Source organism: Pseudomonas sp. P129, assembly GCF_020312195.1.
Lineage (GTDB): Bacteria > Pseudomonadota > Gammaproteobacteria > Pseudomonadales > Pseudomonadaceae > Aquipseudomonas > Aquipseudomonas fragariae.
This window is the reverse complement of sequence record NZ_JAGPYS010000004.1, coordinates 1-115343: the sequence shown is the minus strand read 5'-3', so window position 1 is coordinate 115343 and position 115343 is coordinate 1. Positions and strand designations below refer to the sequence as shown.

The 115343-nt window shown below is 57.8% G+C and carries 114 protein-coding genes and 1 tRNA gene; 55 read left to right on the top strand and 60 right to left on the bottom strand.

Annotated elements, in window-relative coordinates; all coding sequences use genetic code 11:
• Positions 1-215: 215 nt before the first annotated feature.
• A complete protein-coding gene (locus tag KBY02_RS12530) occupies positions 216-1799 on the top strand; it encodes an aldehyde dehydrogenase (NADP(+)) (RefSeq protein WP_225650526.1) in 1584 nt (527 codons plus the stop codon).
• A gap of 428 nt (positions 1800-2227) precedes the next feature.
• Positions 2228-3403: an N-methyl-L-tryptophan oxidase gene (gene solA / locus KBY02_RS12525; protein WP_225650524.1), complete on the top strand. Its 1176-nt coding sequence runs from the start codon at positions 2228-2230 to the stop codon at positions 3401-3403.
• Here the strand turns inward: solA and KBY02_RS12520 are convergent, their stop codons facing one another.
• The 6 genes from KBY02_RS12520 to KBY02_RS12495 form a co-directional block, all read right to left on the bottom strand.
• Positions 3404-4753, bottom strand: a complete 1350-nt coding sequence (locus tag KBY02_RS12520) for a TolC family outer membrane protein (RefSeq protein WP_003405041.1) — start codon at positions 4751-4753, stop codon at positions 3404-3406.
• A gap of 1 nt (position 4754) precedes the next feature.
• A complete protein-coding gene (locus KBY02_RS12515) occupies positions 4755-6092 on the bottom strand; it encodes an HlyD family type I secretion periplasmic adaptor subunit (protein WP_060406443.1) in 1338 nt (445 codons plus the stop codon).
• Positions 6089-7885: a type I secretion system permease/ATPase gene (locus KBY02_RS12510; protein ID WP_003405043.1), complete on the bottom strand. Its 1797-nt coding sequence runs from the start codon at positions 7883-7885 to the stop codon at positions 6089-6091. The genes KBY02_RS12515 and KBY02_RS12510 overlap by 4 nt, the downstream gene beginning before the upstream one ends.
• An 81-nt stretch (positions 7886-7966) precedes the next feature.
• Positions 7967-8350 carry a protease inhibitor Inh/omp19 family protein gene (locus KBY02_RS12505; protein WP_003405045.1) on the bottom strand — a complete coding sequence of 128 codons (384 nt, stop codon included), beginning with the start codon at positions 8348-8350 and terminating at the stop codon, positions 7967-7969.
• Between the two features lie 56 nt (positions 8351-8406).
• The gene (locus KBY02_RS12500) at positions 8407-9837 is read right to left on the bottom strand and encodes a serralysin family metalloprotease (RefSeq protein ID WP_003405046.1); all 1431 of its coding nucleotides are present in this window, start codon (positions 9835-9837) and stop codon (positions 8407-8409) included.
• Positions 9838-10344: 507 nt separating this feature from the next.
• Positions 10345-11016 (bottom strand): Bax inhibitor-1/YccA family protein, encoded by a 672-nt coding sequence (locus KBY02_RS12495; RefSeq protein WP_002553978.1) that lies wholly within the window; start codon positions 11014-11016, stop codon positions 10345-10347.
• A 121-nt stretch (positions 11017-11137) separates the two neighbouring features.
• Between KBY02_RS12495 and KBY02_RS12490 the strand changes: the two genes are divergently transcribed.
• The 5 genes from KBY02_RS12490 to KBY02_RS12470 all read left to right on the top strand — a co-directional run bounded on the left by KBY02_RS12490 (position 11138) and on the right by KBY02_RS12470 (position 18422).
• Positions 11138-11225, top strand: a tRNA-Ser gene (locus KBY02_RS12490).
• 151 nt (positions 11226-11376) lie between these two features.
• Positions 11377-13920, top strand: a complete 2544-nt coding sequence (locus tag KBY02_RS12485) for a TerB N-terminal domain-containing protein (protein ID WP_116830448.1) — start codon at positions 11377-11379, stop codon at positions 13918-13920.
• Positions 13917-15212 carry an ATP-binding protein gene (locus KBY02_RS12480; protein WP_024639662.1) on the top strand — a complete coding sequence of 432 codons (1296 nt, stop codon included), beginning with the start codon at positions 13917-13919 and terminating at the stop codon, positions 15210-15212. The genes KBY02_RS12485 and KBY02_RS12480 overlap by 4 nt, the downstream gene beginning before the upstream one ends.
• Positions 15213-15255: 43 nt before the next feature.
• The gene (locus tag KBY02_RS12475) at positions 15256-17439 is read left to right on the top strand and encodes a DEAD/DEAH box helicase (protein ID WP_024652454.1); all 2184 of its coding nucleotides are present in this window, start codon (positions 15256-15258) and stop codon (positions 17437-17439) included.
• A gap of 74 nt (positions 17440-17513) precedes the next feature.
• Positions 17514-18422, top strand: a complete 909-nt coding sequence (locus tag KBY02_RS12470; RefSeq protein WP_011268260.1) for a LysR family transcriptional regulator — start codon at positions 17514-17516, stop codon at positions 18420-18422.
• Here KBY02_RS12470 and KBY02_RS12465 read toward each other — a convergent pair.
• Positions 18408-19187 carry a substrate-binding domain-containing protein gene (locus KBY02_RS12465; protein WP_011268261.1) on the bottom strand — a complete coding sequence of 260 codons (780 nt, stop codon included), beginning with the start codon at positions 19185-19187 and terminating at the stop codon, positions 18408-18410. The genes KBY02_RS12470 and KBY02_RS12465 overlap by 15 nt on opposite strands.
• A 16-nt stretch (positions 19188-19203) precedes the next feature.
• Positions 19204-20505, bottom strand: a complete 1302-nt coding sequence (locus KBY02_RS12460) for an MFS transporter (RefSeq protein WP_011268262.1) — start codon at positions 20503-20505, stop codon at positions 19204-19206.
• Positions 20506-20739: 234 nt separating this feature from the next.
• On the opposite strand from KBY02_RS12460, the gene tusD reads away from it, so the two are divergent.
• The 6 genes from tusD to KBY02_RS12430 all read left to right on the top strand — a co-directional run bounded on the left by tusD (position 20740) and on the right by KBY02_RS12430 (position 24220).
• Complete coding sequence (tusD, locus tag KBY02_RS12455) at positions 20740-21132, top strand: sulfurtransferase complex subunit TusD (protein WP_011268263.1); 393 nt, start codon at positions 20740-20742, stop codon at positions 21130-21132.
• Between the two features lies 1 nt (position 21133).
• Positions 21134-21496, top strand: coding sequence for a sulfurtransferase complex subunit TusC (gene tusC / locus KBY02_RS12450; RefSeq protein WP_096135301.1), 363 nt, complete (start codon positions 21134-21136; stop codon positions 21494-21496).
• Positions 21496-21795 (top strand): sulfurtransferase complex subunit TusB, encoded by a 300-nt coding sequence (gene tusB / locus KBY02_RS12445; protein WP_011268264.1) that lies wholly within the window; start codon positions 21496-21498, stop codon positions 21793-21795. The genes tusC and tusB overlap by 1 nt, the downstream gene beginning before the upstream one ends.
• A complete protein-coding gene (locus KBY02_RS12440; RefSeq protein WP_011268265.1) occupies positions 21792-22127 on the top strand; it encodes a TusE/DsrC/DsvC family sulfur relay protein in 336 nt (111 codons plus the stop codon). The genes tusB and KBY02_RS12440 overlap by 4 nt, the downstream gene beginning before the upstream one ends.
• Positions 22124-23125 (top strand): glycosyl transferase family protein, encoded by a 1002-nt coding sequence (locus KBY02_RS12435; protein WP_096135300.1) that lies wholly within the window; start codon positions 22124-22126, stop codon positions 23123-23125. The genes KBY02_RS12440 and KBY02_RS12435 overlap by 4 nt, the downstream gene beginning before the upstream one ends.
• Positions 23126-23221: 96 nt before the next feature.
• Positions 23222-24220, top strand: coding sequence for a glutathione S-transferase family protein (locus KBY02_RS12430; protein ID WP_011268267.1), 999 nt, complete (start codon positions 23222-23224; stop codon positions 24218-24220).
• Between the two features lie 50 nt (positions 24221-24270).
• Here the strand turns inward: KBY02_RS12430 and cysG are convergent, their stop codons facing one another.
• From cysG to ftsK, 6 genes are all read right to left on the bottom strand, one after another.
• Positions 24271-25665 (bottom strand): siroheme synthase CysG, encoded by a 1395-nt coding sequence (gene cysG / locus KBY02_RS12425; protein ID WP_024652457.1) that lies wholly within the window; start codon positions 25663-25665, stop codon positions 24271-24273.
• Positions 25666-26946: a serine--tRNA ligase gene (gene serS / locus KBY02_RS12420; RefSeq protein ID WP_003317946.1), complete on the bottom strand. Its 1281-nt coding sequence runs from the start codon at positions 26944-26946 to the stop codon at positions 25666-25668.
• Between the two features lie 16 nt (positions 26947-26962).
• Complete coding sequence (crcB, locus tag KBY02_RS12415) at positions 26963-27337, bottom strand: fluoride efflux transporter CrcB (protein WP_003317947.1); 375 nt, start codon at positions 27335-27337, stop codon at positions 26963-26965.
• Positions 27337-28659 carry a replication-associated recombination protein A gene (locus KBY02_RS12410; RefSeq protein ID WP_003405078.1) on the bottom strand — a complete coding sequence of 441 codons (1323 nt, stop codon included), beginning with the start codon at positions 28657-28659 and terminating at the stop codon, positions 27337-27339. Before KBY02_RS12410 ends, crcB begins: the two co-directional genes overlap by 1 nt.
• An 18-nt stretch (positions 28660-28677) precedes the next feature.
• Positions 28678-29301, bottom strand: a complete 624-nt coding sequence (gene lolA / locus KBY02_RS12405) for an outer membrane lipoprotein chaperone LolA (RefSeq protein WP_024639671.1) — start codon at positions 29299-29301, stop codon at positions 28678-28680.
• Between the two features lie 77 nt (positions 29302-29378).
• Positions 29379-31784: a DNA translocase FtsK gene (gene ftsK, locus KBY02_RS12400; RefSeq protein ID WP_003405080.1), complete on the bottom strand. Its 2406-nt coding sequence runs from the start codon at positions 31782-31784 to the stop codon at positions 29379-29381.
• A 468-nt stretch (positions 31785-32252) separates the two neighbouring features.
• Here ftsK and aat point away from each other — a divergent pair, with 468 nt between their 5' ends.
• The 3 genes from aat to infA all read left to right on the top strand — a co-directional run bounded on the left by aat (position 32253) and on the right by infA (position 34018).
• Entirely contained in the window at positions 32253-32942 is a 690-nt protein-coding gene (aat, locus tag KBY02_RS12395; protein WP_024639672.1) for a leucyl/phenylalanyl-tRNA--protein transferase, read from the top strand.
• 48 nt (positions 32943-32990) lie between these two features.
• A complete protein-coding gene (locus KBY02_RS12390; RefSeq protein WP_003405082.1) occupies positions 32991-33698 on the top strand; it encodes an arginyltransferase in 708 nt (235 codons plus the stop codon).
• 101 nt (positions 33699-33799) lie between these two features.
• The gene (gene infA / locus KBY02_RS12385) at positions 33800-34018 is read left to right on the top strand and encodes a translation initiation factor IF-1 (RefSeq protein WP_002553999.1); all 219 of its coding nucleotides are present in this window, start codon (positions 33800-33802) and stop codon (positions 34016-34018) included.
• A 117-nt stretch (positions 34019-34135) separates the two neighbouring features.
• On the opposite strand, the gene clpA is transcribed toward infA, so the two are convergent.
• Together clpA and clpS are read right to left on the bottom strand one after the other, a co-directional pair.
• Complete coding sequence (gene clpA / locus KBY02_RS12380) at positions 34136-36409, bottom strand: ATP-dependent Clp protease ATP-binding subunit ClpA (RefSeq protein WP_003317954.1); 2274 nt, start codon at positions 36407-36409, stop codon at positions 34136-34138.
• A gap of 30 nt (positions 36410-36439) precedes the next feature.
• Complete coding sequence (gene clpS / locus KBY02_RS12375) at positions 36440-36802, bottom strand: ATP-dependent Clp protease adapter ClpS (protein ID WP_003317955.1); 363 nt, start codon at positions 36800-36802, stop codon at positions 36440-36442.
• A gap of 219 nt (positions 36803-37021) precedes the next feature.
• Between clpS and cspD the strand changes: the two genes are divergently transcribed.
• A complete protein-coding gene (gene cspD, locus KBY02_RS12370) occupies positions 37022-37306 on the top strand; it encodes a cold shock domain-containing protein CspD (RefSeq protein ID WP_024639673.1) in 285 nt (94 codons plus the stop codon).
• 618 nt (positions 37307-37924) lie between these two features.
• Positions 37925-40147 (top strand): NADP-dependent isocitrate dehydrogenase, encoded by a 2223-nt coding sequence (locus KBY02_RS12365; protein ID WP_011268270.1) that lies wholly within the window; start codon positions 37925-37927, stop codon positions 40145-40147.
• A gap of 152 nt (positions 40148-40299) precedes the next feature.
• On the opposite strand, the gene KBY02_RS12360 is transcribed toward KBY02_RS12365, so the two are convergent.
• Entirely contained in the window at positions 40300-41181 is an 882-nt protein-coding gene (locus KBY02_RS12360; RefSeq protein ID WP_003405090.1) for an alpha/beta fold hydrolase, read from the bottom strand.
• A gap of 300 nt (positions 41182-41481) precedes the next feature.
• Here KBY02_RS12360 and KBY02_RS12355 point away from each other — a divergent pair, with 300 nt between their 5' ends.
• From KBY02_RS12355 to nuoN, 22 genes are all read left to right on the top strand, one after another.
• Positions 41482-42387 (top strand): LysR family transcriptional regulator, encoded by a 906-nt coding sequence (locus tag KBY02_RS12355; RefSeq protein ID WP_011268271.1) that lies wholly within the window; start codon positions 41482-41484, stop codon positions 42385-42387.
• A gap of 43 nt (positions 42388-42430) precedes the next feature.
• The gene (locus tag KBY02_RS12350; RefSeq protein ID WP_024642112.1) at positions 42431-42877 is read left to right on the top strand and encodes an NUDIX hydrolase; all 447 of its coding nucleotides are present in this window, start codon (positions 42431-42433) and stop codon (positions 42875-42877) included.
• A 60-nt stretch (positions 42878-42937) separates the two neighbouring features.
• On the top strand, positions 42938-44068 hold the full coding sequence (mnmA, locus tag KBY02_RS12345; RefSeq protein ID WP_024642113.1) for a tRNA 2-thiouridine(34) synthase MnmA: 1131 nt from the start codon (positions 42938-42940) through the stop codon (positions 44066-44068).
• On the top strand, positions 44068-44688 hold the full coding sequence (hflD, locus tag KBY02_RS12340) for a high frequency lysogenization protein HflD (RefSeq protein ID WP_003405097.1): 621 nt from the start codon (positions 44068-44070) through the stop codon (positions 44686-44688). Before mnmA ends, hflD begins: the two co-directional genes overlap by 1 nt.
• A gap of 131 nt (positions 44689-44819) precedes the next feature.
• Positions 44820-46190, top strand: a complete 1371-nt coding sequence (gene purB, locus KBY02_RS12335) for an adenylosuccinate lyase (RefSeq protein WP_096135298.1) — start codon at positions 44820-44822, stop codon at positions 46188-46190.
• Positions 46191-46250: 60 nt separating this feature from the next.
• Entirely contained in the window at positions 46251-47417 is a 1167-nt protein-coding gene (locus KBY02_RS12330; protein ID WP_003405098.1) for a cupin domain-containing protein, read from the top strand.
• Positions 47410-47832: a GNAT family N-acetyltransferase gene (locus KBY02_RS12325; RefSeq protein ID WP_003405100.1), complete on the top strand. Its 423-nt coding sequence runs from the start codon at positions 47410-47412 to the stop codon at positions 47830-47832. Before KBY02_RS12330 ends, KBY02_RS12325 begins: the two co-directional genes overlap by 8 nt.
• Before the next feature lie 186 nt (positions 47833-48018).
• Positions 48019-48762: a secretin N-terminal domain-containing protein gene (locus KBY02_RS12320; protein ID WP_003405102.1), complete on the top strand. Its 744-nt coding sequence runs from the start codon at positions 48019-48021 to the stop codon at positions 48760-48762.
• Between the two features lie 528 nt (positions 48763-49290).
• A complete protein-coding gene (gene aceA / locus KBY02_RS12315; RefSeq protein WP_024660445.1) occupies positions 49291-50616 on the top strand; it encodes an isocitrate lyase in 1326 nt (441 codons plus the stop codon).
• Positions 50617-51079: 463 nt separating this feature from the next.
• Entirely contained in the window at positions 51080-51493 is a 414-nt protein-coding gene (locus tag KBY02_RS12310) for an NADH-quinone oxidoreductase subunit A (protein ID WP_002554011.1), read from the top strand.
• A 10-nt stretch (positions 51494-51503) separates the two neighbouring features.
• Entirely contained in the window at positions 51504-52178 is a 675-nt protein-coding gene (locus KBY02_RS12305; RefSeq protein ID WP_003405105.1) for a NuoB/complex I 20 kDa subunit family protein, read from the top strand.
• 74 nt (positions 52179-52252) lie between these two features.
• Entirely contained in the window at positions 52253-54034 is a 1782-nt protein-coding gene (nuoC, locus tag KBY02_RS12300) for an NADH-quinone oxidoreductase subunit C/D (RefSeq protein ID WP_024660446.1), read from the top strand.
• Between the two features lie 2 nt (positions 54035-54036).
• A complete protein-coding gene (gene nuoE, locus KBY02_RS12295; protein WP_003371730.1) occupies positions 54037-54534 on the top strand; it encodes an NADH-quinone oxidoreductase subunit NuoE in 498 nt (165 codons plus the stop codon).
• Positions 54531-55889: an NADH-quinone oxidoreductase subunit NuoF gene (gene nuoF / locus KBY02_RS12290; RefSeq protein WP_003405108.1), complete on the top strand. Its 1359-nt coding sequence runs from the start codon at positions 54531-54533 to the stop codon at positions 55887-55889. The genes nuoE and nuoF overlap by 4 nt, the downstream gene beginning before the upstream one ends.
• Positions 55890-56025: 136 nt before the next feature.
• The gene (gene nuoG, locus KBY02_RS12285; RefSeq protein WP_024660447.1) at positions 56026-58743 is read left to right on the top strand and encodes an NADH-quinone oxidoreductase subunit NuoG; all 2718 of its coding nucleotides are present in this window, start codon (positions 56026-56028) and stop codon (positions 58741-58743) included.
• Entirely contained in the window at positions 58740-59747 is a 1008-nt protein-coding gene (gene nuoH / locus KBY02_RS12280) for an NADH-quinone oxidoreductase subunit NuoH (protein WP_003405110.1), read from the top strand. Before nuoG ends, nuoH begins: the two co-directional genes overlap by 4 nt.
• 11 nt (positions 59748-59758) lie before the next feature.
• Entirely contained in the window at positions 59759-60307 is a 549-nt protein-coding gene (nuoI, locus tag KBY02_RS12275; RefSeq protein ID WP_003405112.1) for an NADH-quinone oxidoreductase subunit NuoI, read from the top strand.
• 10 nt (positions 60308-60317) lie between these two features.
• Positions 60318-60827 (top strand): NADH-quinone oxidoreductase subunit J, encoded by a 510-nt coding sequence (gene nuoJ, locus KBY02_RS12270; protein WP_003317979.1) that lies wholly within the window; start codon positions 60318-60320, stop codon positions 60825-60827.
• Positions 60824-61132, top strand: a complete 309-nt coding sequence (gene nuoK / locus KBY02_RS12265) for an NADH-quinone oxidoreductase subunit NuoK (RefSeq protein WP_003317980.1) — start codon at positions 60824-60826, stop codon at positions 61130-61132. The genes nuoJ and nuoK overlap by 4 nt, the downstream gene beginning before the upstream one ends.
• Positions 61129-62982, top strand: a complete 1854-nt coding sequence (gene nuoL, locus KBY02_RS12260; protein ID WP_010427021.1) for an NADH-quinone oxidoreductase subunit L — start codon at positions 61129-61131, stop codon at positions 62980-62982. Before nuoK ends, nuoL begins: the two co-directional genes overlap by 4 nt.
• A 39-nt stretch (positions 62983-63021) precedes the next feature.
• A complete protein-coding gene (gene nuoM, locus KBY02_RS12255; RefSeq protein ID WP_002554022.1) occupies positions 63022-64554 on the top strand; it encodes an NADH-quinone oxidoreductase subunit M in 1533 nt (510 codons plus the stop codon).
• Between the two features lie 7 nt (positions 64555-64561).
• A complete protein-coding gene (gene nuoN / locus KBY02_RS12250) occupies positions 64562-66031 on the top strand; it encodes an NADH-quinone oxidoreductase subunit NuoN (protein WP_024639675.1) in 1470 nt (489 codons plus the stop codon).
• A 106-nt stretch (positions 66032-66137) separates the two neighbouring features.
• Here the strand turns inward: nuoN and KBY02_RS12245 are convergent, their stop codons facing one another.
• The 5 genes from KBY02_RS12245 to KBY02_RS12220 all read right to left on the bottom strand — a co-directional run bounded on the left by KBY02_RS12245 (position 66138) and on the right by KBY02_RS12220 (position 70116).
• The gene (locus KBY02_RS12245; RefSeq protein WP_003405122.1) at positions 66138-67202 is read right to left on the bottom strand and encodes an AI-2E family transporter; all 1065 of its coding nucleotides are present in this window, start codon (positions 67200-67202) and stop codon (positions 66138-66140) included.
• A gap of 313 nt (positions 67203-67515) precedes the next feature.
• The gene (locus tag KBY02_RS12235) at positions 67516-68835 is read right to left on the bottom strand and encodes a sensor histidine kinase (protein ID WP_011268280.1); all 1320 of its coding nucleotides are present in this window, start codon (positions 68833-68835) and stop codon (positions 67516-67518) included.
• On the bottom strand, positions 68832-69500 hold the full coding sequence (locus KBY02_RS12230; RefSeq protein ID WP_003405126.1) for a response regulator transcription factor: 669 nt from the start codon (positions 69498-69500) through the stop codon (positions 68832-68834). Before KBY02_RS12230 ends, KBY02_RS12235 begins: the two co-directional genes overlap by 4 nt.
• Positions 69500-69808 (bottom strand): PepSY domain-containing protein, encoded by a 309-nt coding sequence (locus KBY02_RS12225; protein ID WP_003317989.1) that lies wholly within the window; start codon positions 69806-69808, stop codon positions 69500-69502. Before KBY02_RS12225 ends, KBY02_RS12230 begins: the two co-directional genes overlap by 1 nt.
• Positions 69808-70116 carry a PepSY domain-containing protein gene (locus tag KBY02_RS12220; protein WP_024660450.1) on the bottom strand — a complete coding sequence of 103 codons (309 nt, stop codon included), beginning with the start codon at positions 70114-70116 and terminating at the stop codon, positions 69808-69810. Before KBY02_RS12220 ends, KBY02_RS12225 begins: the two co-directional genes overlap by 1 nt.
• 368 nt (positions 70117-70484) lie before the next feature.
• Here KBY02_RS12220 and KBY02_RS12215 point away from each other — a divergent pair, with 368 nt between their 5' ends.
• Together KBY02_RS12215 and KBY02_RS12210 are read left to right on the top strand one after the other, a co-directional pair.
• On the top strand, positions 70485-71654 hold the full coding sequence (locus KBY02_RS12215; RefSeq protein WP_225650523.1) for a tyrosine-type recombinase/integrase: 1170 nt from the start codon (positions 70485-70487) through the stop codon (positions 71652-71654).
• Between the two features lie 108 nt (positions 71655-71762).
• On the top strand, positions 71763-72146 hold the full coding sequence (locus tag KBY02_RS12210; RefSeq protein ID WP_225650516.1) for a hypothetical protein: 384 nt from the start codon (positions 71763-71765) through the stop codon (positions 72144-72146).
• 800 nt (positions 72147-72946) lie between these two features.
• Here the strand turns inward: KBY02_RS12210 and KBY02_RS12205 are convergent.
• Complete coding sequence (locus tag KBY02_RS12205) at positions 72947-73444, bottom strand: hypothetical protein (protein WP_225650514.1); 498 nt, start codon at positions 73442-73444, stop codon at positions 72947-72949.
• Positions 73445-74391: 947 nt separating this feature from the next.
• Here KBY02_RS12205 and KBY02_RS12200 point away from each other — a divergent pair.
• Complete coding sequence (locus KBY02_RS12200) at positions 74392-76830, top strand: SIR2 family protein (protein WP_225650512.1); 2439 nt, start codon at positions 74392-74394, stop codon at positions 76828-76830.
• Between the two features lie 116 nt (positions 76831-76946).
• Here the strand turns inward: KBY02_RS12200 and KBY02_RS12195 are convergent, their stop codons facing one another.
• From KBY02_RS12195 to KBY02_RS12050, 30 genes are all read right to left on the bottom strand, one after another.
• A complete protein-coding gene (locus tag KBY02_RS12195) occupies positions 76947-77741 on the bottom strand; it encodes a DNA adenine methylase (RefSeq protein WP_225650505.1) in 795 nt (264 codons plus the stop codon).
• A gap of 203 nt (positions 77742-77944) precedes the next feature.
• On the bottom strand, positions 77945-78490 hold the full coding sequence (locus tag KBY02_RS12190; RefSeq protein WP_225650503.1) for a glycoside hydrolase family 19 protein: 546 nt from the start codon (positions 78488-78490) through the stop codon (positions 77945-77947).
• Positions 78491-78528: 38 nt separating this feature from the next.
• Entirely contained in the window at positions 78529-79572 is a 1044-nt protein-coding gene (locus KBY02_RS12185; RefSeq protein WP_225650502.1) for a phage late control D family protein, read from the bottom strand.
• An 82-nt stretch (positions 79573-79654) separates the two neighbouring features.
• Positions 79655-80014, bottom strand: coding sequence for a hypothetical protein (locus KBY02_RS12180; protein ID WP_225650500.1), 360 nt, complete (start codon positions 80012-80014; stop codon positions 79655-79657).
• Between the two features lie 57 nt (positions 80015-80071).
• A complete protein-coding gene (locus tag KBY02_RS12175) occupies positions 80072-80278 on the bottom strand; it encodes a tail protein X (protein ID WP_225650498.1) in 207 nt (68 codons plus the stop codon).
• Positions 80253-81098, bottom strand: coding sequence for a phage tail protein (locus tag KBY02_RS12170; protein WP_225650496.1), 846 nt, complete (start codon positions 81096-81098; stop codon positions 80253-80255). Before KBY02_RS12170 ends, KBY02_RS12175 begins: the two co-directional genes overlap by 26 nt.
• Positions 81099-81107: 9 nt before the next feature.
• A complete protein-coding gene (locus tag KBY02_RS12165; RefSeq protein WP_225650495.1) occupies positions 81108-83849 on the bottom strand; it encodes a phage tail tape measure protein in 2742 nt (913 codons plus the stop codon).
• Between the two features lie 138 nt (positions 83850-83987).
• Positions 83988-84260, bottom strand: coding sequence for a phage tail assembly protein (locus KBY02_RS12160; protein ID WP_003377418.1), 273 nt, complete (start codon positions 84258-84260; stop codon positions 83988-83990).
• Positions 84261-84306: 46 nt separating this feature from the next.
• Entirely contained in the window at positions 84307-84816 is a 510-nt protein-coding gene (locus KBY02_RS12155; protein WP_225650493.1) for a phage major tail tube protein, read from the bottom strand.
• A gap of 12 nt (positions 84817-84828) precedes the next feature.
• On the bottom strand, positions 84829-85992 hold the full coding sequence (locus tag KBY02_RS12150; RefSeq protein ID WP_225650492.1) for a phage tail sheath family protein: 1164 nt from the start codon (positions 85990-85992) through the stop codon (positions 84829-84831).
• Between the two features lie 75 nt (positions 85993-86067).
• Positions 86068-86499, bottom strand: coding sequence for a phage tail assembly chaperone (locus KBY02_RS12145; RefSeq protein WP_225650490.1), 432 nt, complete (start codon positions 86497-86499; stop codon positions 86068-86070).
• Positions 86500-88122: a phage tail protein gene (locus KBY02_RS12140; protein ID WP_225650488.1), complete on the bottom strand. Its 1623-nt coding sequence runs from the start codon at positions 88120-88122 to the stop codon at positions 86500-86502.
• Positions 88119-88724: a phage tail protein I gene (locus tag KBY02_RS12135; RefSeq protein ID WP_225650487.1), complete on the bottom strand. Its 606-nt coding sequence runs from the start codon at positions 88722-88724 to the stop codon at positions 88119-88121. The genes KBY02_RS12140 and KBY02_RS12135 overlap by 4 nt, the downstream gene beginning before the upstream one ends.
• 1 nt (position 88725) lies before the next feature.
• Entirely contained in the window at positions 88726-89607 is an 882-nt protein-coding gene (locus KBY02_RS12130) for a baseplate J/gp47 family protein (RefSeq protein WP_225650485.1), read from the bottom strand.
• Positions 89604-89930: a GPW/gp25 family protein gene (locus tag KBY02_RS12125; RefSeq protein WP_225650483.1), complete on the bottom strand. Its 327-nt coding sequence runs from the start codon at positions 89928-89930 to the stop codon at positions 89604-89606. The genes KBY02_RS12130 and KBY02_RS12125 overlap by 4 nt, the downstream gene beginning before the upstream one ends.
• Positions 89931-89933: 3 nt before the next feature.
• Positions 89934-90212, bottom strand: a complete 279-nt coding sequence (locus KBY02_RS12120; RefSeq protein ID WP_225650482.1) for a hypothetical protein — start codon at positions 90210-90212, stop codon at positions 89934-89936.
• A 43-nt stretch (positions 90213-90255) separates the two neighbouring features.
• The gene (locus KBY02_RS12115) at positions 90256-90840 is read right to left on the bottom strand and encodes a phage baseplate assembly protein V (protein ID WP_020313278.1); all 585 of its coding nucleotides are present in this window, start codon (positions 90838-90840) and stop codon (positions 90256-90258) included.
• Positions 90840-91367, bottom strand: coding sequence for a hypothetical protein (locus KBY02_RS12110; RefSeq protein ID WP_225650480.1), 528 nt, complete (start codon positions 91365-91367; stop codon positions 90840-90842). The genes KBY02_RS12115 and KBY02_RS12110 overlap by 1 nt, the downstream gene beginning before the upstream one ends.
• A complete protein-coding gene (locus KBY02_RS12105) occupies positions 91360-92016 on the bottom strand; it encodes a phage tail protein (RefSeq protein WP_225650478.1) in 657 nt (218 codons plus the stop codon). Before KBY02_RS12105 ends, KBY02_RS12110 begins: the two co-directional genes overlap by 8 nt.
• Positions 92013-92327 (bottom strand): hypothetical protein, encoded by a 315-nt coding sequence (locus KBY02_RS12100; protein ID WP_096115282.1) that lies wholly within the window; start codon positions 92325-92327, stop codon positions 92013-92015. The genes KBY02_RS12105 and KBY02_RS12100 overlap by 4 nt, the downstream gene beginning before the upstream one ends.
• A gap of 2 nt (positions 92328-92329) precedes the next feature.
• The gene (locus KBY02_RS12095; protein WP_074910542.1) at positions 92330-93325 is read right to left on the bottom strand and encodes a major capsid protein; all 996 of its coding nucleotides are present in this window, start codon (positions 93323-93325) and stop codon (positions 92330-92332) included.
• An 86-nt stretch (positions 93326-93411) separates the two neighbouring features.
• Complete coding sequence (locus KBY02_RS12090; protein WP_225650477.1) at positions 93412-93756, bottom strand: head decoration protein; 345 nt, start codon at positions 93754-93756, stop codon at positions 93412-93414.
• On the bottom strand, positions 93753-94904 hold the full coding sequence (locus tag KBY02_RS12085) for a head maturation protease, ClpP-related (protein WP_225650475.1): 1152 nt from the start codon (positions 94902-94904) through the stop codon (positions 93753-93755). Before KBY02_RS12085 ends, KBY02_RS12090 begins: the two co-directional genes overlap by 4 nt.
• Positions 94901-96382 (bottom strand): phage portal protein, encoded by a 1482-nt coding sequence (locus KBY02_RS12080; protein WP_225650473.1) that lies wholly within the window; start codon positions 96380-96382, stop codon positions 94901-94903. Before KBY02_RS12080 ends, KBY02_RS12085 begins: the two co-directional genes overlap by 4 nt.
• Positions 96379-96585, bottom strand: a complete 207-nt coding sequence (locus tag KBY02_RS12075; protein WP_003377401.1) for a phage head-tail joining protein — start codon at positions 96583-96585, stop codon at positions 96379-96381. The genes KBY02_RS12080 and KBY02_RS12075 overlap by 4 nt, the downstream gene beginning before the upstream one ends.
• 1 nt (position 96586) lies before the next feature.
• Positions 96587-98626: a phage terminase large subunit family protein gene (locus tag KBY02_RS12070; protein ID WP_225650471.1), complete on the bottom strand. Its 2040-nt coding sequence runs from the start codon at positions 98624-98626 to the stop codon at positions 96587-96589.
• A gap of 9 nt (positions 98627-98635) precedes the next feature.
• Positions 98636-99181: a hypothetical protein gene (locus KBY02_RS12065; protein WP_225650469.1), complete on the bottom strand. Its 546-nt coding sequence runs from the start codon at positions 99179-99181 to the stop codon at positions 98636-98638.
• Positions 99182-99396: 215 nt separating this feature from the next.
• Positions 99397-99585, bottom strand: coding sequence for a hypothetical protein (locus tag KBY02_RS12060; protein WP_004663048.1), 189 nt, complete (start codon positions 99583-99585; stop codon positions 99397-99399).
• A complete protein-coding gene (locus KBY02_RS12055) occupies positions 99545-99931 on the bottom strand; it encodes a hypothetical protein (RefSeq protein ID WP_225650467.1) in 387 nt (128 codons plus the stop codon). The genes KBY02_RS12060 and KBY02_RS12055 overlap by 41 nt, the downstream gene beginning before the upstream one ends.
• Positions 99928-100251, bottom strand: coding sequence for a phage holin, lambda family (locus KBY02_RS12050; RefSeq protein ID WP_003377395.1), 324 nt, complete (start codon positions 100249-100251; stop codon positions 99928-99930). The genes KBY02_RS12055 and KBY02_RS12050 overlap by 4 nt, the downstream gene beginning before the upstream one ends.
• A gap of 917 nt (positions 100252-101168) precedes the next feature.
• On the opposite strand from KBY02_RS12050, the gene KBY02_RS12045 reads away from it, so the two are divergent.
• Positions 101169-101426 (top strand): DUF1652 domain-containing protein, encoded by a 258-nt coding sequence (locus KBY02_RS12045; RefSeq protein ID WP_074910563.1) that lies wholly within the window; start codon positions 101169-101171, stop codon positions 101424-101426.
• 137 nt (positions 101427-101563) lie between these two features.
• Here the strand turns inward: KBY02_RS12045 and KBY02_RS12040 are convergent, their stop codons facing one another.
• From KBY02_RS12040 to KBY02_RS26545, 5 genes are all read right to left on the bottom strand, one after another.
• The gene (locus KBY02_RS12040; RefSeq protein ID WP_225650465.1) at positions 101564-102046 is read right to left on the bottom strand and encodes a hypothetical protein; all 483 of its coding nucleotides are present in this window, start codon (positions 102044-102046) and stop codon (positions 101564-101566) included.
• A gap of 328 nt (positions 102047-102374) precedes the next feature.
• Positions 102375-105068, bottom strand: coding sequence for a bifunctional DNA primase/polymerase (locus tag KBY02_RS12035; RefSeq protein WP_225650463.1), 2694 nt, complete (start codon positions 105066-105068; stop codon positions 102375-102377).
• Positions 105065-105271 (bottom strand): TraR/DksA C4-type zinc finger protein, encoded by a 207-nt coding sequence (locus KBY02_RS12030; RefSeq protein WP_225650462.1) that lies wholly within the window; start codon positions 105269-105271, stop codon positions 105065-105067. The genes KBY02_RS12035 and KBY02_RS12030 overlap by 4 nt, the downstream gene beginning before the upstream one ends.
• Positions 105264-105752, bottom strand: coding sequence for a phage regulatory CII family protein (locus KBY02_RS12025; protein WP_225650460.1), 489 nt, complete (start codon positions 105750-105752; stop codon positions 105264-105266). Before KBY02_RS12025 ends, KBY02_RS12030 begins: the two co-directional genes overlap by 8 nt.
• Before the next feature lie 227 nt (positions 105753-105979).
• Positions 105980-106219, bottom strand: coding sequence for a YdaS family helix-turn-helix protein (locus KBY02_RS26545; protein ID WP_225650576.1), 240 nt, complete (start codon positions 106217-106219; stop codon positions 105980-105982).
• Positions 106220-106343: 124 nt separating this feature from the next.
• Here KBY02_RS26545 and KBY02_RS12015 point away from each other — a divergent pair, with 124 nt between their 5' ends.
• Positions 106344-107093 carry a S24 family peptidase gene (locus tag KBY02_RS12015; protein WP_225650457.1) on the top strand — a complete coding sequence of 250 codons (750 nt, stop codon included), beginning with the start codon at positions 106344-106346 and terminating at the stop codon, positions 107091-107093.
• 142 nt (positions 107094-107235) lie between these two features.
• On the opposite strand, the gene KBY02_RS12010 is transcribed toward KBY02_RS12015, so the two are convergent.
• Positions 107236-108090, bottom strand: a complete 855-nt coding sequence (locus KBY02_RS12010; protein ID WP_225650575.1) for a DUF4435 domain-containing protein — start codon at positions 108088-108090, stop codon at positions 107236-107238.
• Positions 108080-109402 (bottom strand): AAA family ATPase, encoded by a 1323-nt coding sequence (locus tag KBY02_RS12005; RefSeq protein ID WP_225650455.1) that lies wholly within the window; start codon positions 109400-109402, stop codon positions 108080-108082. Before KBY02_RS12005 ends, KBY02_RS12010 begins: the two co-directional genes overlap by 11 nt.
• A gap of 311 nt (positions 109403-109713) precedes the next feature.
• On the opposite strand from KBY02_RS12005, the gene KBY02_RS12000 reads away from it, so the two are divergent.
• The 10 genes from KBY02_RS12000 (at position 109714) to queD (ending at position 115142) form a co-directional block, all read left to right on the top strand.
• Positions 109714-109908: a hypothetical protein gene (locus KBY02_RS12000; protein ID WP_225650448.1), complete on the top strand. Its 195-nt coding sequence runs from the start codon at positions 109714-109716 to the stop codon at positions 109906-109908.
• Complete coding sequence (locus tag KBY02_RS11995) at positions 109905-110477, top strand: deoxynucleotide monophosphate kinase (RefSeq protein WP_225650446.1); 573 nt, start codon at positions 109905-109907, stop codon at positions 110475-110477. The genes KBY02_RS12000 and KBY02_RS11995 overlap by 4 nt, the downstream gene beginning before the upstream one ends.
• Before the next feature lie 49 nt (positions 110478-110526).
• Positions 110527-110763, top strand: coding sequence for a hypothetical protein (locus KBY02_RS11990; RefSeq protein WP_225650574.1), 237 nt, complete (start codon positions 110527-110529; stop codon positions 110761-110763).
• On the top strand, positions 110760-111134 hold the full coding sequence (locus tag KBY02_RS11985; RefSeq protein WP_225650444.1) for a hypothetical protein: 375 nt from the start codon (positions 110760-110762) through the stop codon (positions 111132-111134). The genes KBY02_RS11990 and KBY02_RS11985 overlap by 4 nt, the downstream gene beginning before the upstream one ends.
• Positions 111131-111373, top strand: coding sequence for a pyocin activator PrtN family protein (locus KBY02_RS11980; RefSeq protein ID WP_024659826.1), 243 nt, complete (start codon positions 111131-111133; stop codon positions 111371-111373). The genes KBY02_RS11985 and KBY02_RS11980 overlap by 4 nt, the downstream gene beginning before the upstream one ends.
• Positions 111374-111473: 100 nt before the next feature.
• On the top strand, positions 111474-111965 hold the full coding sequence (locus KBY02_RS11975; RefSeq protein WP_024659825.1) for a hypothetical protein: 492 nt from the start codon (positions 111474-111476) through the stop codon (positions 111963-111965).
• The gene (locus KBY02_RS11970) at positions 111962-114016 is read left to right on the top strand and encodes a DNA cytosine methyltransferase (RefSeq protein WP_225650442.1); all 2055 of its coding nucleotides are present in this window, start codon (positions 111962-111964) and stop codon (positions 114014-114016) included. The genes KBY02_RS11975 and KBY02_RS11970 overlap by 4 nt, the downstream gene beginning before the upstream one ends.
• Complete coding sequence (locus KBY02_RS11965; RefSeq protein ID WP_225650440.1) at positions 114013-114471, top strand: hypothetical protein; 459 nt, start codon at positions 114013-114015, stop codon at positions 114469-114471. The genes KBY02_RS11970 and KBY02_RS11965 overlap by 4 nt, the downstream gene beginning before the upstream one ends.
• A gap of 38 nt (positions 114472-114509) precedes the next feature.
• Positions 114510-114710, top strand: coding sequence for a helix-turn-helix transcriptional regulator (locus KBY02_RS11960; protein WP_005760693.1), 201 nt, complete (start codon positions 114510-114512; stop codon positions 114708-114710).
• A gap of 75 nt (positions 114711-114785) precedes the next feature.
• Positions 114786-115142 carry a 6-carboxytetrahydropterin synthase QueD gene (gene queD / locus KBY02_RS11955; RefSeq protein WP_024639679.1) on the top strand — a complete coding sequence of 119 codons (357 nt, stop codon included), beginning with the start codon at positions 114786-114788 and terminating at the stop codon, positions 115140-115142.
• Positions 115143-115343: the final 201 nt, after the last annotated feature.

Here is a 115343-nt window from a genome sequence, read left to right as displayed (position 1 = left end):
AACGGCACTCGGCCTGGCAAATAAGGTCGACAGTTGCACAGGCAGCGAATCAGGTTGTACGATGACTGCCCACTGGTAACTGAAAAAATGATGGCTGGCCTGCTTTTAAACGCCCCATCACTGACAATCTGTAAAGCAACTCGGCAACCCATAAGGAGCGCCGGTCCGGATACCTTCCCTGCCGACCTCCAACCTCAAAACAACAGGAGATACCGATGCCTAACATTCTCGGCCAGAACTTCATCGCTGGCGGCCGCAGCGCTTTGGGCCAGAGCCTGCAAAAAAGCCTGGATGCCACCACCGGTGAAGAGCTGCCTTACAGTTTTCATCAGGCCACCGACGGCGAAATCGACGCCGCGGCACTGGCTGCCAAGGCTGCGTTTGCGGAATTTCGTCAGCTGAGCCCGGCCCGTCGCGCCGACTTCCTCGACGCCATTGCCGATGAACTTGACCAGCTGGGTGATGACTTCGTCGCCATCGTCTGCCAGGAAACCGCCCTGCCCCAGGCGCGAATTCAAGGTGAGCGCGGTCGCACCAGTGGCCAGATGCGCCTGTTTTCCAAAGTTCTGCGTCGCGGTGATTTTGTTGGTGCACGTATCGACCTGGCACTGCCGGATCGAAAGCCGCTGCCACGCGTCGACCTGCGCCAATACCGTATCGGTGTCGGCCCGGTTGCGGTGTTCGGAGCGAGCAACTTCCCGCTGGCGTTTTCCACTGCCGGTGGTGATACCGCGGCGGCCTTGGCCGCCGGTTGCCCAGTGGTGTTCAAGGCGCACAGCGGTCACATGGCGACCGCCGATCTGGTGGCGAGCGCCATCATTCGCGCTGCCGAACGTACGCAGATGCCCAAAGGCGTGTTCAACATGATCTTCGGCAACGGCGTTGGCGAAGGTCTGGTCAAGCACCCGGCCATCCAGACCGTCGGCTTTACCGGTTCGCTGAACGGCGGCAACGCACTGTGCAAAATGGCTGCCGAACGTCCGCAACCGATTCCGGTATTTGCCGAGATGTCGAGCATCAACCCGGTCGTGCTGCTGCCAGAAGCCTTGCAGGCTCGCGGTGAAACCGTGGCCAAGGAGCTGGCGGGCTCGGTGGTGATGGGTGCCGGTCAGTTTTGCACCAACCCGGGCGTGGTCATCGGCCTGCGCTCACCGGCGTTCTCAAAATTCGTTGAGCATCTGACCGAACAGATGGGCAGTCAGGCTCCGCAGACCATGCTTAACGCGGGCGGCCTGCGCAGTTACAGCAAAGGTGTGGAACACCTGATGGCGCACCCTGGCGTGACGCATCTGGCCGGCAAACCCCAGGAAGGCAAGCAGGCTCAGGCGCAGCTGTTCAAGGCTGACGTCAGCCTGCTGCTGAACGGTGATCAGTTGCTGCAAGAGGAAGTCTTCGGCCCAACCACGCTGCTGATCGAAGTCGCCGACGATGCGCAGTTGAAGGACGCGCTGCAAGCCTTGCGTGGTCAGCTGACTGCGACCGTGATCGGTGAGCCCGCGGACTTGAGCACGTACAGCTGGCTGCAACCGGTTCTCGAAGAGAGAGTCGGGCGCATTCTGTTCAACGGCTACCCGACCGGTGTCGAGGTCTGCGAGGCCATGGTTCACGGCGGCCCATACCCGGCCACCTCGGACGCACGCGGTACCTCGGTGGGCACCCTGGCCATCGACCGCTTCCTGCGCCCGGTCTGCTATCAGAACCTGGCGGACAGCCAGTTGCCACCTGCGTTGCAGAACGCCAACCCGTTGGGCCTGCGTCGTCTGGTCAATGGTGAATGGAGTGATCAGCCTGTCGCGTAACGGCCACCGGCTGGATCCGCAACACAGCAGCGCGACCTGATGAGGGTCGCGCTTTTTTTTGGAAAATATTTCTTTTTTGTGCCCGAAGTCGCTTATAGCGGACCTGTTTTGTACCCGGATGACAGCACCATAGAAGTGCAAAACAGGGGCTGTTCATAAATTAACCACACAGCTGTAAGCCACGTGTAACAAGGGTTTCAAAAAGTTACCCACAGACATACCCACGATTTCCGTGGACAACTTTTCATCGATTTCGGACCTTAAAAACCCTGTGCAGTGCAAGCGTAAATTTTTGACGGGGGTCTGCAATCCCGGTGTGATGGCATCTGTAATGGCCAACGAGGCCGCCTGACATAACCTTATGCACGTTTGGCGGTTGATTCGACAGACTGTCCATAGTGAGATAGACGATTTATCGAGGCTCCCCTATGCAACAGCGTTGTAACGTGGCCGTACTCGGCCTGGGTGCCATGGGTGCTGCCACTGCCTATCAGCTGGCAAAGGCCGGAGTCGATGTGATTGGTATCGACCGCTACGATCCCCCGCACACACAGGGCTCCAGTCACGGCGATACACGCATCACGCGACTCTCGGCCGGTGAAGGTCCGCAATACCTGCCACTGGTACGCAGCTCACAGCACATCTGGCGCGAACTTGAAGCATTGAGCGGCGAGTCGCTGTTCGAACAATGCGGTGTGCTGGTGATGACCTCCAGCCCGGCCTACGATCCCGAGGACGTCAACGACTTCACCCATCAGACCATCGCCCTGGCCCGCACTCATGGGGTGAAGCACGAGGTATTGGCGGCTGCAGCGATTCGCGAGCGTTTCCCTCAGTTCTCTCCTGTGCTGGACAGCGCCATCGGCTATTTCGAACCCGAAGGCGGATTCGTTCGGCCCGAGCGCTGCATCGCCGTACAACTCAAGCTGGCAAGGCAACACGGCGCGCGTCTGCTGACCCACGAAACGGTCACGCACTTACAGGCGCATGGCGATCAGGTACGAATCATCACCGACAAGGGCTCGATCATCGCCAACAAGGTCGTAGTCAGCGCGGGCATGTGGTCGTCCGGGTTGCTCGGCGCACCGTTCAGCGACCTGCTGCGGGTGTGCCGGCAAAAGCTGTTCTGGTTCGAGTTGCAGCACCAAGCTGTCTTTGCTGCGCCGTCGCCAAGCTTCATCCTGAGTCACGGGCCGGGCGAAGCCGATGTCAATTACGGCTTCCCGCCGCTGTCCGGTGAAAACAGCATGAAGGTCGCCACCGAGCAATACCTCGAGACGTCAGCGGCTGACCGGTTGGACCGCATCATTAGCGCGTGGGAAGAACAGGAGATGTTCCGCACCCAGGTGCAGGGCAGGATTGCGGGACTGACACCAAAGGTGGTCAAGTCCTCGGTATGCGCCTACACCGTCACGCCGGACTGCCACTTCATCATCGATGAACACCCGCACCTGAAAAACGTGACGGTGGTCTCGGCCTGTTCCGGCCACGGTTTCAAGCATTCGGCCGGGCTCGGACTGGCGCTGGCGCAACGTTGTATTGATGGCAAGAGCGATGTGGATCTCTCGGCTTTTTCATTGCAACGCTTCGCCAGGCAGGCTTGATCAGCGCGCCACCACGAACGCCTCGTCGATGCGCGCCAGATCGGTGTCGCGCAAGGTGCCGGCGTAGTAATGCAGTTTGATCCAGGCCATCAAATAGTCGTAACGGGCTTTTGCCAGATCGCGACGGGTACTGTAGAGCTGCTGCTCGGCGTTAAGGGCATCCAGGCTGATGCGCTCGCCACCCAGAATGCTCTGGCGCGTCGACTCGACCAGTGCCTGCGCCGAGATCAGCGCTTTCTGGTAGGCGCGCAACTTGTTCACCCCTGACGCACAGGCGTTGAACTGGCGACGCAGCTCGATCAGGGTTTCCCGGGTCTTGCCCTCCAGCTCATATTCAGCCTGCTCGCGCTTGCTGTTGGCCTGGCGCACCGAGGCACTGGTGCCACCTCCGGCATACAACGGAAGACTGAGCTCGATGCCTATCGTGTTGGTGTCGTAACGCTGATTGTAGGTGTTGCCGCTGTCCGATTCGTTCTGGCGGATACTTGCGTAGGCGTTCACCGTCGGCAGATGCCCTGCGCGGTTGCGTTCCACCTCGTATCGCGCCACTTCCAGGGACTGACGTTGCGAGGCCAGGATAGGGCTGTTGGCCATGGCCAGCGCATGCCACTCGGTAAAACTCGACGGTGCCAGTACCAACGCTTGAAAGCTGTCCCTCAATGGCTCCAGCTGCGCAACATCGATACTCGGTTCGCCCAACAACGCCGCCAGCTCGCGCAAGGCCGCATCCTGCTCATCGCTGGCTTCGATCTGCTCGGCAATCGCCAGTTCGTTGCGCGATTCGGCTTCGAGAATATCGGTGCGCGTGCCTTCTCCCCGCTCGAACATCTGCCGGTTCTGCGCGAACTGGCGCTCGAACGCCTGCTGCTTGGCACGGGCGATATTGATCTGGTCCTGGGCGAAAAGTGCCTGGGTGTACAGGGTCAACACCCGCACCAGCAATTCCTGGCTCTTGCTGCGAAAGGTCTCGTCGGCAAACAGCGCCTGAGCCAGCCCCTTGCGGTAATTGGCGTACGCCTCGTAATCGATCAAGGGCTGCTGAACCGTCAGGCTCGAGCCAAAGCTGTTGTAGTGGCGATGGTCGGTGGTGTCTTGAGCGCTGCCTTTGAGGGTCGCCTTGGAATCGTTGCGCCCCTTGTTGTAGCTGTATGACACGCGAGGCAACAAGCCGGCACGACCAATCACCCGGTTCTCCAGGCCCGCGTCGCGCTCCTTGAGTGCGCCCAGATAAACCGGATCATTGCGAAGCGCCAATTCATAGACCTGAAACGGGCCCATGGCCTGGCTCAAAGGTGCAGTACCCAGCAGGATGGCCGTCAGCAGAGCGGCTTTAAAGGGATGACGAGACATCCTATTCCTCCGTCAACGCGGAGCCGGCACGGTCCAGCAAAGGTTTGAACAGATAATTGAGCAGCGAGCGCTCACCCGTGCGCACGAACATTTCAGCGGGCATGCCGGGTTTGATCACCAGCCCGTTGAGTTTTTCCAGCGCCGCGTCGCCCACCGAAGTTCGCAGCACGTAATACGGCTGGCCGGTTTTTTCATCCTGCATCTGGTCGGCGGAAATCAGGCTCACCTCACCGGAAACCCGCGGCGTGCGGCTTTGATTGAACGCGGTAAACAGAATGTCGACCGGCAAATGGCTGGCGACCTTGTCGATCAGTTGCACTGGCAGCCGCCCTTCAACTTCAAGCCGTGTGCCTTGTGGGACGATTTCCAGCAGGGTTTCGCCGGCACGCACCACCGCACCTTCGGTGTGCACGCCCAGATTGACGGCGATGCCATCAGCCGGCGCAAGGATGGCGCTGTGTTGCAGACTGAAACCGGCCGAGGCCAGTTGCTGCTCAAGGGTAAGCGCCTTGACCTGGGCATCGGCCCATTGGCTGCGCACCTCTTTCTGGTACTCCTCGCGCTGCTGCTGAAGGCGTAACCGCGATTCGACGATACCTTGCTCTATACGTCCGGTTTCGCCTGCGTTTTGCGCCAGGCTCTGTTGCACCTGAGAAAGCTGACGCTGGAACTCCAGCAAGCGATTGCCGGGAATGAACCCGTTCTGCGCCAAGGGCTCCAGGTTACTGAGTTGCTTGCGTAGCGAGTCAGCCTGGGCCAGCAGATCCGAGCGGGCACGGCGCATACCGGCAAGTTGCAGTCCGGCACCCTCAATGCTCGCCTGCAAGCCGGATTGCTCGCGCGCCAGCGCCTGGCGCCGGCTGCTGAACAACTGGCGCTGCCCTTCAAGCACCAGCGCCAGCCGAGGGTCGGGGTCTTGCCCCTGCCCGGCGGCAATCAGTTCTGCGGGGAAGCGAACCTCGTCAAGGTTGTCGCGCTCGCTTTGCCAGCGCGCCAGGCTGGCCCAGGCCATTCGATACTGGGCTCGCAGCGATTGCACGTCCGCTTCGACCTGAGTCTGATCAAGGCGAAACAGTGGTTCGCCCTCTTTCACCAATTGGCCTTCACTGACCAGAATTTTGCTGACCACGCCGCCATCCAGCGACTGCACAGCCTTGCGCTTGCCAGAAACAACCACCGTCCCCTGCACGGCAATGCCCTGATCCAGAGGGGCAAGACTGGCCCACAGAAAGAAACTGCCCGCTCCCGCCAACATGAGAATCCAGCCGGCGCGAACAAAGAACTGCACGCCGCGCTCCTTGCCCGGCATGGCGTAATGAGTGTCGATAGGGCTGTTCATACGTCGGACTGCCTGTTCTGCGTGCCGTACTGACGGCTCATGGAAAGCCCGGCAGGTGCCGGACGGGATTGCGATTGAGGCTGCGCTTGCGGTGCTTGTGTGGACGATGGCTGTCCCGACAAGGCCTGCAGCACCTGAGCCGTGGCGCCGAATGCCTGCATGCGACCTTCGCTCAGCACCAGCAGACGATCGGTCTGGTTCAACGACTGCGTACGGTGGGTGACGAGCACAACAGTGCAGCCGCGGGTCTTGAGTTCAGCAATCGCCTGAGTCAGCGCCGCTTCACCCGCGGCATCCAGATTGGAATTGGGCTCATCGAGCACCACCAGTCGCGGATCGCCATACAGCGCACGGGCCAGCGCGACGCGCTGTTTCTGACCACCGGACAAGCCTGCGCCATCATCGCCCAGCCGCGTGTCGTAGCCTTGCGGCAGGCGCAGAATCAGTTCGTGTACGCCCGCCAGTTGCGCGGCAGCGACCACGGCACTCGCGTCACCCTCGCGAAAGCGCGCGATGTTTTCCGCCACGCTGCCACCGAACAGCTCGATATCCTGCGGCAGATAACCAATATAGGGACCCAGCGCCTCTCGGTCCCAGCGATGCATGTCGGCCCCGTCCAGACGTACCGTTCCGCCCAGCGCCGGCCAGACACCGACCAGCACGCGTGCCAGGGTCGATTTGCCGGAGCCGGATGCGCCCAGCACGCCGAGCACTTCACCGGCCTGCAACTGAAAGCTCACTTGCTGAATCGTCGGTGACGTTTTGCCGGGAGGCGCAGCGCTGACCTGTTCCGCACTGATCTGACCACGCGGCGCCGGCAGCGGCATGCGCGGCGCGGGCTCGGCGTAGGTCTTGAGTAACTGGTCGAGGCGCCCATAAGCCAGGCGTGCAGAACTCCATTGCTTCCAGACGGCGATCAGTTGGTCGATAGGGCTCAGAACCCGACCCATGAGGATCGAACCGGCGATCATCATGCCAGCGGTCATGTCTCCATTTATCACCAGCAGTGCGCCCAAGCCCAGCACCAGCGACTGCAGGCACAGACGCAGGGCCTTGCTGATCGAACTGATCACCGCTCCCGTATCACTGGCTCGGTTTTGCAGGGCCAGAAAGCGCCCATGCACATGGAACCAGCGGCGCCGCAAGACCTCGAGCATGCCCATCGCCTGGATCGCCTCGGCCTGCTGCAGGTGCCGGGTCGCCAATTGCGCAGACTGCTGCGAGTAGCCGCTGGCTTCGGCCAGCGGTTTGCGGGTCAGCCATTCGTTGAGGCAGGCCAGTCCGACCAGCAACACCGTCCCCACACTGGCCAGCACGCCTAGCCAGGGGTCGAAAAGGAAGATTACCGCCAGGTAGATGGGGAACCACGGAGCGTCGAAGAACGCGAACAACGCCGGCCCGGTGAGAAACTGGCGGATGAAAGTAAGGTCACCCAGCGCCTGTCCAGCCTGACGCTGTCCGGCGTGCAGGTTGCTCTCGAACGCAGCCTGATAGACGCGCAGATTGAAACGCTTTTCCAGCTCGCTGCCGATGCGGATCACCACAAAGCTGCGGACCATCTCCAGCAGGCCGATAAACGCAAAGAACCCGACCACCATCAACGTCAGCATGGCCAGTGTGGTCTGGTTCTGTGAGGTCAGTACGCGGTCATAGACTTGCAGCATGTAAATCGATGGGGCGAGCATCAGCACGTTGATCAGCGCGGTAAAACAACCGACACCGATCAACGCGCTCTTGTAGTCAGCCAGCGCTTTATAAAGCGGCGGCCGGGCGCTTTGGGGCAACGCACTCATGGTTGTTCCTTGATGGTCTTGCTTGTGACGGAGTGACATCCCTGGGTTTTGACAAACAATTCGCGTAGGTCCGTGAAACGCTTAATCGGCGAGCCGTCCAAGGACCAGCACTTCACCGCCAGGCAGGGGCGCCTGATAGATCTGATTCCCCATGTTATTGAGGTGAATCAGGCGATTGCCTTCCTTGTCGGTGAACGCCAGGCCATCCGGAGTCGGAAACCAGCCAGTGGGTGCTTCATGCAACCACTTCACTGCGCAGGCGAGATCGCCCGTCAGTTGCGGTACTTCGGTATTGAGATGCAGTTCACAGACTTCGTTCGTCTTTCCCTGAAGAGAAAGTCGCCACTTGCCGCTGAGTTCATCAGGATTGGGCAGTTTCAAACTCATGGCCAGGCTTGCTCCAGAAATACCCACCAGCAGCGCAAAGGCTGCTGGCACGATTCGAAAAACGTGAGTGATCTTCATGGCGGGGTACTTTTCAGATCATGGACAACCGCAGGGTCGTCCATGATTGTTACAGATTAAACCACGATATCAGTAGCCAATGCTTGACCTACAGTACCGACCAGAAAATCGCCAATGCCCTGACCGGTGAAGTCGATCGCCAGACTGCCCAGATTGCTGCTCTGGTTATAGTTGAGGATCGCCTCGCCAGCGTGGCCGCTGAACGCGTTGACGAACTGCAGCGCGCTCAGCGTGGAAATGGCCGATACGTCGATCTTGTCCTGACCGCTGACGAAATCACGAATCGTATCCTGGCCTGCACGGTTGGAATCAGAGCTGGCGCCAAACACGAAGATGTCGGCACCTGCACCACCGGTCAGGCTGTCGGCGCCGCCACCACCGTAGATGATGTCGTTGCCGGCACCACCCTTGAGGTCGTTGGCGGCAGCATTGCCGATCAACAGGTCATTGCCCGAACCGCCCAGCGCGTTTTCAACCACCACACCCTTGGCGATCGAAACGTTGCCCACCATGCCACCGACATCCGAGAACGACGCGGCATTGAGGTTGATCTTCTGGTTCTGGGTGAAGCCTGAGAAGTCGAGGGTATCCTTGCCCCCGCCATCCCACACCGAGAACACCACCTTGGACGAGGCGGAGGTGGCGCTGTAGAAATCGCGCCCGGCAGTGGAGTTGAACCCATAGACCGTATCACCGGCACGGGTGCTCATGTTCGCGCCATAGAGCTGCTGAACGGCAGTGATGTCATCCAGCAACGGCGCCGAAGAGTACGACGGAGCGCCGCCCTTGACGAAGTTCTGGTCAGTGTTGGACTCACTCCAGTAGCTCATGACGCTGTAGCCACGGGTATCTTCTGCGTAAGTGGCGTCCTTGTAGCTCGGATTGCCCTCGCCCGCGTTGTAGTCACCTGGGTGAGACAGGCCAAGGGTGTGGCCGATTTCATGGGTCAGGGTCTGACGACCGTAATTGCCATTGTCCGGGGTGGTGTTGACCTTGTAGCTATTATCGACAAGGTACCAGGACTGGCCGTCAGTACGGCTGTTGCCGCTGGGCAGGTAGGCAAAAGCTGCCCCGCCTGCACTGCCGTTGCTGTAGTTGCCGAAGGTCATATGCCCGTCGCCGCCGGAAGCTGCCTGGGTGAAGCTGACCTTGGCAACGTCTGCCCAGGATTGCATCGACAATACTGCCTGTGCTTTCTGCTGCGCGTTGAACGCACTGAAAGTCCCCAGCGAATTGTCGAACCCGGCAGGTTTGGCCGTCAGGAACGTGTAAGTGAGGTTGATGGTGCCGTTGCCATCGCGATCCGTCCAGGAGGCGTCGTCGCGAAGAATATAATCAGCGGCCTGATCGACTGAATACGAGGGCTTGCCATTGATCGTGAGGTTGCCGCCACGGTCATACTGGTGCGCGAACGCATTGATCTGGTCGAAAGAGGTGCTGGTAGCAGCGGAAAGTTGGATTGCAGCATTTTCTTTGACTTTCGTCATGACACTTCCTTGTTTGCTGATTGATTGACAGGTCAGGTAAGACAAGACTCTCCCCTGTAGCGAGAGAGTCCGGTCACTCGCCTGGTGAAGCGTGAAATCGTGTTGCGTATGAAGCGTGAAATCGTGTTGCGTAACAAAACTGACACATCTTGAAATCTTGTGTCCAGCGCTGTTCGATGATGTCAAGTGGCCTCAAACGGGCAAGCGCCTACAGGCATTGGAGAATCGCCTGATATTATTTTTTGTGATGATGAGATCGTCGATAAGCGCTTGAACAGACTGTAACAAGCTTGATAAATATGACTGATAGGTCAGGAATTTTATGGCTTCGACTGACCACGAATGCCTTGGGTAATGACGCGCCCCACTCAGCCGCTATGAACAGCATTTCGCCAGCCTTGCCATTGGCCAAAGCTGACACTTTTCCCCGACACAGAAACGCAAAAAGCCCCGACGAGTCGGGGCTTTTGTTGAAGCGCAGTGGCCTGAATGTTCAGGCCAGGTAAATCAGTCGTCGCGGCTCATGATGCCGAAGATCTGCAGCAGGCTGATGAACAGGTTATAGATCGATACATACAGGCTGACCGTCGCCATGATGTAGTTACGCTCGCCACCCTGAATGATCGCGCTGGTCTGGAACAGAATGCACACCGACGAGAACAGCACGAAGCCCGCGCTGATAGCCAGTTGCAGACCGCTGATCTGGAAGAACATGCTGGCCACTACCGCACCCAGCAGGACAAAGAAACCTGCGGTAATGAAACCACCCAGGAAGCTCATGTCCTTGCGAGTGATCAGTACATAGGCCGAGAGACCGCCGAATACCAGAGCCGTCATCGCGAAGGCGGAGCTGACCACTTCAGCCCCCCCGGCCATGCCCAGGTAACGGTTGAGGATCGGGCCCAGCAGGAACCCCATGAAACCTGTCAGGGCGAAGGTCGACACCAGACCCCAGACCGAATCACGCAGCTTGTTGGTCAGGAAGAACAGACCGTAGAAGCCGATCAGCACCACGAAAATGTTCGGGTAGCCGACGCGCATCTGCTGAGCGACGAAGGCCATGACACCACTGAAAGCCAGTGTCAGGGCGAGAAGACCGTAAGTATTGCGCAGGACACGACTAACCTCGAGCTGGTCGGCCTGCATGCCGGTTTTAAGGCTGTAATCCTGTTCGCGCATGGCGAAACTCCTTGCTGTTGAAATGTTGAGTTGCAAAGATCATAACAGAGGCGCTGCAACTGGCTAGTCACAGAGTTTGACAGCTTGTTTCATTCCGGTATTATGGCGCCCGCAACGAAGTGGAGGTATGGCCGAGTGGTTTAAGGCAGCAGTCTTGAAAACTGCCGACTGTAACAGGTCCTAGAGTTCGAATCTCTATGCCTCCGCCATATTTGGCAGCGCAAAGCCCTGATTATTCAGGGCTTTGTCGTTTCCGGGGTTTGGCTGATGCATCCGCAAGCTCATCCGCCGATGCTTGGCCCGCGCTGACAAAATGTGGATACTGCCAGTTTGCCAGCCGATGAACCATGGAAGACCCCAATGGCCCCCAGCCGAACGCTTGTCCATCCTGTTGGAGGCACGCAACGCCATGCGGACGAGATTCGGCAAGCTGCCGAGGCTGACGGCCACGACTCAGCGCCAGCCACCTTGGGAAGACGCCTTACCGATGAAGAGTTCGAACGCCTCGCGATCGGTCGATATGCCCGCTTCAGTCGGGCGTCAGAGAATCTCGCCGGCGGCACTCAGCCTTGTTCAGGCCGTATCCATACCAAGGCGTCCGATGAGAACTACGCTGACCTGGCCATAGGCCGTTATGCGCGCTTCAGCAGGCCGTCTCCCAACCTGGTTGGCGGTACGCAACCGCAGGCGGACACGCCGCCGGAACAGGCACCCTCACCTTCCTCCTCGCAGATGCGCCATCCAGAGCGTGAATCCGAGTTCTTTACCATCCGGCAGGACTCACCCGGCACCCACTCTTTCAGCATCCCCAAGGCACCTGATCGCCCGGCGAAAGCCAGATGGCTGCGTCCAGGTGAGCCGCTCACCGTGGCCGATATCATCTTGCCCGGCGGCATGATCTACACAGGCACGCAAAACCCCGAATTCAGACTATCCGAACCTTCTTTCATAGACGCAGCCTTGCCGGTGGCCGGTTCCGACACGCCTCCCGTTGCGGGGGCGGCCTACTATTGGTCGACCTACAAAGATCTTGAACCAGCCGCGCGCAGGGGCTATCTGCAGTGGCTGGCAGGGGGACGTTGTGATCCTGAAGCAAGCAGTGGTTACCTGTTCATGTTTTTCCACGGCCTTGAACGGCGTTTACTGATCGACAGCCTTTCTGATCCCGATGCACGAAAAGAGATTCCCGCGATAAAACAGGAAATCGAGCGTTTGCGGACTGTTTATCATCGGGACCTTTCGTTTTACAACCAGGCTTCGCGGCTTCTCGAATACCTGAACATGCCTGTCATTTCAGGGCAGATGTATTTGCGCGAGCCACCAATGGAGTCGGCCGATCGCTATGAAATGCCCATCGTGCTGCGAGTGGCGCTGGGCCAGATGGCCATCGACAGATACCCGTTGAACGCATCCTGGGCCTTGTCCTGGGCGCTGACGGATCCGAATATCTCGCGCGGCAAACCTGTTGGCAGATGCGCAGATCTGTTTCAGCGCCTGTTCAGAGCCGAATATGAAGAGCAGTTTCCCGACGGCCTGAAGCTGCTGAGGAACAAGACCCGACTATGGGTCACCTATCGCCCATCGTCCGCCTACCTCGATGTACCGGAAATACCGGTGGGGGATCTGCCAGACGTCAGCATTACGTCCGCCACCCGCAAGAAAATCCAGGTCCTCGTGCAGGGCTGTGCTTCAGTGCTTGCTCCATTCAGTCGGTACATGGGCCGCAATGCCGATGATCTCGCTAAGCATGAGTCATTGGAGGCGCTGCTGTTGCTGCCGGTATCGCTATGGCCCGAATACGCCAGACATGAACTGCGACAGCTTCAATCGGAGGTCGGCCCTGCCACGAAGTTGATGACGCTTGATCAGCTGGCGATACGTTTCAAGTCTGACGGTGCCCAGGCACGCAACCAGATCATCGCGCTGATAAAAGTACTTGAAGACATGCACATAGGAATGGAACCGGATGTGCTGGCGGGCAATCGTGCGCCCAAACCTGAGGACAGCATCGTTCTGTTCGCGACCGGGCCCGATCCTGGCATGTCGCGGGTGACAGCGGACTACAACGCGGCTGTCGTCACTCTGGATCTCGCCAGCAGCGTGGCAGCGGTTGATGGCGGCACGAGTCAGCATGCAGTTGCACTGCTCGAACGGCATATCGACTCATGGGAGCATCTGCGTGTCGCGCATCGAACACGTCTCAAGGCGTATCTGTCGATGCAACTGCAGCAGCCGCCCAACCTGGCAAGCCTGAAAAAGAAGCTGGGTTCGCTGAATCAGGAAGAAAAGCAGACCATCGTCGGTTGCCTGACTCACCTTGCCCACGCTGACGGAGCGGTTACGCCTGAGAAAGTCAGATTGCTTGAGCGGATCTACAGGGCACTTCAACTCAATCCACACGCTCTTTACAGCAACCTCCATGATGCTGCGGCCGGTTCGCATACAGGACAGGTCTCGACAGCGCTGTCAGCCGCTACAGCAACAGGCCCCGACAAGAAGCAAGGCTCCGGGATCGTGCTGGACATGGACAGGGTTGCCCGGTTGCGACGCGAAACGGCAGAGGCTTCGGCGCTGCTGGCTGATGTTTTTCGTGACGATCAAGAGGACGAGCAGCAGGACGACACGCAGATAGCCGAAGACGATGCTTCACAAGACACCCCAGGCACTGGCACCCATCTCCATGGACTCGATGCGGGGCACTCTGCGTTTCTGCGCCTGCTGGTCTCGCGCAACCAATGGAGTCGACGAGAGCTGGAAGTCGCGACGGCAGGTATGGCGTTGATGCTCGACGGTGCGCTGGAGCAAATCAACGATATGGCATTCGAGTTGTTCGACATGCCGGTTTCCGAGGGCGATGACCCTATCGAAATCAACCCGGATATTTTAAGCGAGCTTGCCCTATGAACAAGATACGAGCCAAGGATCGCGATGCGGTCATTCAATCACTGCGCGCAGGTGTCGTTCCTCGTGTCGGGCAGCACTTGATTCAGGTCGGACGAGCGGGTGAGCTGGCAGCTCTTATCAAGGATGTAGACAGGCTGGCCGAAGGTGGTTCTGCCTTTCGTATCGTGGTCGGCGAGTATGGCGCGGGCAAGACGTTCTTCCTCAATCTGGTCAGAGGCATTGCGATGGAACGCAAGCTGGTGACGATGCACGCTGATCTGAACCCCGATCGACGCCTGCACGCTTCAGGTGGTCAGGCGCGCTCCCTGTACGCCGAGCTTGCCAAGAACATGTCTACACGTACCAAGCCGGACGGTGGCGCGCTTCAGGGTATCGTCGAAAAGTTTATTTCCCAGGCCAGAACCCACGCGAGCAGTAAAGGCGTAGACAGCGAGACCGTCATACGCCAGAACCTCGCCGAGCTTACCGAAATGGTCAACGGCTATGACTTTGCCGAAGTCATAGCGGCTTACTGCCGTGGCTTTAACGAAGGCAACGAACAGCTCAAAGCCGATGCAATACGCTGGCTTCGGGGGGAATTCACCACCAGGACGGACGCACGAGCGGCCCTCGGGGTCAGAAGCATCGTTGACGACGCGTCCGTGTACGATCAGCTCAAACTGCTTTCCCGATTTGTGCGCCTGGCAGGCTTCGGCGGGCTTATGGTGTGCCTGGACGAACTGGTCAACCTCTACAAGCTTGCCAACACGCAGGCTCGCAATGCGAACTACGAACAGATCCTGCGCATCCTCAATGACTCACTGCAAGGGTCGACTGACGGGCTGGGCTTCGTTCTGGGCGGCACGCCGGAATTCCTGATGGACACTCGCCGCGGCCTCTACAGCTACCCGGCTTTACAGTCACGCCTGGCAGAAAACACCTTTGCCAAGGCTGGCTACGTCGACCTTTCCGGCCCTGTCATTCGGCTGACCAGCCTGACCCCGGAGGACTTCTACGTCCTCCTGCTGAACCTGCGTAACGTTTATGCCTACGGCGACGCGGAACACTACCTGCTTCCGGAAGAGGCCATCCCGGCCTTCATCGAGCACTGCGGTCAGCGTATGGGCGAAGCTTACTTTCGAACGCCACGCACCACCATCACCGCGTTCATCAACCTGCTGGCGGTTCTTGAGCAAAACCCTGAGGCCGACTGGAGAAACCTTTTGGGCGCCATTGACATTGCCAGGGATGACGGCGGCAAAAGTGATTTCACTGTAGAGGCCGATGATGAACTCACAAGCTTCAAGCTCTGACTCATCCGCATTCGAACGGCTTCACCCCGATGTACAACAATGGGTGTGGTCGCAAGGCTGGACATCGCTCAGGGATGCTCAGGAATGTGCCATACCTGCGCTGATCGACGCTGATCGCGACGTCATCATTGCGGCCTCCACTGCAGCGGGCAAGACCGAGGCGGCGTTTCTGCCCATTCTGACCCATTTGCTCAACAACACCGATGCGCCAGGCGCTGTGCTCTATATCAGCCCGCTCAAGGCCTTGATCAATGATCAGTGGGACAGGCTGACACGTCTTTGCGAGCGCCTGGAAATCCCGGTGGTCGGCTGGCACGGGGACGTTTCGGCAAGCAGGAAGCACCGCTTTCTGAAATCGCCCAGAGGGATCCTGCTCATAACCCCAGAATCGCTGGAAGCCCTGTTCGTGAACCGGGGCTCGGCGCTTGCGGGGCTCTTTCAGCCCCTTCGCTATATCGTCATCGACGAATTACACGCGTTCATCGGCAGCGAGCGCGGTAAACAATTGCAGTCCCTGATGCACCGCGTAGAAACGGTTGTCGGCAAAAAGCTGCCACGCGTAGGCCTGTCTGCGACCCTGGGCGAGATGGCACTCGCCCGCGAGTTCCTGCGTCCGGGGCAAGGCCGACGCATGGACGAAATCATTTCTCGAGCCTCGGGCCAGGACCTTCAGGTTCAGGTACGCGGTTACACCATGCTGCCGATGAACAAACTGGCGGCAAACCTGCAGATGGTCGTGACAAAAGACGACGACAACGCCGATCAGGATGAAGAGCAGGAAGAGGATGTCTCCGGGACCAGACACGCCATAGCCGCGCATATGTACAAGGTGCTGCGTGGCAGTAACAACCTGATCTTTCCCAACAGCCGCGACAAGGTTGAATGGTACGCCGACAGGCTGCGGCACTTGTGCGAAAACGACGGTTTGCCGAATGAGTTCCTGCCTCACCACGGAAGCTTGTCCCGAGACTTGCGTGAAGATACGGAGCGAGCACTGAAAGCGGGTAGCCCGCCCGCCTCGGCCGTCTGCACCACGACCCTCGAGCTTGGGATCGATATCGGCAACATCAAAGCAGTTGCGCAGATCGGACCTCCGCCATCAGTGGCCAGCCTGCGCCAGCGACTGGGTCGCTCCGGACGTCGCGCAGGTGAGCCTGCCACACTTCGTGCCTATTGCCAGGAAGACACCCTGACACCTGATTCGGACCTCTCGGATCAGCTCCGGCAAAACCTGGTGCAGACGATCGCCATGATTCGATTGTTGATAGAGAAGTGGTTCGAACCTCCGAGAGCCAACGGCCTGCACGCCTCGACGCTGGTTCAGCAATGCCTGTCGACGATTGCGCAGCAAGGTGGTGCACATGCTTCGCAGCTGTGGAATGAGCTGATCGCGAGCGGAACATTTGCAGCCATTGATAAAACCGACTTCATGGCCCTTCTCAAGGCTCTGGGTGAAAAGAAACTGATCGTCCAGGACAGCTCTGGCCTGCTATTGCCTGGCGAAATCGGTGAAAAGCTGGTCAACCACTATGAGTTTTACAGTGCATTCAGCAGCGATGAGGAATTCAGACTGCTTCGCGATGGCAAGCCGTTGGGTTCCATTCCTGTCAGTCGCCCGCTGACCCTGGGGCAACGCATCATCTTCGCAGGCAAACGCTGGCAGGTCATGGATGTAGACCTGGAAAAGAAAGTCATTGCGGTCATACGCGCACGTGGCGGCGAACCTCCGGTATTCGACGGGCTGGGCGCCAAGATCCATGACCGGGTGCGTGAAGAAATGCGCGCGGTACTGACGGAGGTCACGCCCTGCCCGTTCCTTGATGCCAATGCACAAGCCCTGCTGGCGGAAGCGCGCCAGACCTTTCACCGGCTGGGGCTGGCTGACCAGCGCCTGACGGGTTCGACCTCAAGCAGCTACCTGCTGACCTGGGCGGGCGACTACACCAATGATGCGCTGTGCCTGCTGCTCAACCAGGCTGGGGTCATGTGCACAGCTTCGGGGTTGGTACTGGAAATCAGTGCCTCTCAGGAAAGCGTGCGGACAGCACTGGCCAGGATTGCAGAGCTGGATGCAACCGATGTGGAGCCCCTGTTGAAAGATGTGAAGAATCTGATCCGGGAAAAGTGGGACTGGGCCCTGCCAAAATCGCTGTTGATCAAATCATTTGCCTCCAGCCAGCTGGATATACCCAACGCGATTGCGCTTGCCAAGACATTGACGACTTGACGGCAGGCCTCGCGGCTCAGCCCGCGCCGTCTGATATATTGATGCGCATCCTGTATCAATAGATCAACGTTCAAATGCCCATCAATTTCGACCTCAACGACCTCCAGGCATTTCGTGCCGTAGTGGAGAACGGCAGCTTCCGCAAGGCCGCTGAAACCGTGCAGATCACCCAGCCTGCGCTCAGTCGGCGGATAGAAAAGCTCGAGTCTGCACTGAACGTGAAGCTGTTCGAGCGCACCACCCGCAGGGTCAGTCTGACTACGGTCGGCCGCGCATTTCTGCCTCAGGTCGAGCGCATTCTGGACGATCTGGACAGCGCATTGATGACCATCGAAGGCGTCGGCTCCACGCGAATGGGCAGCGTGACGATTGCCTGCGTGCCTTCAGCCGCCTATTACTTCATGCCGCAGGTCATCAGCGCTTTCCATCGGTTGTTTCCGAAAATCAGAATCCGGGTGATGGATGCCAGCGCCAACGAGGTCAACAGCGCAGTTGCCCTGGGCGAAGCCGATTTCGGGGTGAGTTTCAGCGGCAATCTGGCGCCGGAAGTGGACTTCGAACTGCTGCTGCAGGAACGCTACGTAATGGCCTGCAGGCGGGATCACCCGCTGGCTACGTGCGAAAGCGTCAGTTGGGAAGAGATGTACCGCCATGACTACATCGCCCTGGACATCACCTCGGGTAATCGTCTGGTGCTGGATCAGGCGCTGGCACCTTCGCGCCCGCACAAGGAAAGCATCTGCGAAACCCGCCATGTCACGACGATGATCGGCCTGGTCGAAGCGGGCCTTGGCGTGGCTGCGGTGCCCTCCATCGCCATGCCGATGACCGCTCACCCGTTTCTGGTGAGCGTGCCATTGGTTGCGCCCGAGGTGATTCGCAACGTAGGGCTGATCAAGCGTCGTGGCAGGACCTTGACACCGGCAGCCCTCGAGCTGGAGCAACTGGTCAGGAAAATGCCGTCACGCTCAGCGGGGAACTGAATCCAGCCCGGTGGACTGCACCGTAGCCTGGGCTTTCGGGGATGCCAGGTAATCCAGCAACGCTTTCGCTTCTTTCGGGTGCTCGGCATTGACCGGGATGCCCGCGGCATAACGCGTTACCGACTGAACGTCTTCCGGGATCTTCGCCACGAACGTCACGCCGGGAATCGGCAGCAGCTCGGCAACCTGTTGAAAGCCCACTTCGTAGTCGCCCTTGGCAACCACCGAAGCCACCGGGATGCGCTCGATCATCTTGCCCTTCGGCGCGAGTTCTTTCTCGATACCGAGCTTTTTGAAAAGCTCTTTTTCGATGTACACGCCACTGGCGCTGTCGGAGTAAGCCACCGACCTGGCCTTGAGCAAGGTGGCCTTAAGCTCACTGTCGGTGCCGATCGCAGGCTTGGCCGCGCCCTCCTTCACCACCATGCCGATCCGCGAATCAGCCAGTTCGACCCGCGATGCCGGGTCTACCTTGCCTTGCTTGATCAGATCATCCAGCGCATAGCCGACCATGATCACCACATCGGCGTGCTCGCCCCGGGCCAGACGATTCGGGATGGCCTCGGGTGCCTTGCCCATCGATGGGCCGAGAATGGTGTCCAGCGAGTCCCCGGAAGACGCCGCGTATTGCGGTCCGAGCAGTTTGTACGCAGCCGTAAAGCCGCCGGAGGTCATGACCTTGAGCTGTTCAGCCTGCGCCGCCGCACTGACCGCGATACAGCCGAGAAAAAGCGCTGCCAGTTGATGTTTGTATAACGATTTCATAGTTATTTTTCCTTGATTAAACAGCCAGTTGCGGGCGGGTCGAGATGTGCCGGTAGAGCACCAGTGTGGCGCCCAACGCACAGGCTGCAGCAAATGTCATCCAGTAAGCAGGTGCAGCCTTGTCGCCGGTCAGGTGGATCAGCCAGGTCGAGATCGCCGGAGTGAAACCACCGAAAACCGCCGTCGCCAGGCTGTAGGCCAGCGAGAAACCGGCAACACGCACCTCTACCGGCATGATTTCGGTCAGCGCCGGAATCATCGCGCCGTTATACAAGCCGTACAGGAACGAGAACCACAACAGCACTTCCAGCATATGGCCGAAGCTGGGCGCCAGGGCGAGGAAAGACAGCGCCGGGTACGCACTGATGATGGTCAGCAGGGTCATCGCGACCAACAGTGGCTTGCGCCCGAAACGGTCACTCAACATGCCGCCGACCGGCAGCCAGATAAAGTTGGAGACACCGACCAGCAGCGTCACCAGAAGCGCATCGGCAGTACTCAGGTTGAGTACGGTTTTGCCGAATGTCGGTGCATAGATGGTGATCAGGTAAAAGGTGGTAGTGGTCATCGCCACCATCAGCATTCCGGCAATCACCACACGCCAGTTTTGCAGCAGCGTCGCGAACACCTGTCGCATGGTCGGACGGTGAGAGCGAGTAGCGAACTCTTCGGTTTCCTGCAGGCTGCGGCGCAACAGGAAAATGAACGGGATGATCAGGCAACCGATGGCAAACGGAATTCTCCAGCCCCAATCGGCCACAGCAGCAGGTGCCATCCATTGGTTCAGGCCGTAACCCAGTGCAGCGGCGACAACGATTGCCACCTGCTGACTACCTGACTGCCAACTGGTGTAGAAGCCCTTGCGGCCGGGTGTCGCCATTTCTGCCAGATACACCGACACCCCGCCCAATTCCGCACCGGCAGAGAAGCCTTGCAGCAAGCGTCCGACCAATACCAGGGCCGGTGCCCACAAGCCGATGCTCGCGTAACCGGGCACCAGAACGATCAGCAACGTACCACTGGCCATGATCGACAGCGTCACGATCAGACCTTTACGGCGGCCCACGTCATCGATGTAGGCACCGAGAATGACGGCACCCAGCGGACGCATCAGGAAGCCCGCCCCGAAGACCGCGAAGGTCATCATCAGCGAAGCAAACTCACTGCTGGCCGGGAAAAAGGCGGAAGCGATCTGGGTGGCATAGAAGCCGAACAGGAAGAAGTCGAATTGCTCGAGGAAATTACCGGAGGTGACCCGAAATACCGCGCCTGCCTTCGACCGGGAGGATTCTTTTCGTAATGAGGATGAGCCGTGCATCAGTGTTCTCCAGCGATCTTATTAGAGTGTTGTAAGCGCTTGTGAGGAAGGAGTCTGCCGGACACACTTTGAAACGATAAGTGCTATGTTTTCATCGATTGATGCCCGTTGGACATCAATCGAAACTCAAGCTGTTGCGCCCTGACCCCGCATTTGCGGGTCAGCACGCGCCAAACTCACACGCCTGCCGTTGAATTCTTTATCATTGCGCATGTTTTGTTGGCAGAGCCGATCATGAAATTCGCCATCTCCCTTTTTTCCGCCGCCCATGCGCCCTCCTCTCGGCGAGCCTTGCAGTTCGCCAGGGCGGTGCTGGCAGGCGGGCACGAAATTGTCCGGTTGTTCTTCTACCAAGACGGCGTACACAGCGCGTCGGCCAACGTCGTGACGCCGCAGGACGAGCAGGATGTGGCACTGCAGTGGCGTGACTTCATCGTCGAGCACAAGCTGGACGGCGTGGTGTGCATTGCCGCCGCGTTGCGTCGCGGTGTGCTCGACACGCAAGAGGCCGAGCGTTATCAGCGGCCGGCGGCAAACCTGCGCGAGCCGTGGGAATTGTCCGGGCTGGGCCAGTTGCACGATGCCGTGCAATCGGCTGATCGCCTGATCTGCTTCGGAGGGCCATGAGATGCCCAGATCACTGTTGGTTGTCACCCGCCAGTCGCCGTGGTCCGGCCCCGGTGCCCGCGAGGCGCTGGATATCGTACTGGCGGGCGGTGCATTCGATCTGTCGGTGGGCCTGCTGTTTCTGGACGACGGGGTTTTTCAGTTGTCGCCACGGCAGTCGCCCGACGCCCTGCAACAGAAAGACCTGACTGCAAACCTGAAAGCCCTGCCGATGTTCGGTGTCGAAGACCTTTACGTCTGCGGACAGAGCCTGGCCGAGCGCGGCATCTCCCTTGGCGCATTGAGCGAAGAGATGAGCCAGTTGACCACGCGCGCGGAATTGTCAGCACTTTTTGACCGGTACGACGAGGTGATTACCATCTGATGGCTACTTTGCACGTTCTCTCTCACTCGCCGTTTGCCGACACCCGGCTGGACAGTTGCCTGCGCTTGCTGGGCAATGATGATGGCGTACTGCTCTGTGGCGATGCCACCTATGCGCTGATGCCGTCCTGCACGCAGCTCAAAGCCCTTCAGCCTCTGGTCGAATCATCGCAGTTGTTCGCCCTCGACGAAGACCTCCGCGCACGCAATCTGCCTCTCCCTGCCGGAGTCAACAGCATCGACTACCCGGCGTTCGTTGAACTGTCGCTGCGCTTCGACAAGGTCAATACCTGGTTATGAAACAGTTGAACATTGACGGGCGCAGCATCGAACTGGACAAGGATGGTTTTCTGCAAGACCTCAGCGACTGGTCGCTGGACGTCGCCCACGCCCTGTCCGCCGAGGAAGGCATCGAGCTGAGTGCCGAGCACCTTGAAATCCTCGAACTGCTGCGCGGTTTTTACGCCGAGTTCCAGCTTTCGCCCGCGACACGACCGCTGATCAAATACACCGCGATGAAGCTGGGTGCGGAAAAAGGCAACAGCATGCACCTCAACCGCCTGTTCAACGGCACTCCCGCCAAACTCGCCGCCAAGCTGGCGGGCCTGCCCAAACCGACCAATTGCATATGAATGATTACGCTGCGCTTGTCACTGAAACACCTGAAGAACATCCCTTTGCGGCGTTCGTTCGCATTCTGGGCAAAGGCAAACGTGGCGCGCGCAACCTGACTCGCGAGGAAGCACGGGAAGCCATGGGCATGTTGCTCGATGAAAAAGTCGAGGACACCCAACTCGGGGCGTTTCTGATGCTGCTGCGTCACAAGGAAGAAAGCCCCGAGGAGCTGGCAGGGTTTACCGAAGCGGTGCGCGAACGTCTCAACGCTCCTGCCATGCAAGTCGACATCGACTGGCCAACCTATGCCGGGAAAAAGCGTCACCTGCCGTGGTATTTGCTGGCGGCCAAATGCCTGGCGCAAAACGGCGTCAGGATCCTCCTGCACGGCGGCGGCGCGCATACCGCAGGGCGTCTGTACACCGAGCAACTACTGGACCTGCTGAAGATTCCTCTGTGCCGCAACTGGTCAGCGGTCAAGACCTCGCTCGAGCAAGAACAGCTGGCGTTCATTCCGCTCACCGACTGGGCACCGCAGTTGCAGCGCATGATCGACCTGCGCAACACGCTGGGGCTGCGCTCGCCCATTCACTCGCTGGCGAGGATTCTCAATCCGCTGCAGGCGCGTTGCGGCCTGCAAAGCATTTTTCACCCGGGCTATCAAAGCGTGCATCGCGATGCCAGCAGCCTGCTCGGCGACAACGCCATCGTGGTCAAAGGTGATGGCGGCGAAATCGAGATCAACCCCGACACCATCAGCCACCTGTACGGCACCACCGGCGGCCAGCCGTGGGATGAAGAATGGCCAGCGCTCTCACCGCGCCGCCACGTAAAACCGGCAACGCTCGACCCGCAGCAACTGCTGGCCTTGTGGCGAGGAGAAATCGAAGACAGTTACCCGCAACTGGCCTTGATATCGACCATGGCGCTCGCCTTGCGCGGCCTGGGCGTCGATCGCGACGAGGCCTTCGCCCAGGCGCAGGTATTCTGGGATCGCCGCAAGATGAATCTGTGACCCGCCGGCCTTTCGACAATGAAAGGCCATAATCCAGTCGAACCGATGCACCCGCGCTGACCTCCAAGCTCTATCACCTGGAAATGGGAGTCAGACATGGGCCTTCTGGTCGAAGGACACTGGCAAGACCAGTGGTACGAAAGCAGCAAAGATGGCGCATTTCAGCGCGAAAATGCTCAGCGACGCAGTTGGGTCACGCCCGATGGACAGCCGGGACCGTCCGGTGCAGGCGGTTTTGCTGCGCAGGCGGGCCGCTATCACCTGTACGTGTCTCTGGCGTGCCCGTGGGCACACCGCACGCTTATCTTGCGCAAGCTCAAAGGCCTGGAAAGCCTGATCGATGTTTCGGTAGTCAGTTGGCTGATGCTGGAAAACGGCTGGACCTTCGACCAGCAGAAAGGCTCCAGCGGCGATGCACTGGATGACCTGCAGTTCCTTCACCAACGCTACACCGCCGACGACCCTCGGTACACCGGCCGTGTCACCGTTCCGGTGCTGTGGGACAAGCAGCAGCAATGCATCGTCAGCAACGAATCTGCGGAAATCATCCGCATGTTCAATTCTGCATTCGACGAGCTGACCGGCAATACGCTGGATTTCTACCCGCAAGCGTTACGCGCGAGCATTGACGAGCTTAACGAGCAGATCTACCCGAAGGTCAACAACGGCGTATACCGGGCTGGTTTCGCCACCTCGCAGGGCGCGTATGAGGAGGCGTTCGACGATGTGTTCGCTGAACTGGACGTGCTGGAAAACCTGCTCGGCGAAAAGCGTTACCTGACAGGCAAACACCTCACTGAAGCAGACATACGCCTGTTCACCACCATCGTGCGCTTCGATGCGGTGTATTACAGCCACTTCAAATGTAACCTGCGGCGCATCGCGGACTACCCCAATCTCAGCAACTGGCTACGCGAGCTGTATCAGTGGCCGGGGATCGCAGAGACGGTGAGTTTCGAGCACATCAAAGGGCATTACTACGGGAGCCATCGCACCATCAACCCGACCGGCATCATACCGAAGGGGCCCGCACTCGATCTGCAGGCCGATCATGACCGTGAGCGACTGTCCGGTGAAGGTGTCTGGAACAACTGACGTATGGGAAGAAGGGGTGGATAGCCCGGACGGGCTACCCACCATTGGCATCAGAGAGTCGCCTGAGCGCCCTCGAACCACGCCAGCTTTTCACGCAATTTGACCACCTCACCAATGATCACCAGCGTCGGCGCATGAACATCATGCTCGGCGACCAGTTGCGGCAGGTTTGCAAGGGTACCCGTGAACACACGCTGATTGACGGTGGTGCCCTGCTCGACCAGTGCAGCAGGCGTGTCGGCAGAGCGACCGTGCCGGATCAACTGCTCACAGATGACTGGCAAACCGATTAGCCCCATGTAAAACACCAGTGTTTGCGCAGGCGCTACCAGGTCTGACCAAGGCAGATCGGTCGTGCCGTTTTTCAAGTGCCCGGTGATAAAACGTACCGATTGCGCGTGATCACGGTGCGTCAGCGGTATACCCGCATACGCCGCGCAACCGCTGGCAGCGGTGATGCCAGGCACCACCTGGAACGGAATGCCATGCGCCGCCAGCTCTTCGATTTCCTCGCCGCCACGGCCGAATATGAACGGATCACCGCCCTTCAGACGCACCACTCGCTTGCCCTGCTTTGCCAGCGCAACCAGTTGCTGGTTGATCTGCTCCTGCGGAACGGCATGTTCCGCACGGCGCTTGCCAACGTAGACCCGCTCGGCATCACGACGGCACAGGTCAAGAATCGTCGGTGCAACCAAGCGGTCGTACAGCACCACATCCGCCTGCTGCATCAGGCGCAAGGCCCGAAAAGTCAGCAAATCCGGATCACCGGGACCCGCACCGACCAGATAGACCTCACCGGTCTCGGGAGGCGGCTCGCCGGCAATCTTGGCGATCAGCATGCGCTCGGCCTCGGCGCCCTGCCCGGCCAGTTGGCGATCGGCGATGGCCCCCTGAAAAACTTCTTCCCAAAACGCCCGACGCTGCTGCACGTTCGGAAACAGGCCTTTGACCTGATTGCGAAAACGAGCGGCCAGCCCGGCGAGCTGACCGTAGGAGGACGGAATCCAGGTTTCCAGCTTGGCGCGAATCAAACGTGCCAGCACCGGCGCATCGCCGCCACTGGACACGGCGATCACCAGCGGCGATCGGTCGACGATGGCCGGAAAGATCACCGTACACAACGCCGGGGCGTCGACGACGTTGACCGGAACGCAACGCAAGCGGGCATCGCGGGACACCTGAGCATTGAGCGGCTCATCGTCCGTCGCAGCAATGATCAGCACGCAACCATCGAGGTCGCACTCGCTGTAGCCGCGCAGGATCATCTCACCGCCGCTCTGGACAACCAGTTCGCTCAGTTGTGCCTCGATTTCCGGCGCAACCACGCGCAGCACTGCCCCGGCGTCGGCAATCAGACGTGATTTGCGCAGGGCGATTTCACCGCCGCCAACCACCAGCACCCAGCTGCCACGCAGGTTATGGAACAGCGGCAGAAATTCCATTTAACCGATGACCTCAAGGCCGCCCATGTAAGGCTTGAGCACCTCAGGCACACGAATCGAACCGTCCGCCTGCTGATAGTTTTCCAGCACCGCCACCAGTGTGCGGCCTACCGCCAGGCCCGACCCGTTGAGGGTGTGGACCAGCTCCGGCTTGCCGGTTTCCGGGTTGCGCCAGCGAGCCTGCATGCGGCGCGCCTGGAAATCACCGCAGTTGGAGCAGGAAGAGATTTCGCGATATTTGTCCTGGCTCGGAATCCAGACTTCCAGGTCGTAGGTCTTCACCGCGCTGAAACCCATGTCGCCGGTGCACAGCGCCAGCGTGCGATAAGGCAGTTCAAGCAGTTGCAGCACGCGTTCGGCGTTGCCGGTCAGCGACTCGAGCGCGGCCATGGAGTCGTCAGGCGCAACGATCTGGACCATCTCGACCTTGTCGAACTGGTGCTGGCGGATCATGCCGCGGGTATCACGCCCGGACGCGCCCGCTTCACTGCGGAAGCAAGGGGTATGGGCGACAAACTTGAGAGGCAGCTGTTTGGCGTCGAGGATTTCACCCGACACGATATTGGTCAGCGACACTTCGGCAGTCGGAATCAGGTACAGGTCGGCTTCACCTTCGCGGGAGATCTTGAACAGGTCTTCCTCGAACTTGGGCAGCTGACCTGTCCCCTGCAACGCTGGAGCCTGCACCAGATAGGGCGTGTAGGTCTCTTCGTAGCCGTGCTCGTTGATGTGCAGATTGATCATGAATTGTGCGAGGGCACGGTGCAGACGTGCGATCGGGCCACGCAGCAGCGCAAAACGCGCGCCGGACAGCTTGGCGGCGGTCTCGAAATCCAGCCAGCCGAACTTCTCGCCCAGCGCAACGTGATCCTTGACCTCGAAATCGAATGACGTCGGCGTACCCCAGCGACGTACTTCGACGTTGCCTTCTTCGTCGGCACCGACCGGCACGGACTCGTGAGGCAGGTTCGGAATGCTCAGCACCAGTGCATCCAGCTCGGCCTGAATGCCGTCCAGCTCGACCTTGCCTTCGCTCAGCTCGTTGCCCATGCGCTCGACATCAGCCATCAACGGCGCAATGTCTTCGCCGCGCTGCTTGGCCTGACCAATGGATTTGGAACGGGCATTGCGCTCGGCCTGCAGCTGTTCGGTGCGGGTCTGCACTACCTTGCGCTGGGCTTCCAGCGATTCAATGCGCGCCACATCCAGCGTGAAACCACGGGAAGCCAAGCGATCCGCTACGTCCTGAAGTTGAGTACGTAACAGTTTGGAATCGAGCATATCGTTCTCTCGTCTATCAAAGTCTGGTCAGGGACAGGCCAGCCCAGGTTGCGAGCAGCCCGCCGAATACACTGATACCGGCATAGCCGAGGGCCAGCGGTACCTGCCCGCTTTCCAGCAGGCGCAAAGTATCCAGTGAAAAGGATGAAAAGGTCGTCAGACCGCCTACAAAGCCGACAAGTAAGCCGGCACGAATTTCGATGGGTACTTCCGGACGCAGCAGGAACAGTCCGTACAGTACACCGATGATCAGGCACCCGACGATGTTGACTGCCAGCGTCGCCGCGTAAAAATAACGTGGCCAGTTGGCGCTGACCCAGGTGCCTGTTGCAAAGCGCAATAATGTACCAGCGATCCCGGCAATCGACACCGCAAGAATAGTCTGAATCATCACTTTCTCCGCTTGCGAGGGCTGGCATCGTCCAATGCGTTCAGATGCCTGAGCTTTTCACCGATCTTGAGCTCCAGACCGCGAGGCACAGGCTGGTAATACTGCCGTGGCTCCAGCTCATCTGGAAAGTAGTCTTCGCCAGCTGCGTAAGCATCAGGCTCATCATGGGCATAGCGATATTCTTCGCCATAACCGAGCTGCTTCATCAGCTTGGTAGGCGCATTGCGCAAGTGCAGCGGAACCTCCAGCGAACCGTGCTCACCCGCTTCACGCATGGCCGCCTTGAACGCCATGTAGACCGCGTTGCTTTTCGGCGCACAGGCGAGATAGACAATGGCCTGTGCGACCGCCAGCTCGCCCTCGGGACTGCCAAGGCGTTCCTGTACATCCCAGGCGGACATGCACAAGGGCAGCGCACGAGGATCGGCATTGCCGATATCTTCACTGGCCATGCGCACCACGCGGCGCGCCAGATACAGTGGATCACAGCCGCCGTCGATCATCCGCGCAAACCAGTACAGCGCCGCATCGGGATTTGAACCGCGAATCGACTTGTGCAAGGCCGATATCTGGTCATAGAACGCCTCGCCGCCCTTGTCGAAGCGGCGTCGACTGTCACCCAACAGACTTTGCAGCAGCCCGACGTCGATTTCGCTGCCGTCTTCGGCCAGATCCGAAGCGTTCTCCAGCAGGTTGAGCATGCGCCGACCGTCGCCATCGGCGGCAGACATCAGAATCGCAAACCCCTCATCGCTCAGGGTCAGTTGCCGCTTGCCCAGCCCGCGCTCTTCGGTCAGGGCACGATTGACCAGCTTGCGCAGCGCCGCTTCGTCCAGGCTTTTGAGCACGTAGACACGCGCCCGGGACAACAAGGCGTTGTTGAGTTCGAACGAGGGGTTTTCGGTGGTCGCGCCGATAAAGATCAGCGTACCGTCCTCGACGTAAGGCAGGAAGGCGTCCTGCTGTGACTTGTTGAAGCGGTGCACTTCGTCAACGAACAGGATGGTGCGCTTGCCGTACTGTCCGGCCTGCTGCCTGGCCACTTCCACTGCCTGACGGATTTCCTTGACCCCGGCGAGCACCGCCGAAACCGTCTCGAAGTGCGCGTCCGACACCTTGGCCAGCAGCTTCGCCAGGGTGGTCTTGCCCACGCCGGGCGGCCCCCAGAAAATCATCGAGTGCAGTGCGCCTTGCTCCAGCGCCTCACGCAGAGGCTTGCCGTGGGCAAGTACATGTTCCTGACCGACATATTCATCCAGGTTGGTAGCACGCAAACGTGCAGCCAGAGGCTGGGCTATCGGTTCGCGGCTGAACAAATCCATGGTCAGAAATCGGCCCTTTTACTCTTGAATGACATCAGCGCCCTTGGGAATCTGGAACTGAAACTTGCTGGCTGCGATCGACTCGTTGGCCTTGACCCCGGTGAACAGGATATTGGTGCGCTGCCCGACGCTGTCGATCAACTGCATGTCGTTGATGATGCCGTTGCGAAACGACAGGCGCAGGCTGTCGAACAGCGTGTCCTTGGTTTTGGGCTTGAGCGTGAAATCGATCACGCCACCCGCTTCTTTCGCGGTGATGTCGAAGCTTTCGCTGATCTTCGATACGTCACCGGACAGCAGCAAGGCTGGAGTCTGGGTCAGGCGCTGATCGAGTTTCTTGATCGTGACCTGCTCCAGATCAGGGTCCCACAGCGAAACTTTCTTGCCGTCCGAGACCATCAACTGCTCCTGTGGCGCATCGGTGTGCCAGTTGAACAAGCCGGGGCGCTGCAGGGCCATTTCGCCGGTGGTTTCCTGCAACTGCGTGCCGCTACCGTCCAGCGTCAGTTGTGAGAAATGGGCGGTCAGGGTCTGGGATTTCTCCAGCAACTGGGTCAGGCGTGCCACGTCCTTGCTGTCGGCATGGGCGGGAATCATGGAGAAGGTCAGTGCGGTGGCCAACAGCATGCGGATAAGGCGCATTGGATTCCTCTTTGAAGTCGATGATGATGCGACGGCGTGGCGTGCACGCCGTCGCCGCAATACGGGGTGGTAAAAAATCAGTCGCGCACCGGCCCGGGGGCCAGGACTTCACGCGAACCGTTGGTATTCATGGAGGTCACGACCCCTGCCATTTCCATCGCTTCGATCATGCGTGCTGCGCGGTTATAGCCGATCTTCAGCTTGCGCTGTACGGCGGAAATCGATGCACGGCGGCTTTCCAGCACAAACTTGACGGCCTCATCGTAAAGCGCGTCGCTTTCGCTGTCTTCACTGCCCTCGCCACTACCGCCATCAAAGCCGCTGCCGGGCTCTTCGACGCCAGCGAGAATATCGTCGTTGTAGTCCGGGGAACCTCGCAACTTCCAGGCTTCTACCACACGATGCACTTCTTCGTCGGAAACGAACGCGCCATGCACACGAATCGGCAGGCTGGTGCCTGGCGGCATGTACAGCATATCGCCGTGGCCCAACAGCTGTTCGGCGCCACCCTGGTCGATGATGGTCCGCGAGTCGATCTTGCTCGACACCTGGAACGCCATACGCGTCGGAATGTTGGCCTTGATCAGACCGGTGATCACATCCACTGACGGACGCTGGGTCGCGAGAATCAGGTGGATACCCGCAGCACGCGCTTTCTGGGCGATACGTGCGATCAGCTCTTCGACCTTCTTGCCGACGATCATCATCATGTCGGCAAACTCGTCCACCACCACGACGATGGTCGGCAGCTTGCTCAGCAGCGGCGCTTCGTCATGAATGCTTTCGCGCTTGTACAGCGGATCGGCAAGCGGCTCACCGGCGTCCTGGGCTTCCTTGACCTTCTGATTGAAGCCGGACAGGTTACGTACACCCATCTTCGCCATCAGCTTGTAACGACGCTCCATCTCGGCAACGCTCCAGCGCAGGGCGTTGGCGGCGTCCTTCATGTCGGTGACCACCGGACACAACAGGTGCGGAATACCTTCGTAGATGGACAGTTCGAGCATCTTCGGGTCGATCATGATCAGCTTGGCGTCTTCCGGGCCGGACTTGAACAGGATCGACAGGATCATGGCGTTTACACCCACCGACTTACCGGAACCGGTCGTACCGGCTACCAGCAGGTGGGGCATCTTGGCCAGATCGGTAATCACCGGCTTGCCGCCAATGTCGTGGCCCAGCGCCAGGGTGACGGGCGACTTGGCGTTATCGTATTCGGGGGTCGACAACACTTCGGAGAAGCGCACGATCTGGCGGTCTTCGTTGGGGATCTCGATACCGACCGTGGTCTTGCCCGGAATCACCTCGACCACACGCACGCTGGTCACGGCAAGCGAACGCGCAAGGTCCTTGGCGAGGTTGGAAATGCGGCTGACCTTGACGCCGGCGGCTGGCTGGATCTCGTAACGAGTAATCACCGGACCGGGATGGATGGAGTCTACCGACACCTCCACACCGAATTCCTTGAGCTTGATTTCCAGCAGGTGGCCGACAGCCGCCAGAGACTCCGGCGAATAGTTGAGCTGTTTCTTCTCCGCAGGGTCGAGGATGGAAATCGGCGGCAGAGTACCCTCAACTGCGCTGTCCACGAACAACGGGGCCTGCTTTTCCTTCATCACACGCTTGCTGGGCTCTACAGGCTTCGAAGGCGCTGGCGCGATGACTGCGGGCACGTGCTTTTCGCGCTCGGTCATGTGTTTGCTCAACGACGCTTCACGCTCCACCAGACGCTCTCGGGCCTTGGCCTGCTCGCGCCGATCGGGCGCTACAGGCGCGACCACATCGTTGACGCGCATGTCCACTTCACGCAGCTGCGCAACCATCTGCTTGCGCTCGGCGCGGGCAGTCCACCAGCGGTTTGCAGCGCCCTGAAACAGTTCGAACAGGTCGAGGGTGATCTTGCCGGTGACATCCATCACCTTGAACCAGGACAGGTCGGTAAACACGGTCAGACCGAATAGAAACAGGGCGATGAATAGCAAGGTGCTGCCTTGAATATTCAGCGCTTTCTTGGCCAGATCGCCGAGCACTTCGCCCAGTACACCGCCTGCCGAGCCCGGGAAGCCGGCCGAGAAATGGAAGTGGATATGCGCCAGCGCAGCGCCCGCCAGGATCAGGAACACCAGCCCGATCAGACGCCAGGAGAAAAGCCAGCCGCTCCATTGCCAAGGCTCATGGCGATGGCGAAACACCTGCCAGGCCTTGATCGCCAGCAACAGCGGGAAGATGTAGGCGAAATAGCCCAGAATCATGAACAGAATATCGGCACAGAACGCACCTGCACGTCCTGCGGCATTCTGCACCTGTGCCGCATTGCTGCTGGTGTGGCTCCAGCCGGGATCGCTCTGATCGTAGGTCAGCAAGGCCATCATCAGATACAGGCACAGTGCGCCAAAGGCGATCAGGGCCCCTTCCTTGAGCCGGTAGTGCAATTGCTGTCGCCAGAGCGGGACAGCGCTGGGTGCTGGGGTGGATTTCTTCAAAACGCTTTATTTCCTGCGCGGTAGCGCGAACATCTCGTTGATTGACCAGAAACGGCTGTCGGACGGCACTGACTGCTCCCGCATGGACAGGGAGTACAGACAGCGGGAAAGCCTGTCGACAGACGCTTGAATGATAACGCCCAAAACAGGCATTGTACGGTTTTACAGCCACTTGAGTCTGTACGAAAACACACCAGATCCACTTCAGACGGTTCCGCAAGCCGGAACATGCCTTCACCTTCACTGACGATGTTCAATTTGAGCATGCATTACGTTTTGTGACAAAGGCTTATGACGTGTTTCTATCAACAGTCTGCAACTTGAACGGCCACATGACCGCTGCGCGGCTCGCGCCCTACCGCATGCACAAGGTACGCGCCATAATGACAACCGCTTCTGACCACACCTGTCGCACAGAGTTGCACTCACAGACAGGTGCGCCCTCCCCTTCCGTAAAGTTGTGATGCCATGCTGACCTGGTTGAACCGCAACAGCCTCGATTTTCCCCCATTGGAAGAAGCCCTCCGTGAACCCAACGGTTTGCTCGCCGCAGGCGGAGACTTGTCAGCCGATCGCCTGATCAGCGCCTATCGACACGGCTGCTTTCCTTGGTTTCAGGACGGGCAGCCGATTCTCTGGTGGTCTCCCGATCCGCGCACGGTGCTGTTTCCCGAAGAACTTCATATTTCGCGCAGCCTGGCCAAGGTTCTGCGCCAGTCGCGCTATCGGGTGACCTTCGATCAGGATTTCGCCAGCGTGATCAAGGCCTGCGCCGCCCCTCGCAGTTATGCCAACGAAACCTGGATAACCGGCTCGATGCAGGCGGCCTATGTCGAACTGCACCGCCGCGGTCACGCACATAGCGTCGAGGTCTGGGATCAGGATGAGCTGGTCGGCGGGCTGTACGGCCTGGCAATGGGCCAGCTGTTTTTCGGCGAGTCGATGTTCAGCCGGGCAGACAATGCCTCGAAAGTCGGTTTTGCCACCCTGGTGGAACATTTGACTGCCTGGGGATTTGTCTTGATCGACTGCCAGATGCCCACGCAACATTTGCATAGCTTCGGCGCGCGCTCCATTCCCCGGCAGACCTTCGCCGATTACCTGTCCCGCCATCTGGATCAGCCGACCGACGCCGACTGGTCAGCTAGGCGAGTTTGACAGGCTGGCATACACTCATGGGTAAGGATTCACCATTAGGCGACGACCATGACAGAGCTGGCGAGGCTGAAGTTTTATGCCACTCAACCGCACACTTGCAGTTACCTGCCCGAAGAGCAGGCGACGACCCTGTTTCTGGACCCCAGCCAGCCGATGGACGTACAGGTCTACGCTGACTTGTCGGACATGGGGTTTCGCCGCAGCGGTGACCATCTCTATCGCCCGCACTGCCAGAACTGCAGTGCCTGTGTGCCTGCGCGCATTCCGGTGAACCTCTTCGTACCCGACCGTCAGCAAAAACGCATTCTGAAACGCAATGTCGACATTCAGGTGCAAAGCGCCAAGCCCGCGTTCACTCAGGAATACTTCGATCTTTATCAGCGTTATATTGAACAACGTCATGCTGACGGCGACATGTTTCCGCCGAGCCAGGAGCAATTTTCGACATTCCTGGTTCGCGATCTGCCTTTTTCGCGCTTTTACGAATTTCGTGTCGATCAACGTCTGCTGGCAGTTGCCGTCACCGACCTGCTGCCCAACGGACTTTCCGCGGTCTACACGTTCTACGAACCCGATGAAGAACGCCGCAGTCTGGGCCGTTACGCCATTTTGTGGCAGATCGCCGAGGCTGCCAGACTTCAACTGCAGGCGGTGTACCTGGGCTACTGGATCAAGAACTGCAAAAAGATGAATTACAAGACCCAATATCGCCCCATCGAGCTGCTCACCAATCAAAGATGGGTCACTCTGTATTGAACCCCTTGGCTTAAACTGGTTTTTTCGGGCACAATGCACGCCGCTTTTGCCTGGCGCCACTTGCACCGGGCCACTCATTTGTATACCGAGGGCTTTACTGCATGTCGAAAGAAGACAGCTTCGAAATGGAAGGCACTGTCGTCGACACCCTGCCCAACACCATGTTTCGCGTGGAGTTGGAAAACGGGCACGTCGTAACCGCGCATATCTCCGGCAAGATGCGCAAGAACTACATCCGTATTCTGACCGGTGACAAAGTGCGTGTAGAGCTGACGCCCTACGACCTGAGCAAAGGGCGCATCACCTACCGCGCTCGTTAAACAGGCATTAACAAAAACGCCCGGCATAAGCCGGGCGTTTTTGTATGCCTGTTTTTTACGTCCGATGCCCTCGACCTGCCCCGCATCGATCAATGATGCGGGGCAAGGCGTCGGCTATCAGGCCATTTCCGCCGTGGTTTCGAAATCGAAGGTGATCTCGCCATCCTTGATATCGATGTGAACCACGCCGCCATGCTCTGACAGTTCGCCGAACAGGATCTCTTCGGCGAGTGGCCGTTTGATCTTGTCCTGAATCAGGCGAGCCATCGGTCTGGCACCCATTGCTGCATCGTAACCACCCTGCGCCAGCCAGCTTCTCGCCGCCTCGGACACTTCGAGCAGTACGCGCTTGTCTTCCAGCTGGGCCTGAAGCTCGGTGAGGAACTTGTCGACCACACTCTTGATGACTTCGTGGCTGAGGCGACCGAACTGAATGATGGTATCCAGGCGGTTGCGGAACTCTGGCGTGAAGCTCTTCTTGATCACTTCCATCGCGTCGGACGAATGGTCCTGATGCGTGAAACCGATCGAAGCCCGCGCAGCAGACTCGGCCCCGGCGTTGGTGGTCATGATCACGATCACATTGCGGAAGTCCGCCTTGCGCCCGTTGTTGTCGGTCAGCGTACCGTGGTCCATCACCTGCAGAAGCAGGTTGAAGACTTCCGGGTGAGCCTTTTCGATTTCATCGAGCAACAGCACGCAATGTGGCTGACGGGTAATGGCCTCGGTCAGCAGACCGCCCTGGTCGAAACCGACATAGCCCGGAGGCGCGCCGATCAGACGGGAAACGGTGTGCCGTTCCATATACTCGGACATGTCGAAACGGATCAACTCGACGCCCAGTGCCTTGGCCAGCTGACGAGCCGCCTCGGTCTTGCCGACGCCCGTAGGACCGGCGAACAGGAACGAACCGACCGGCTTGTCAGGCGACTTGAGACCTGCGCGAGACAGCTTGATCGCCGTCGACAACGAGTCGATCGCCGCATCCTGTCCGAATACAGTGAGCTTGAGATCGCGCTCCAGGTTACGCAGCAGTTCCTTGTCGGAGCTGTTGACGTGTTTTGGCGGAATACGCGCGATCTTGGCAACGATGTCTTCAACCTCGGGCACATCGATACGTTTGGCGCGCTTTTCGACCGGCTGCAGACGCTGGTACGCACCCGCTTCATCAATCACGTCAATGGCCTTGTCAGGCATATGACGGTCGTTGATGTAGCGCGATGCAAGCTCGGCGGCAGCGCGCAGGGCTTCGTCGCTGTATTCGATACTGTGATGCTGCTCGAAACGGCTTTTCAGGCCACGCAGGATACCGATGGTGTCCTCGACCGAAGGCTCGGACACATCGACTTTCTGGAAACGACGCGCCAAGGCACGATCCTTCTCGAAAATCCCGCGAAACTCCTGGAAGGTGGTCGAACCGATGCAACGAATCTCGCCGGAAGACAGCAGCGGCTTGAGCAGGTTGGAAGCATCCATTACCCCGCCAGAAGCTGCGCCGGCACCGATGATCGTGTGGATCTCGTCAATGAACAGGATCGCCTGGGGACGCTTGCGCAGCTCGTTGAGCAACGCCTTGAAGCGCTTCTCGAAATCGCCGCGGTATTTCGTCCCGGCCAGCAACGCGCCCAGGTCGAGCGAGTAGACGACGCTGTTGGCAAGCAGGTCAGGCACCTGATTGTCGACGATGCGCTTGGCCAGACCTTCGGCGATGGCCGTTTTACCGACACCCGCTTCACCGACCAGCAAAGGATTGTTCTTGCGACGACGAGCCAGAATCTGTGCCACCCGCTCGACTTCGCTTTCGCGGCCGACCAGTGGGTCGATGCGTCCCTGACGCGCCAACTCGTTCAGATTGCTGGCATAGGCATCCAGAGGATTGCCTGAGGAAGATGCTTCACCGCCCTCGTCGTCCTGCATATCCTGCTCACCTTCAGAAGAGTGTTCGCCATGCCCTGGCACCTTGGAGATACCGTGGGCGATATAGTTGACGACATCGATCCGGGCCACGCTCTGCTGTTTAAGCAGAAATACGGCCTGGCTTTCCTGCTCACTGAAAATCGCAACCAGCACATTGGCGCCGGTCACTTCGCGCTTGCCGGAGCTCTGCACATGGAAGACTGCCCGTTGCAGCACGCGCTGGAACCCGAGCGTCGGTTGTGTCTCGCGATCCTCGTCATGAACGGGGATCAGCGGGGTGGTGGAGTCGATGAACTCCTGCAGATCATGCTTGAGTTTATCGAGGTTTGCGCCGCAGGCACGCAGGACAGTGGCTGCAGCCTCATTATCCAATAGAGCCAGCAGGAGATGCTCGACCGTCATGAACTCATGACGCTTCGAACGTGCCTCCTTGAAGGCAAGATTGAGGGTGACTTCGAGCTCACGGTTTAACATAGCTTCACCTCATACCCAAGTGGTCGGCGTTTAACCGTCCTTCTCGATCTCACAGAGTAGCGGATGCTGGCTCTCCCTGGCGTATTGATTGACCTGCATTGCCTTGGTCTCGGCGATGTCGCGGGTAAACAATCCGCAGACTGCCCGTCCCTCTGTATGGACGGCCAGCATGACTTTGGTGGCCAGCTCACGATTCAGGTTAAAAAACACCTCGAGCACTTCTACGACGAAATCCATCGGGGTGTAGTCATCGTTGAATAAAACCACCTTGTACATCGGTGGCGCCTGCAGGGCCGGCTTGGCGTCCTGCACCGCAATGCCCGCCGAGTCGTCCTCGTGCGACTGCGGATCATCCTGATTGAATGTTAGTCGAATCTTGCTGAATGCATGCATGGAAAGAAATGTTCGTTTGAGGGCGGATTGAGCAATTTAGTCGCAGTCTGGACGGTTTTTAAATGGGCTGCCACATGACCTTGACTATCAGCTAAACGGTGTTACAAACAATAGAGCCCACATTGGGTAAAAAGGGTCCGCGCAGTCAACCAAAATTTTTTTGGGTGGGGAGCGGATTGAAGTGGATGATACTCCTGACGGAGTCCTTTGCAGAGGGAGATGGTGATGATTGAAGGAAAAGTCAAGTGGTTCAACAATGCAAAAGGGTTTGGGTTCATAAACGCTGAAGGCAAGAGTGACGAGGATCTGTTCGTTCATTTCTCGGCCATCGAAATGGACGGTTACAAAACTCTCAAGGCTGGCCAGAAAGTCAGATTTGAAGTCGCCCACGGCCCAAAAGGGCTTCAGGCGATAAAAATCAACAGCTCGGAAGAAAAAAAGCAGGATCCGGCAAAAGATACCCAGCCGCTGCTTCAGCAGGACCACGCTCACGCGGACGCCTGATGCTCGTGTGGAAAAAATCAGTTGATGTATAACGGCAGCCATCAGAGCCCGCCGAATTGGCAGAAGCATGCAATGAGCTTTGCCGGACACATAAACAGACAGAGACATTGGTCTGCTTTATACCCGTCGCGCTCCCCGGGGTATCGTATTAGCGGTTATTGCACCGCGGATGCCCAGACTCCAATCCAGAACGTTCACTTCGTTTATCCCGAGCCATCCTGAGCAACGAAACTCTGCCCTTCCCCATCTGATCCCCCCCCTCAAGGCGTGCACGCCCGCATGCAAGCATTCCCGAACCCGGCCTGAAAGACCGCGCGTTCGACCAACGGCGGATATTCATTTTTCGATAGCTCGCATAGCATTAATGCTTGGTGCCAATGGTTTGATATACTCGCGCCGTGACCGCAGAGTCATCAAGGCCGACCCGTCTGGATTCTGACCCTCGGCCTTCCTTATGCGTCGGGCTGCTACCTGACCCGACAGCTTGACGCTCGACTGATGCACCCAACATCACCGCGAATAAACCTCGACCTGGCTCATGGCCGAACCGTGGGCAAGCGCGCCTACAATGCGCGTATCGAGATTTTGTGCATGCTCAGCAAAAGAGAGTTAATACGAATGTCCAACCGCTCGAAGATCATCTACACCTTCACCGACGAAGCTCCGGCCCTCGCCACCTACTCCCTGCTGCCCATTATCGAAGCGTTCACAGCGACCTCCGATATCGACGTGGAAACACGCGACATTTCTCTGGCGGGCCGTGTTCTTTCCAGCTTCCCGGAATTGCTTGCCGACAAAAAAGTGCCGGATCATCTCGCCGAGCTGGGCAAACTGGCTACCACGCCAGAGGCCAACATCATCAAGCTGCCTAACATCAGCGCCTCGGTCCCGCAATTGAAGGCGACCATCAAGGAGCTTCAGAATCAGGGCTACAACATTCCTGACTACCCTGAAAACCCTGCCACTGACGCGGAAAAAGAAACCCGCGCACGCTACGACAAGACCAAGGGCAGCGCCGTGAACCCGGTTCTGCGCGAAGGCAACTCCGATCGCCGCGCCCCGCTGTCGGTCAAGAACTACGCGCGCAAGCACCCGCACAAGATGGGCGCCTGGTCGGCTGACTCCAAGGCTCACGTTGCACACATGAGCAACGGCGACTTCTACGGCAGCGAAAAAGCCGCCGAGATCGCGGCCGACAATACCGTCAAGATCGAACTCGTCGCTCAGGACGGCACCACCACCGTCCTGAAGGAAAAAACCGCCGTCAAGGCTGGCGAAGTCGTCGACTGCTCGGTCATGAGCGCCAAGGCCCTGCGCAGCTTCATTGCTGCCGAAATCGAAGACGCACGCAAGCAGGGCGTGCTGTTTTCGGTGCACTTGAAAGCCACCATGATGAAGATCTCCGACCCGATCATGTTTGGCCAGATCGTCGACGAGTTCTATAAGGATGCGCTGACCAAGCACGCTGATACGCTCAAGCAGATCGGCTTCAGCCTGAACAACGGCATCGGCGACCTATACGAGCGCATCACTGCCCTGCCCGCTGACAAGCAGGCAGAGATCAAGGCTGACATCGAAGCGGTCTACGCCGTTCGCCCACAGCTGGCGATGGTCAATTCCGACAAGGGCATCACCAACCTGCACGTGCCGAGCGACGTCATCGTCGACGCCTCGATGCCGGCAATGATCCGTGACTCCGGCAAGATGTGGGGCACAGACGGTCAGTTGCACGATGCCAAGGCCGTCATTCCGGATCGCTGCTACGCCACCATCTATCAAGCGGTCATCGAAGACTGCAAGAAAAATGGCGCATTCGACCCGACCACCATGGGCAGCGTACCGAACGTCGGCCTGATGGCTCAGAAGGCCGAAGAGTATGGCTCCCACGACAAGACGTTCCACATTCAGACCAACGGCGTGGTTCGCGTAACCGACATCCAGGGCAACCTGCTGATGGAACAGAACGTCGAAGCCGGCGATATCTGGCGCATGTGCCAGGCCAAGGACGCACCGATCCAGGACTGGGTGAAACTGGCCGTCAACCGTGCCCGCGCCAGCAACACCCCGGCTATCTTCTGGCTGGACTCATCCCGCGCCCACGACAGCGTGATGATCGAAAAAGTGCGCAAGTACCTAGGCGACCACGACACCTCGGGCCTGGATATCCAGATCCTGTCACCTGTCGACGCGATGAAGCTGACCCTGGAACGCACGCGCGCAGGCAAGGACACCATTTCGGTGACCGGCAACGTTCTGCGCGACTACCTGACTGACCTGTTCCCGATCATGGAACTGGGCACCAGCGCGAAGATGCTGTCGATCGTTCCGCTGATGAACGGCGGCGGTCTGTTCGAAACAGGCGCCGGTGGTTCGGCTCCGAAGCACGTGCAGCAGTTCGTCGAGGAAAACTTCCTGCGCTGGGATTCGCTGGGCGAATTCCTGGCCCTGGCGGCGTCCCTCGAGCATCTGGGCCATGCCTACAACAATCCGAAAGCGCTGGTTCTGTCCAAGACCCTCGATCAGGCCACTGGCGAGTTCCTGGACCGTAACAAGTCGCCTTCGCGCAAGGTCGGCGGTATCGATAACCGCGGCAGCCACTTCTACCTGACCCTGTTCTGGGCCCAGGCACTGGCTGCTCAGAACGACGACGCAGACCTCAAGGCGCAGTTCGCGCCGCTGGCCAAGACCCTGACCGACAACGAAGAAAAAATCGTTGCCGAGCTGAACGCCGTTCAGGGCAAGCCGGTGGACATTGGCGGCTACTACTTCCCTAACCCGGAAGTCACCAGCAAGGCCATGCGCCCGAGCGCCACGCTCAACGCGGCCATCGCCGCGCTGTAAGAGGCAATCCAAGGCGGCGCATAAAAAATGCACCGTCTCACAAAAAAATCCCCGGCCTGTTGCCGGGGATTTTTTTATCCATGGAAAATGTCAGCTACCTGTGTAAGCCCGGGCACCAGGGAGATGCCTGCTCAAGCACACCACCACTCCGCTCAGCCTTTCAGCGTGCGCGAAAGAAAGTCGCGAATGTATTCGGCGACCTCCGGCGCGTGTGTTTCCAATGCAAAGTGGCCTGCATCCAGCAGATGCACCTCAGCAGCCGGGACGTCCTTGCGATAAGCATGCGCGCCCGGAGGTATAAACGCCGGATCGTGCTTGCCCCAGACCGCCAGCAAGGGAGGCTGATATTTGCGCAGGTATTCCTGAAACGAGGGGTAAGCCGCTACGTTACTGCGGTAGTCAAGAATCAGGTCAAGCTGGATTTCCTCTGCGCCCGGCCGCGCCATATACAGGATGTCGAGGTTGTAGCCATCGGGAGAAAGCTTTTCAGGATCGGCTCCCGTACCGTATTGCCAGTCCCGGATGACTTGCGGTGACAACGAGGCGCGACAGGCTTCGCGATTGGCTGCCGAAGGCTCGCGCCAATAGGCTTGCCACGGGCCCCATTGATCGCTGAATCCTTCCAGATAGGCATTGCCGTTCTGACTGATGATTGCAGTAACCTTCTCCGGGTTCGCCGCTGCGAGCCGCAAGCCTGTCGGTGCGCCATAGTCGAATAGGTATAACGCGTATTTCTTCAGGCCCAGTGCCTCGGTAAAGCCCTCGATCACCGTGTAAAGGTTTTCGAATGTGTAATCGAACTGCCCGCGCGGTGGTGCTTTGGTATTGCCGAAACCGGGCAGATCGGGAGCGATCAGGCGGTACTGACTCGCCAACAATGGCATCAGGTCACGAAACATGTGGCTGGAACTCGGAAACCCATGGAGCAGCAGAAGCACCGGGGCGTCCCTGGGTCCGACTTCGCGATAGAACACATTTACGTCTCCTACCTGCTGAGTGTGAAACGTCACGCGGAAAGCATCATCACTGTTCATTGCATTTTCCCTGAGAGGTTTATTGCTTGCAGAAGCGGCGCTCACCAACGACGCCCCGAGAGCAGAAGCAGCGCCTATCGCGGACGCTTGTAAAACCTTGCGCCGACTGACACCGGATGGGGCGTTTTCAGCGTCGACTGAACCGAAATTTTTCATAGGAGAGTCTGACCGGGCTGGATGAATGAGTTGCTATCCTAGTCATTGCATGTAAGCTGCAGAATCACCGTAAAAATCAATTCACCATTTCAATTTCTGAAATACTGATACGACTCCACATCTCTCGTGGCAGGCAGGCGGACCATGGACCGTATTCAGGAAATGACGCTTTTTGCCGGACTTGCCGAGCAAACCAGTTTTGCCGGGGTAGCCCGCCACTTTGGCCTGTCGACCGCCACGGTAACCCGGGCTGTCGCGAGTCTGGAGAGTCGCCTGGGCATCCTTCTGGTGGTGCGCACCACTCGCAACATGCGGCTCACCGAGGCGGGCCAGCGCTTCGCCGCAGATTGCCGCCGACTGCTTGCCGACCTTGATGAGGCTGAAAGCGCGGCGGGCGGCTTGCATGCGTTGCCAGGCGGCCTGCTGACGGTCACCGCACCTCAGATGTTCGGCGCGCTGCATGTCGTGCCCGTAATGACGAGCTTTCTCGAGCGGTTTCCGGCTGTGGACATCCGTGCCATTCTGGTCGACCGGGTCGTGTCCATGCTCGATGAGGGCGTCGACGTGGCCGTCAGGATCGGCACCCTGCCCGATTCGTCTCTTACCGCAATCCAGACAGGTAGCGTGCGGCGTATGGTTTGCGCATCCCCTGGCTATCTCGAAAAGCACGGAGTTCCGCAGCATCCCGACGATTTGCGACAGCATTCGACAGTTTCGACCAGCACCGCCGAACGCTCGCCTCACTGGCTTTTCCGGATCGACGACAAGCATTACTCAGTAGACGTCGCATCGAGACTCAGCCTGACGTCGTATCAGGCGGCTATCAGCGCAGCATTGCAGGACTGGGGACTGACCCAGGTGCCGTACTATCAGATACGCGAGCACCTGCAGGAAGGCAGGCTCAAGTGTGTTCTGGACACGTTCGAAATAATGCCGGAACCGGTTCACGTTGTTTACCTGGAGGGCCGTCGTCGCTCATCCAAAGTGCGAGCCTTTGTGGACTTCTGCGTCAGCGCGCTGAGGCATGATCTGCAGTTCGAACACCCATAAGCTGCTAAGGCTGACTCAATCCCCTGCAAGGAGCCCCATTATCATGACCTGGCAAGCCCACGTTACCGTCGCCACCATCGTCGAAGATCAAGGCCGCTTTCTTTTTGTCGAAGAAATCAAAGGCGGACGCGCCGTACTCAACCAACCCGCCGGGCACCTCGACCCGAACGAAAGCCTGCAACGCGCCGCCGTGCGTGAAACCCTGGAAGAAACCGGCTGGGACGTCGAATTGAGCAGCGTGGTGGGCATCTACCTGTACACCGCGCCGAGCAATGGCGTGACCTACCAGCGAATCTGCTTTGCCGCCAAGGCCCTGCGCCACCATCCGCAATATCAACTCGATGAAGGCATCGTCGGCGCAGTCTGGCTGACTCGCGATGAACTGGTGGCCCAGCAGGAGCGCTGGCGCAGCGAGTTGGTATTGCGTTGCCTGGACGACTACCTCGATGGCGAACGTTTCAGTCTCGACCTGCTGCGCGACAAGGCGTGAGACTCGACGCCCTCAGCCTGATAGAATCGCGTCCTTTTACAGGTCAGCCGTTGAATCCCCATGCGTGATCCAGCCCCCTCGAACTCAGAAATGAAGCGCGTCATAGTCGGCATGTCCGGCGGCGTGGACTCTTCCGTTTCCGCCGTACTGCTCATGGAGCAGGGTTATCAGGTGGAAGGCTTATTCATGAAGAACTGGGAAGAAGACGACGGAACGGAATACTGCACCGCCCGCGAAGACCTGGCAGATGCCCAGGCCGTGTGCGACAAGATCGGCATCAAGCTGCACACGGCCAACTTCGCAGCCGAGTACTGGGACAACGTTTTCGAGCACTTCCTCGAAGAGTACAAGGCCGGGCGCACGCCGAATCCGGACATCCTGTGTAACCGCGAAATCAAGTTCAAGGCGTTTCTCGACTACGCACTGATGCTCGGCGCCGACCTTATTGCTACCGGTCATTACGTACGTCGCCGCGATATCGATGGACGTACCGAACTGCTCAAAGGCCTGGACCCGAACAAGGACCAGAGCTACTTCCTGCACGCCGTTGGCGGCGAGCAGATTGCCCGCACGCTGTTCCCGGTTGGCGAGCTGGAAAAACCGGAAGTGCGTGCCATTGCCGAAAAGCACGGCCTGGCCACTGCCAAGAAGAAGGATTCCACCGGCATCTGCTTCATTGGCGAGCGCCGCTTCACCGACTTTCTGCGTCAGTACCTGCCTGCCCAGCCCGGTGAGATCAAGACCACCGAAGGCGAAGTCATCGGTCGTCACAGCGGCCTGATGTACCACACCATCGGCCAGCGTCAGGGCCTGGGCATTGGCGGTCTCAAGGACGCCAGCGACGATCCGTGGTACGTGCTGGTCAAGGACCTGGAAAACAATGAACTGATCGTCGGCCAGGGCAACGATCATCCCTGGCTGTTTTCCCGTGCGCTGGTCTCTTCGGAAATCTATTGGGTCAACCCGATCGATCTGAGCAGCCCGCGCAGGCTCACCGCGAAGGTCCGTTACCGCCAGGGCGACCAGCCATGCACGCTGGAAAAGACCGCTGACGGTTACCGCGCCACATTCGATGACCCGCAACGCGCTGTCACTCCCGGTCAGTCCGTGGTGTTCTACGACGGCGAAATCTGTCTGGGCGGCGGCGTGATCGAAATTGCCGAACCCTGGACCAGCAAGGACAAGCGTTGATGAGCCCGACTCAGGAACAACTGATCGCTCTGGGCGGTGTATTCCAGGCCGCCGTGCTGGTCGACCGGATCGCCAAGACCGGTCAGATCAGCGAAGCGGCCCTGAGCTGCATGCTCGGCAGCCTGCTGGTGGTCGACCCCAAGGATACGCTTGACGTTTACGGCGGCGACGACCTCAACCTGCACGAAGGCTATCGCGCCATGGCCAGCGCCCTGGAGCGTGACCCGGCAACCTTGCAACGCGAACCGTTGCGCTACGCCCTGTCGATGCTCGGCCTTGAACGCCAGTTGGCCAAGCGCGATGACCTGCTTGAAGTAATCGGCAAACGCATTCCGGTCATTCAGTCCCAGGTCGAGCATTTCGGCATCGCCCACGAGAACGTGATTGCCGCGACCGGCGCACTGTATCAGGACACCCTGAGCACCTTGCGCCAGCGCATTCAGGTACAAGGCGACATGCGCAACCTGCAGCAGCCGAACAATGCCTCGAAGATTCGCGGCATTCTGCTGGCCGGTATTCGCTCTGCCCGGCTGTGGCGGCAAGTTGGCGGTCATCGCTGGCAACTGGTGTTCAGCCGCCGCAAGTTGTTGAAAGAACTCTATCCATTGCTGCACGGCTGACCCGCCGCGCGCCAATGACCTTCACCACCCCAGGCACGACGCTGTCTACGCTGGTCAGCGGGCTCCGGTCCGACTGACTTTTCATGTATGATATGCGCCCTTTTCGTCGCCCGACTGTCCGAGAGCATCCTATGCAGCTTTCTTCGCTCACTGCGGTTTCCCCTGTTGATGGCCGCTACGCCGGCAAAACCCAGGCCTTGCGCCCTATTTTCAGCGAATACGGCCTGATCCGTTTCCGCGTGATGGTTGAAGTTCGCTGGCTCCAGCGTCTTGCGGCTCACCCGCAGATCACCGAAGTCCCGGCCTTCTCCGCGCAAGCCAACGCCATCCTGGATGCCCTGGCTGAAGACTTCTCCGTGGAGCATGCCGAGCGCGTCAAGGAAATCGAGCGCACCACCAATCATGACGTGAAGGCTGTGGAGTATCTGCTCAAGGAGCAGGCTGCCAAATTGCCAGAGCTGGAAAAGGTCAGCGAGTTCATCCACTTCGCCTGCACCAGCGAAGACATCAACAACCTGTCTCACGCATTGATGCTGCGCGAGGGCCGCGACACTGTCGTGCTGCCGCTGATGCGCCAGATCGCCGACGCCATCCGCGAGCTGGCGATTCGCTTCGCAGACGTGCCGATGCTGTCCCGCACCCACGGCCAGCCCGCCTCCCCGACCACACTGGGCAAGGAACTGGCCAACGTCGTCTACCGCCTCGAGCGCCAGATCAGCCAGATCGCGGCGGTCCCGTTGCTCGGCAAGATCAACGGCGCAGTCGGCAACTACAATGCCCACCTCTCTGCCTACCCAGACATCGACTGGGAAGCCAACGCGCGCGCCTTCATCGAAGACGAACTGGGCCTGGGCTTCAACCCCTACACCACGCAGATCGAACCGCACGACTACATTGCCGAGCTGTTCGATGCCATTGCGCGCTTCAACACCATCCTGATCGACTTCGACCGTGACATCTGGGGCTACATCTCGCTGGGCTATTTCAAACAGCGCACCATCGCTGGCGAAATCGGCTCCTCGACCATGCCGCACAAGGTCAACCCGATCGACTTCGAAAACTCCGAAGGCAACCTGGGCATCGCCAACGCACTGTTCCAGCATCTGGCGAGCAAGCTGCCTGTCTCTCGCTGGCAGCGTGACCTGACCGACTCCACCGTGCTGCGCAACCTGGGCGTCGGCTTTGCCCACAGCGTCATTGCCTACGAAGCCAGCCTCAAGGGCATCAGCAAGCTGGAACTGAACGAACAGCGCATTGCCGCCGATCTGGACGCATGCTGGGAAGTTCTGGCAGAGCCGATTCAGACTGTCATGCGTCGGTACAACATCGAAAACCCGTACGAAAAACTGAAAGAACTGACCCGCGGCAAGGGCATCGGTCCTGAAGCGTTGCAGACTTTCATCGACGGTCTGGACATGCCCTCCGAAGCCAAGGCCGAGCTCAAGAAGCTCACGCCAGCCAATTACATCGGTAACGCAGCCGCTCAGGCCAAGCGCATCTGACACGCAAAAAAATTGCACACGCCCGGCTGTGCCGGGCGTTTTCATTTCAAGGGCTTACACATGAATCCTGATATTCCTCTACAACTTCTGGGCGGCATCAGTGCTCGCGTTTTCCTGCGTGACTACTGGCAGAAAAAACCGCTGCTGATCCGCCAGGCTCTGCCGGACTTTCAAAGCCCGATCGACGCGGACGAGCTTGCCGGCCTCGCCCTGGAAGAAGAAGTGGAGTCGCGCCTGGTCATCGAAAACGGCGAGCGTCCGTGGGAGCTGCGTCGTGGCCCGTTCGCTGAAGACGAGTTCAGCAAGCTGCCCGAGCGCGACTGGACGCTGCTGGTCCAGGCCGTGGACCAATTCGTTCCGGAGGTCAGTGAGCTGCTGGAAAACTTCCGTTTTCTGCCCAGCTGGCGGATTGACGATGTGATGATCAGTTACGCTGCGCCTGGCGGCAGCGTCGGCCCGCATTTCGACAACTATGATGTGTTCCTGCTTCAGGGACACGGCAAGCGTCACTGGCAGATCGGCCAGATGTGCGATGCGGAAAGCCCGCTGCTGCAGCATGCCGATCTGCGCATCCTTGCCGAATTCGAGAAGACCGAAGAGTGGACGCTGGAACCGGGCGACATGCTTTATCTGCCGCCGCGCCTGGCGCACTGCGGCGTCGCCGTCGACGACTGCCTGACCTACTCGGTCGGTTTCCGGGCGCCAAGCGCTGCCGAAGTCCTGACTCACTTCACCGACTTCCTCAGCCAGTTCATCCCGGACGAAGAGCGCTATACCGATGCTGATGCCCAGCCGGTCAGCGACCCCCATCAGATCCAGCATGACGCGCTCGATCGCCTGAAAACGCTGCTGGCCGAGCACATGAGTGACGAACGCCTGCTGCTGACCTGGTTCGGCCAGTTCATGACCGAGCCGCGCTACCCGGAACTGGTAACCGGCCCCGAGCTCGACGAACAGGACCTGCTCGACAGCCTCGAGCAGGGCGCGGTGCTGATTCGCAACCCGAGCGCACGGCTGGCCTGGTCTGAAGTCGATGACGATCTGCTACTGTTTGCCAGTGGCCAGAGCCGCCTGCTGCCGGGCAGCCTGCGTGACCTGCTCAAACTGATCTGTGCCGCCGATGCGTTGCACAGCGAAAACCTCGGCCAATGGTTGGCCGATGACGAGGGGCGCAATTTGCTTTGCGAACTCGTAAAACAAGGAAGCCTGGGATTTGCCGATGAATAAAGTCACTGTAGCTGTCGCCCAATGGCAGAAGAACAACGCCGATATCCGGCGCATACGCGATTCGGTATTCATTGCCGAACAATCGGTGCCGCCGGAACTGGAGTGGGATGCCGAAGACGCAGGTGCCGTGCACTTTCTTGCGTACGAGGGTGAATATGCGGTGGGCACTGCCCGACTGCTGCCCGATGGCGAGATCGGTCGCCTGTCAGTCCTGAGAGACTGGCGTGGCCTGAAGGTCGGTGAGGCTCTGTTGGATGCCGTGATCCATGAAGCCGAACAGCGTGGCCTCAAGCCGCTCAAGCTGAGCGCTCAGGTGCAGGCCGTCGAGTTTTATCAGCGCTTCGGCTTTTCGGTTATCAGCGACGAGTTTCTCGAAGCCGGCCTGCCACACGTCGATATGCTCCGCGAAGCGTGATCAACGCCGTTATGTAGGCGCTCACCGCGGCACTACATAATGATCGCCCTGCCCTTTTTCGCTAGACCCTCTCAAGGTCGAACCGAAAAGCGGCAGGGCTTTTTTATGCCTGACCATTCAGCTTGATTGCCTGCAGCCGACACAGTGGCACAATCATGCTTTACGCGCTTACCGCGGAGAATGAACATGTCAGTACGCAACTTGCTCAATGCAGCGCTCACCTCGATGCTGATCGCCTTCAGCGCTCACGTCTTTGCGGCGACTGAAGTCGTGCCGCTCAACTACCGCACCAGTGCCGATCTGTTGCCGGTCGCCAAATCCTTTCTGGGCGACGAAGGCACCGTCAGCGCCTATGGCAATCAACTTATCGTGAACGCAGAGTCCCGCAAGATCGAAGAACTTCGCACCTTGATCTCGCAACTCGATACCGCGCCGAAACGCTTGCTGATCAGCGTCGACACCAGCGACAGCGCGACGCGCAGCAGCAGCGGCTCGCGAGTAATCGAGTACGGTACCGCCAGCCGTGAAGGCGGCGTGCAACAAGTGCAAACCAGCGAAGGCACTCCTGCACTCATCCAGGTTGGCCAGAGCGTACCGCTGACCTCCTCCTCCACGGACACGTACGGATACTCCCGAAGCGACACCGAGTACCGCAACGTAACCCAAGGGTTCTACGTCACGGCCAGCGTGACCGGCGACACGGTTCACCTGAGCATCAGCACCAATCATGATCGCATGAGCCAAGAGCGCCCTGACGCTATCAAGGTGCAAAGTACCGACAGCCAGGTCAGTGGCCGACTGGGAGAATGGATCACGCTGGCGAGCAACAGCAATGAATCCGTCGCTGATCAGAGTGGCCTGGCGCAGCGCTATTCCACCCAGGGTCGCGACGACATGATTTTGCGCGTAAAGGTTGAAACCCTCGAATAGCCTGCCCGGGCTGAAAACCCAATACTTACGGGCCTTTTGATGACTGGCCGGTCGACTTTTCACAAATATGTAGTGATCTAAAAAAAGCACTACAAAACGTTTGACGCCCCCATAAGTGCGAGGCATGATTGCCTCGCTCCCGCTAATCAGAGGCTTTGCAAAAAGCCTTCGAGTCGCCGCTCTCAATCACCCCGCAGAGCCGATTCGTGTCCGCACCGCCCACAAGGCAGTTTGACGAGGTTGCGACTGGAACGAAGTTGTCCCGAGGGACGGAAGCGTAAACGGTAACCCGGCAAGGCCGACGGTGATGCACAACGCCACTGCAGGCCCGACTGTCCACCTGACAGCCTCATGTCCGGACGCCCGCTCTCCCCTCGAGCACATCGTTCACCCGTCGCGACCCACGTAACGTGCGGCTTCAAGCAAAACCCCGGATCAGCGAGCAGCCATCTACCGTGCCTTCGATAAACGAGGCGTTTTGGCGGAGCAGGACTTTCCAGCGAGACCTACTTCTAGAGGTTTATCACCATGGCACTGACACGCGAACAACAAATAGCGGCTCTCGAGAAAGACTGGGCTGAAAATCCGCGCTGGACAAACGTGACCCGTACTTACTCCGCTGCAGATGTGGTCCGCCTGCGCGGCTCGGTTCAACCCGAACACACCTTTGCACGACTGGGTGCAGACAAGCTGTGGAATCTGGTGACCCAGGGTGCCAAACCGTCCTTCCGGCCGGACAAGGATTTCGTCAATTGCATGGGCGCCCTCACCGGTGGCCAGGCCGTGCAGCAGGTCAAGGCCGGCATTCAGGCCATCTACCTGTCCGGCTGGCAGGTCGCTGCCGACAACAACTCTGCCGAGTCCATGTACCCGGATCAGTCGCTGTACCCGGTCGACTCGGTGCCGACCGTGGTCAAGCGCATCAATAACTCGTTCCGCCGTGCCGACCAGATTCAGTGGAAAGCCGGCAAGGCGCCGGGTGACGAAGGCTACATCGACTACTTCGCTCCGATCGTCGCAGATGCGGAAGCCGGGTTCGGCGGCGTACTCAATGCCTATGAGCTGATGAAAAGCATGATCGAGGCCGGTGCCGCCGGGGTGCACTTTGAAGATCAACTGGCGTCGGTGAAGAAATGCGGCCACATGGGCGGCAAGGTGCTGGTCCCGACTCAGGAAGCCATACAGAAACTGGTCGCTGCACGCCTGGCCGCCGACGTGGCCGGTGTACCGACCATCATTCTGGCCCGGACTGACGCCAACGCTGCCGACTTGCTGACATCCGATTGCGATCCGTATGACAAGCCATTCGTGACCGGCGAACGGACCCATGAGGGGTTCTACAAGGTTCGCGCCGGCCTCGATCAGGCCATCGCGCGCGGCCTGGCCTACGCGCCTTACGCTGATCTGATCTGGTGCGAAACAGCCAGGCCGGACCTCGACGAGGCACGCCGCTTCGCCGAAGCGATCAAAAAGCAATACCCCAATCAGTTGCTGTCCTACAACTGCTCGCCGTCCTTCAACTGGAAGAAAAACCTCGACGACGCAACCATCGCCAGGTTTCAGCGCGAGCTCTCGGCCATGGGCTACAAGCACCAGTTCATCACCCTGGCGGGCATTCACAACATGTGGCACAGCATGTTCAACCTGGCGCACGACTACGCCCGCAATGACATGACCGCCTATGTGAAGCTGCAGGAACAGGAGTTCGCCGACGCTGCCAAGGGCTACACCTTCGTGGCTCACCAGCAGGAAGTGGGCACGGGCTATTTCGATGACATGACGACCGTGATCCAGGGTGGCGTATCGTCGGTAACCGCACTGACCGGCTCAACCGAAGAAGAGCAATTCCACTGACACACCGCGCAACGCGTTGAAAATACAGGCCGTCCGTAAGGGCGGTCTGTCTGTTGTGTCAGAGGGTTCCGGTATTGACTTCGGACAATATGCAGTTGCCGAGCGACTGCTATAAAAGGCGCACTTTATAAGCAGTCCCGTCACCCACTATGCGCCGACTACCGTACTTTGAACTATCAAAGCCTCTTCAAATGATATTAATTATCATTCAAATTGCCTTTTATTCCTTTTCGTCATCAAGAAACATAATTAACGAAAACCCTGCTGACGCCCGCCTCACAGGCCCTGCAGCCTTCCCGACAGGTCTCGGGCGATTGATTCCGTAAATAAATTTGATGTAGAAAATTTACTTGCCAACTGTTTGCACATAAAATCAATCCGTTGACCGCACTGCGACATTTCGTCACTGCCTCGACTCTTTATCAAGCACAGAGACCTTTGCTCTCTAACAAGGACTGACAGCATGCCCGAATCGACAGGTCTGATTGCCCACAACTGGGGCTTCGCCATTTTCCTTTTGGGTGTTGTCGGCCTTTGTGCCTTCATGCTCGGTCTGTCCAGCCTGCTCGGAAGCAAGGCCTGGGGCCGCAGCAAGAACGAACCTTTCGAATCCGGCATGCTGCCCACCGGCAGTGCGCGTCTGCGTCTCTCCGCAAAATTCTATCTGGTCGCGATGCTTTTCGTGATCTTTGACATTGAAGCCCTCTTTCTCTTTGCCTGGTCTGTGTCCGTCCGCGAAAGCGGCTGGACCGGATTCGTCGAAGCTCTCGTTTTCATAGCAATTCTGTTGGCAGGTCTTGTCTACCTATGGCGGGTTGGCGCTCTTGACTGGGCTCCTGAAGGTCGCCGTAATCGGCAAGCGAAGCTGAAACAATGAGGCTTTGGCGATGCAATATAATCTCACCAGGATCGACCCGGACGCTCCTAACGAGCAGTACCCCATCGGCAAACGGGAAACCGTTTCCGATCCGTTAGAAGATCAAGTCCACAAAAACATCTACATGGGCAAGCTGGAAGACGTGCTGAGCGGTGCGGTCAACTGGGGGCGTAAAAACTCCCTGTGGCCCTACAACTTCGGCCTGTCGTGCTGCTATGTGGAAATGACCACCGCTTTCACGGCCCCCCACGACATCGCGCGCTTTGGCGCTGAAGTCATCCGGGCGTCGCCACGGCAGGCGGATTTCATGGTTATTGCCGGTACCTGCTTCATCAAGATGGCGCCGATCATCCAGCGTCTCTACGAGCAAATGCTCGAACCCAAGTGGGTCATTTCCATGGGTTCGTGTGCCAACTCCGGTGGCATGTACGACATCTACTCAGTGGTCCAGGGGGTGGACAAATTCCTTCCCGTGGATGTCTACGTGCCCGGCTGCCCGCCCCGCCCCGAAGCGTTTCTGCAAGGCTTGATGCTGTTGCAGGAATCCATCGGCAAGGAGCGTCGCCCTCTTTCCTGGGTCGTTGGCGATCAAGGCGTATACCGCGCCGAGATGCCATCGCAAAAGGAACAGCGCCGCGAACAGCGTATTCAGGTGACCAACCTGCGCAGCCCCGACGAAGTCTGATCCAGCCCGTTCTTCTTATAAAAAAGACAAGAACCGGGGTTGATTCTGTACGTTGACCGAAGTGATTGAGACCTATGACTGCAGACAACGCTCTGTACATCCCGCCTTACAAGGCTGACGACCAAGATGTCGTCGTTGAACTGAATAACCGTTTTGGTGCCGAGGCTTTCACTGCCCAGCCGACTCGCACCGGTATGCCCGTGCTGTGGGTCGAGCGCGCCCGACTGTTTGAAATTCTGACGTTCCTGCGCAACGTGCCCAAGCCCTACTCCATGCTCTATGACCTGCATGGCGTGGACGAACGGCTGCGCACAAACCGTCGTAGTCTGCCCGGCGCAGACTTCACCGTGTTCTATCACCTGCTGTCGATCGAGCGAAACAGCGACGTGATGATCAAGGTAGCGCTTTTCGAAAGCGACCTGAGTGTACCGACCATCACCAGCATCTGGCCGAACGCCAACTGGTACGAGCGTGAAGTCTGGGACATGTTCGGTATCGATTTCCCGGGCCACCCGCACCTGAGCCGCATCATGATGCCGCCGACCTGGGAAGGCCATCCGCTGCGCAAGGACTTCCCTGCCCGTGCGACGGAATTCGACCCGTACAGCCTGACCCTAGCCAAACAGCAACTGGAAGAGGAAGCCGCACGCTTCCGTCCGGAAGACTGGGGCATGAAACGCTCTGGCGCCAACGAGGACTACATGTTCCTCAACCTGGGCCCGAACCACCCTTCCGCTCACGGTGCGTTCCGTATCATTCTGCAACTGGACGGTGAAGAAATCGTCGATTGCGTTCCAGACATCGGCTACCACCACCGTGGTGCCGAGAAGATGGCCGAACGTCAGTCCTGGCACAGCTTCATTCCCTACACCGACCGTATCGATTACCTGGGCGGGGTGATGAACAACCTGCCTTATGTGCTCTCGGTCGAGAAGCTGGCAGGCATCAAGGTGCCGGAAAAGGTCGACGTCATCCGCATCATGATGGCCGAGTTCTTCCGTATCACCAGTCACCTGCTGTTCCTGGGAACCTACATTCAGGACGTGGGCGCCATGACACCGGTGTTCTTCACGTTCACCGACCGCCAGAAAGCCTACACCGTGATCGAAGCCATTACCGGCTTCCGTCTGCACCCTGCCTGGTACCGCATCGGCGGGGTCGCTCACGACCTGCCGCGTGGCTGGGAAAAACTGGTCAAGGACTTCGTCGACTGGCTGCCCAAGCGTCTCGACGAATACACCAAGGCGGCCCTGCAAAACAGTATTCTCAAGGGTCGTACCATTGGCGTCGCCGCCTACAACACCAAGGAAGCCCTCGAGTGGGGCGTCACCGGTGCAGGCCTGCGCTCCACAGGTTGCGACTTCGACCTGCGCAAGGCTCGCCCTTACTCGGGCTACGAGAACTTCGAATTCGAAGTGCCACTGGCCGCCAACGGCGATGCCTATGACCGCTGCATGGTCCGCGTCGAAGAGATGCGCCAGAGCATCAAGATCATCGACCAGTGCATGCGCAACATGCCGGAAGGCCCGTACAAGGCGGATCACCCGCTGACCACGCCGCCGCCGAAAGAGCGCACCCTGCAGCACATCGAAACCCTGATCACGCACTTCCTGCAGGTTTCGTGGGGCCCGGTCATGCCGGCCAACGAATCCTTCCAGATGATCGAAGCGACCAAGGGTATCAACAGCTATTACCTGACGAGCGACGGCGGCACCATGAGCTACCGTACCCGGATCCGCACCCCGAGTTACCCGCACCTGCAGCAGATCCCTTCGGTGATCAAAGGCAGCATGGTCGCGGACTTGATCGCGTACCTGGGTAGTATCGATTTCGTTATGGCCGACGTGGACCGCTAAGCATGAATAGCCCGCTAATCCAGACTGACCGTTTCGCCCTGAGCGAAACCGAGCGCTCGGCCATCGAGCATGAGATGCATCACTACGAGGACCCGCGCGCGGCGTCCATCGAAGCCCTGAAAATTGTTCAGAAGGAACGCGGCTGGGTGCCTGACGGTGCCATTTACGCGATCGGCGACCTGCTGGGCATCCCCGCCAGCGACGTCGAAGGCGTTGCCACCTTCTACAGCCAGATCTTTCGCCAGCCGGTCGGGCGTCACATCATTCGTGTCTGCAACAGCATGGTGTGTTTCATCGGCGGCCACGAAAACGTGGTCGACGAGATCAAGAACTCACTGGGCATCGGCCTGGGTCAGACCACCGCCGACGGTCGTTTCACACTGCTGCCGGTCTGCTGCCTCGGCAACTGTGACAAGGCGCCGGCCGTGATGGTCGACGACGACACTTTCGGCGATGTACAGCCTGCTGGCGTTGCCAAGATGCTGGAGGGTTACCTATGACCATCACTTCCTTCGGCCCTGCCAACCGCATTGCGCGCACGGCAGAAACCCATCCGCTGACCTGGCGTCTGCGCGACGACGGCGAACCGGTCTGGCTCGACGAGTACCAGACCAAGGACGGCTACGCTGCAGCGCGCAAGGCGCTGACGCAGCAGGCGCCTGACGATATCGTCCAGTCGGTCAAGGATTCCGGCCTCAAGGGCCGCGGTGGCGCAGGCTTCCCCACGGGGGTGAAGTGGGGCCTGATGCCCAAAGACGAGTCCATGAACATCCGCTACCTGCTGTGCAACGCGGACGAGATGGAGCCCAATACCTGGAAAGACCGCATGCTGATGGAGCAACTGCCCCATTTGCTGGTCGAGGGCATGCTGATCAGTGCCCGCGCGCTGAAAGCCTATCGCGGCTATATCTTCCTGCGCGGCGAATACGTCACCGCAGCCAAGCACCTCAATCGCGCAGTGGCTGAAGCCAAGGCCGCCGGTTTGCTGGGCAAGAACATTCTCGGCACCGGGTTCGACTTCGAACTGTTCGTGCACACGGGTGCCGGTCGCTACATCTGCGGTGAAGAAACCGCACTGATCAACTCGCTGGAAGGCCGCCGCGCCAACCCGCGTTCCAAGCCGCCCTTCCCTGCTGCGGTGGGCGTGTGGGGCAAGCCGACTTGTGTGAACAACGTCGAGACTTTGTGCAACGTGCCTGCCATCGTCAACAACGGCAACGACTGGTACAAGTCGCTGGCTCGCGAAGGCAGTGAAGACCACGGCACCAAGCTGATGGGTTTCTCCGGCAAGGTCAAAAACCCCGGTTTGTGGGAACTGCCCTTCGGCGTACAGGCTCGCGAACTGTTCGAGGACTACGCCGGCGGCATGCGCGATGGTTTCAAGCTCAAGTGCTGGCAACCCGGAGGCGCCGGTACGGGTTTCCTGCTGCCGGAGCATCTGGACGCGCAGATGTACGCAGGCGGTATCGCCAAGGTCGGCACCCGGATGGGTACGGGGCTGGCGATGGCGGTCGACGATTCGGTCAACATGGTCTCGCTGCTGCGCAACATGGAAGAGTTTTTCGCTCAGGAGTCCTGTGGCTTCTGCACGCCATGCCGCGACGGCTTGCCATGGAGCGTGAAGATGCTTCGCGCCATCGAGAACGGTCAGGGTCAGCCGGGGGATATCGAAACCCTGCTGGGTCTGGTCAATTTCCTCGGCCCTGGCAAGACCTTCTGTGCCCATGCACCGGGCGCTGTTGAACCCTTGGGCAGTGCGATCAAGTATTTCCGTTCCGAGTTCGAAGCCGGTATCGCGCCAGCCAGCGCAGCCACGCTCGTTCCGGGCAAAAGTCCGACAGTGGTCGGCGCATAACAAGACACAACGGTCGGCGGCTGTTCGGGCTGCCGTCCTCGTACCTGCTGACGCCCTCCGGGCTGAACGATACGGGTACTACCGAGATTCCATTAGCCACGCCCGCTGACAACGGGCCAACGAAGACCTTTGAACCATGGCTACTATTCACGTAGACGGCAAAGCGCTCGAAGTCGATGGTGCAGACAACCTGTTACAGGCATGTCTGTCGCTGGGCCTCGATATCCCTTATTTCTGCTGGCACCCCGCCCTTGGCAGCGTTGGCGCCTGTCGCCAGTGCGCGGTCAAGCAGTACACGGACGAGAACGACACACGCGGTCGTATCGTCATGTCCTGCATGACGCCAGCCACCGACAACACCTGGATCTCCATCGAAGATGATGAATCCAAGGCCTTCCGGGCCAGTGTCGTCGAATGGCTGATGACCAACCACCCGCATGACTGCCCGGTCTGCGAAGAAGGCGGTCACTGCCACCTGCAAGACATGACCGTGATGACCGGCCACAACGAGCGCCGTTATCGCTTCACCAAGCGTACCCACCAGAATCAGGAGTTGGGGCCGTTCATCGCGCACGAGATGAACCGCTGCATCGCCTGTTATCGCTGTGTACGCTTTTATAAAGACTACGCGGGCGGCACCGACCTGGGCGTCTACGGTGCCCATGACAACGTGTACTTCGGTCGCGTTGAAGACGGCACGCTGGAAAGCGAGTTCTCCGGCAACCTCACCGAGGTCTGCCCGACCGGTGTGTTCACGGACAAGACCCACTCCGAGCGCTACAACCGCAAGTGGGACATGCAGTTCTCTCCAAGCATCTGCCATGGCTGTTCCAGCGGCTGCAACATCAGCCCGGGTGAACGCTACGGTGAATTGCGCCGCATCGAAAACCGTTACAACGGCTCGGTGAACCAGTACTTCCTCTGCGACCGCGGACGTTTCGGCTATGGCTACGTCAACCGCAAGGACCGCCCGCGTCAGCCATTGCTCGCCAACGGCCAGGTCAAACTGAGCCTGGACGAGGCGCTGGACAAGGCGGCGGACCTGCTGCGCGGCCGTAACATCGTCGGCATCGGTTCTCCTCGCGCAAGCCTCGAAAGCAACTACGCACTGCGTGAGCTGGTGGGCGCCGAGCATTTCTACAGCGGTATCGAAGCCGGTGAGCTGGAGCGTATCAGGCTGATCCTCAAGGTCCTGAACGACAGTCCGCTGCCGATCCCGACCCTGCGTGACATCGAAGATCACGATGCCATCTTCGTCCTCGGCGAAGACCTGACCCAGACAGCAGCGCGTATGGCCTTGGGCTTGCGCCAGGCCGTCAAAGGCAAGGCTGAAGACATGGCAGCGGCGATGAAAGTCCAGCCGTGGCTCGACGCAGCCGTGAAGAACATCGGTCAGCACGAGCTCAATCCGCTGTTCATCGCCAGCCTCGCCGAAACCCGTCTCGACGACGTCGCAGAAGAATGCGTACATGCAGCGCCCGATGACCTGGCGCGTATCGGTTTTGCCGTGGCCCACGCCCTGGACGCCAGCGCACCGGCCGTCGAAGGTCTGGACAACGAAGCGCTGGAACTGGCGCAACGCATTGCCGACGCACTGCTGGCTGCCAAACGACCGCTGATCATTTCCGGCAGCTCGCTGGGTTCGACAGCGCTGATCGAAGCCGCTGGCAACATCGCCAAGGCCTTGAAGCTGCGCGACAAGCAGGGTTCCATCAGCCTGATCGTGCCTGAAGCCAACAGCATGGGCCTGGCGATGTTCGGCGGCGAGTCCGCAGATGCCGCGCTGCAAGCCGTGATCTCCGGCAAGGCCGACGCTATCGTAGTGCTGGAAAACGATTTGTATCGTCGTGTGGACGCCAAGATCGTCGACGCCGCGCTGAGCGCTGCGAAAGTCGTGATCGTCGCTGACCATCAGAAAACCCCGACCAGCGACCGTGCCCATCTGATTCTGCCAGCAGCCAGCTTCGCTGAAGGCGACGGCACACTGGTCAGCCAGGAAGGCCGCGCCCAGCGCTTCTTCCAGGTCTTCGATCCGACCTATCTGGATGCCAGCATTCTGGTCCACGAAGGCTGGCGCTGGTTGCATGCCCTGCGTGCCACCTTGCTGAACAAGCCGGTCGACTGGACGCAACTCGACCACGTCACCGAAGCCTGCGCCGGCAGCACGCCGCAACTGGCGGGTATCGTCAACGCCGCGCCGTCTGCATCGTTCCGCATCAAGGGCCTGAAACTGGCTCGCGAACCGCTGCGTTATAGCGGCCGTACAGCGATGCGAGCCAACATCAGCGTGCATGAGCCGCGCACCTCGCAAGACATCGACACCGCGTTCTCTTTCTCCATGGAAGGCTACTCGGGCTCGGCCGAGCCTCGTCAGCAGGTGCCATTCGCCTGGTCGCCGGGCTGGAACTCGCCGCAGGCCTGGAACAAGTTTCAGGACGAAGTCGGCGGTCATTTGCGTGCCGGCGATCCGGGCACTCGCCTGATCGAAAGCCAGGGCGATGGTCTGTCATGGTTCTCCAGCGTGCCACGCGCGTTCTCTCCAGAACGCGGCACCTGGCAGGTCGTGCCGTTCTTCCACCTGTTCGGCAGCGACGAAACCTCGTCTCTGGCCGCGCCGGTTCAGGAACGCATCCCGCAGGCCTATGTCGCCCTGGCCAAATCCGAAGCCGATCGTCTCGGCGTCAACGACGGTGCCCTGCTCTCCTTGAGCATCGGCGGCGAAACGCTGACCTTGCCGCTGCGCATCAGCGAAGAACTGGGCGCGGGTCTTGTGGCATTGCCGGCAGGACTGCCCGGCATTCCGCCAGCACTCTTCGGCAAATCCGTTGACGGTCTGCAGGAGGCAGCGCAATGACCTGGTTTACCCCTGATGTGATCGACGCAATCATCGCGGTGGTCAAGGCCATCGTGGTGTTGCTGGCCGTCGTGATTTGCGGTGCCCTGCTGAGTTTCATCGAGCGTCGTCTGCTGGGTTGGTGGCAGGATCGTTATGGCCCGAACCGCGTGGGTCCGTTCGGCATGTTCCAGATCGCAGCCGACATGTTGAAAATGTTCTTCAAGGAAGACTGGACCCCACCGTTCGCCGACAAGGTGATCTTCACCCTGGCGCCAGTGGTTGCCATGAGCGCCTTGCTGATCGCCTTTGCGGTCATCCCGATCACCCCGACCTGGGGCGTCGCGGATCTGAACATCGGTCTGTTGTTCTTCTTCGCCATGGCCGGTCTGTCCGTGTATGCGGTGCTGTTCGCCGGCTGGTCGAGCAACAACAAGTTCGCCCTGCTGGGCAGCCTGCGTGCTTCGGCACAAACCGTGTCCTACGAAGTGTTCATGGGTCTTGCGCTGATGGGCATCGTGGTTCAGGTCGGCTCTTTCAACATGCGCGACATCGTTGAATATCAGGCGCAGAACCTGTGGTTCATCATTCCGCAGTTCTTCGGCTTCTGTACGTTCTTCATCGCAGGCGTCGCGGTGACTCACCGCCACCCGTTCGACCAACCGGAAGCCGAGCAGGAACTGGCTGACGGCTACCACATTGAATATGCCGGCATGAAATGGGGCATGTTCTTCGTGGGCGAATACATCGGGATCATCTTGATCTCGGCGCTGCTGGTGACGCTGTTCTTCGGTGGCTGGCACGGCCCGTTCGACATTCTGCCATCGCTGGCTTTCTTCTGGTTCGCCTTGAAAACCGCGTTTTTCATCATGCTGTTCATTCTGCTGCGCGCCTCCATCCCGCGCCCGCGTTATGACCAGGTCATGGATTTCAGCTGGAAGTTCTGTCTGCCGCTGACCCTGATCAATTTGCTGGTGACTGCTGCGATTGTGTTGTTGAACACACCGGCAGGCTCGGTTCAGTGAGGATTTGACCCATGTTCAAATATATTGGTGACATCGTTAAGGGTACGGGTACCCAGTTGCGCAGTATGGTCATGGTCTTCGGCCACGGCTTTCGCAAGCGCGACACCCTGCAATATCCCGAAGAGCAGGTTTATCTCCCTCCTCGCTATCGCGGTCGCATCGTACTGACCCGCGACCCCGATGGCGAAGAGCGCTGCGTAGCGTGCAACCTGTGTGCAGTAGCCTGCCCGGTTGGCTGTATTTCGTTGCAGAAAGCCGAGACAGAGGACGGACGCTGGTATCCCGACTTCTTCCGCATCAACTTCTCGCGTTGCATCTTCTGCGGCCTGTGCGAAGAAGCCTGCCCGACTACCGCGATCCAGCTTACGCCGGACTTCGAGATGGCCGAGTTCAAGCGTCAGGATCTGGTGTACGAGAAGGAAGATCTGCTGATCTCCGGTCCCGGCAAGAACCCTGACTACAACTTCTATCGCGTTGCCGGTATGGCCATTGGCGGCAAGCCCAAGGGCTCCGCACAGAACGAAGCCGAGCCGATCAACGTCAAGAGCTTGCTGCCTTAAGGAAGTAAAGATGGAATTCGCTTTCTACTTCGCATCCGGTATCGCTGTTGTGTCCACCCTGCGGGTGATCACCAACACGAACCCGGTGCACGCCCTGCTCTACCTGATCATCTCGCTGATCGCCGTAGCAATGACGTTCTTCAGCCTCGGCGCGCCGTTCGCCGGTGTGCTGGAAGTCATTGCCTACGCGGGCGCGATCATGGTCCTGTTCGTGTTTGTGGTGATGATGCTCAACCTCGGCCCGGCCTCGGTTCAGCAGGAACGTGCCTGGCTCAAACCCGGCATCTGGATAGGCCCGGTCATTCTCGGCGCGCTGTTGCTGGCCGAGTTGCTGTATGTGCTGTTCGCCAACCCGACCGGCGCTGGTGTCGGTCACACCACGGTCGACGCCAAGGCAGTCGGCATCAGCCTGTTCGGGCCCTATCTGCTGGTGGTGGAACTCGCCTCGATGCTGCTGCTTGCAGCAGCCATCACGGCCTTCCATCTGGGCCGCAACGAGGCCAAGGAGCCAAGCCAATGAATGCTATCCCTCTTGAGCACGGTCTGGCGGTCGCCGGGGTCCTGTTCTGTCTGGGTCTGGTCGGCCTGATGGTGCGCCGTAACATTCTCTTCGTGTTGATGAGCCTGGAAATCATGATGAACGCCGCTGCACTGGCATTCGTCGTTGCCGGCAGTCGCTGGGGACAACCGGACGGGCAGGTGATGTTCATCCTGGTGATCAGCCTTGCGGCAGCCGAGGCCAGTATCGGCCTGGCGATCCTGATGCAACTGTATCGCCGCTTCCACACTCTCGATATCGATGCTGCCAGCGAGATGCGCGGATGAATCTTCTCTTTCTGACTTTCGTATTCCCCCTCATCGGCTTTCTGCTGCTGTCGTTCTCCCGTGGACGCATCTCGGAAAACCTCGCTGCGCTGATCGGCGTCGGCTCCATCGGCCTGTCAGCCATTGTCACTGCCTGGGTCATCTGGCAGTTCAACGTGGCACCCCCCGAAGGCGGTCACTACACCCAGGTGCTGTGGCGCTGGATGGACGTCGATGGCTTCCAGCCCAACTTCGCACTGTATCTGGACGGGCTGTCCGTCACGATGCTGGGCGTCGTGGTTGGCGTCGGCTTCCTGATCCACCTGTTCGCGTCCTGGTACATGCGCGGTGAAGCGGGCTATTCGCGCTTCTTCTCCTACACCAACCTGTTCATTGCCAGCATGCTGTTCCTGATCCTGGGCGACAACCTGCTGTTCATCTACTTCGGTTGGGAAGGCGTAGGGCTGTGCAGCTACCTGTTGATCGGTTTCTATTACAGCAACCGCAACAACGGCAACGCAGCGCTCAAAGCGTTCATCGTCACCCGTATCGGTGACGTATTCATGGCTATCGGTCTGTTCATCCTGTTCCAGCAACTGGGCACGCTCAATGTGCAGGAACTGCTGGTCAGGGCGCCGGAACACTTCAAGGTCGGCGATTTCTGGATCGTGCTGGCGACGTTGATGCTGCTGGGCGGTGCGGTCGGTAAATCCGCCCAGCTGCCACTGCAAACCTGGCTGGCTGACGCGATGGCCGGTCCTACTCCGGTTTCGGCGCTGATCCACGCAGCGACCATGGTCACGGCGGGCGTTTACCTGATCGCGCGTACTCACGGCCTGTTTGCACTGGCACCCGACATTCTGCATCTGGTCGGGATTGTCGGCGGCGTCACGCTGGTTCTGGCGGGTTTCGCCGCATTGGTGCAGACCGACATCAAGCGTATCCTCGCCTACTCGACCATGAGCCAGATCGGCTACATGTTCCTGGCACTGGGCGTCGGCGCCTGGGAAGGCGCGATCTTCCACCTGATGACCCACGCCTTCTTCAAGGCGCTGCTGTTCCTTGCTTCCGGTGCGGTGATCGTTGCCTGCCACCACGAGCAGAACATCTTCAAGATGGGCGGTCTGTGGAAGAAACTGCCATTGGCCTACGCCAGCTTCATCGTCGGTGGCGCTGCTCTTTCCGCTCTGCCGCTGCTGACGGCGGGCTTCTACTCCAAGGACGAAATTCTCTGGGAAGCATTTGCCAGCGGTAACAACGGTTTGCTGTATGCCGGCCTGGTGGGCGCGTTCATGACGTCGCTGTACACCTTCCGCCTGATCTTCATCGCGTTCCACGGAGAAGCCAAGACCGAAGCACACGCAGGTCACGGCATCGCTCACTGGCTGCCACTGTCGGTGCTGATCGTGCTGTCGACGTTCATCGGCGCGCTGATCACTCCGCCGCTGGCCGGTGTGCTGCCGCAGAGCGTCGGCCATGCCGGTGGCGAAGCCAAGCACAGTCTGGAGATCGCCTCCGGCGCCATCGCGCTGGCCGGTATCCTGCTGGCAGCGTTGCTGTTCCTCGGCAAGCGCCGCCTGGCAACGGCTATCGCCAACAGCGCTCCGGGCCGTTTCCTCTCGGCCTGGTGGTTCGCGGCATGGGGCTTCGACTGGATCTACGACAAGCTGTTCGTCAAGCCGTATCTGGCAATCAGCCATGTACTGCGTAGTGATCCGTTCGACCGCACCATCGGCTTGATCCCACGTCTGGTCAAAGGCGGTCATGACACCATGAGCCGCACCGAGACCGGCCAGTTGCGTTGGTATGCTGCCTCGATCGCCGTGGGTGCCGTTCTGGTACTCGGTGCCGTCGTTCTGGTTGCGATCTGATATGAACCTTGCGAATTTGCGAAAGGAATTGAGCCCGTCATGATTCTGCCCTGGCTAATCCTGATCCCCTTCATCGGCGGCCTGCTGTGCTGGCTGGGTGAGCGCTTCGGCTCTACCCTGCCGCGCTGGATTGCGTTGCTGACAATGACCCTGGAACTGGTTCTCGGCCTCTGGCTGTGGGCTACCGGCAACTTCGGCTACGCGCCGGTGCCGGGTGCCGATCCGACCTGGACCCTGGAATTCCACCACCCGTGGATCACCCGCTTCGGCATCGATGTGCATCTGGCACTCGATGGCCTGTCGCTGCTGATGATCCTGCTGACCGGCCTGCTGGGCGTGCTGTCGGTGCTCTGCTCGTGGAAGGAAATCCAGCGCAAGGTCGGTTTCTTCCACCTTAACCTGATGTGGATTCTGGGCGGTGTCGTCGGCGTGTTCCTGGCCATCGACCTGTTCATGTTCTTCTTCTTCTGGGAAATGATGCTGGTGCCGATGTATTTCCTCATCGCGCTCTGGGGTCACAGCTCTTCGGATGGCAAGAAAACCCGTATCTACGCGGCCACCAAGTTCTTCATCTTCACTCAGGCCAGTGGCCTGATCATGCTGGTGGCGATCCTGGGTCTGGTGCTGGTGCACTTCAATCAGACCGGCGTGATCACCTTTGCCTACGCCGACCTGCTGAAGACCAAACTGGCACCAGGCACCGAGTACATCCTGATGCTGGGCTTCTTCATAGCCTTCGCCGTCAAGCTGCCGGTGGTGCCATTGCACTCCTGGCTGCCGGATGCGCATGCCCAGGCACCGACTGCAGGCTCCGTCGACCTGGCGGGTATCCTGCTGAAGACTGCGGCTTACGGCCTGCTGCGTTTTGCCCTGCCGCTGTTCCCCAACGCATCGGCCGAGTTCGCACCGATTGCAATGACGCTGGGCCTGGTCGGTATCTTCTACGGCGCATTCCTGGCGTTTGCCCAGACCGACATCAAGCGTCTGATCGCATTCTCCAGCGTTTCGCACATGGGCTTCGTACTGATCGGTATCTACTCGGGCAGCCAGCAAGCGCTGCAAGGCGTACTGATCCAGATGATCGCCCACGGTCTATCGGCTGCGGCACTGTTCATTCTCAGTGGCCAGTTGTACGAGCGCCTGCACACCCGCGACATGCGTGAGATGGGCGGTCTGTGGTCACGCATCGCCTACATCCCGGCCATCAGCCTGTTCTTTGCCGCCGCCTCTCTGGGTCTGCCGGGCACCGGCAACTTCGTCGGCGAGTTCCTGATTCTGCTGGGCAGCTTTGCCAGCTCACCCTGGATCACGGCGATTGCCACTTCCGGTCTGGTATTTGGTTCTGTCTACTCGCTGATCATGATCCACCGCGCCTACTTCGGCCCGTCGAAGTCCGACGAGGTTCTGAAGGGCATGGACGGACGGGAAATGATCATGGTGCTGGGCCTTGCCGTGCTGCTGGTCGTGCTCGGGGTATTCCCGCAGCCGTTCCTCGACACATCGGCGGCGACCATGCACGGCGTGCAGCAATGGCTAGGCACTGCCTTCACTCAACTCGCTTCGGCCCGGTAAGAGCGCTATGGACCTGACGATTCAACACTTTATTGCGCTTGCGCCACTGCTGATCACCAGCCTCACCATTGTCGTGGTGATGCTTGCGATCGCATGGCGCCGCAATCACTCGCAAACGTTCCTGCTTTCGGTAGCAGGCCTCAACCTGGCCCTGCTGTCGATTTATCCGGCATTGAAAGTCGCCCCTCTGGTCGTGACGCCACTGCTGCATATCGACAACTTTGCCTGCCTGTACATGGCGATCATCCTCGCCTCTACCCTCGCTTGCGTGACCATGGCGCACGCCTATCTAGGTGACGGCAAGGCCGGGTATCCGGGCAATCGCGAAGAGCTTTACCTGCTGATCCTGCTGGCAGCTGCCGGTGGACTGGTTCTGGTCAGCGCTCAGCATCTGGCGGGGCTGTTCATCGGCCTGGAACTGCTGTCGGTGCCGGTCTACGGGTTGGTGGCTTATGCCTTCTTCAACAAGCGTTCGCTGGAAGGCGGCATCAAGTACATGGTCCTGTCGGCTGCAGGCTCGGCGTTCCTGCTGTTCGGTATGGCGCTGCTGTACGCAGAGGCAGGCTCGCTGAGCTTCGACGGTATCGGCAAGGCCATCGCGGCAACCGGCATGCCGAGCCCGATTGCCAGCCTGGGTCTGGGCATGATGGTCGTCGGCCTGGCCTTCAAGCTGTCACTGGTGCCGTTCCACTTGTGGACCCCGGACGTTTACGAAGGCGCCCCTGCGCCGGTCGCTGCCTTCCTGGCAACTGCCAGCAAGGTGGCAGTGTTCGCGGTACTGGTGCGTCTGTTCCAGATTTCTCCGGCAGCCAGCAGCGGTGTCTTGCATGATGTACTGGCAGTCATCGCCGTCGCGTCGATCCTCGTCGGCAACCTGCTGGCGCTGACTCAGACCAACCTCAAGCGTCTGTTGGGCTACTCCTCCATCGCCCACTTCGGTTACCTGATGATTGCGCTGGTGGCCAGCAAGGGCATGGCGGTCGAGGCGATCGGCGTCTACCTGGCGACTTACGTCCTCACCTCGCTGGGCAGCTTCGGTGTGATCACCATGATGTCTTCGCCTTACAGCGGACGTGATGCCGACGCGATGTTCGAATACCGTGGACTGTTCTGGCGTCGCCCTTACCTGACGGCAGTCATGACCCTGATGATGCTGTCGCTGGCAGGTATCCCGCTCACCGCAGGTTTCATCGGCAAGTTCTATATCATCGCCACTGGTGTCGAATCGCAGTTGTGGTGGCTGGTCGGGGCTCTGGTAATCGGTAGCGCCATCGGCGTGTTCTACTACCTGCGCGTGATGGTGACCATGTATCTGGTCGACAACAAGCTTCCTCGCCACGACGCAGCCATCAATTGGGCGCAGCGCACGGGCGGCGTGATGCTGCTGGCCGTTGCGATCCTGACCTTCGTGCTGGGTGTTTACCCGCAACCGCTGCTCGATCTGGTGCTCAATGCCGGTCTGCACGTAGCGGGCTGATCCTGCGCAAACAAAAAGCCCTGCTCTTGAGCAGGGCTTTTTTTTGTCTTCGAAAACGGCTAATGCCTGACGTCATGGGCAAACGTGGCAATGCGTCCTTGCAATATCAGCCAGGCAGTTTTACGGGCTTCTTGGCGCCGCTGAACAATCCCCAGCTGGACATGAACAGCGCCGCCACCAGAGGCCCGATCACAAAGCCGTTCAGACCAAAGACCGACATGCCGCCCAGCGTGGAAATAAGGATCAGGTAGTCCGGCATTTTGGTGTCCTTGCCCACCAGGATCGGACGCAGGACGTTATCCACCAGGCCGATCACCAGGACGCCAAACAAGCCCAGTACCACACCTTGCCAGATCATGCCGCTAAGCAGGAAGTAGATCGCCACTGGCGCCCAGACAATCCCGGCTCCCACCGCAGGCAACAGCGACAGGAACGCCATGATCACCGCCCAGAGCAACGCACTCGGGATGTCCAGCACCCAGAAGATGAAGCCACCCAGCGCACCTTGCGTCACCGCGACCACCACGTTGCCTTTGACAGTGGCACGTACCACTCGGGTGAACTTGAGCTGCAGACGACGCTTCTGCTGTTCGCCCAACGGGAAGGCCGTGCGGATCTTGCGTACCAGCTCCTGTCCGTCGCGCAGGAAGAAGTACAGCAGGTAAAGCATGATGAAGACGCTGACGACAAAGTCGAAGGTGCCCTGCCCGAAGCTGAATGCCTGCGTCGCCAGGTACTGACTGCCCTGCATCGCGCCCTTGGCGATCTTGTCGCGTAACCCCTCCAGGTCGCCCATGCCCAGACGATCGAGCAGCGCCTGCATGGAGTGCGGCAACAGGTCCTTGAACTCGGCCAGATAACCGGCGATATCAAGTTGCCCGGTCTCGACGTTCTTGTACAGCGTGGTGCCCTCCTGAACCAGCAAGGCGCTGATCACGATCACCGGCAGAATCGCGATGACCAGACAGATCGTCAGGGTGCACAGGGAAGTGAGATTGCGTGACCAGTTGAACTTGATCTGCAACTTGCGCTGCACAGGCGCGAAGATGATTCCAAGGATGACCGCCCAGAATACTGCGCCATAGAACGGCAGCAGAATCCATATGAAGGCAATGGTCACCAGTACCAGTAGCAGAATGAGGGTTTTGTATTGCAGCGTGGTTTCGTTCATGTCCTGTCCATGTCATTAGACCGCGCATCGCGCCCGGTCTAGAGCTTAGTCAGCACGCGAGCGCACGAGTGCCATCTTCCATGAAGGCAATATGACGGCGATGCCAGTCGCGAGTGATGGCAGGGGTTCAAGCCCCTGCCAGACAGGCATCAGACCCGGACCTGATCGACCAGACTGTCCAGGCGCGCGCCCGGTTTTGCCAGGCTGCGGGAGGTCTCTGCGCTTTGCCGGGCTTCATCGGCGACGCTCTCGACAGCAGCCGCGAGCTGATGAACGCTGCGATTGATTTCTCTGAAAGATACGGGCTGACGTACTACGGGGCAGTCCGTTCTGGCAGGTCTATGCGTACCCGCAATCCCCCTGCCGGGCTCTCCTGCAATTGCAATTGACCGCCCCACGCTTCGACGATGTCGCGCACGATGCCCAGGCCCAGCCCGTGGCCGGTAATCTGCTCGTCAAGACGAGCGCCACGACTGAACACTTCTGCGCGTTGCGCCTCGGGAATACCAGGGCCATCGTCATCCACCAACAGGCAGAAGCCCTGAGCCTGACTCAAAATGTTCAGACGTACCTCGCTGTCGGCCCATTTGCAGGCGTTGTCCAGCAGGTTGCCGAGCAGCTCGAGAATGTCTTCCCGATCCCACGGCAGATACATGCCCGCCTCGACATCGTTGACCAACTGGAGGTGAGCACCATGGATCATGCCCAGCGTGGAGAAAAGCCCGGGCAGTTCGGCATCACAATCGAAGCGGGCTCCCGGTAGAGCGTCACCGGAGAGGCGCGCGCGATTGAGCTCACGCTCCAGACGCAGACGGATATTTTCCAGCTGTTCCTGCAGGGTCCTGCGCAAGGCCGGGTTGGCGTCCAACTGTCCGCTGAGGGCCAGGCTGAGCAACACCGCAAGTGGTGTCTTCAAGGCATGTCCCAGATTACCCAGCGCATTGCGCGAGCGCTTCAGGCTGTCTTCAGTATGCGCGAGCAAGTGGTTGATCTGCGCCACCAGCGGCTCGAGTTCGAGGGGAACCTGATTGTCCAGCTGTGAACGCTGGCCCTGCTGAAGCTGAAAAATCTGCTCGCGAACGGTTTCAAGCGGACGAAGCGCTCTTCGCACGGTGATGCGTTGCAACACCAGTACCAGGATCAGCGCGGCAAGCCCGAGCCCCAGCCCGATCTGCTGCATGAGACGAAAACTTGCCCTGACCGGCGTGTAATCCTGGGCGACGGTGATTGAAACCTGCTTGCCGAACTTGCGGTATTCGCTGGTCAGCATCAATAGCGATTGCCCGGTCTTGCCGAGCTCAAGATTGGCATGCAAACCCACCCCGGGCTGGGGCAGCTCGAAATCCCACAGGGAGCGGGAGCGCCAGTGTCCCTGCGGCAAGTCCATACGGAAATAATGGCCAGACAACGGACGCTGGTAGGCACCCGACAGGCGATGGTCATCCAGTTGCAGCCCGGCAGGACCTCGCACCAGCGCTACCAGCAGGTTTTCACTCTCGTTGCGCAGACCTGACTCCAGGTAGCGTTGCAAGCCCACTTCGAACAGCCACAGACTGGTCTGTGCCATCACCAGACCGACAACGACCATGACGGCGATCAGACCCAGACTCAGACGTCGCTGTATGGACTTCAACCGCCGGCTCCGCCGTACAGATAGCCTTGGCCGCGGCGTGTCTCGACAACTGCACGGCCCAGCTTGCGCCTCAGGTGATTGACATGGACTTCAATGACATTGGAATCACGCTCGTTTTCGCCATCGTACAAATGTTCCGACAGATGGCTTTTCGAGAGAATCTGTCCCGGGTGGAGCATGAAATAACGCAGCAGACGAAACTCAGCCGAGGTGAGCTGGATATCCACGCCATCCCGGCTGACGCATTGCCGGCCTTCATCCAGATTAAGACCGGCCGATTCCAGCGTGGGCTGGTTGGCCAGCCCGTGCGAACGTCGCAACAGCGCCTGAATACGCAGCTGCAGCTCTTCAGGATGAAAAGGCTTGGTCAGGTAATCATCAGCGCCTGCCTTCAAACCTTCTATACGCTCTGACCAGGAACCCCGCGCGGTCAGAATCAACACAGGGGTCGCCAGACCTTTGCTGCGCCACTGCTGAAGAACCTCGAGCCCTGGCATGCCGGGTAAGCCCAGATCCAGAACAATCAAGTCATACGGCTCGCTTGCTCCTTGATAAACCGCATCGCGCCCGTCAGCCAGCCAGTCGACCGCATAGCCTTGACGCCCCAGCGCAGCGAGCAGCTCATCGGCCAGGGGAACGTGGTCTTCAACCAGTAGCAGGCGCATCAGTCATCATCCTCGTCTTTCAACAATCGGCTATCACGCGCATCGAACTTGAGCTCGCGAACAACGCCCTCAGGGGTCAGCAATTCAAATTCATACACGTACACATTATTCTTTTCCTCAAGCTCGGCCTCCAGCAAACGAGAGCCCGGATGAAGGCCCATCGCGCGCTCAATGAACTGTTCAAGAGGCAATATGACTCCGCGCTGCCGCAAACTGAGCGCTTCATCCTGATTCAGATCTCTGGCGTACACAAAGGAGCAGGTCAGGCTCAAACCAAGGATGACACAGAGACGCTTGTCGACATTCATTAGTTGTCCTGATGATTCCTGTAGACCTGGCCCGTGGCGGCGTCCATTTCGAGAACCCACTCGATACCCTGTTTGTCACGCAGCTCGACATTGTAAACGTACCTGCCGTATATGTTCCTGAACTGCGTGCCAATGATACGGGCATCGGGGTGTTTGCTCAGCGCTTTGGCATCGAGCTTTTCAGCCGAATGAAGCGTACCTGCATCACTGAGGCGCAGCACTTCCTGTGGGTCGACCTCACGCGCCTGAATGAAACAGGACGTCAAACCAAATGTAAGGGCCGCCAGCAGGGTCGTCAGCGTTTTCATAGGGGTATCCATAGCGATCGGTGCTTCTATGGCATCCACCTTAACCGGTACAACTTAACTCAAACTGAATAGATCTGGCCGAGTGCCACCAAGCGCTCCTGGCATGGAGTTTCAGGCCATTGCTGTTAAACTCCCCGATTGCATTTATCGCGTCAGCGATCGCCATTTTTCCGGGGCCAATACACAGTGGAAATCTTCAAAATTTCCACGGCCAGATCCCGCGCCTTCCCGACCCGCCCCAAAAAATTCTCAATCCCCTTATTTATAGGGCTTTCGCGTACCATCCTGTATCACTGCCAACCTTCCCTGCCTACGCTAATTAGTACATCATTCAGTACATTTCACACGATTAGTCTGAGGATGTACTGGTGGCACTGACAGACACAGCTTTAAGACAAGCTAAGCCGAAAGACAAAGCGTACACGCTGCCCGACTCCCTTGGGCTGAGCCTATACGTGGCACCCACCGCGATTAAGAGCTGGCATTTCCGCTTCACCTGGCTGGGCAAGCAGGCTCGTATTTCGTTGGGCACATACCCAGAAATCGGATTGAAAGAAGCGAGGATGAGGCGTGATGAAGCACGCGAAGAGGTGGCGCGTGGGATAGATCCCCGCGATTCAAGGAAGGACAAGAAGGCACAGCTCATAAACGCTCAAGAACATACCCTTCGCCGCGTTTACGAGGAATGGCTGACATTCAGGAAAGGAAGCTTGAAGCCTGGATCACTGCGGATTATCAGTAATTCAATGGAGCTTGACTGGCTCCCTGCCTTTGGTAATCGCCAGATGAGCTCCATCACTCGCTCGGAAATTGTCGGCGTGATTCGCCGAATTGAAAAACGAGGTTCCGTGACAACGGCCGTAAAGACCCGGCAGCGACTGGGTCAGATATTCCGGTACGCGATCGCAACGGGCATCGTGGATACCAATCCAACCTTGGAAATGCATACCGTCACAGAGCGCATCACCCTCCAGCGTCACTTTCCGTTCCTGCCTTTTAGCGAGTTACCGAAAACGATCTCCACTATTGTGAGTTGCTCTGCTGGGCAGCAGTACAAATCCGCCTTCATGATGATGATTTACTGCGCATCCCGCCCAGGAGAAGTGCGGCATGCCATGTGGAAGGAGATCGATTTCGACAATGCCACTTGGACGATTCCGGCCGGTAAAATGAAGATGCGTCGTGATCACGTCGTGCCGCTGCCCAAGCAGGCGATTGAACTGCTGAAGGCCATGCTGCCGCTGACCGGCCACCTTGAGTACATTTTTGTGCACCGCAGTGACCCGACAAAGCCGGTTAGCACCAACTACGCCAACAACGTAATCGAGCTTTCTGGCTTGACCGGAATTCAATCCCCGCACGGATTCAGGCACCTGTTCTCTACGGAGATGAACGGACGTGGGTACAACCGCGACTGGATCGAACGGCAGCTAGCGCACGCAGATACGAGCACTATACGAGACACCTACAACCATGCCACCTACATAGAACAGCGGCGGGAGATGATGCAGGACTGGGCGGATCTGGTCACTCCTTGACGCCACAATGCCATAGCGACCCTCACGAATCAGGCCGACGAACACCACTCCTCAAACTCAGACAACTCAACCACTGTATGCATATACATATATTGAGAATCATCCACCATGAACATTGACTACGCCGAAGACTGGCCGCTCTGTCCGACTGAGGACCAGATGATGAAGCAACAGGTCCACCTAGTGTCGGAAGAAAACAGGCTGCTGCGCGACGAAGTCGATCGCTATCGGATGCACGTCACGAAGCTGATCGACATCCACAACGATGCAGCGCTCGAACGTGACAAGCTCAGGATTAAGCTGCGGGAAGCGGACAATCGTATATCTGATCTGCTCCGTACCGAATGCGAGTCTTGGAAGCTCAAAAATTCTCTGGAGCGCGTAATCGAACAACATCGAGTTTTGCTCCGTGGTGCCGGAGTCAGCCCCATTATGTGGGGTGGTGTGCAGGACCAACACTCACAGCGTTCAAGCACGGGGTCTACCCCATAATAAAAAACACTTCTGTTAGGTTTTTTTGCTCCTATTTAGTCGCATCCTTGGCACGTATCTGAGCTACCCTAGTGAGTGGCGCAATTACGCCGCCACAATATGACAAGGATCAGTTATGAACAAAGGTGCCAGTGAACGCTGCATGAGGGTGGACAGGTGTAGCCTGTTGAATGAGCAACAGGTCATTTGGGCTGGTCGATGGTGCCTCATGGCAGACTTCGTTGTTTGCAGCAGTTGCCTAATAGCTCAGCCTATAGACATGGCCGGTCAGTCATTTGAGCACTCACCTGACTGCGATGCCAAGTCACCAGGACTTCATCCATGGCATGAGTTGATAGCCGTTTTAAACCAGATCCGAGACCCCAACCTAGCTGCTTAGTCTCAGGACCTGTTCAGTGCGTCAGACGTGCAATCGGCGTGCTACCTCTCAATTGAATCATAGCGTCCATAGCTGTTGAATATCTGTAATATAGCTCTGACTTGTCATATCCCAGAGCACCTGCACTCTAGGGGCAGCATGCACCCTTCTAGCTCTAAAATCCCCCTTCCACCTCGAGCATTGATCTCGTCAAGCACGATCATTGATGTCTCTGCAGCGATCGGCAGAGGCGCTGAAGAGGGATCATTCGTAAATTAGAGAGACTACCGTAAATCCAACAGCATGAACTTTGCTGTATTTTTGGCTGACGTACTAAGTCTTCGGGCAATACTTGAATCTTTATATGTATTCTGCGAGAAGGCAAATTTCTGAAAACTAGCTAAGGAGGAGCGGTAAAAACATTACGACTCCCATAGCCTACCTATACCTGCAACTGCGCCAAAATCCAAGGAAGAACTAACTTCACGAACGCATCTGCCAGGAAAGAAAAAATGACAAATACAGCTAGGAGCAGCACGAAAAATTGACCAGGTTTATGGGCCCATTTAAAAGTAGGCTGTTCTTTCATATTATGCATCGTCCAGCGGAGGTTTTCCCAAGCCAGGTAAGCTACCGTTATGATCACATACAGAGATAGTCCAACCTTAAATATTTCGTGCGTCCAAGCTGCTTTCTCCAGTAAAGCTGGAAGCCCTAGAAGCATAGCTATACATATGCCCATGTTTCTCAAGCTGTCGAAGGCTACCTTTATATCTTCGAGCCTGGCCTTATTGACGAGCTCTTTTTTTATACTTGATCCGTCGGCTGAGGGGGCCTCGGAGCTAGCTGTGGCGTTTGCTGAGCTTGGAGGGTCATTGCCGTCGCCAGGCAGCTGCCCTAGATCGCAGATTGAAGGTGTTTCATGGGTTCCGTTTGACATACATCTTCCTAAAACATGAATCAGATAGAGGTGGCACAATGCTATATATCAGAAGATGATTGAGTCAGGCAAGTCATATCCAATATTAGACGCATCGTTTTTCCGTTTTGCAGACTGATCGAAGCCTAATTGAGTGACGCATAATCACCCTAGGCCGTGCATACCGGCCACCGTAATCGACATTGACTGCTCAGAGCACTGGCCATCCTGACTCAGGAAATCACCAGTGCCGTCTCTATTCACCCCGAATGGAAGTGAAAGAAAGTCCCCCAATACAAAAAGCATTTTCTCTTGAGGCAGGCTGGGTCGAGCGCTGCGATAGATCTTGCGCAGAGGCATCAGCGGCTGCATGCCTCTGCGGTCGTAGTATTGTCACAGAACTTGGCTGTCATGCCCTTTGTCGGCAAGCACATCACCGCAACGCTCATGCGGGCAAACCTTGCTGCCGGGAAGACTGACCTGATCCAACAGCGGTACAAGTAGTGCAAGTCAGTTTATCGCTAGGCGACCGCATGACTATCAGCAAAAAACTATATATCGCGCGCGGGTGAGGTGTATTTCAATGATTCGGCGGTAAGTACGTCCGCTTCGGCCCAGACAACGGTGCTGCGCCTCCTACAAGCCGATTTTTCAGCATCGCTGTACGCTGAGGTGAAACGAATGGGAGTTGAGACGACCATCGAACTCTCCAGATCGATGAAATCTTCCTCTCACAAAGAAAGATGAAGGTGACGCAGGATCTGCTCGAACGTGCCATTGCCACCCCACTATCTGAAAACGCTGGCAAACGGTCTTCCAAGGTGTGTAACGTCCTGAAACACTCCTACATCCTCCAAATCGCAAGCGTGGATCGGCAGTGGCAATGTGACTCGACAAACCGTTCCGAGTGGCATAGATTGTCAAACGTTTTTATATTACAGTCATAATAATACTAAAAGGATTTATCGATGAGCATATCCATAAGCGAGCTAACCAAAAGGCTAACCCCAGAGAGCACGGTGCTTTTCTTTGGTGCCGGCTCGTCGATCCCTTCAGGTGCTCCGGCTGTTGCTAAACTAATAGAGATATTTTCCTCCAAATTTGGCTTGAGCAGTGAGGGGTACTCACTGAGTGAAATCACTAGCTTAATAGAGCAAAAACGTTCACGCAGGGAAATGATCGATTGCCTGCGTTTAGCATTCAAAAATCTTAGCGTAACTGGGAGCTTGTTAAACATCCCACTATATAACTGGAAAAACATTTATACCACCAACTATGACACACTGATTGAACAATCCTACGCAAAAAAAAATCGTCCAATTTCAGTAACCTCATCTAATTTCGACTTCACACTACAAAAAATACCAGAAACCACAAAGCTATTTAAGATCCACGGAACCATAGACAAAGACGAAGTAGATGGTATACATAGCAGAATTATAATTTCGGAAAACGACTATGATCTGACAAATGAATATAGAGATCACTTATATGAATCTCTAAAATTAGACTTATCCGGGTCTGATTTAGTCATAATTGGATACTCATTAGCCGACCCACATATAAAAGACCTCATAACTAAAGCACTAGACATAAACAGCAAGAGCCACAACCCCTCTACTATATACTTACTACTATACACCGAAGATGAAGACCGCGCCATACTGCACGAAAGAAGAGGTATAAAAGTTGCATTCGGCGGACTTGATAATTTCTTTATCGAGCTAATGAAAAACACAGAGATAACTAACACTTATTCATCAACAGGAGATCCGCTAGATTACAGCCATATACTAAGACCTGTTACAAAAGACGCATCACATGAAATTAAAAACAGTTTAAAAGATGCAAGTTCGATGTTTAATGGATGGCCTGCGTCCTATGCAGATATTTCGGCCAGCCTGACATTCCGCCGAACTTCTGGGCATCTGATTCTTGAACAACTCGACCAAGAAAAAATAACAAATATAGTAATATTGGGTGCTAGCGGAACAGGTAAAACCACATTAGCAAAACAAATTATACATCAGCTAAGTGTGAAGAAATGGCATGCCTGGGAGCACAAATCAGATCACACCTTGCTTTATAGTCACTGGGCTGAAGTAGCGACACATCTTGCAGGAAGCAAAGAGCGTGGCGTGCTACTAATTGATGATGCACACAACCATATCTTTGAAGTTAACGCACTGATTGATCTGCTAGCAGCCGCCAACAATAAAATCTTTAAGATCATTCTAGTTTCAGCGAGAAACCAATGGAATCCCCGCGTAAAAACTCCAAATATATTCAAGCATGGAGCGCAACATGTACTTAAAGGATTAGATGCTTCGGAAGTCGATGAACTACTAACCCTGGTTGATACGAACCAAGATTTGAAGCCATTGGTAGAAAACAGCTTTTCCGGCTTTTCAAGAACTGAACGTAAAAGACGGCTTATGGTCAGATGCGAATCCGATACATTTGTATGTCTCAAAAATATTTTTGCTTCTGAAAAATTTGACGACATCGTTCTTCGTGAGTTCGCGTCTCTACCGGAAGACTATAGAGAAGTCTATCGCCTAGTGGCAGCGATGGAAAGCTCTGGAATCAATGTTCACAGGCAGCTTGTCATAAGACTTTTAGGAATTCCCGCTCAAAATGTTACTGCATCTCTAACCAATCTTGTTGATATAATTCATGAATACGTTATCAGCGAAAAAGACGGAATTTATGGATGGAAGGGACGTCACCCCGTTATAACTGACATCATTTCACAATATAAAATGACGGACATAAAAGAATACTACTCTTTATTTGAGAGAGTTATTGACAATATTGTCCCCACATATGATGTGGAGATACGGACAATTAGACAACTGTGTGGTTTTGAAAAAGGTATCAATAGAATCACCGACAAGCATGTTAGAAATAAACTGCTTCGAAAAATGATATCTGTTGCACCGGGAGAGAGGGTCCCACGCCATAGACTCATAAGGAACCTTATTGATGTAAATGAGCTAGAGAAAGCGGATACGGAGATACGTCTTTTTGAGAATGATTTCAAAGCAGACGGCCCCGTTCAGCGTTTTAAGATTATGCTTTTGCTAGCTAGGGCTGAACGAACTCCCGGAATACTTGATGAGGATCGAATCGCAATTCTTGATAGAGCTAGAACATTGGCGAGTAGCGCTGTGGAAAGATACAAAGACAACAAGGACGTAATGAGAATATACTGTGATGTCGGTATTGAAATTTTTAAAAAAACTAAAGACATGTCTGTCTTTGATGATGCAATGAGCAAATTCAGGCTTGCTGAGGAGCGAATTGGTGATCCTGACATCACTGGCTTGATCATTCAGTACCAGCGCAAAATTGCTGGGTATGACTATGGCTTGATCATCGACTCAGAACATGAGAGCGAACTATAGATAACCACATAGATTTAAACAGCGCCCGGATAGATTATAAAATCTTTATCTAGGCGCAACGACTGTAAGTAGATTAGACCAGCATATTTACCGCAAACTAGAGGCTGATCTTATATCTAGAACAGCCCACGCAGCACCGCTGGTTCCCAGGTCGTGATGACCAGCTCGCCGCTGACATCAGCTTTTCCCTTTCTCTGATTGGCCGTGCTATAGCAAATGTCCACAGTTTCAAAATGAAAGCCTTCAAATACTTGCCGTATGTCTGGATGATCATTAATGCTCACCATGACCTTTCCCTTGCAGTGGCGCATGAAGTCAGCCATTCGCTCGTAATTCTCAAATGGAAAATCTACCCCGTACCCTGCGGTCTGCCAGTACGGCGGATCCATGTAATGGAAAGTGTGAGGCCGGTCGTAACGCTCTGCGCACTCAAGCCACGGCAGGTTCTCCACATACGTACCGGACAAACGCTGCCAGGCCGCAGAAAGGTTTTCCTCGATCCGCAACAGGTTGATGGCCGGGCCGGTCGTGGCAGTGCCGAACGTCTGTCCAGTGACCTTCCCTGCGAAGGCGTGGTGCTGCAGGTAAAAGAACCGGGCGGCGCGCTGGATGTCGGTGAGGGTTTCGGGGCGGGTCATCTTCTGCCACTCAAATACCTGGCGCGAGCTGAGTGCCCATTTGAATTGGCGGACGAATTCTTCAAGGTGGTTTTGGACAACGCGATACAGCGTCACCAGGTCTCCGTTGATGTCGTTCAAGACCTCAACCGGGGCTGCCTGGGGACGCATGAAGTAGAGGGCCGCACCGCCAGCGAACACTTCGACGTAGCATTCGTGGGGCGGGAAAAGCGGGATCAGGCGGTCGGCTAGGCGGCGTTTGCCGCCCATCCAAGGGATGATGGGTGTGGACATAGAAAGCAAGACCTTTACTGTATATATAGACAGGTGCTAGGCTCGCTCCGCTTTGTGCACGAAGCGAGAGCCTTGGCTGGACTTGCAGGGGTAATCTGCGGGATCAGTGACCAGCCGGGATGTTGGCGCATCTCGACTGGTCGCTCTTTTTCAATTTGCTGCTGGGGCTCTTTCGGCTCAGGTCTGAACGGCCCATCGCTCGATCAGGGCAAGACCTTCAAGGCACGCTCGTAGAGCATTTGCCGATCTGCCTGACCATTGGTGCCGCCATTGATACGTTTGGTGATCGTCAGAAAGTCCCCTTTATCCGCCAAAGCATTGAGCCCCGAACGGTGCCAGAACCAACCTGCAGACATGGCTGCATGCTCTGGGCGCTCCAACAGTTCGGGATGTTCCAGCAGATCCAGCCCTAACGCCTCTGCGCACGCGGCGTAATTGTCTCGCCCGGTGACTTGTATAAGTCCCCTGCCCCTATACAACTGCCCATCATCGTCGTCCTCTGGCGTGTTACCAAGGCGCTCAGCCAGCCGCCCGGTGTCGTACTTGTCGAGATATTGATCGCTGCCCAGCTCGCGCACGTAACGAAGCTGGCCGGACTCGTGCCCGACCTGCGCCAGAAACGCAGCAATTCGCAATCTGGTGATAATGGCGTACTTGCTCATCGCAACGTTTAGGACGGGAACAAAAACGCCAGCTCGGGAGCTGGCGTTGGGAAGTATCTGCAGCAATTGCTGCGTGGTTATCGACATGCGTGGTTCTCCTGATGAGTAGATGTTGATCTGGTGGGTTAAAGCTGTACGACCTTGACCGGTTTTTTCTCTTTCTTTTTCTTGCCTTTCGCCTTGGCCTTGCCGGACTTCCCACCATTGCATTCAATAGCCGTGGTCCAGCCAGACTGGGTGAATACCTGTTCAACCGAGTCAACCAGGTACTCGCCATCAAGGCCGACTTTGAAGTCCAGTGCATTGATCAGTCGCTCGGCGAAAAGATCGGTGCGCCCCGCCATTTCCAGCCGAAGACCTGCGGTACTGCGGTTAAATGCCGCGAGGCGTGCCTTGGCTGCCTGCTCAGCAGCGGACTTATTGGGATGGATATGGCGGTCGGTATGAACGGGCGGGAGGCCGTTAGGGGATTGATCGTTGCTAAGCTCAACTACCTGAAGCTTTCCAGTTTTCTTATCCAGATGTTTGGCCTGGACAGCTTTCTGTGTGGTCTTGTCGCTGAGACGAAACTGCCAGCGTGCTACGTCATGACGACGGATCGTTACCACCTCGAGGGCCTTACCGCTCGCGCTCAATCCGTCTTGCCGAGGCAGCACCAGCAACTTACCGTCGGCAACTTTAGCGGTGCAGTCATACTTCTTGGCCACCCGGGTGATGAAGTTGTAATCCGACTCGTCGAGTTGATCGACGCGAGGCACTTTTGTGGTGACGGTACACACCGGCTTCCAGCCATTACGTGTAGCAACTTCGCTGACGATCTGCTGCAGGGTGACGTTCTCCCAACTGCCTGACCGCGTGGTCCGGCCGCTGCCGCGCATATCGCTGGCCTTGCCGCGTATGACCAACGTATCGGGAGGACCGGACGCCTCAATGTCATCAACGGTGTATAGACCCAGTCGGGTCAGTCGATGCCCTTCGTAACCGAGGTATATCTCAATGTCTGCACCACGCGCAGGCAGTGAAACGGCCCGATCCCTGTCGTCGATGCGCAACTCAAACTCATCTGACTCCATCCCAGGCTTATCGCTTGTGCGCAGCAGTAACAGACGGTCGTTTATTAGGGAAGTGATGTCGCTCCCTCCGGCGAGAATGCGGAAAGTAGGCTGCATGAACGAAGTACCCGTCATAAAAAGCCCGCACAAGGCGGGCTTTGACAATTCTTTATGAGGTTTACAGAGTGGAAACTCTGAGTTAGAAATCCAGTGGAGCGCTGGGGTCGACTCTTTGGCCACGGAACAATCCGAGCGTAACTGTTTTCTTGGTTGCACCTACAATCGCGCGACGACGCGCTTCGTCCTTGGTAACGCTATAGGCGGCGGATAGCTCATCCAAGCCCGCGCCATGCAAGCGATCCTCGGCTATTTGGAGGTCAAGATCATGAGGCTCTAGCGTCTTGATAAAATGCACGCCGACTAACGTAAGATCTCCCCCGCCATAAATAGATTCGAGTTCTTTTTTTTCCTCGTTAAAGATTTTTCGAACAAGCTGAGGATCAATGCCTTCGCTGATCAAATTTTCAATGACCGTCTCAGACCAAGAAGCGTATTCCATGCTACCGATTCCTTTCATGACTATTTGAATGTTGCGATGCAATACATACCATATTTCTCAGTTCCAGAGCTGGATCATCTCCTCTGTCTGGATAAGCAGATCCGGCAGCACGATCTGAACGCCCGCCCGATAGGGCTGAGGTTCATCTGCCAAGCCCTGATTGGCATCCAGCACCGCCTCAACACTACCGTTCAGGTGCCCGTAATACTGGTGGCAGATAGTGTCCAGCAGATCTCCGTCAGACGTTCTGCAGATCGTCGCCATAGCTCACAAACTCCAATGAGAAGCCCTGTTTTCGGGGAATTCCGCCGGCGAGCAGGTTGCTCTGTTCTTCATCCACACTGAGCAGGCACCAGTTGCCCAACACCTCCCCGTAACCAGTTGTCAGGCTCAGCGGCTGCAAGTTGCGCCCCATGCTGCGCAAGGTATCCAGTTGCTTGAGACCGCCCTTGAAGCCGGGGAAAATGGCTCCCTTTAAACTCAGCTTATCGTCGCCCAAACCAACTGCCTGTTGCGCAATGCTGCGGGTCAAACGTTCTTGCCCGGCCCACCGGAACGCGGTCTGCCTGCGAAGCTCATCGAAGGCCGCAGTGTCCAGGTTGAAGTAGTAAGGCTGCGCCTCGGGCTTGAGCGGCTGGACGATCAGTAGATGCGGGAATGGCTTCACTGCCTCGGGTGCCGGTGTCATCTGCGCTGCGAAGCTGCCCGTCGGTACGATGTTGCCCAGCGCAGGACTGACATTCCCGGCCACCCTGTTTATGGCGGCAACGGCTTTGGACGCTTGCTCTTTGAACGTCCCCAGGCGCTCTTGCACCTGCGCCGCCGCACTGGTCGCCTGCCCGTACATCGCCGCCACCTGCCCAACCTTTGTCTGCGCGACACTGATGCCCCGCATGGTGCGTTGCAGTTTTTCACCAATGGCCGGGCCAATGAACGGAATGTTCTCCAGCTCCGACGCGGCCCCTGTCATATCGCCAATGGCCCCGTTCAAGGGGCCGAGCATGTCATCCAGGCTACGGCGTCCCACCTCTCCCGCTGCAATCAGGTATTTCAACGATGACTGCAGCTGTTCTGCATAAGCCATAACCTTTCCTCAACCCACGTGCGGGGCATCAAACAGTTGGCGGGCAGCCGCCTGCCGACTGAACTCTTCAAATTGGCGCTGCAGAAACGGTGCAATGTCACGCGCCAGCTGTGCCGGGTCCTTTACATCACCTTGTACGTTGACGGGCATATTCGGCGAGAAGGTGAATTGCTGGTCGACCTTGGCGGGTTCAGGCTTGCTCTGCTCGGCAGCCTTGACTACAGCAGGCAATGCCAGCGGGGCAGGTGCGACTGCCGCCATCGCCTTGACCACATCGCCAGGTGCAGCAGAAGGTTTGGTGTCCCCGGTCTTGCCAGCGATGGCCTCGGTTTTTTCATCTGAGCCAAACAGTGCTTTGCCCAGAAAGCCACCGATATCCTGCCCGCCCATGCCACCAAGAAAGGCACCCACCGCCCCCCCGATGGCCGTACCTATCACCGGCACGATAGAGCCAATCGCGGCACCCGCTGCACCACCTGCCAATGCGCCAGCCAGGCCACCTGCCGCGCCACCGTAGCCTTCCGCTTTCTCGTCCTGGGTCTCGGCGTTTTGGTACGTATCCAGAGCGAGCATGCACGCATCCAGAAACTTCGCGCCGGGGACCATCTTGGCAACGCCGCCCAGCTTTCCTGCGGCACCGGCCAACCGCGCCAGTCGGCCTGCTGGTACAGGAGGGGCTGGCGGCATCGGAGGGCGCGGAGGTCCTGCGCGTCGACCACCAGCACCACCTGCAGCACCACGCCGACGGCTGCGGCGTGACCGACGTTGATCACCCGGTGCATCCGAACCGCCACCGAATGCACTGGCGTTGACCACAAAGACCTTCTGCGGCTCAGAGCTGCTGCCGCCCTTGGCACCGTCAGAGTCATTACCACCCTCACCAAACAGATCGAGGATCTTCAGACCGGTATCGACCGGATCAAAGCCGGTCTTGCCGGTTTCCTCTGCGTCGTCATCAGCATCGTCAGCGCCGCTCTTGCCGTCGGCATCAGCTTTGTCCTTACCCTTTACTTTTGCTTTGTCCTTGCCTTTAAACGCTTTGAGACCGGTTTCCAGCAGGCCTTTGACCGCGCCCACCTTCCCTTCGGACTTATCGTCTTTGTCGCCAGAGTTGGTGACGTAGACTTTCTGGATCTTGTTCGGATTGCCGCCCAGCGCGCCACGTCCGAGATTGAGCAACCCCTTTCCAATTTTGAAAGCACTGGCCGCAGACTTCAGCGCGACCAGCCCTCCGCCGAGTAGCGCAATGGCAAGAACGACAGGTTTGGCATTATCAGAAAGCGTTGTAAATTCCTTGGCGGTTGCCGTTATACCCTTTGCAACCGCATCAGTGACCGGCCGTATCGCGTCACCAATGCTGCGCATGGAATCGTTGACGGCCTGGAACGTCTCGGCCCAGATCTGCGACGATGCACCGCGGCGCTCGGCAAGGTTCTTGTCGAGGATCCCCGAAGCATTCTGTGAGTCTTTTTTCAGCTGCTCATACAGCGCGCGGTTCTGTGTGTAAGCGGTCAGTGCAGCCTTGACCTGCATGTCAGCAAACAGATCGCCAGTGCGCAGCGCCTGCTCCAGCGAGTCCAGCATCTCTTTGGCTTTCGCCGGATCAGCCTCCTTACTGATCTTGGCCGTTGCCTCCTTCATTTTCTTGGCTTTTTCAGGGTCTGTCTTTTCGATGTAGCGCTGGGCCAGCGCGAAGCTGGACTCAAGGGTCGACATTCCCTTTTGGATACCGGTGTTCAGCGATCCCTGATAATCGATACCAACGTCCTTGTACGACTTCACCACGTCGGTGGAGCCGATCTTCTCCATCCAGTTCTTCAAGTTGTTGGCGGCCTCATCCGAACCACCGGCCGTTTTCATCTGGACCTGCAGCATTGCGCCGAGCTGGCTTACCGAATCCATGCCGGTGACACCCAACTTGCCCATGCCCGCCAGCAACTGCGGAAACCAGCGAGCCATGTCGCTGGCTTCAAAGCTGCCCGCCTGCCCCTGCATGGCAATTGCCTCGAGGGCTTTTTCCATGACCTTGGGGTCGGTGATCTTGGCGTTCTGCTGCAGTGCCTGAATCATGTTGGCCGTATCGTTGCCGCTGGCCCCCTGCCCGACTGCAAACTTCGCTGCCACCGGCGCGTAGGACAGTGCCTTGTCCAGGCTCATGCCTGCGCCAACCAGCTTGTTGACCAGGTCGGCCACGTCATTGCGTGCCATGCCGGTGTCTTGCGAGGTCTTGATGACAGAGTTGGTCAGCTCCGCTTCCTGCGGCTGATTGACTACACCGGCCTTGATGGCGATGTCCCGGATGATTGCCTGATAGTCGGCACTGATCTTCGTCGGTACAGCCATTGCGCCGACACCCGCGACGGCGGTGCCGATCCCCGACTTGAGCCCGGCCTTGCCCTGCTCGATCTGTTGATGCCCCTTGACCTTGAGGTCCATGCTTCTGGCCACACGGTCAAGGGACTGATATTCCTGCCTGAGCTTACCGACCTGAACACCCTGCTTACGCAGGGTATCGAGGTTGTTCTCAAGCTTGCGCAGCAAACCAGAGGCCGATGCGGCACCACTGTCATGCGCTTTCTTCCACTCATCACGCAGGCGCATGGTTTCGCCAATCGTGTTTCTCAGCACCTTGGCCTGATTACCGCGCTGCTCCAGCTTCTTGATGCGGTTTTCAACGGTGTTGAACGCTGCACCCACAGTCGGGCTGACAGCGCCGCCAATCACCAGGCCCAATGCCAGATTGTTCGCCATCACTCACCTCTGATGTTGGGATGGGCTCAGTCCGTGAGCCACCAGATCATGTCCGAGAAAGACATGGACATGATTTCCGCCGACGAAAAACCCAGCTCTTTTGCGAGCCGCTTCGCCGCGAGCCTCTGCAATGCGGGGTCAAAGCTCGTCGTCGCGCACCAGGCGAAAATAACCGGCCTGCAGGCGGCTGTAGTCTTTGAGGGACAGCCCTTCAAGATCGCGGACGCCCATCTCGGCCAGGGATGCAAACAGGTTCAGCTCGCGTTGTTCGTCGTCGCCGTTGGCAGCCGCCTGGGCGGTGCGCACATCGCGCACGGTAGGCGCGCGCATGGTGATGGTGTCGACCTGAACGCTGTTAACCTCGGCAGGCTTGGTCAGCTTCACCGACACGCTCTCGGCCGTCAGGGTCATCCACTTCGGATTGGGATTTACTTGAGACACAGATTTTTTCCTTCTATCAGAGGCCAAGGGCCGAACGTTCTGCAGCGAGTTGATCGACACCGTTGATCACACGCTTCATGCCCAGCGTATCGATCTCGTAGACCACACGGCCATCCACTTCCAGCTTGTAGTAAGTGAGCGCGACTGCGTGTTTGATCTCGGCCTTGTCACCCGCTTTCCAGTCCCCCATGTCGACCTCTTTGAGTCGGCCACGCTGGGTCACCACGACCGGGGTGATCTTGCCTTTGAGCCCTTTGAAGGCACCACGGAACACACCGTTGAAGGCCGTACCGTCCGCCAGACCGAAGAACTTCAGGGACTCACGACGCACGCCTGTGGTGGTGAAATTGGACTCCTGCTTTTCCATGCCCATGTCCAGCTCAACCGGCAAGTCCATGCCACCGCCACGGTGCTCTTCAGTCTTGAGCGTCATTTTGGGCAGGGTCAGGCTGGGCACGTCGCCCTGAAAGCTGACACCGTCCACGAACAGGTTCAGGTTGCTCAGTGTTTCGGGAATCATTGCCATCGTTGCAGCTCCTTAAGCGGCAGAGTCGAGCACTTCGGTCAGCCATTGATTGGTGACTTCAACGCGGAAGTTTGGGTTTTCGGCAGGCGGCACATCGGTGAAACGGATGTTCCAGTACACCTTGCCCTGCTCCAGCTGAGTGGCCGTGTTCAACTCGGTGTCTGCGAACACTTCAAAGTTGATGATCGCGCCCTGATTCTTCAGGTCACGCATGAACGCCTGCAGGCCCTCGGTCACATCCTTGACGTAGGTGGCAGTGATCGAGCGGTCGACCGCCCATTTGTGTCCGAAGAGGATCGCGTCCATGACGATGTCCATGGTGCGCACGCGGGTCACGAACGCCCATTTGGGATCGCTGCTGAGCGTGCGGTTGCCCCACAGGCGATAGCCGTCGTCGCGGATGATGGTGGCGATATTGGCGTTGTTGAGCAGGTTGGCCCGGCAGGTTTCGTCACCGTCCAAAAACTCGATGGGCCGCTTGGTGCCCGTGATGCCTGCGAACTCTTTGTTCGACGGCGAGGCCCAGAAACCGTACTCCGCGTCGGTCCAGGCGAATAGGCCCGCCACCCAGGCAGAGCCCGGTGCATCAACCGTCTCGCTGGCCGTCGTATCCCAATACTGGACACCGGGGTCGACCATGAAAGAACGCTTGCCGCCGAAGTTTTTGGCATATGCCATGACCGCTTCGTCAGTGGTGTTAGGGCCATCAATGATCGGCAGCGCTCGCAGCTTGTCTGCCAGGGCCGTCAGGGCTTTACCGACTGCAAGGATCGAACTGTGCTTGGGCGCGATCAGCAGTCGAGGCTGGGCATTGAAGCGGCTCTTGCCGTCGAGCAGTGCCTGGAGCCCGGTGCGGGTACCATCGGCTTTGACACCGCCGATGATGGCGGAGGTCTGCAGGGCCGCGTCGTCCAGCTTGGCGACGCCGCATGCAACGATCACAGCCTTGGCTTTGACGTAGATCGCCTGACAGGCTTTGGTGATCGCCGAGTCAGGACCAAACGCTGCAATAGCCTCGCGCTCGGAAGTGATAAGCACCAGGTCATTGACCTTGGCGCTGTAAGCAGGCGCTTCCGTGAACGTATCCACCAAGCCAATGATCGAGGACGTGGGGAGCGAAATGGTGCGTGCGCCGGTATCGACGTTCGTCACAGTCACGCCGTGGAAGAAACTCATAGGACAATCTCCAGAAACGAAAAACCCCGCATGGCGGGGTTGGGTGGTGCTGCGTTATGCGTAACGGGCGAGCGCTTAGACGAGCGCCGACACCCAGTCAGGAGGCTGGGGGCGACTCTCTGCGCTCGGGAATGCAGGTAACTCCGGCCAGTCACGAAGATCCAGCCGCCAGGCTTGAAGTGCTGAGTACTGATCATCATCCAGCGTGGTCGCGCGCTTAGCTTCCTTTTCGTCGCGGTGACGCACGATCAGTGGGTCGGTGGTTGCCAGCCACTGGTCGCGCCAGTAGCGAGCGCCCTGTCTCAGTTGCTCGTCACTGGCCGGGGGCGGATCTTCGAGGATCGGGAAGCCAGCCGCTCCCGTGACAATGAGCTGGCCCTCGCCCTGTCCGCCCAGCAACATCGAATAGTCCTGCTCTGACACTTCCACGGCGTCGTCAGGCATATCGTCACCTAGGATGTCAGGGCGACAAAAAGCACCCAGCGAAGCACTCCAGTAGTTGTTCATTTATTCACCTATGGCCCAAACACGAATAATGCGCGCACCCGTATCCTCACTGAAGGCAAAGCCGTTGACGGACCCGAGGCCAAGCCCCTCCGTGGTGATTTGAAACTTGTTGATCCCCGCCCCGTTCCCTTGGATCGCAAACGCCTGATGGCATGCGTTTAGAAAACTGGTTGGGAGAACCGCAGTCCAGGCTATTGACGCCCCTGCTACGGGGGTCAAAGCAATCTGCGTCCATTGAAGTATCTTTCCACTCAACAAGCGGGTCCATCCGGATTGTGCTCCGGACTTCATCTGCCCCTTGATGCGGCCGGCCTCAACTTTATCGATCCGGAAAACCAAATCAGAACCGGAGTTCTGCCCTCCACCTTCCGCAAACATGCCACTGTCGCCATCCTCGGCGAACGTGTAGCCCGCCACCGATGAGTTGTCCTCAGTATTAGGGGGACCTTTGGGCACCCTCACGCCCCGGAAGAACTGGGCCGCGCCGCCAGCGATGTGCTGGAAAATCAGATCGCCATTTGCCGCAAGCTGAATAACGCCGTCTGCAGAGCTAAACATCCCGGTATCGTCATCAAATACAAAACCACTGTCGTTCGTGTTGCCCGCAGTGGCCGCGCCTACCTTGGCCTTCAACCTGCCCTTGAGTTGTCCTCCAGACAGGCTGAGCTTTTGCGAAAGCCCAGCCGCCAGCGCGGCCTGCACAAATTCGGTGTTGGCAGCCAGCTTGTTGTTGGCACCTACCGCAGCCGTGGGCACCGTAGGTGTGCCCAACAGAGCCGGAGACAGCAATGGAGCAAAGCCCGCCGTGATGTTCTGGAAAACCAACGGGGTTGTTCCAACACGAATCTGCCCCCCTGTAAGCAGTTGCCAGATTGTGTCGGCCAGCAAAGTCCCCTCTTCTACGGAAACAATAAGCGCGGCAGTTACCTCAGGATCACTGTCTGCGTCTTGCGAGCGCAGCCAGTTGCCGCTGGCAACTACCGTATAGAGGCCATTCTCTTTTCCAGCGGTCTGCGACTTGACCAAGACCCGGTCACCGTCGACAAGCTCAATGCCGTCCACGGTCTGCAGACCGGACAATTTGATGTCTGTCGAAGTCGCAACCCGTACCGACTGCTTGTGATCGAGCTTGTTGAGTTCGTCGGCGACTTTATCGTCAACGTAAGCACGCGTTGCCAGCACGACAGAAGGGTCAATTTTCAGCTCAACGTTGCTGGTATTGCTGACCAGCAGGTTGATACGAACTATCTGGGTACGGCCGGACCCTTGAGTCAGCGCCGGTTTGTATGATGGCGCACAGTTTGCGACCGCCACCATGTCTCCATCGGAGTCGTACAAGGCGATTTCACGAATCCAGAACCCGCCCACTTCAGCCGGGATGACCTGCTCGGCGATGATGATTGCGTTGTTGGCAGGGTCAACCTTGAGCTGGTTGAGCGGTGCTCGACGTCGCTCGTTAATCAGTTTTTTCTGCGAGGCATCCGGAACAGGATCGGCTCCGTTGGCATCCCCGACGCCCATTTGTGCAATTTTCCATGCGATGCCCAACGCATCGGCGTTCGCCTGTTTGGCAGCACCGATGTTGGTCAAGATGGCAAAGAATTGCGAAGTCTGATCGATCATGCGAAGACATCCAGAGTATCGATAGTGGTTTCACGTCCACCCAACCCGACAAAACCCGTGACATCGATGTCACGCTGCACAGGTGGGTAAACATCGATTTCATCGCCTTCGGAAACCGACAAGGCCATGTAAAACCTGCCGGTCGTTTCCAGGCTTATAGCCAGCTCCCGCATGTGCCGACTGACCGGCTTGGCGTCGTCAATCAGTGCAGTCAGCTCTTGATACATCTCTTCGGTAATACCGGTATCCAGCACTCCGACTTTCAGAGCAAAGGTTCCGGGTATGCCCTGTGGCACTGTCTCCCACCACTCCATCACGTCAATCAGATAACCCAACGGCTCAACTACGCGGCGGATAGCACCAATGGTGCCTTTGCGGGCATGGATGAAAAACGAAGCGGCAATAGCCGCACGCTTCACCGGCTCGGACCATTCATCATCCCAACGATCCACGGACCAAGCCCAGGCAAGGTGGTACAGCAGGTGTGCAGGACAGGTCTGCGGGTTGTACAACGTGCGCAATGGAATCTGGGTGACTTCATTCGTAGCCACTTCAATGGCGCGTTCCAACTGGGTGCTGTTGAGGGGGAGCAAGCTGATCATCTCAACTACCCCGCGTCACAGTGAATGCTTCGCACCAGGCTGCCTGCGCCTTCGTCGGGCGGATGTCGGTCCAGCCTTGCAGATCAACCCGGCTGACACCGCTGATGTGCAATTGCGCATCTACGCCTGACCGAGCGACCTCAAGGCCAAGCCGTCTTCGGGGATTGATCCAGGACTGCAGACGGCTTTTGCATTCGGCCAGAGTCGCCTCGGTTTCAGGACCACTGCCGACCATATGAACAACCGCATTGATCCGATAAGGCAGGATTTCTGCGCTCTGCACTGTCAGGCGGTCACCCAGCGGGCGTACATCTTCGTCACTGAGATTGAGCCGAACGGTCTCCAGCAGATCTGCACTGGCCACACCGCTGCCTTCCAGTGCGAGCACCGTGACAACCACCACCGCCGGAGAAGGACTCTCGGCGGTCGCATCGGCCACCAGCGCCGAAGCATTGCGTGCATGCAGGATGTAGCTGTTTCGTGGTCCCGCCGTGGTGAGCCCTTCATAGGCCAGTTGGACACGTTCCTGCAAGGCGTCATCTTCTTCCATGACTGCAGCGGTTGGCGGCACGGCGTTCGGATCTGCCGCCTGAATCTCCAGACGCCTGAGATTAACGTTGGCTGCCAACTGATCGAGATCCGCTTTTCGGGCATAGGCCAGCAGCAGAGCCTTGGCCGCATCGTTGACTCGGGCGCGGTTCTGAAGCCGTCGATAAGCGCCCAGTTCAAGCAGTTTTGTCACCGGGTCACTTTCCAGCAAGGCGCTCCAGTTATCGCCCATGTACTCACGAAATGCGCTCAGCTCGCCCTGATAGACCTCTTCAAAGTCCAGGTCTTCGAGCACCTGTGGCGCGGGCAGCGCCGACAATTCGATCAGGCTCATGCCGTTACCTCCAATACTGCGTTGTCACCGAGGTAGGTGCCTGTCAGTTGCAAGGTGACCTGTCCGTTCAGAACGGCAACCACCCTCACCCGCTCAAGGCGCAGGCGCGGCTCCCAGCGTGAAAGCGATCTTGCGACCTCGGCCTGCACTGCGCTCTTCCAACCATCGTTGACGGGCAGGTCCACGAATCGCCTGATCTTGCTGCCGTACTCTGGCAGCATGCGCCGGCTGCCAATCGGTGTCGTGAGGATGTCTTCGATGGACTGCCGCAGGTGCGCCAGGCCGGAGACGGGCTGACCGGTTCGGCGATCCATTCCGATCATGACTTACTCCAACGACTCAAGGTCGGGATGCGTGCTCAGACACTGCACCGCGACCGCGTCATCTGCCAGCGCGGTGACAATGCCTTTGGCGACCGCCAGCGTGCGGTCATCCGGCAGGATAAGCGTGCGGGAGGTGTACAGCGTGTCACGGTAGGTCCGAACCGCCACCGGGGGCACGGGAGGTGAAACGGCATCAGCTACGGATGCAGTCGCAGGTGTGACCTGATTTGCTTGTACGGCCGGCTCATCACCAGAAGCCTTGTCGCCTTTCACTGTCGCCATCGAATAATCTCCAGACATTAAAAAGCCCGCAGTGCGGGCCGGGTCAGTGCTTGTGGTTCGGGGTGTTGCCACCCGTGTCGATAATCTGCCCGCCGCCATGGATATCACCGACTACGGCGAGCGTTCCGCTGATCGTGACGTTGCCATCCAGCGTGATCGTGGCTGCCTTGGCAGTGATCGTTCCGGAGGTCGCACTGATAGAGTCGTCGGTCACAACGGCCGAGCTGGCTCCGACTGTGACAGTCACCGTTCCAGAGGGCAGATCAATTGTGTAGGTGTTGGCCTGCCAGTCGTAGATCAAGGAACCGCCGTCGTCAAAGCGCCAGACTTCGACGTGGTCACGGTTATCAGGCTGGGCACCGGCATTGCCATACAGCCCCGGAATGAACGTGCCCTGCGACACGTCACCGCTGGCACTGATTAAGGTGCCCTGCTCGTTCATTGACGGTGCTCGCCAGTGGCGCGCCTTGCCAGCTGCAACGCTGTGCCAGCGAACCCAGGCACTCACCCAATTTCCGTCTGAAACACGACAGACCGGAGGTGATGCGGCAAGGTCCAGCGCTACGACGTAGCAGTCCTTCACCACACCGGCCAGCATGCGGTCATGTTCAGCCAACGCGAAACTCATCACATATCCTCAGGCGCTTGGTAATGGTCATCGCTGTCGCGCCCGGTATCGGAAGTGAACGCGAAGACCAGCGTGCCGGGTGGCTCATTCGGCCACGGCCATTCCTCCTCGCCGAGGTAGATCCCTTGAGTCCACTCGACGACCCAGACTGCGTAGCCGTCCAGCTCGGGACGCGACCAGTCCTGCGCGGCACGGACAAACTCGGAAGGCTCGACTTCAAGCCCCCAGGTTTGCAGCCTAAGCAGTACAGCAAGTTGCGAGGCTGCAAAGGCTGCCTGCTGCTGACATTGCTCGCGCTCTGACCCCACGATGACCCGTGCTTCGAACCGGGCAATCAAGGCCGTTTCCCCAGTGCCCTGATCAACGCCCGGCTCCAACTCCACCAGCTCGATCAGCACGGCCGGGACGGCGATCTGCTGGAGCATGTCCGGCATGGTGCCGACGTACTCAAGCCCGACTATCGCGTCCCTAATGTGTTGCTCAATGGCTTCATACAGCGAATCAAGATTGAAGGCTTCGTCAGACACGGGCGGTTCCTTTCAGGTACTTCTGCAACTCGTAATTGAATTCCTGCTTGAGAATCTCCAGCAGGCGTTCATCGGCCTGTTTCACCCAGCTATCGAAGTGGGGTCTCGCCTCTTCCAGTGACACCTTGGCTTTGGCCAACGGGAAGCGGCTGCCGTTTTCTTCGATGAAGCCGGAGCGGCGTTTGCCTTGCCTTGTTTCGGCGTACGCGCCTGAGTCGAAATGCTTGCTCGCAGTGCGTATCCAGATATCAGGACTGCCGCCGTAAACCGTTTTGAAGAACGCGCCCTGATAACGGCGACCGGCAACTGATACGCCGGTGCGGCTCTGCCGCGCACGGCCGATACGACTAGCAGAAATGGCATCCAGACCAAACCAAAGCTTGCCGCGCATCGTGCCACCGCTGACCGGGTAGGCCCGAAGGCGTTGCCGAACAGCCGTGACTGCGATGCGCTCTTGCCGCCCAACGGCCCTGGCAATGTGCGTGCGCAACCAGCGCAGCGTCTTGTTGATGGCTCGACGCTGGGCTGCTACCGCCGCTTCGGGAACCGCCGCCGCAAAATCCTTGAACGCTTCCAGATCGGCCGAGGATGGCTGCAAGGTGATCATGCCGTCCTTGGCCGACTGCTTGTAGAAGCTGCCTACGCTCATGGGTTAATCCTCAGAATCAACGTGACCAACGCATCCCCTCCAGGCTCCTGACGGATCAGCGTGTAAGTACCTCCACCGTCCTGCACTGGCAGATCGATGCGTACCTGCTGACGCTCAACAACGCCCTGCGCGTCGAGAACGCGGATGACCAGATGCGGCTCACGCAAACCCGTGTTGATGCGACCCAGCTTGGGCTGTAGCCAGGGTGCCGAGAACATGCCCGACACCTCGCGCCCCTCAATAAACGCCGTGTCGCTCAGTACATCGAACACGGCGTCATCTAGGGTTTCGATCAAGTCACGGAACGCCATGACTACAGCGTCAGGCGGATCTGCGCCCGAGGTCGGGTGCAAAGGTGCAGCGGGTTGGACTGAGCTTCACCCGCCACGCCCTTGCCGAACGGCAGCGTTTCCAGCTTGCTGTAATAAGGGATGCCTTGCGTGTTGACCGTTTCCATGTAGTCCGCTGGAGCGAAAGCCGAGATGTACAAGTCCGGCACGCCCTCAGGTACGAGCAGCGCCTCGTCGTCATTCACGAAAGCGATACCGGCGACCTTGCCACGGTAGCGTTCCCAAACGATGCCACCGAACTCGAAACTTTCGCGGGCATCACCGCGCAGCTCCGACGCCTGCGCCGAGTTGAGATAGGTCTCTTTGACCGACTTGTGAACGATCAGCTTGTTCCAGAAGTTCTTGCCGCAGAACGCTCGTGAGCCGGTGCTGGTCACGCTGCCGAGTGCGTCCTCTTGCATGTCCAGCGCTTCGCCCGCTTTGACGCGCAACTCGGTGCCTGCGTCGTTCAGGCCCATGGACAGGCTCTGACGCTTCACGCCAAAGGCTGCGTATATGTCCAACAGCACGGTTTTGCCGTCAGCATCCAGCACCTGGCCGTTGAGCGCACCCATGCGCTGAAACTCGTGGGTGGCGTCGAGCTGGCGGCGGGCACGGGCCAGCCGGGTGTTGATCACGTCCTGAACAGCCTGCAGTTCAGTGCGGGAACCGAATGCGCGAATGCCTTGAATCTCATCCGCCCGGATCGTGAAGCGCTCCGGCAGGTGGACGGTGTTGAACGGAATCATGTGACGCTTGGTGCTGGTGACGACAAGACCAGAGCTACCACGCTCACCGGCCGGGACCAGCGCCAGGGTGTCGCCGTCCTTTTCGATCTGCACAGTCAGGGTCGCGATGCCCTCTTCCTGAAACAGGCCGAGACCGCTGATGCGCCCCGGCAGGTAAGGTTGCTCGTTGATGGCGGCGGTAAGCGTGGCGACGCTGAATGCTTCGTCGTCGAAAATGGCGATATCGGCCATGGGGGTATTCTCCAGAAAAACGAAACCCCGCAAATGGCGGGGTCGGATAAACGAAAATGAATCGGGGCTTGTGGCCGATAGAACGATCAGCGAAGGATGATGAACTGCTTGGCCAGCGCTTTCTCAGCGTCCAGATCCAGACCGGTCAGCAGCGTTTCAGCAACCTCGGCCAGCCGCACTACGGCGCGACCGCGACGAACGATGTCGGACTCAGGAAGAGGTGCGAAAAGAATCGCAACAGCGATCTCGCTACCGTCTTCGGCGGTCGGGTCGTAAGGGGCGAACTCACCAGACGCTGTCACCAGGCCCAGCAACTGGCCCGCATTCAGGGCCTCACTGGCGGCCACGTTGATCGACTCTCGCGAGATGTTTCCGGCACCTTCGGAGAGAAGGAATTCACCGGCATGGATAGGCTCCATTTTGATGGTCATGGACGTGCTCCTGTAGAGGTCGGTTTCTTGCCACCCTGCGCCGCCCTGCGGGCCGCATAGATGTCGTGGTGATCGGGTTGCTTGGCCTGAACCTTGGCCGGTGGATCGTCCTGCAACGGCAGGCTGTTATCGATTTCAAAGCCCTTGCCGCTACTGACCAGCTTCTCAAACAGACGCGCCTGCACGGCCTGCTTGTCCAGCCCTGCGCTGACGAATTCGGCGGTCAGCTCCGGCAAGCGAGCCGCAACACACAGGTCGCGCACACCCTTGGCCTGGGTGATCGCCGCCTGCACCGTTGCGTGATCAGCGAGCTTGGTGGACGCAATCAAAGGCTCGATCAGGTTGTTGATGCCCGCTGCGCCGCAGGCTTTCGTAATCATCAGCGCCAAGGCGGATGCATCAGCCGGTTCAGGATCAGTTGGTGGGTCAGTTCGTTCTGGCTCGGGCTCGGGCTCAACGGCGTTGAGCTGATCCAGCAAGGCCTTTGGCGTCTGGCGGAACCGCTGTATGGCAGCACCCTGCCCCAGGCAGGCTTTGACCTCTACTCCCGCCCCGATCTCGTCGGCCAGGCCAAGCGCCAGTGCTTCCGGCGCGGTGAGCCAGGTTTCAGCGTTGACCATGCGCCGCAGCTCGACCTCGTCGATGTCCGGCGATTTGGTCTTGTACGCCGCGATAATGGCTTCCAGCGTCTGGTCCAGCACATCGGCGACCTTGCGCAGGTCCTCGGCATCACCGGCTGTGTAGGTCCACGGGTTGTGGATCATCAACATGGCGTTGGACGCCATGACCATGCGATGTGCGCCACAAGCCGCAACGCTCCCGGCACTGGCCGCCAGCGCATCGATCCGCGCCGTGCAGCGCTCACCCAGCCGGTTCAACGCGTTGTGAATTGCCAGCCCGTCGAACAGATCGCCACCGATGGTATTGAACGCCGCCACGATGGGCGACACGCCGTCATCAATGGCTTTCAGGTCCTGAATGAACTGGTTGGCCGTAATGCCCCAGCCGCCGATCTCACCGTAGATATAGATCTCGATGGTGGTCTGCTCGGCCTGGGTTTCAGCCTTGATGCGGTACCAGTTCTGGTCCTCGACCGCCAAGGCAACCGGGGCCTTGTTGAAAATGCGAAACGGCAACAACGGTTTCATGGGTTCTCCTTCTCGTCGGGGTCCTCATCGAACGCCGACAAGGTGCTGTAGTTGAGGCCCAAGCCTCGGGCGCGAGCCGCATCAGCGGCGTTTTCTTCGTCCACGATCTCGGCATCGGTGCCGGTGCGCAGGCACATCTCACTGCGCGAGGCTAGGCCCGCGTTGATCTCCATCGTTCTTGATTGCACGTCCTGCACTGGGTGGATGTAGGACCAGCCTTGCGGTACCCAGCGCGTGCGCAGGTATTCGCGACGGCGTGCGGCGTAGTCGTCCAGTTGCAAAGCACCCGACAACACCGCCATGTCCATCCACGCCGCCCGGACGGGACGGCACAGTTGGTGGACATACACGCTGAACTGCAGCTGCTCCAGACGCCGACGAAACTCGTTGAGCACCACCCGGATGGTGCGGTCGTTGACGCCGCGCATGTCGCCGGTCATCAACTCATAGGGCAGCCCCGCACCGGCAGCTGCAGCCATAAGCTGCTGCCGCATGAAGTCGGGATAGTTGTTGCCGCCATCAGGCGGTGTCGAGAATTCGACCTCCTCCCCCGGCAGCAGCTCCTGCATCGTGCCTGGCTCCAGCGCGACCATCGGCGTGAAGCCGTCGCCTCCGACCTTGATCGGCGCGCCCGTCAACGGGTCGAGCATGGGCGGACCGTCAGCAGAAGGCTTGCGGATGAAGCCCGCGAACAGGTTGGCTACCTCCTGACGAAACAGGACAGCATCGTCGAAGTTGTCCAGGCTGCGCAGTCGCTTGAGCACTGGTGCAAGCCGAGGCACACCGCGAAGCTGGCCGGGCTCCACCGGCTCAAAAATGTGCAGCATCTGGCTGGCCGGGATACGCACCAGCATGTTGTAACCGGCGTTGATAGAGGTCATGTCACTCGGGTGGGAGCGATAACACCAGTAGGCCACCCGCTTGCCGAATCCGTTGAATTCGATCCCGGCGCGGATGATGTTGCCGGTGCTGGTCACCTCAAACTTGTCATGCGGAACGAACTCAGGTGCCAGGCATTGCAACTGAAAAGGAACCGCCAGGCCGTCGTCCATGCGTCTCGGGCGCAACCGGACAAAGCATTCGCCCGACTGCTCAACCGTCCGGGCGATCAAAGCTTGCTGACCGTAGAAGTCCGTCAGTTGATCGGCATCGGACTCATCCACCCAGTCCTCCCACGTCTCTTGAAAGATACGGCGCAATTCCTTGTCCGCGATCCTGGGCTGCGGGGTGATGCCGGTGCCGATAAGGTTGCTGACCCTGCGATCAATGGCATTGGCTGCATAAGGGTCATTGCGCACTGCGGCTCTGGAGCGGGATCGCAAATTGCGCAGCGCGGGCATGATCAGGCTGTTGACGCCTATATCAGGTGCGTCCCAAGTGGCAGACCGGCGACCGTCGGCAGCGCCTTCATAGCTGGCCTTGATGCGCTCCGGCACCAGAAAGCCTGAGCGTGACAGCGTAGGGTAACGAGTGCTCACAGGCCTTTGCCCCCGTGGTATAGGCGGACAACCCGCGAGCGTGGACCGGCAGCATTGGTCAGGCTGGTGCGGATCAGATCGCGAGCCTGGATCAGCTCATCAACCGAGCGGTATTCGACCGTCCGATCTGCGTAACGCACGATCTTTTCGCCACGCCCTATCGCTGCCTCGACGGCATCAAGGTGCTTCTGGGTGTAAGCCATATCAACGTCTCTTCAGATAGCCGCTGGTGGAAGCACGGCGTTGCATGGGTTGCTGGGGTTGCTGGGGTTGCGGAGTCGGACGATCTGGCGCTCGAACGGCAGCAGCCACAGGCTGAGGTCGAGGTTCCGGCCTAGGCTCAGGTTTTGGCTCCACACTCAGACGCTCTGCCATAGGGGCTTTTGCGTGACCTGTGTCGTCGAACAGACCGGCTTGCGCCAAGGCATTTTTGAGCCTGGCCCAGTCGTGCTCACCGTAGCGATGCAGCCCCAGGTAATGCGCCATCGCGAGGCTGTACACCAGCAAGTCCAGCGCTTCGTTGCGCTCAGCCTTGCCCTTCACCCACTCGATGCGCTTGAAGCCTTTGACGTAGCGAGTGACCTTGCGCTCAGCCACGCATTGGCCAAAGAAGTCATCGGGTAAATCTTTGGGGAAGTGCAATGCGCCCGGCCCGTTTTCCAGGTGGTAGCGGTTGTAGATCCAGTCCTTTGCCGTGTCGGTGCCGACCATCCACAGCTCAGCACCATTGCGCTCGGTCTGGCCCTTCCACGTCACGTCAACCAGTGAGGGCCGTTGAGCGATAACCGGCTTGCCGGGTTTGCTCGCGCCTTTGATGGCGAAGACATTGCGCCAGCGTCGCACGCGACAGAACTGATAGACCTCGTGAGTGTGGTGTCCACCTGAGTCGACACCCGTTGCCAAGATCGCTAGGCTTACCCCACATGGGTGGCGGTAGCGCTCTTTGAGCTTTTCATCCAGCACCTGCCAGGTCCGATCATCAGCCGGATCGCCCATGATCACTTGAAAGTCGACGATCCAGCGCTCCATACCTTCGCCGATGCCCACGACCATCATTTCAAGACGATTAGCCTGCACGTCGACTGATGACACTAGCGACAACACACCAGCAGGCATGGTGCCCAGCACGTAGTTTTCCAGCAGCGCTCGGGCTTGCAGGACATCGGCTTTGGTTTGCTCTTGTGCGCTGTCCCAGACCTTGGCGAGACGAGTGTTGTAAAACACCTGCATCGGTTCAAGGTCGCCCCTATCCTGAGCTTTCTTGGCCTTCTCATATTGCTTGGCCAGTGATGACCAGTCCTGCCACCCAAGCGGGGCGTACAAAGCGTTGAGGTGGAAACCCACCGTCTCACCATCGCCTTGGGCATGTGAGCGCCATTCGCCACGGGCGAGCATGTCACCCTTGTGAAACTCCTCGATCAGGACGTCGCAGTCCGGACCGGCGCACTGGTAATGCACGGTGGTGAAGTCCGGCGAGTAAAGCAGACGTTCCCACTCCAGCGTTTGCATGTACCCACACGTTGGGCATGGCACGTAGTAGTAGCGCTGGTCGCTGGTCGAGAAGAGGTCATCGATTCGCGAAGCGCCTTTGATGGTCGGCGAGCTGGAGAAGTAAAACTTAGCGTTGCGCCCGAAGGTACTGCCCCGCGTTTCAGCCAGCTCTATCGGGTCACCCTCATCATCAACATCCACGTCCCAGCGATCCACTTCATCGCCGTAGACAAATCGCGCCGACAGTTCGGCAAGGTTGGCCGCAGAACCGGCTGTTGTGGCGAACAGCGCTCCACCTTCGAACTCTTTGGTATCCATCGTGTTGCGAGCATCCCGAGAACGCGGCGAAGCCACACGTTCACGCAGAACCGGCGTTGCGTTGATGGTCTTGCTAATCCGCGCGGACACCCGCTTGGCCAAGCCAAGGCTGGGCAACAAGGTGAGGATGTTCGACGGTGACATGTGGATCAACGCCCCGATCCAGTTGAGTGCTATCTGCGTCTTCATCAACTGCGAGGCCACCATGGTGACCACCCGCTTACAGGGATGACCAGGCGACAAACAACGCATCGGCTCTCGGGCGTAAGGGGTACGCGCCGTGCGGTATTTGCCCGGTTCGGCAGCACCTGTATCTCGCGGGATACGCATGTGCTCGTCGGCCCACTCATCTACCCACAGTTCCGGGTCAGGCTTAAGTCCGCGCATATACGCGTCATGGTGAACTTTCACACCATCGGCGTATGGAAAATGCATATGAGCGCTCTATGAATGAATAGCGTTGTCAAAGTCCGCAGCTGTCATCGACGCCGCGTCATCAAGAACACGTCGTAGCGAAGCAACTAGGTATTTTTCAATCTCCCAAGGGTCTGACATTCCGGACAGTTCGGGAGCAATCTGGGTGGGCAAGGACAAAATTAGATCACGGAGCATACGACCGGCTGCAAATGCGGCAGCGTCGACTACCGCTACTTCAACCAGAGACTTGTTCGTTTCAAGAAGAGTGGTTTCAGCGAGCCTCGCTTGGGCCAATGCCAAACGTGCTTTTGATTGCTGGTAGCCAACAACCATTGACGACGACTCTGCCGGGTTAACCGGTTCGATAACATGCGAAATAGGACTGGGTTGAGCAGGCGTACTCGCTGGCCGTCTTGAAGGGTCGCTGGTAATACCCAAAAACTGTTCGGTGGCATAGACATCAACTAGCCCGTCAGCGGTCTCAACCAGTCTCCCGTTTTGAGCAAGCTTGCCCACGTACTGTCGAGACCAACCTTTGCTTTTTGCGTAAGCAGTACGTGAGAGAAATGTCATGTAAACCTCTGTCAACTAAAGCGCTGTCAACTGTCAACCACTGTCAACCAACGTGGGAAAACTGTCCGCTAACAGACTTCCGCGAGTCCGCAGCCCCGTATGCCCCGAATACCCCCAGGGTCCCCCCTCTCTCGGGGCGCACCAAAACAGGTCATTCGACCCGAAACGCCGAGATCACGAGCCAGGGTGCGGGTGGCCGTGGGTAGGTCCACGACCTACTTGCTCTGGCTGCGCAGGATCTGGGCGTCGACCTGATCGGCACAGGTGTCGAGCAGCTTGATGGCCTGATCCTTCAGCTCCCAGACGTCGCCGTTCGAACGAAGGTCAGCCTCATCGGCGTTGATGCGTTCACAAGGAATCAGCTCAGGGGGTTCGATTCGAACCGCTGACGTCTTTGTGACCACCACCGGCTTTGCCGCGCAGGCCGTCAGGCAAAGGCTGAGAAGCCCAATCACGAACGGGCTTGCTGTTGCGCTTGAGGTCTTCAAATTCTTTCCTCGCCTGTTTGGCTTTGTTTTCGCTGGCCTTGATCCGTTGATTCAAGTCCTTCAGATAGGCAGCGTTACGTTGGGCCTCGGCGCGCAACGTGGTGATGGTGGCCTCGCTTTCGTGATTGGCGTCGAGTGCTTTCTTCTTGGCCGTTGCTTCCACTTCCACCTCGCCGCGCAACGCGACGACCCGGTACTGCTGAATGCCGACGAGCAGTACACCCACCAGCGCAATGATGATTGCAGCGGCGATAGCCTTCATAGGGAATCCACCTTCCGGCCTATGAAACGGGCCACCAATTCGCGAATGGCCGTAACGCCAAGAAAGCCAATCGTTCCACCTGCAGCTACCGATAAGCTGGGCGGCCAAGTCATCCACTCAATCAGGCTGGACGCGACCAGACTCAACGACCCGCAGATCAGCGCTTCGAATAAGATCCGGCGCTTACTGGTTTCTTTGGCGTCGTAGAGGATGCGCAGTAGAGAAACGACGATGGCCATGATCATGCCCTGCCACAGTGGATTTGAAATGGCCGCCACGATCCTGGCCCACGTATCTGGTTTGTCGGGCATGGTGCGCATCCGGTTGCCACCCTTCCGGGGGAGCTGAAATGAAAAACCCCGCCGAAGCGGGGTTAGTGACAGCCTTGGGGATGGCTGGGTGAAGCATGCACAGCAGGTGCTGTTGACTGTGATTCAGGCGCAAATCGCAGATCGTGCCCACGTTGTACCGGCGTTCGGAAAAACCGAAAAGGGCTGTTTAAAGGTTGGGCCAAATGTGGCCGCAATACAGCAAAGATACGACCACAATGCGACAACTCACCCGGACGAACGGTTAGAGTGCGTAACTGCAACCGTGATGCCCAACAGTTTGCATTCGACTTGACCAGCCTACGCGGTAGCCGCCGAGATTCGACGCGCCATATTACGAGCGGCTTCATGAACGCTCCGGGCGATATTTTGAATACGACGTGCTCGGGCATGACTACCGCTTTCAGACGCTCATCGCACGAAGAGATATACGCCCGTCGGAGTATGTAGCGGATTTCCAGGTGCCCGCTATGGTCAAAGCTCCCTACCAAGGATCAAGAGAACATGGACGTCACCAAAGTCAGGCTCTGCATCTACGGCCAGAACGACACCTTGCTGGGCACTATGGATAGCGAAGGGGTCATCAGGTCGGATCGAGCGGTTATTTTTCGAGTCAGGGATGGCGCTGTCTACTCAATGCACGAGAGCTATCTCGGGAAGCTGGTAGGCGGGGTGTGCCGTACGCCAAGGGGCGAGGTGATATTTACAGTGCGAGACATGTAAGTGTCGCGGCCGCAGAACTTACCGCAAATGAGGGGATATATATCTGCTCGGGGGGGGGAACGGCTGTAACGATGAAATTAAATCAGAGCTAACAGGTAATTGCATCAGCGAAGTGTGAATTGCTGCCTACACTCCGCAGGATGTAGGTCTTAGGAATTCTCCTGGCTTGCGACAGGGATGCCCGAATGACTTCCAGCTTAGATATAAGGCCTATCATTGAAGCTGCGTTTTTGCCGATAAAATGCATATGTGAGGTCGCCCCGGGTGGCTCGATGACGATCCGGATATCCGGCCCAGCCACCGAGGCGGAAGAGTTTACCGTTACAGGCATCGATATGAAGGCGCTGGTTACAATCCGCGACATCGTCGGGCTGGTACTTGAGGTGAAAGCGGAGATGAGGCTGCGGCGCTCGGCGTCCTATCTGCACCCAGGAAGGCGATAAGGCGCAGAACGAAAAAGCCCAGCGCCAAGCCCTACACCATTCAAGCGACACCCATCAACTGCAAACAACTGGTCAGCAAAATGGAAATGACTGGCCAAGTCCAATGCAAACAGGTGGTCGTGAACGCAATTCCACAGTCAGAGCGCGCGAGGGATTCCAATCGCTCTTGAGGCACCTGTCGCCACCTTCAGATGGCGGTTGGTATGCGGTCCAACCGAATAGCCACGGGTCGAGCCGCTCCGGAGCGTGAGAATCAATAGGACTTGCTGATGCAGGCGATCCACCCAGTTGCGATAAGTGCGATCAGCGCCTTCGGCAATACCGACAGCTTTCATCTGATCGCGGACCGTCGCCATGGCGCAATAACGCTCCAGTGCCAACCGTGCCAGCGGCGCGCGGCCTGACCGTTCCAGCTCTGCAACTGCTGCCTGAACCTCACTGGCAATGTGATCAATTCCACACCCAGCACCGCCAAGTATCCGAGAACCCGGTGTACCACGCGGCGGCGCACCGCCCCATTCGATGATCGCCCCCATCTGGCTGCCCAATCCACCGCCTTGGCCGCGCTCGCGCATCTGCTCGCCCCAATGCACCATCAACGCTTCGATTTCCTTGATCACTGCCCTTTCCTCTCGAAATCTAAACCCAACACACAAAACGCCCTACCCAACACAGACCCAACACAGCGAAAACCTTTTAAAAACAATGAATTAATAAAGAGTGTGCTAGGTGTGTCGGGTTTGTCGGGTTTATAGGTCCTCGCATGGAGAAAAAATAACTGCGCTTTAACCGGCATAAATAACGTCACGCATGCGCGCACGCGACGCCAAACCCAGCACACCCAACACACACGTCTGCACCCCGCGAAAAATGGGCGTTTGATCTGTGTCGGGTTGCCAAAACCAACCCAAAACATACCCAACACACCCGACACACTTTTAGAGGTACTCATGCTGCGACCGCCTTCACGTGGTCCCAGCTGTCGACGTTCCACCCCGCAAGGCGCGCCTTGGCCCGCCAGGCATCGACGGCAACGCCCAAGTCCGGCGCTCTCATTGATGGGGGAAGGGAAGCCTCAGGATCATCGGGCACAAAGAAAGCGCCGAAGCGCCGATCATTGCGTTCAGTCCAGGGTATTGACCGGGTCTTCTCCACCTCCGAGCTGATGAACAGTGAGAACTTCGTCTGGCTCATCACGTGTTCTTTGTTGCGCTGACACCACTCAAGGAACAAGGCGTAGAGGTCCGTTGAAAGACATACGCCCCAAAGCCCGCGACCCAGTTCGCCATACCGCCAAAGGTACAGAAACGTTTGCCACCCGGCCCGACTGAGCGCAACAAGCCGCTCGCGTGACGCAGTGCTAGGCGGGCGGGTGCGTTCATTGAAGTCCCCCAGATCCACACGTAGCAGCCAACCGTAGAGCGCGGCGACACCGCCATTCTCCAGCTCGCGGCCGATGGCTTTCTGTCGGGCGACCGGTAAGGTTTCCATCGGCCACATGACCAACATTCGCCGGTCACTGTCGCTGATCGGCCACGGCAGGATCTCGTTGCTTAGGAACACCGCGTTCATGTGGTTGGCCTCCTCCCAGCCGTTGATGAACTTCGACTCCATGCGCACGGTCTTGCCGGTGACCAGGTGCTTGATCTTGCCGACTTGGTTGTAGCGCTGGTCACGGCTGACCACCTCTTCGAACACGGCCCACATCTTCCTGCTTTGCCAAGCGTTGAAGTTGCTCTCCAGCTGGGTCTGACCAACCGTAGCGGCGTACTGCCCGTAAAGCGCACCGAAGGTGTCGGCGAACAACAGGCTTTTGCCCGAGCCCTCCATGGTGGAGTGCATCAACACCGCCGTGTCCATCTTGGCCCCGAGGTGTTGCAACGGGTATGCAAGCCACCGAGTGAGCCACAGTGCAGCAGCCTCATCACGGTTGCAGAGGAATGAAATCAACCAGCGCAGATTGGCGCACGCCGCGTCGTCATTGACCGGCTCCAAAGGCAGGCCGTCAAAGGTGTTGATGTATATGCTGGGGTCTTTGGTCATGGTCGGGTCGAAGACAATGTGTTCGACGTCCACCACCCGCCGCTCGCTGCTGTTCAACCAGAGCGCATAGGTGTCGCCCAAGGCCATTTTGACGGCCCCCTCGGCGATACGCCGTTTCTTCTCTCGATCCCAAACGTCTTTGGTGCCGTCGATATAGACGTAACGTTCCGTGGGGCGCATGCCCAGAGCACCGCCCTTCTTGCCCGACATTTTCCGGGCCTGTTCGATGTCCTTCACCTGATCGTCAGCGATCAGCTTCTTGTCCGTGGCATCGAGCCAAAGCTTGGCAATGGGCTTTCCCACGCGCGCTTCAAAAGCCGACTTCTTCATCGCCCGAGACTTATCGAAGTCCCAGACATGAGTGGTGCCTTCTACCAGTGCAAAACGCCGCAGCACCTGCTCGATGGTCAGCTCCTCCCCCGCGCCCCCGTCAGGTGCAGGAGCCGCCTCACTTGGAGCGTCCGGTGCTGCTGCATCTGGCCTGTCGCTACCCTCAGTTGGGGCCGGGGGAAGATCGCTTGCGCTGGGTCGGGTCGACTGCATGCCGAGCATCCGCGCCGCTTCCTTCACCGCCTTGGACTGATCACCGCCATGCTCCAGTAGACAGAACACTTCGAACGCGTCGTTTTGGTGACCGTTGGCCAGAGGATCAGCTGCATGATGTGAATACACCTTGCCTTCCGCCACGGTGATCCCAGGGAGTCCGGTACTACTCTGCGGATAAAGCCATTTCCCCCCGCGCTTGGTATAGCCGTGGCTGCGCAAAATCTCTTCGACGTCGTGGCAGTTGTTGAATTCGTCGATGACAGACGGCCGCTTGCCCCCTGCAGGGGCTGGCTTCGGTTTCGGCTTTTGTTTGCCAGCAGGCTTGGCGTCCTTCGGCAGCCATGGGCACGCAGCCTCCGCTCCCCGCTTGAAGACGTCCCAGTTGTTCCAGACATTCAGCAGATCGCTGATCAGAACCGGAAGCCCCGAAGCATCAGGCGGCGTGCGCCAGGTGTATGGCTGGCCGGTGCCTGGATGAATGGAGGGAGGCAGTACGTCCTGCACTAATCCTGCACGCAATTCAAACACTGTGAACCGCTTGTACTGCTCGGCATCTGCACGATACAAGGCCTCTCTGGCTGTATCGCCTGCCTCCCGAGCAGCGTTTGCCTTCAGCATGATTGACTTGTGCTTTGACCCATCCGGGTCGTTTTCATTGGGCCAAGACAGGGAGTGCCGCGTCAGTTCCAGCCCTTCCGGTACCTGAAACAGAACCCGGAACCTCAGAGGATTACCAACGACAGTCGGAAAAGCCAGTGCAAGCGCATCCAGATCAACGCCCAGCAGTTCGTACAGGACGAATCGTGTCCACTGGACATCGTCGACGTCCAGCGAACACACCCGGCTCGGCCCCAGCACAACGCCGAGGTTATGGTTGGGATTTTTCGTCCAGAACGCCTCGGCCTTGGCAGGATCAACGATGTACTTGCCGGGCTGGTTCCATCCCCTTCCCTTCGGGCCTTTCTCGCCCGGTTGAATCGGTACTAACGCAAAATTGAATGTCTCACAGTAACGACGTGCCCAAGCAGAAAGCGGGATTGGACGATCACTCATCTACGCTGCTCCCGCAGCGACTGACAGTGAATACACGTCTCGCAGCCAAAAATGGCAGCACGGCGTGGCTCCGGGATCGGATCGTCACAGTCTTCACAGAACTGTGAGCTGACCAAACTGGTCGGGATTCGGCGATGCTTAAACAGAGCGACGTCCAACAGGTACTGAGCCTGTTCCGTGGCGCGGTCGATATCGTCAGCCATTGGCACGATCCTCCATCGCCAGACGAGCGCCGGCCATGATGCCCAGCACCGCACGAATGATGTCGTTGCCCTGTTTCTCCAGCAGAGCGACTTCGTGCAACTCCCATACCCCGTCGGCAGCACCGTTATGCATGCCTGAAACGAACTCGCCCGTTTCGGTCAGCAGCTTGCCAACCGACTTGAGCGCATCCTGCGTCGCTGCGACGGGCTCTGGCTGATACCAAACAGCCCCGGCGGGACGCATCAAGGCATCAAGCAAAAGCGGGCTGCCAGTCAGCCGGACGATGTCTTCCAGTTCGTCGGGATTGAGCCAGCGCCGCTCCTCATCAAGCTTCAGCTTTTTCTGAAGGGCGTCGTTGTCCAACACCATGTCGTGGGCAAGAGCAGTAACTCCGCCCTTGTAGTCGCGTCCGGCGCGATAAAGCGCTTGGCGCAACGAAAGCACCTGACCAGCGTCAGGCAAAAGATCCATGCGACTCATAACCGTAAAATCCCCGTTTACGGTGTAGCCATAGGCAGGGGCACCCCCTATCCTACGACCACGACCGATGTGCTGTGCTAAACGTGCTGTGCGGCACGGTTCATCGTTTGAGCCAACCAGGTGAATCTTGTGGTGAGAGGACCTGGTCGGCGGAGTTGGCAGTGTTTTGCACTGCCGTTGCTGGGTCGGGGGAATCTTGTGGTGAGAGGTCCCCGGCCCTGCGACTTTCAAGCAGCGTGCGACTTGTGCAAGTCTGTAGACTCACCAAATACATCGGGACGAAGTCGATACCGAGATACTCCAGTAAGAAGCTCAGTGCGCAGCACCAGTTCAGCTGGGACTGAGCCGCGCTTTATCCAATACGAAACGATTTGCTGAGATACGGGCCTTTCAGGCGATGACATTGCCGCAGCGAACGCTACCTGCCCACTGGCCTTCTCTACAGCCTCGAGCAGCGCCTCGCGCATGTCTTTTGATGGGGTCATACGAACCTCGAAGTAGAAATTCCGAAATTAATTTACAGGCTAATTTGTATTTAATCAACAAGCCATCCTGTTGGATGTTGTACAAATTGATTTGTAAAATTCACATATGAAAAAACCTACCCGCTCCCCTTCACCTGCTGCCGTTCTGTTCAAGACGCGACGGAAGGCCCTTAAGCTCAGCCAGACAGCTCTCGCGGACCGGGTGCGTGAATTACTGGGCCCCGATGAGACTTTTACACAGCAGACCTATGCAGCCTTTGAAGCCGGGGTTGCTCAAAACACACGATTCGCGTTGCAGATCGCCCAGGTATTGGGCTTGTCAATGGAGGACGTCGCCGCTTGTCACGGAGTCCAGCCTCACCCGGAGACGTCTGAGGCAATTCTTTTAGGCGCTATTGAGGTCTGGGACGACGAGACGCCACTTGAGGGTGATGAGGTTGAGGTGCCACTTTTGAAAGAGGTGGAACTGTCAGCTGGTAACGGAAGCATTGCTGTTCAGCAGCATTCCAGCTCAAAACTTCGATTCGGTAAGCTAACGTTGCGACGCCAGGGCATTGAGCCCGCAGCAGTTATATGTGTGTCGGTTACCGGTTCAAGTATGGAGCCAGTCCTACCAAGCGGCAGTACGGTAGGCGTGGATCAAGGCAGAAAAGAGATAAAGGACGGGGACATTTACGCGCTTAGCCACAGCGATCACCTTCGAGTGAAAATGCTGTATCGGCTACCCTCAGGAGGTATAAGAATGCGAAGCTTCAACCGAGAGGAATACCCGGATGAAGAGTACTCCAAAGAACGAATTGTACTTGAAGATATCAAAATCATAGGAAGAGTATTTTGGTATTCAGTGCTCAGATGAAAAACGGGTGAAAGGCCGTCGAAACGGCCTTTATTTGAATCTATATTAGAATTTCAAAAAGTCGAGATTGACGCAAGAACAGGCTCCGAATTTGACAACCGTCGAAAAACAACACAGGTGATACAAATAGCACTTCACCCCCTCATGAGCTCACATGCTCATACACATAAGGGTTACCCATACCTCGGGATTCGTGCCAAGAATTCACCTCAGTATAGATTTTTGATTTAGCGAAATCCGAATCTCGGAGAGCCTGTCTCAGCACAGGTTCAATTATGTTCGCACCTACTGACGCTCCACGCCCCAAAACAGACTTAAGACCGCCACACAGTATATCTATGGCATCATGGCCACGGACGTAATACCAATCGTCGACAGGCGGAAGCTGCGACATCTGCTCAAGCAGAAACTCTACCGAATCGCAAACCCCTAGTTCAACCGCACGCCTTAAAGCCCAATCCTGATCATAACTCCAATCATCCCGAAAAAAAGTTAAAGGCTTAAATTTTTTTAAACATACCTTTTTTGTAATATTATTAACAGCGCGAATTTTTCCAAAAAAAATGGCTCTTTCAACAATAGCCTCCGACACCGACAAGCCTTTCGCCTCGAAAGCATCAACAAGTGCAGGATTAGCAAACTCAGCTAAAACACAGGAAATACTGTTCGCTCTAAGCATCAAACCTTCGAGGTCTCGCGGCTCAGTAGAGACAACATTATCAGGCAATTGGTAGTTCGTTAACCAGTCGTAGTCATTATCCACCACCCCTAGTATATTAATACCTGAAAATTTATCATCGGAATTTAGCAAATCCATCGCACGAAGCAGTTTGTACTTACCTGTAGTATCTATGAGGCATAATCCAGGCTTTACTCTGGGCCTGAAAAACTTTATATCGGTTATGCCTTCCAGCAACCAAAATACTGTCTCTGGGTCAGTTGACACCGTCATCAATACTTCCGCTGCGATATCTCCGGGTTCTCTCTCAGTAATCATCTTGCTCACCAATCTCGTCAAGAGACTCCATAAGATCGAAAAAGTCTCCGACAATGAATGGTGAATGAGTTGCAATTATGGCGTCAAAGCCGACCAAATCTCTTATACGCTTTAGATCTTTAATAAAGCTTTTCTGCCATTTAACATGTAAAGAGATTTCAGGTTCATCTATTAGCAAAAGAGAGTTTGGTGAAGTCTTGAACAAAAGCTCGTACATCAAGACTATTTCGTGCTGCTCCCCTGATGACAAAGATGAAAGAGGAATCTCCCCCCCCAAATCACTAATCACTGACAGCCCAAACTCTTTGTTTATAACAAGTCGTTTGTGTGCAAGCTTTAGCTTAAGAAGATCAGTTAGGACAAAGCACTTTTCGGCGAGGGTACTGAAAACGCTTAATTTTGATTCGCTGTCCTGAACGAACAGACTCATTGTCTCTATTTTCCCAGGCGACAACGACTTGACGTCCGAGGGAAATGATGGCCCTTCAATAGATGCCAGCAATCCCATGGCGCTCAGCCAAGTTTGATAACGTTCAAGACTACTTAGGCGCTCGCTTACAAGATTAGCGGTTAGAAACACATGATCACCAGCAATCAGTCTGTGAGGAAATGACTGATCAAGTGTTTGACATCTTTTAGCATAATCGGAACTTACTGATTCAATTTGCGAAAGCATATCTGCAGCACATAAATCGACAGTCAGCCTAGAACTTTCTCGCCCACGAGTGGCCAGCCGATATGTATCTATCAGTTTTACGTTCAAGTCACGCCGTATTTTTTCAAAAAACGGTGATCTAGTCTTTCGTTTTCGGTTCTTAGCAGGTATGTATTTTTGCGTTAGATCCCAGACATCTACCGGCTCACCACTATTTTCGTCGAACCAAAGCCCTTGCTTTATCTCCTTCAACCAAGGTCTAGACGAAGCCATAGCTTTTGCAACATGTAGTAACTCAGGATCTATCGAAGAAATTGTTTCAACATGCGAAGTACCCGATTTAAAAAACGATATCTCTAACGGACTGGTAAGATAGGTTCGATCTGTCTTATCCTTGTCCTTGCTACTACCCTGTCGCGAGATCGAAATTTTTACATCATCCGAAAGGCCTACGTGAATGGTTCTAAACGGTATATTACTTAATAACTCGATATCCCATTCGAATATATATTTAAGACACTTGAGAAGTGCGGTTTTTCCAACACCGTTCGCACCGTGGATGATTGTGACCCCACCATCCTTGAGTTGAACTTTATGATTGTAGATACCATATAGTTTAGAAATAAATATCTCTTCAATTTTCACAGAGTCGCCCATCACCTACTCCTTTAGTAATGGACAGATAATGTCATGATGAATGGCAATCGGCCAGCCCCGAAATCAGGCTGCAGATGTTTTTTTCCCATGATTATTGTGTCCCTAAGCGACTCGTCAGGATCTCATTACCCCTGCACGCTTGGAGATCATAGATTTAGGCATCCAGCTAACGGGGCAAAACGAGTGCCTCACATGCCAAGCTTTTTGAGGTGGAATCAGCTCCAAAAGCATGGATACAAGCAAGACTGTTGACTTTTTTACAAGTTAAATTGTAATGTTTTCTCGTACCCTCCCACCACAGAGTACGAGCCATGCAAACCACTAAGCGCAACACCCGCTGCCCGGTGTATCTCCACCCGGCAGCGGCCTCAAACCGCGAATCTATCGCCAGCATTCAGCGCCAAACCGGCCCGCTGTTGATCGTCCAGCCGAAAAGCAGCGCCGCGAAAGCAGCAACTGCACCGGCATTCGATGACTTCGGTCCATGGGGAGGTGACGCGGCATGAAGCAGATCCTGATCGGCCTCACCGGCCCTGCCCGCTCCGGCAAAACCACCGCCGCCCACCACCTGGCCCACGAGCACGGATTTGAGTGCTACGCATTCGCCGACCCGTTACGCGACGGCATCATGGCCATATTCAACCTCAGCCCTGAAGACCTTGAGGGCGACAAGAAAGAGCAGCCCATTGACTGGCTGGGCCGCTCACCTCGCCAGTTGATGCAACTGCTCGGCACAGAGTGGGGCCGATACATGATCAGCGCGAACCTGTGGATCGACCTCGCCGAACAAAACCTTGATTGCCTCAGTGCGGTTTTCGACGGCGTGCCTGGCTTTGTGGTGAGCGATGTCCGCTTCGAAAATGAGGCCGACTTCATCCGCAAACGCGGTGGGACGGTCATTCACATCTACCGACCAGACGCAGCCGAAGTTAATCCCCACATCAGCGAAGCCGGTGTGTCAGTCCACCCGGACGACTTGGTACTAACCAACGATAGCGGCCTTCAAGAGCTGTATGGCGCACTGGACGAGCTTTATCGCGCCATCCGCTCACGCGGTTTGCTGGCCGTGGCCTGAGGCACTCGTCATGAACAGAACCCTCGACGCTACAGCAACGATTCTGGGCATGAAGCCACGGACATTTCGAGCGAAGTTGCGAGAAATCGGCGTGCTGACCCAGGCAGGCGAGCTCGCACCCAAGCGCCGCGACCAAGGCTACCTGTACGTAGATTCGCGCAGCCGCTGGAACAAGAATATTCACGCCTACAGCCACTATGCAGTGGTGATGGTCAAGGAGGCAGGTGTTACCTGGCTTTCGGACCAGCTTGGCATCACGACCACGAAGAAGGACGCCGCAGCATGACTCTGAACGCAATTACTCACGCCGTATGCGCGCTGAAACTGGTTCCTTTGCACCTGAACCACCCAACCATCGTAAGTCGCTCGACGTTGATCGGCGCATCGTCAGAGGCCCTCAGCATGCTGGACGGCTTGCCGCCTGTTACTGCCGAATTGGCGGAAGTATTTCGAGCTGTGGACGCTGTACTGCTTGAGGGCCAAGTCGCTTATGTGACCCCCACGCGATGCCCCGAGCGACCATATGGCGCAGTGGTGGCGGACGCAAAGGGACGGCTTTGCGCGACTGCAACCGGCAAATCGAAAGAGGGTCTCGCGGAGCTGATTCGCCTTCAGTTGGTGCCCCAAAAGGAGGGGCACGGGGAGGACGCTGCGTGAGTGAGACTTTAAGTCAGCTCCGGGAAGAGTTCGCCACGCCCTGCCCCACCTTGGGCACTGTGCGGGAACGGTACTTCTCGCACATATCGAGTGACCGCTACCTGCTTCGTAAGATCAACGCGGGCCGTATCGACCTCAAGGTTACTCGGCTGGGCGGATCGAATAAGGGCCAGCCGGTGGTGTATCTGCACGACCTAGCGACCTATCTCGATGCACAGGCCAAGTTGAAAGCGGCCTGATTCAAAGGTGGTCACTGCCTTCCAGTGACACAACGCACCAGCCCGTCGCCGTCCTCTCACCACCGATCCGGCGACGGGCTTATTCCCAAGGACACAGCACATGCAAGCACAGCACATCATCATTCTGGTAGGCATAGGGGTCTGCTTTCTGCTCCTCACCGTCTTCATCGTGAGAGCAATCAAGCGGGCAATAAGAAGGTCGTACTTGGCGGGAAAATCCGCAGGCATCGCCGACAGCAGCGCGCGAATTGATACATTAAATGCAGATATAGCAATGCTCGCAAGCGAACGCGAGCACCTTCTGCTCAGCATTGAACTCAAAGACCTCGCTATCGAGCATCTCAAAGAGCAGTTGAGCTCGGGCAATACCAGCTCCCTCACCAAAGCCGACCTTCAGGTCATGTCAGACACAGCCATCACGCTGGGGCTGGCCCATAAAACGTGGGTGCACGTCAAAGGCACAGAGCCATGGCGCACTCGGGCAACAACCCAACTTCAGCAGTTGAACGCCATAGTGCTCCGAATCCTTGGCGAGATTCGCGACAGCAACAAACCGACTGAAAGCCCGATTGACGTGGGGGAGGCGGCATGACCTCACTCAATCGCCCACCATTCGATTTCAAAACCCAATACAGCTTGGGCTTCAACGCGCAAGACGACGAGATTGTTGTCGATTTCTTCTGCGGCGGTGGCGGCGCTGGTACGGGGCTGGAAATGGGTCTCGGCCGAAAAGTCAGCGTAGCCAAGAACCACAGCGCGGCAGCAATCAGCATGCACACAGTCAACCACCCAGGCGCGAAGCACTTCACCACTGATGTGTTTGACGGCGATCCGGATACGGAATGCGGCGGCAAGGCGGTAGGCTGGTTCCATATGAGCCCAGACTGCACCCATCACAGCCAGGCCGCTGGCGGGCAGCCACGCAAACGCGAGATCCGTAATTTGTCTTGGATCGGTTTGAAGTGGGCAGGCAAGAAGCAACCCCGCGTCATCAGCCTGGAGAACGTGAAGCAGATCCTGCAATGGGGACCACTGGTGGCCAAGCGTTGCAAGTCTACCGGGCGGGTGGTAAAGCTGGCCGGTGGCGTTGCAGCGCCAGGTGAGATTGTGCCGGTCGAGCAGCAGTTTCTGGTGCCAGACCCTGCCCGGCGCGGCCAGACATGGGCGGTGTTCGTGGCCGAGCTGGAGCGCTTGGGCTATGCCGTCGAGTGGCGTGTGATCCGAGCGTGCGACTTCGGCGCGCCTACCAGCCGGGAACGTTTGTTCATGATTGCCCGGTGCGACGGCCAAGCAATCGTATGGCCAGAGCCAACACACGCCAAGCGCCCTACTAAAGGCCAGAAACCTTTGAAGACCGCCGCCGAGTGCATCGATTTTTCCGACCTCGGCAAAAGCATCTTCGAACGCAAGAAAGACCTGGCTCCAGCCACCCTACGCCGAGTAGCGAAGGGCATGAAAAAGTTCGTCATCGACAATCCGACGCCCTTCATCGTACCGATTGCGAACTGGTCGGGCGAGACGGTGCAATCGGCCAACGAGCCGCTGCGCACGGTGACGTCATATCCAAAGGGCGGCGCATTCACGGTGGTAAGCCCGGTCATCGCACCAGCGACCCACCAAGGCAGCGACCGCATCAATGATCCGCTGGAGCCATTGCCGACGATCACCTGCGCCAACCGTAGCGAGCTGACGCTGATCAGCCCGACCCTGCTCCAGTCTGGTTACGGCGAGCGCGAAGGCCAACAGCCCCGCGTGCCAGGAATCGATCAGCCGCTGGGCACAGTTGTTGCTGGCGGCGTCAAACACGTGCTTGCAGCAGCGCACTTAGTCAAGTTTCGATTCAATGATGCGGGCAAAGCGCTGGATGAGCCTTTGGCAACGATTACCAGTGGAGGCAACCATCGGCGGCCTGCAGGTGCAGCCCACGCTATGGGCGTGTCCACGGTGTTCATGGCTCAGATGAACGGCGGCTTCAACACCACGCACACCAAGGGCGTCGACGAGCCAATGTCAACGGTCACCAACACCGGAAGCCAGCAGCAACTAGTGGCCGCAAACCTGGTGCATCTACGCGGCAACTGTGATGCACGGACCGTGAACGATCCTCTACACACCATCAGCGCCGGCGGCCAGCACCACGGTTTGGTCACGGCATTCATGGAGCGGCAGTTCGGTGCCAGTGTCGGCCAGCCGCTTGACGAGCCTGCGCCCACCGTCACGGCCGGAGGCGGAGGTAAAAGCTCTGTCGTATCGCTCAGACTCTCCCCAGAGCATGAGGAAGGCGCACTGCGCGTCGCCGCGTTCCTGATCAGCTATTACGGGACCGAGAACGTCAGCAGCGCGGGCGAACCAGCGCCCACGATCACGACCAAGGATCGCTTGGCGCTGGTCACCGTGATGGTCAGGGGCACTCCCTACGTGATCGTCGACATTTGCCTGCGGATGCTCAAGCCGGCCGAGCTGTACAAGGCACAGGGTTTTCCCGATGACTATGTCATCACTCACGGAGCCGACGGCAAGCGATTCACAAAGACCCAGCAGGTGCACATGTGCGGTAACAGCGTCAGCCCTCCGCCGATGGCCGCACTTGCCAAAGCAAACGACCCATGGCGGCAGATCGAACTCTGCAGGGAGGCAGCATGAGCCGCACAGGAGCGCGTGATAGAGCGCGCAGACAGCTCACCGAGACACTGGCTGTATTGACTCAAGCAGTTTCGCTATTGGGCAAATCTCGAGTGGTTCTCAAGCGCTCGCGGTCTGCAGATGCTGCCGAGTGCCTAGCAATGATCGAATCATTTTGCAGTCGTCCGCTGCCCACGCATCCTAATCAGCACCCTGACAACCTGGCCGTAGACCGGTTTGCTGCTGCGATGAAAACGAAGCTTGCCGAGTCTCGAGCCAAAGGCCGGGGTAGCTGGGACATGCCGTGGGTGAAAGACCAGCAGCTCGCAGAACATCTGGTTAAGCATTTGCCAAAGGGTAACTCTGGCAATTTTGAAGACATAGCCAACTTCGCAATGATGCTGCATCAACGAGGTGCCGATCCCCATGAGCTGACTGTGGCCTACGCCGCAATTCGGCAGGGCTCAGATCAATGACTCCCAACGCATCCCAGCAACGCCAGAGGAAACAAATCATGGCAGCAGCCCAGAACATAGATCGCCTTCTGCGCCTTGACGAGGTACTTCACACTACGGGCCTCGGTCGGAATACCGTCTATCGCAGAATCAGGGAAGGCACCTTTCCGAAACAGGTTAGAATAGGCCCTAACTCAGTTGCCTGGCGGCAGTCAGAAATCGCTCGATGGATCACAGATCTATCACCCAGCAACGACTAACCAGTACATTGATTAGTACATTTAAAACGCGGCCTAGCCTAGAGGCCGCGTAATTCAAGCATTGCAGGTCATAAATTGGAAATCTTCAAAGAGTTTACCTTCGAGTCAGCACACCGCCTCCCCCACGTTCCGGAGGGGCACAAGTGTGGACGTCTGCACGGCCATTCGTTTCGTGTTGGCATTCATCTGGCCGGAAAGGTTGATCCCCATACCGGCTGGATCCGGGACTTCTCGGAAATCAAGGCGATCTTCAAGCCGCTTTATGAACGCCTCGATCATAATTACCTGAATGACATACCGGGCCTTGATAATCCAACCAGCGAAAACCTGGCGAAATGGATCTGGAATGAATTAAAGCCTCTGCTCCCGGAGCTGTCGGCAGTCCGTATTCACGAGACCTGCACCAGCGGATGTGAATACCGCGGCGACTGATTGCCCTGACAATAAAAAACCACCTCAGCGGTGGTTTTTTTGTGCCTGTAGACCGGCAGCACGTATTGAATGAGGCACTTCACATGCCGGATTTCTGTTAGCCGAAAAAACAAAAACCCTCAACGCGTAAGCGATGAGGGTTTCTGGAATTCAATCTTGACGATGACCTACTCTCACATGGGGAAACCCCACACTACCATC

Excerpts from the sequence above, each read along its gene's own strand:
- KBY02_RS12530 (WP_225650526.1), top strand. The coding sequence starts at position 216 with ATGCCTAACATTCTCGGCCAGAACTTCATCGCTGGCGGCCGCAGCGCT.
- solA (WP_225650524.1), top strand. The coding sequence starts at position 2,228 with ATGCAACAGCGTTGTAACGTGGCCGTACTCGGCCTGGGTGCCATGGGT.
- KBY02_RS12520 (WP_003405041.1), bottom strand. The coding sequence starts at position 4,753 with ATGTCTCGTCATCCCTTTAAAGCCGCTCTGCTGACGGCCATCCTGCTG.
- KBY02_RS12515 (WP_060406443.1), bottom strand. The coding sequence starts at position 6,092 with ATGAACAGCCCTATCGACACTCATTACGCCATGCCGGGCAAGGAGCGC.
- KBY02_RS12510 (WP_003405043.1), bottom strand. The coding sequence starts at position 7,885 with ATGAGTGCGTTGCCCCAAAGCGCCCGGCCGCCGCTTTATAAAGCGCTG.
- KBY02_RS12505 (WP_003405045.1), bottom strand. The coding sequence starts at position 8,350 with ATGAAGATCACTCACGTTTTTCGAATCGTGCCAGCAGCCTTTGCGCTG.
- KBY02_RS12500 (WP_003405046.1), bottom strand. The coding sequence starts at position 9,837 with ATGACGAAAGTCAAAGAAAATGCTGCAATCCAACTTTCCGCTGCTACC.
- KBY02_RS12495 (WP_002553978.1), bottom strand. The coding sequence starts at position 11,016 with ATGCGCGAACAGGATTACAGCCTTAAAACCGGCATGCAGGCCGACCAG.
- KBY02_RS12485 (WP_116830448.1), top strand. The coding sequence starts at position 11,377 with ATGGCCCCCAGCCGAACGCTTGTCCATCCTGTTGGAGGCACGCAACGC.
- KBY02_RS12480 (WP_024639662.1), top strand. The coding sequence starts at position 13,917 with ATGAACAAGATACGAGCCAAGGATCGCGATGCGGTCATTCAATCACTG.
- KBY02_RS12470 (WP_011268260.1), top strand. The coding sequence starts at position 17,514 with ATGCCCATCAATTTCGACCTCAACGACCTCCAGGCATTTCGTGCCGTA.
- KBY02_RS12465 (WP_011268261.1), bottom strand. The coding sequence starts at position 19,187 with ATGAAATCGTTATACAAACATCAACTGGCAGCGCTTTTTCTCGGCTGT.
- KBY02_RS12460 (WP_011268262.1), bottom strand. The coding sequence starts at position 20,505 with ATGCACGGCTCATCCTCATTACGAAAAGAATCCTCCCGGTCGAAGGCA.
- tusD (WP_011268263.1), top strand. The coding sequence starts at position 20,740 with ATGAAATTCGCCATCTCCCTTTTTTCCGCCGCCCATGCGCCCTCCTCT.
- tusC (WP_096135301.1), top strand. The coding sequence starts at position 21,134 with ATGCCCAGATCACTGTTGGTTGTCACCCGCCAGTCGCCGTGGTCCGGC.
- tusB (WP_011268264.1), top strand. The coding sequence starts at position 21,496 with ATGGCTACTTTGCACGTTCTCTCTCACTCGCCGTTTGCCGACACCCGG.
- KBY02_RS12440 (WP_011268265.1), top strand. The coding sequence starts at position 21,792 with ATGAAACAGTTGAACATTGACGGGCGCAGCATCGAACTGGACAAGGAT.
- KBY02_RS12435 (WP_096135300.1), top strand. The coding sequence starts at position 22,124 with ATGAATGATTACGCTGCGCTTGTCACTGAAACACCTGAAGAACATCCC.
- KBY02_RS12430 (WP_011268267.1), top strand. The coding sequence starts at position 23,222 with ATGGGCCTTCTGGTCGAAGGACACTGGCAAGACCAGTGGTACGAAAGC.
- cysG (WP_024652457.1), bottom strand. The coding sequence starts at position 25,665 with ATGGAATTTCTGCCGCTGTTCCATAACCTGCGTGGCAGCTGGGTGCTG.
- serS (WP_003317946.1), bottom strand. The coding sequence starts at position 26,946 with ATGCTCGATTCCAAACTGTTACGTACTCAACTTCAGGACGTAGCGGAT.
- crcB (WP_003317947.1), bottom strand. The coding sequence starts at position 27,337 with ATGATTCAGACTATTCTTGCGGTGTCGATTGCCGGGATCGCTGGTACA.
- KBY02_RS12410 (WP_003405078.1), bottom strand. The coding sequence starts at position 28,659 with ATGGATTTGTTCAGCCGCGAACCGATAGCCCAGCCTCTGGCTGCACGT.
- lolA (WP_024639671.1), bottom strand. The coding sequence starts at position 29,301 with ATGCGCCTTATCCGCATGCTGTTGGCCACCGCACTGACCTTCTCCATG.
- aat (WP_024639672.1), top strand. The coding sequence starts at position 32,253 with ATGCTGACCTGGTTGAACCGCAACAGCCTCGATTTTCCCCCATTGGAA.
- KBY02_RS12390 (WP_003405082.1), top strand. The coding sequence starts at position 32,991 with ATGACAGAGCTGGCGAGGCTGAAGTTTTATGCCACTCAACCGCACACT.
- infA (WP_002553999.1), top strand. The coding sequence starts at position 33,800 with ATGTCGAAAGAAGACAGCTTCGAAATGGAAGGCACTGTCGTCGACACC.
- clpA (WP_003317954.1), bottom strand. The coding sequence starts at position 36,409 with ATGTTAAACCGTGAGCTCGAAGTCACCCTCAATCTTGCCTTCAAGGAG.
- clpS (WP_003317955.1), bottom strand. The coding sequence starts at position 36,802 with ATGCATGCATTCAGCAAGATTCGACTAACATTCAATCAGGATGATCCG.
- cspD (WP_024639673.1), top strand. The coding sequence starts at position 37,022 with ATGGTGATGATTGAAGGAAAAGTCAAGTGGTTCAACAATGCAAAAGGG.
- KBY02_RS12365 (WP_011268270.1), top strand. The coding sequence starts at position 37,925 with ATGTCCAACCGCTCGAAGATCATCTACACCTTCACCGACGAAGCTCCG.
- KBY02_RS12360 (WP_003405090.1), bottom strand. The coding sequence starts at position 41,181 with ATGAACAGTGATGATGCTTTCCGCGTGACGTTTCACACTCAGCAGGTA.
- KBY02_RS12355 (WP_011268271.1), top strand. The coding sequence starts at position 41,482 with ATGGACCGTATTCAGGAAATGACGCTTTTTGCCGGACTTGCCGAGCAA.
- KBY02_RS12350 (WP_024642112.1), top strand. The coding sequence starts at position 42,431 with ATGACCTGGCAAGCCCACGTTACCGTCGCCACCATCGTCGAAGATCAA.
- mnmA (WP_024642113.1), top strand. The coding sequence starts at position 42,938 with ATGCGTGATCCAGCCCCCTCGAACTCAGAAATGAAGCGCGTCATAGTC.
- hflD (WP_003405097.1), top strand. The coding sequence starts at position 44,068 with ATGAGCCCGACTCAGGAACAACTGATCGCTCTGGGCGGTGTATTCCAG.
- purB (WP_096135298.1), top strand. The coding sequence starts at position 44,820 with ATGCAGCTTTCTTCGCTCACTGCGGTTTCCCCTGTTGATGGCCGCTAC.
- KBY02_RS12330 (WP_003405098.1), top strand. The coding sequence starts at position 46,251 with ATGAATCCTGATATTCCTCTACAACTTCTGGGCGGCATCAGTGCTCGC.
- KBY02_RS12325 (WP_003405100.1), top strand. The coding sequence starts at position 47,410 with ATGAATAAAGTCACTGTAGCTGTCGCCCAATGGCAGAAGAACAACGCC.
- KBY02_RS12320 (WP_003405102.1), top strand. The coding sequence starts at position 48,019 with ATGTCAGTACGCAACTTGCTCAATGCAGCGCTCACCTCGATGCTGATC.
- aceA (WP_024660445.1), top strand. The coding sequence starts at position 49,291 with ATGGCACTGACACGCGAACAACAAATAGCGGCTCTCGAGAAAGACTGG.
- KBY02_RS12310 (WP_002554011.1), top strand. The coding sequence starts at position 51,080 with ATGCCCGAATCGACAGGTCTGATTGCCCACAACTGGGGCTTCGCCATT.
- KBY02_RS12305 (WP_003405105.1), top strand. The coding sequence starts at position 51,504 with ATGCAATATAATCTCACCAGGATCGACCCGGACGCTCCTAACGAGCAG.
- nuoC (WP_024660446.1), top strand. The coding sequence starts at position 52,253 with ATGACTGCAGACAACGCTCTGTACATCCCGCCTTACAAGGCTGACGAC.
- nuoE (WP_003371730.1), top strand. The coding sequence starts at position 54,037 with ATGAATAGCCCGCTAATCCAGACTGACCGTTTCGCCCTGAGCGAAACC.
- nuoF (WP_003405108.1), top strand. The coding sequence starts at position 54,531 with ATGACCATCACTTCCTTCGGCCCTGCCAACCGCATTGCGCGCACGGCA.
- nuoG (WP_024660447.1), top strand. The coding sequence starts at position 56,026 with ATGGCTACTATTCACGTAGACGGCAAAGCGCTCGAAGTCGATGGTGCA.
- nuoH (WP_003405110.1), top strand. The coding sequence starts at position 58,740 with ATGACCTGGTTTACCCCTGATGTGATCGACGCAATCATCGCGGTGGTC.
- nuoI (WP_003405112.1), top strand. The coding sequence starts at position 59,759 with ATGTTCAAATATATTGGTGACATCGTTAAGGGTACGGGTACCCAGTTG.
- nuoJ (WP_003317979.1), top strand. The coding sequence starts at position 60,318 with ATGGAATTCGCTTTCTACTTCGCATCCGGTATCGCTGTTGTGTCCACC.
- nuoK (WP_003317980.1), top strand. The coding sequence starts at position 60,824 with ATGAATGCTATCCCTCTTGAGCACGGTCTGGCGGTCGCCGGGGTCCTG.
- nuoL (WP_010427021.1), top strand. The coding sequence starts at position 61,129 with ATGAATCTTCTCTTTCTGACTTTCGTATTCCCCCTCATCGGCTTTCTG.
- nuoM (WP_002554022.1), top strand. The coding sequence starts at position 63,022 with ATGATTCTGCCCTGGCTAATCCTGATCCCCTTCATCGGCGGCCTGCTG.
- nuoN (WP_024639675.1), top strand. The coding sequence starts at position 64,562 with ATGGACCTGACGATTCAACACTTTATTGCGCTTGCGCCACTGCTGATC.
- KBY02_RS12245 (WP_003405122.1), bottom strand. The coding sequence starts at position 67,202 with ATGAACGAAACCACGCTGCAATACAAAACCCTCATTCTGCTACTGGTA.
- KBY02_RS12230 (WP_003405126.1), bottom strand. The coding sequence starts at position 69,500 with ATGCGCCTGCTACTGGTTGAAGACCACGTTCCCCTGGCCGATGAGCTG.
- KBY02_RS12225 (WP_003317989.1), bottom strand. The coding sequence starts at position 69,808 with ATGAATGTCGACAAGCGTCTCTGTGTCATCCTTGGTTTGAGCCTGACC.
- KBY02_RS12220 (WP_024660450.1), bottom strand. The coding sequence starts at position 70,116 with ATGAAAACGCTGACGACCCTGCTGGCGGCCCTTACATTTGGTTTGACG.
- KBY02_RS12210 (WP_225650516.1), top strand. The coding sequence starts at position 71,763 with ATGAACATTGACTACGCCGAAGACTGGCCGCTCTGTCCGACTGAGGAC.
- KBY02_RS12205 (WP_225650514.1), bottom strand. The coding sequence starts at position 73,444 with ATGTCAAACGGAACCCATGAAACACCTTCAATCTGCGATCTAGGGCAG.
- KBY02_RS12200 (WP_225650512.1), top strand. The coding sequence starts at position 74,392 with ATGAGCATATCCATAAGCGAGCTAACCAAAAGGCTAACCCCAGAGAGC.
- KBY02_RS12195 (WP_225650505.1), bottom strand. The coding sequence starts at position 77,741 with ATGTCCACACCCATCATCCCTTGGATGGGCGGCAAACGCCGCCTAGCC.
- KBY02_RS12190 (WP_225650503.1), bottom strand. The coding sequence starts at position 78,490 with ATGTCGATAACCACGCAGCAATTGCTGCAGATACTTCCCAACGCCAGC.
- KBY02_RS12185 (WP_225650502.1), bottom strand. The coding sequence starts at position 79,572 with ATGCAGCCTACTTTCCGCATTCTCGCCGGAGGGAGCGACATCACTTCC.
- KBY02_RS12180 (WP_225650500.1), bottom strand. The coding sequence starts at position 80,014 with ATGGAATACGCTTCTTGGTCTGAGACGGTCATTGAAAATTTGATCAGC.
- KBY02_RS12175 (WP_225650498.1), bottom strand. The coding sequence starts at position 80,278 with ATGGCGACGATCTGCAGAACGTCTGACGGAGATCTGCTGGACACTATC.
- KBY02_RS12170 (WP_225650496.1), bottom strand. The coding sequence starts at position 81,098 with ATGGCTTATGCAGAACAGCTGCAGTCATCGTTGAAATACCTGATTGCA.
- KBY02_RS12165 (WP_225650495.1), bottom strand. The coding sequence starts at position 83,849 with ATGGCGAACAATCTGGCATTGGGCCTGGTGATTGGCGGCGCTGTCAGC.
- KBY02_RS12160 (WP_003377418.1), bottom strand. The coding sequence starts at position 84,260 with ATGACCCTGACGGCCGAGAGCGTGTCGGTGAAGCTGACCAAGCCTGCC.
- KBY02_RS12155 (WP_225650493.1), bottom strand. The coding sequence starts at position 84,816 with ATGGCAATGATTCCCGAAACACTGAGCAACCTGAACCTGTTCGTGGAC.
- KBY02_RS12150 (WP_225650492.1), bottom strand. The coding sequence starts at position 85,992 with ATGAGTTTCTTCCACGGCGTGACTGTGACGAACGTCGATACCGGCGCA.
- KBY02_RS12145 (WP_225650490.1), bottom strand. The coding sequence starts at position 86,499 with ATGAACAACTACTGGAGTGCTTCGCTGGGTGCTTTTTGTCGCCCTGAC.
- KBY02_RS12140 (WP_225650488.1), bottom strand. The coding sequence starts at position 88,122 with ATGATCGATCAGACTTCGCAATTCTTTGCCATCTTGACCAACATCGGT.
- KBY02_RS12135 (WP_225650487.1), bottom strand. The coding sequence starts at position 88,724 with ATGATCAGCTTGCTCCCCCTCAACAGCACCCAGTTGGAACGCGCCATT.
- KBY02_RS12130 (WP_225650485.1), bottom strand. The coding sequence starts at position 89,607 with ATGAGCCTGATCGAATTGTCGGCGCTGCCCGCGCCACAGGTGCTCGAA.
- KBY02_RS12125 (WP_225650483.1), bottom strand. The coding sequence starts at position 89,930 with ATGATCGGAATGGATCGCCGAACCGGTCAGCCCGTCTCCGGCCTGGCG.
- KBY02_RS12120 (WP_225650482.1), bottom strand. The coding sequence starts at position 90,212 with ATGGCGACAGTGAAAGGCGACAAGGCTTCTGGTGATGAGCCGGCCGTA.
- KBY02_RS12115 (WP_020313278.1), bottom strand. The coding sequence starts at position 90,840 with ATGAGTTTCGCGTTGGCTGAACATGACCGCATGCTGGCCGGTGTGGTG.
- KBY02_RS12105 (WP_225650478.1), bottom strand. The coding sequence starts at position 92,016 with ATGAGCGTAGGCAGCTTCTACAAGCAGTCGGCCAAGGACGGCATGATC.
- KBY02_RS12100 (WP_096115282.1), bottom strand. The coding sequence starts at position 92,327 with ATGGCGTTCCGTGACTTGATCGAAACCCTAGATGACGCCGTGTTCGAT.
- KBY02_RS12095 (WP_074910542.1), bottom strand. The coding sequence starts at position 93,325 with ATGGCCGATATCGCCATTTTCGACGACGAAGCATTCAGCGTCGCCACG.
- KBY02_RS12090 (WP_225650477.1), bottom strand. The coding sequence starts at position 93,756 with ATGACCATCAAAATGGAGCCTATCCATGCCGGTGAATTCCTTCTCTCC.
- KBY02_RS12085 (WP_225650475.1), bottom strand. The coding sequence starts at position 94,904 with ATGAAACCGTTGTTGCCGTTTCGCATTTTCAACAAGGCCCCGGTTGCC.
- KBY02_RS12075 (WP_003377401.1), bottom strand. The coding sequence starts at position 96,585 with ATGGCTTACACCCAGAAGCACCTTGATGCCGTCGAGGCAGCGATAGGG.
- KBY02_RS12070 (WP_225650471.1), bottom strand. The coding sequence starts at position 98,626 with ATGCATTTTCCATACGCCGATGGTGTGAAAGTTCACCATGACGCGTAT.
- KBY02_RS12065 (WP_225650469.1), bottom strand. The coding sequence starts at position 99,181 with ATGACATTTCTCTCACGTACTGCTTACGCAAAAAGCAAAGGTTGGTCT.
- KBY02_RS12055 (WP_225650467.1), bottom strand. The coding sequence starts at position 99,931 with ATGAAGGCTATCGCCGCTGCAATCATCATTGCGCTGGTGGGTGTACTG.
- KBY02_RS12050 (WP_003377395.1), bottom strand. The coding sequence starts at position 100,251 with ATGCGCACCATGCCCGACAAACCAGATACGTGGGCCAGGATCGTGGCG.
- KBY02_RS12045 (WP_074910563.1), top strand. The coding sequence starts at position 101,169 with ATGACTTCCAGCTTAGATATAAGGCCTATCATTGAAGCTGCGTTTTTG.
- KBY02_RS12035 (WP_225650463.1), bottom strand. The coding sequence starts at position 105,068 with ATGAGTGATCGTCCAATCCCGCTTTCTGCTTGGGCACGTCGTTACTGT.
- KBY02_RS12030 (WP_225650462.1), bottom strand. The coding sequence starts at position 105,271 with ATGGCTGACGATATCGACCGCGCCACGGAACAGGCTCAGTACCTGTTG.
- KBY02_RS12025 (WP_225650460.1), bottom strand. The coding sequence starts at position 105,752 with ATGAGTCGCATGGATCTTTTGCCTGACGCTGGTCAGGTGCTTTCGTTG.
- KBY02_RS26545 (WP_225650576.1), bottom strand. The coding sequence starts at position 106,219 with ATGCGCGAGGCGCTGCTCGAGGCTGTAGAGAAGGCCAGTGGGCAGGTA.
- KBY02_RS12015 (WP_225650457.1), top strand. The coding sequence starts at position 106,344 with ATGAAAAAACCTACCCGCTCCCCTTCACCTGCTGCCGTTCTGTTCAAG.
- KBY02_RS12010 (WP_225650575.1), bottom strand. The coding sequence starts at position 108,090 with ATGATTACTGAGAGAGAACCCGGAGATATCGCAGCGGAAGTATTGATG.
- KBY02_RS12005 (WP_225650455.1), bottom strand. The coding sequence starts at position 109,402 with ATGGGCGACTCTGTGAAAATTGAAGAGATATTTATTTCTAAACTATAT.
- KBY02_RS12000 (WP_225650448.1), top strand. The coding sequence starts at position 109,714 with ATGCAAACCACTAAGCGCAACACCCGCTGCCCGGTGTATCTCCACCCG.
- KBY02_RS11995 (WP_225650446.1), top strand. The coding sequence starts at position 109,905 with ATGAAGCAGATCCTGATCGGCCTCACCGGCCCTGCCCGCTCCGGCAAA.
- KBY02_RS11990 (WP_225650574.1), top strand. The coding sequence starts at position 110,527 with ATGAAGCCACGGACATTTCGAGCGAAGTTGCGAGAAATCGGCGTGCTG.
- KBY02_RS11985 (WP_225650444.1), top strand. The coding sequence starts at position 110,760 with ATGACTCTGAACGCAATTACTCACGCCGTATGCGCGCTGAAACTGGTT.
- KBY02_RS11975 (WP_024659825.1), top strand. The coding sequence starts at position 111,474 with ATGCAAGCACAGCACATCATCATTCTGGTAGGCATAGGGGTCTGCTTT.
- KBY02_RS11970 (WP_225650442.1), top strand. The coding sequence starts at position 111,962 with ATGACCTCACTCAATCGCCCACCATTCGATTTCAAAACCCAATACAGC.
- KBY02_RS11965 (WP_225650440.1), top strand. The coding sequence starts at position 114,013 with ATGAGCCGCACAGGAGCGCGTGATAGAGCGCGCAGACAGCTCACCGAG.
- KBY02_RS11960 (WP_005760693.1), top strand. The coding sequence starts at position 114,510 with ATGGCAGCAGCCCAGAACATAGATCGCCTTCTGCGCCTTGACGAGGTA.